The organism is Variovorax sp. LjRoot84 (assembly GCF_964254305.1).
In the GTDB taxonomy this organism is placed as follows: Bacteria; Pseudomonadota; Gammaproteobacteria; order Burkholderiales; family Burkholderiaceae_C; genus Variovorax.
The window spans coordinates 2,235,190-2,344,587 of the sequence record NZ_CAXUTE020000001.1; the positions used below are offsets into that span (position 1 = coordinate 2,235,190).

The window sequence follows — 109,398 nt, forward strand, 5'->3', positions numbered from 1 at the left end:
CTCGCGCGGCGCGCTGCTCGGCGGCCTGATCGTCGGCGTGGCGGAGAACCTGGCCTCGGCCTACATCTCGCCGGCCTACAAGGACGCGGTGGCGCTGGTCATCTTCATGGTCGTGATCCTGTTCAAGCCGCAAGGCCTGCTGGGCAAGAAAGAGGAGCGCAAGGTATGAAGAAGATGCACCTCGCGCTGATCGCCGTGGCTGCGGCCGCGCTGCTGATCGCGCCCAACTTCCTCAAGAACTACGGCATCTACCTGCTGAGCTACTGGCTGGTGTTCATCATCGCCACCATGGGGCTCAACCTGACGGTGGGCTATGCGGGCCAGAAGTCGCTGGGCCATGCGGCCTTCTTCGGCATCGGCGCCTACACGGTGGCGATCCTCATGAAGGCCGGCATCAGCTTCTGGCTGGGCCTGCCTGCGGCGGCGCTGCTGTGCTTCGCGGTCGGCCTGGTGCTGGGCTTTCCGGCGCTGCGCGTGCAGGCGATCTACCTCGCCTTCGCCACGCTGGGCTTCAACACCGCGATCTGGCTCTTGATGCGCAACGAGGAGTGGCTGACCGGCGGCACCTTCGGCATCAACAACATCCCGCGGCCCGAGCTGGCCGGGCTGTTGCTGGAGGGCAACCTGGCCTACTACTACTTCGTGCTCGCCGTCGCCGTGCTGCTCGCGCTCCTGCTGTGGGGCCTCCTGCGCTCGCCCTGGGGCAAGGCCTTCACCGCGCTGCGCGACAACCCGATCCGCGCCGAGAGCCTGGGGATCAGCGTGCGCAGCTACACCTTGCTGAGCTTTGCCATCGGCGCCGCCTATGCGGGCATCGCCGGCGCGCTGTTCGCCTCGCTGGTGCAGTTCATCGAGCCGGCGCCCTTCGCCGTGGCGGCCTCGATCATGATGTACCTGATGGTGGTGGTCGGCGGCCCCGGCTACTTCTGGGGGCCGGTGCTGGGCGCGGCCGTCGGCGTGATCGTGCCCGAGTGGCTGCGCGACGTGCCGGGCGTGGCCGACTGGTACCTGCCGCTGTTCGGCGCCGCCGTGGTGGTGCTGATGGTCTGGCTGCCGGACGGCCTGCTCTCGATCCCCGATCGGATCCGGGCACGCCGCGAAGCGCGCGAGGCCTCGGCCGCGCGCTCCGCTGCTGCCGCGAGCATGGGAGCTGCCACATGAACGCCGTGCTTGCGGAAGCTATCGTGCCGGAGCAGCAAGTGGTGCCGGTTCTTCGCGTGACCGATCTCAGCAAGGCCTACGGCGCCATCCAGGCCGTCGGCGGCGTGAGCTTCGAAGTGCGCCCCGGCGAGATCTTCGGCGTGATCGGTCCCAACGGCTCGGGCAAGACCACGCTGTTCAACAGCATGCTGGGCCAGATCACGCCCGATGCCGGCCGCATCGAACTCAAGGGCGAGGACGTCACCAAGCTGGGTCCGCTCGAGCTCAACCGGCGCGGCGTCGGCCGCACCTTCCAGACGCTGCAGGTGTTCGGCAAGATGACGGTGCGCGAGAACCTGATCGTCGCGGCGCAGGAACACCAGGGCAGCATGTTCAGCCGCATGTTCGCGCCCGGCGACTCGGGCCTGGGACCGAAGGCCGACGCGCTGATCGACCAGTTCCGCATCCGCCACGTCGCGAACAAGAAGGCCGGCACGCTCTCCTACGGCCAGCAGAAGCTGGTGGACATCGGCATGGCCTTCATGAGCGAGCCCGACCTGGTGCTGCTCGACGAGCCGTGCGCAGGCGTCAATCCCAGCCTGGTCGGCGGACTCTCGACCCTGCTGAAGGACCTGAATCGCACGCGCCGCGGCAGCTTCGTCGTGATCGAGCACAACATGGATTTCGTGATGGACCTGTGCCACCGCATCATGGTGATGGTCGAGGGCAAGGTCATGGCGATCGGCACGCCGGCCGAAATCCGCGCCAACAAGCAGGTGCTCGACGCCTATCTCGGGAATTGATCATGACCACCACCGACACCTGCATCGAATTCGACAACGTGCTGGCGGGCTACAAGGATTTCATGATCCTCAACAACCTGTCCTTCAAGGCCAGGCGCGGCAAGATCACGCTGCTGCTCGGCCCCAACGGCGCGGGCAAGTCGACCGTGCTCAAGACGCTGTTCGGCCTGCTCAAGGTGCGCAACGGGCGGGTCCTGCTGGATGGCGAAGACATCACCGGCGCCAGTCCCAAAGACCTGCTGGTGAAGCACGGCATTGCCTTCGTGCCGCAGGGGCGCAATCTGTTCGGCCAGTTGACGGCCTACGAGAACCTCGAGCTCGGCGGCATCACGCTGGGCATGAAGACCACGCACGAGCGCATTCCCGAAGTGCTCGAGCTCTTCCCGCGCGTGAAGGAGCGCATGAACAGCGCGGCTTCTTCGCTCTCCGGTGGCGAGCAGAAGCAGCTCGAGGTCGGCCGTGCGCTGCTGCTGCGGCCCAAGGTGCTCTTGATCGACGAACCCTCGATCGGCCTGTCGCCGATGGTGGTGCAGGACGTGTTCAGGCTGTTGCGCAAGCTTGCCGACCAGGGCACCACGGTGCTGATGGTCGAGCAGAACGTGAAGAGCGCGCTGAAGATGGCCGACGAGGCCATCGCGCTCGAATCGGGCCGGCTGGTGCTGCACAAGCCGGCCTCCGAACTGCTGGCCGATCCGAACATCGAACGCCTGTTCCTCGGCGGCGCGCATGCCGCCGCGGCGCCGGCCGCCACGGTCTGAGGAGAGGGTGCGATGGACAGGAAGCTGCGCCTCGCGATCGCCGGCGCCGGCCTGATCGGCCGGGCGCATTGGATGCGCATGGTCGCGAACAGCGCCTGCGAATTGATCGGCTTTGCCGACCCGTTCCCGAGCGCGACTGCGCTGGCGGCCGAGGCCGGCGTGCCGCTGTACCCGGACCTGGAAGCGCTGCTGGCCGCGGCGCGGCCCGACGGCGTGGTCCTGGCCACGCCGAACGCGCTGCATGTGCCCGGTGCACTGGCCTGCGTAGCGGCCGGCGTGCCGGCGCTGGTCGAGAAGCCGGTGGCCGATTCCGTGGCGGAAGCCGAGCGGCTGGCCGCGGCGGTGGAAGCCTCCAACGTGCCGGTGCTGGTGGGCCATCACCGGCGCCACAGCGCCGTTCTCGAAGCCGCGCGCGAGACCATTGCCGGCGGCCGCCTCGGCAAGCTGGTGGCCGTGACGGCCAGCGCCACCTTACACAAGCCCGACGACTACTTCGAGACCGCCTGGCGCCGGCAGAAGGGCGGCGGGCCGATCCTGATCAACCTGGTGCACGAGATCGACAACCTGCGCGCGCTGGTGGGCGAGATCGTCGAGGTGCAGGCCTTCGCTTCCCATGCGGCGCGCGGCTTCGAGGTGGAGGACACGGTCGCTATCAACCTGCGCTTCGCCAACGGCGCGCTCGGGACCTTCATGCTGTCGGATGCTGCGGCCAGTCCGCGCAGCTGGGAGCAGACCTCGGGCGAGAACAAGGCCTACGACCACCATGCGGACCAGGACTGCTACATCATCGCCGGCACGCACGGCTCGCTGCAGGTGCCCACCCTGCGCGTGCTCGAGTACACGGGCGCGGCCTCGTGGTTCAGTCCGATGGTACGCAGCAGGGTCGACATGCAAGAGACCGATCCGCTCGCGCGCCAGCTCGCTCATTTCTGCGCCGTGGTGCGGCGCGAAGTGCCGCCCCGTGTCACCGTGCGCGATGCCATGCGCACGCTGGCTGTCACCCTTGCGGTCGCCGAGGCCGCGCATACCGGCCTTCGGGTCGCAATCCCATCATGACGATTTCCGGAAAGACCACCCTCATCGCCCACCTCGGTTATCCGACCGAGAGCTTCAAGGCGCCGATGATCTACAACCCCTGGTTCGAACAGCAGGGCATCGACGCCGTGGTGGTGCCGATGGGCATCAAGGCCGAGGACTATGCGGCCGCCTTCGCGTCGCTGTTCCGGCTCACCAACATCCGCGGCGCGCTCGTCACCATGCCGCACAAGATCACGACCATGGACCTGGTTGACGAACTGACGCCGGCCGCCAGGATCGCAGGCGCCTGCAACGCGGTGCTGAAGCGCGCCGACGGCACGCTCGTGGGCGACCAGTTCGACGGCGCCGGCTTCGTGCGCGGCGTGCTGCGCAAGGGCCGCGCGCTCGAAGGCGCGCGCGTGCTGGTGTCGGGCTGCGGCGGCGTGGGTTCGGCGATCGCCGCCTCGCTGGCCGCAGCCGGCGTCGCGCAGCTTTCGCTCTTCGACGCCAACGCGGCGTCGGCGAAGGCCCTCGCGGGCCGGCTCACCACGCACTACTCGAAACTGGGCGTCGCCACCGGCTCCAGCGACCCCGCCGGCTACGACGTGGTGGTCAATGCCACGCCGCTCGGCATGAAGGAGAGCGATCCGCTACCCTTCGACGTCGATCGCATCGCGCCGTCCACCTTCGTCGGCGAGGTCGTGATGAAATCCGAGTACACCCCGCTGCTGCGGGCCGCACGCGACAAGGGCTGCGCGGTCCAGGTCGGCACCGACATGCTGTTCGAAATGATCCCTGCGTACCTCGAATTCTTCGGCTTCGGCACTGCGACGCCGGAAGACCTGCGGGCCGTGGCGCAGATCGCCTATTGAGCGCCTATCTGCCATGAGTATCTTCGAAGGCTTCCTCTCCACATCCGAAACCCTGGCCGCATTCAGCGACCACAACTTCGTCGGCGCGATGCTGCGCTTCGAGGCCGCGCTCGCGCGCGCGCAGGCAGCCGAGGGCCTCATTCCCGAATCGGCAGCGCATTCGATCGCCGGCAGCTGCAAGGTCGAGCTGTTCGATGTCGCCAAGATCGTGCGCGACAGCGGCCGCGCCGGCAGTGTGGCGATCCCGCTGGTCAAGAGCCTCAAGGAGGCGGTGGGCTTGTTCAATGCCGAGGCAGTGCCCTTCGTGCATTTCGGCAGCACCAGCCAGGACGTGATCGACAGCGCGATGGCGCTGGTCACGCGCGAGGCGGTGGCGCTGGTCGAGGCCGACCTGGTCAAGGCGGCCCAGGCGCTGCTTGCGCATGCCAAGCGGCATGCCGCGACGCCGATCCTCGCGCGCACGCTGATGCAGCCGGCCTCGGTCACGAGCTTCGGGCTCAAGTGCGCCGGCTGGGCCGCGCCGCTGGTGCGTAGCCGCGCGCGGCTGGCCGAGGCGGCGCGCCGCGCGCTGCAGCTGCAGCTCGGCGGGGCCGTGGGCACGCTGGCGCAGATGAAGGGGCAGGGGCCGGCGGTGCGGCAGCGCATGGCCGAGGAGCTGGGCCTGGGCGACCCGGGCGCGACCTGGCACACCCAGCGCGACGAATGGATCGCGCTCGGTTGCGAGCTGGGCCTCATGGTCGGCAGCCTCGGCAAGATCGCGAAGGACATCGCGCTCATGGGCCAGTACGAAGTCGGCGAACTGGCCGAGCCCAGCGAGCCCGGACGCGGCGGCTCCTCGGCGATGCCGCACAAGCGCAACCCGGTGGCTTCGATGGTGGCGCTGGCGGCCGCGCAGCGCGCGCCGCAGCGCGTGGCCGCCTTGCTGGCCGCGATGCCGCAGGAGCACGAGCGCGCGCTCGGCGCCTGGCAGGCCGAGCTGGGCGAATGGCCCCAGTTGCTGATGTCCGCCCACGGCAGCGTGCGCGCGCTGGCCGGCGCCTTGCCCGGCCTGCAGATCGATGCCGCGCGCATGCGTGCCAACATCGACCGCTTGCGCGCGGAACTTCCGCGCGAAGCCGCAGACGAATGGTTTGATCCGGCGCTCGCCGAGCCGGCCGGCACGATCGCGCTGGCGCAGGTCAAGGCCTTGCAAACTCAACTCGACACACGAAACACCGCACGATGACTTCACCCGACTACGAAGCCGGTCTTCTCAACCGCCGCCGCATCCTCGGCGATGCCTGGGTCGACAAGTCGCTGGCCAACCGCAATGCCTTCAACAGCGAGTTCCAGGAACTGATCACGCGACATGCGTGGAACGACGTCTGGGGCCGCCCGGCATTGGGCGACAAGACGCGCCGCTTCATGGTGCTGTCGATGATGCTGGGCATCCACGCCTACGAAGAATTTGCGATGCACGTGCGCGCCGCGCTCGACGGCCCGCCCGAATCGCGGCTTTCGCCCGAGGAGATCAAGGAAGTGATCATGATGGCCGCCATCTATTGCGGCGTGCCGGTGGCCAACCACGCCTTCGGCATCGCCACCGGCATCCTGCGCGAGAAAGGCCTGCTCGAAGAGCCCAAAGGAAATCCATGACCCGTTTGAATGTCATTCGCGAGGGCGAAGGCCCGATCGTCGTGCTGAGCCATGCGCTGGGTTGCGACCTGCACATGTGGGACGAGGCGGCCGCGGTGCTGGCCCGTGCCCACACCGTGCTGCGCTACGACCACCGCAACCATGGCGGCTCGGAAGTGGTGCCCGGTGCGTTCAGCTTGCAGGCGCTGGCCGATGACGCGGCGGCCCTGATCGAGCGCGAAGCCGAGGGCGAGCCGGTGCACTTCGTCGGCCTCTCGATGGGCGGCATGACCGCGCAGGCGCTGGCGCCGAAATATCCGCAGCTGCTGAAGAGCATCGTGATCGCCAATTCGTCGGCGCACTACCCCGACCAGGCGCCCTGGCGCACGCGCGTCGAGACCGTGCAGGCCCAGGGCGTGGCTGCAATCGCGCCCGGCGCCCTGGCGCGCTGGCTCACGCCGGCGTACGTGGCCACGCCGGAAGGCACCGAGGCCGCGCGCCGCCTGAACGACACGCTGGTCGGCACCGACGCCGCCGGCTACATCGCGAGCTGCGACGCGGTGAGCGCGATCGATTTCCGCGAGAGCAACCGTGCGTTCACCACGCCCACGCTGGTGATCGCCGGCCTGCGCGACGAGGCGACGCCGCTCGCGATGTCCGAGGCGATGGTTGCCGCCATTCCCGGCGCGCGCCTCGCCACCATCGACGCGGCGCACCTGAGCGCGGTCGAGCGGCCGGTGGAATTCAGCCAGTTGCTGATCGATTTCTGGCGCAGCCTCTGACAGAAAAGGAACATCCATGACCGCCCGCCTCAAGATCGATTTCGTCTCCGACGTGTCCTGCCCCTGGTGCGCCGTCGGCCTCGGTGCCCTCGAAGCCGCGCTCGAACGTGTGGCGCCCGAGATCAGCGCCGAACTGCACTTCCAGCCCTTCGAACTCAATCCGCACATGCCGCGCGAAGGCCAGGACGCCTTCGAGCACCTGAACCAGAAATACGGCTCTTCGCGCGAGCAGCAGGCGCAGGCGCGCGAAGCGATCCGTGCCCGCGGCGCGGCGGTGGGCTTCAAGTTCCGCGAAGAAGGCCGCTCGCGCGTCTACAACACCTTCGACGCGCACCGCCTGCTGCACTGGGCCGAGCTCGAGGACGGGGCCAAGCAGGTGGCGCTCAAGAAGGCGCTGCTCAAGGCCTGCCACACCGACGGCGAGAACCCCTCCGACCCCGAGCTGCTGGTGCGCCTGGCCGCCGAAGCCGGCCTCGACCCGCAACGGGCGCGTGCCATTCTCGGGAGCGACGAATACGCAGCGGAAACCCGCGAGCGCGAGCGCCTCTACACCGATGCCGGCATCCACTCGGTGCCCGCCATCATCATCAACAACAGGCACCTCATCTCGGGCGGCCAGCCGGTGGAAGTGTTCGAGCGCGCACTGCGGCAGATCGCCGGTGCCGAGCCGGCCGCCACCGCCCTGGCCTGAGCGCCGCGCGGCCGATTCGCTCGCGGAAAAGGAAAAGTGATGGACGGCGAACAGCAGTTTTTTCCAAGTCCGCAGCGCGTGTCGTCTCTAAGCTCGCCCTCATGCAATCCATCGAAGCCCGGAAGCGGGCAGAAACTTTTTATCGACTGCACGCCGGCCCGGGCGCGCTGACCCTGGTGAATGCGTGGGACGCCGTCAGCGCCCGTGTTGTCGAGCGTGCCGGCGCGCGGGCCATCGGCACCACGAGCGCCGGCATGGCCTGGTCGCTCGGCCATGCGGATGGCGAGCAGATGCCTGCCGGCGAACTGATCGCCGCTTGCGCACGCATCTGCCGCGTGGCCAGCGTTCCGGTCAGCGTCGACATCGAGCGCGGCTTCGGTCGCAGCACCGAAGAAGTATGTGCCGTGGTTCGCGCATTGATCGACATGGGCGTCGTCGGCGTGAACATCGAGGACGGCGTGCTTCCCGGGACGCAACGCCTGGCGCCCCCGGAAATCCTGTGCGAACGCATCGACGCGCTGCGCAAGACGGCCGCGCAGATGGAAGCGCAGTTGTTCATCAATGCGCGCACCGACACCTACTTTGACGCCAATGACGATGCGGCGGCGCGCTACGAAGACACCGTGCGTCGGGCGCAGCGGTACGCCGCGGCGGGTGCCGACGGCATCTTCGTGCCCGGGATGGATCGCGCCGAGGAAGTGGCGCGCTTCGTGCGCGCTGTTTCCTTGCCGGTGAATGTCTACGCGGGCTACGCCGGGGCGCTTCCCGTGGACGCGGCCACGCGCGCCGGTGCGCGGCGCGTCAGCCTGGGCTGCGGTCCCTTGCAGGCTGCGCTCGCCTTGCTTCGCCGCGTTGCCGCCGAGGCATTCGACGAAGGGCGTCATGACGCGATGAGCGCAGGCATGCTTTCGGCGCGCGAAGTCAACGGACTCTTTTCATAGGCTTTTCTGCAGCATGCCGATCAGCCGCGCCAGCGCCATGGACGGTGTGCCGCGCCAGACCAGGTGGGTGCGGCTGGTCCGGATGCGTTCGGGCAGCGCGTGCTGGCGCACGTCGGCCGTCGCGCGCAGGGCCTTGAGCACCGAGACCGGCACGATGGCGAAACCCGTGCCCGCGGCCACGCAGGCGATCATGGCCTGGTAGGAGGAGAACTCCAGCGAGCGGACCGGCGTGACGCCGCCCTTGCCCAGCCACTGCTCGAGCAGGCGGCGGTACGAGCAGCCTTGCGCGAACGCGATCAGCGTGGCGCCGGCGAGGTCGCCCGGTCGCGTGACGGAGGCCACGCTGCGCGCGGTGACCAGCACCAGTTCTTCCTCGAACACCGACATCGTCTCGAACCCCGGCGCGGAGAAAGGCTCGGACACGAAGGCCGCTTCGACCTCGAAGGCGTTCACCCTTTTCAGCAGCGCGCCCGTGGTACCGGTGACCAGCTCGACCACCACGCCCGGGTAGAGCTTGTGGAAGCGCGAGAGCACCGGCGCGAGCCGGCTGCCGGCCGTGCTTTCGAGCGAACCCAGCTTGAAGGTGCCCAAGGGCAGGTCGCTGCGCAGCTCGCTCTCCGCCTCGTCGGCCAGGCGCAGCAGGCGGTCGGCATAGGGCAGCAGCTTGTGGCCGGCGGGCGCCAGCGCGAGCGAGCGGCCCTGGCGCAGGAACAGCTTGTGGCCCAGCCGCTCTTCGAGCTGCTGGATGCGGGTCGTGATGTTGGACTGCACGCGGTTGAGCTTGCCCGCCGCGCGGATCACGCCGCCCTCGGCCACCACGGTGCGAAAAATCTCCAGGGAGTCCAGGTCGATCGTTCTCATTTGAAGAATGATTGTTCTCGATAATTCATTTGTGGAGCATCCGCATTCTGCGTCTAATGGCGACCCATGTCGAACCCTTCGATCACCGCACCGCAACCGTCTTTCATCGCGGTCTGCACCGCGGGCCTGCTCGCGCTGGCGATGGCGATGGGCATCGGGCGCTTCGCCTTCACGCCCATGCTGCCGCTGATGATCCGCGCCGGCAGCGCCGACGTGGCAGCCGGCGGCTGGCTCGCCGCGGCCAACTACGCGGGCTACCTGCTGGGTGCGCTCACCACTGCGCGCGTCCCGCTGTCGCCGCAGCGCGTTGGACTGCTGGCGCTGGCCGCGATTGCGCTGTCGACCGCGGCCATGGGCTGGACCGGCTCGCTCGCGCTCTGGCTGTTGCTGCGCTTCATCGCCGGCGTGGCGAGTGCCTGGGCGCTGGTGAGCACCAGCGTCTGGTGCCTGGTCTGGCTGGCGCGTTTCGATCGGCCCGCAGGTCCCGGCCTGCTGTATGCCGGGGTCGGCGCCGGCATCGCAGCGGCCGGTCTCTATTGCTGGCGTGCGGGTACGGCCGGCCTGGCACCCGATGCGCTGTGGCTGCAGCTCGGCGCGCTGGCGCTGGTGGGCCTGCTCGCGGTGGCAGCGCTGATGCCGCGCGGCGCGATCGTATCGGCGGCGCCCGCGAATGCTGCCGCAACGGCACCGGCCGGCGGCGTCTCATGGGGCCTGGTGATCTGCTACGGCATCCTCGGTTTCGGCTACATCCTGCCGGCCACCTTTCTGCCGGTGCTGGCGCGCGCGGTGGTCGACGATCCGGCCGTCTTTGGCGCCGCCTGGCCGCTGTTCGGCGCGGCGGCCGCAGTGTCGACGCTGCTCGCCAGCGTGGTGCTGGCGCGGGTTGCGCGCCGCCACGTGCTGGCCGGGAGCCACGCATTGATGGCGCTGGGCTGCCTGCTGCCGGTGCTGCACCTGTCGGCCTTCACGGTGCTGCTGGCCGCGCTGCTGGTGGGCGGCACCTTCATGGTCGCGACCATGGCCGGGATGCAGGAGGCGAGGGCGCGCACCGTGGGCGATCCGACGCGCGCGCTGGGCCGCATGACAGCGGCCTTCGCCATCGGCCAGATGGCCGGGCCGGTGCTCTCGTCCGCACTGAGCGGCGGCGCGCAAGGCTTCGGCGGCCTCTTCAGCGCGCTGGCCGTGGGTGCCGTGGCGCTGCTCGGAAGCGCATGGTGGCTGCTTCGCGCGCGCATGATCCCCGTCTCTCTCCATTGAAGAAAGGAATCCCTCCATGTTCGAACAAGGCCATACCCGTCCCTGGGCCGAGCGCCTGCCGATGCCGGCGGCCGACGCGATGTCGCAGGCGCAGCGCGCCGCCGCCCAGGCGCTGATCGATGGTCCGCGCAAGGCGGTCTTCGGTCCCTTCATCCCCTTGCTGCAAAGCCCGGTGCTGATGGAGCGCATCGGCAGCCTCGGGGAGTACCTGCGCTTCGACAGCCAACTCGATGCGCGCGTGCGCGAGCTCGTGACCTGCGCGGTCGCGCGCCACGTGGGCAACCAGTTCGAGTGGGTGCTGCATGCGACGGCGGCGGTCAAGGCCGGTGTCAGTGCCGAGGCCATCGAAGCGCTGCGCCTCGGCCGGCGCGCGGCACCGTTGGCGCAGGACGAGCAGCTCGCGCTCGATCTCGCGCTGGAGCTGCTGCACCACCACGGCGTGAGCGAGCCGACCTACGCCGCGGCCGAGGCCCGCTTCGGCAAGCAGGCGGTGGTCGAACTCAGCGCGCTGGTGGGCTATTTCACGATGGTCTGCTGGGTGATGAACGTGGCGCACACGCCGGTCAAGGGGGCCGAGGGGCAGCCGGGGCTGGAGGCCTTTCCGCTCTAGTCCTTGCCGCCACTGATCACTTTATGGCCTTCAAGTCGATGAAAATAAATCGCTTTTAGAAACGGGTGCTCGCTTCGAGAATTTGCGCCAACGCAACCTTCCCGAAAGCTCCCGATGAAATTTCGACTCTCATTGACCTTGGGCCTGAGCGCCGCGCTGCTGTGTTCCACCGCGCTGGCTCAAAGCGACACGCTGAGCAAGATCAAGGCGAATGGAAGCATTTCGATCGGTGGCCGCGACAGCCAGATCCCGTTCTCTTACAAGCCCGCCGGCGGCGGCGATCCGGTCGGCTTCACCAACGACATCTGCCTGAAGATCGTGGATGCGGTCAAGGCCAGGCTCGGCATGCCCAACCTGGAGGTGCGCTACACGATCCTGACCTCGACCAACCGCATCCCGCTCTTGACCAACGGCACCGTCGACCTCGACTGCGCGACCACCACGAACACGGTCCAGCGCCAGCAGCAGGTGGCCTTCGCCCCGAGTCATTTCGTCACCAGCATCACGGCCGCGGTGAAGAAGGACTCCGGCATCAATTCGCTGGCCGAGCTGAATGGCAAGACGGTCTCGACAGTCGCAGGCAGCACCGGCGTCCAGCTTCTGCGCGCCTATCGCAAGTCCGGGAACATCGAGGTCCAGGAAGTGGCCGCGAAGGACACGGCGGATGGATTCCTGCTCCTCGCATCCGACCGCGCGGCCGCCTACATCCTCGACGACGTGCAACTGGCAGGCCTGATCGCCACGTCGCCGAAGCCGGGCGACTTCAAGATCCTCACGGCGGAGTCGCTGCGCCAGGAACCCTACGGCATCATGTACCGCAAGGACGACCCGCAGTTCAAGGAACTGGTGGACAAGACGGTGACCGACCTGATGAAGTCGGGCGCCATCGAGCAGATCTATGCCAAGTGGTTCATGAAGCCGATCCCTCCGACCAATGCGAACCTGAATTTCCCGATGACCGAGGCGGTGAAAGAGGTCTACAAGAACCCCAACAACAAGGGCGTGTGAGACGACGGCTCGTGCGTGGCCGGTGTCATCCCTTGACGGCCTGAAACATCCGGGTGAAGTCGCAGCACGACTGGGCCAGCATGATGATCGATGCCAGCAGCGAACTCCGGTGCTCGCCCTTGTACATCGCGACGTAGGTGACGGGCGGCAGGGCGGGCGTCACCTTGATCAGCGCAAGCGACCCTTCTTCCAGCATCTGGCTGACCGCTTCCTTCGGCAGGTAGCTCACGCCCAGGCCGGATATCGTCAATCCGATCAAGGCCACCAGGTTGTGGATGACGATGGGGTTCGAAGGCTGGACGCCCAGATCCTTCATCCAGCTGTCGTAGAGCAGACCCGTCCCGGATTTCACGCCCTGGATCAGCATGCGGTGGCTCGCCAGTTCGTGCAGGCGGATCGCCTTGCTGCTCTTGACGAGGCCCGGCTTGCACATCCAGGCACTCTCGACCTTGCCGATCGCCTTCTTGGGAATCCGCGTATCGACGAATGCATCGGGCACGACGATCAGGTCCAGTTCGTCTGCCAGCACCTTCTCGCGCAGGTTGACGCTGCTGTCCACGTCCGGCTCGAGGGTGACCTTGGGGTAGTGCTCCTGGATCAGCTCGACCCAGCGCGGCAGCCAGGTCATCGCCGTGAGCTCGGTGACGCCGATGCGAACGCGGCGTTCGATCACGTCGACCCGGCTGAACTGCTCGACCGCGGCATCGCGCTGATCGAGCAGCTTCTTGGCCAGCACGAACATCTCCTCGCCCTTGTCGGTGAGACGCGCGGAACGCTGGCTGCGATCGAACAGCTCGGTGTCGAACACCATCTCGAGTTCGTGGACCCGCTTGGACACCGCCGACTGCGAGGTGTGCAGCTTGTGGGCGGCCAGCGCGAAGCTGCCCAGTTCGCCGATCCAGTACAGAGCCTCAAGCTGCTTGAAAGTCATCATCATCGAGGCCTCTTTTTCTCATCGAATCGTATCGAAAAATATCGCTTTTGGAAATCTTTGGCCGCTTCGAAAATCAACTCTTGCCGAACCATGGAACACCAGAATGAACATCGCTGAAGGCGAACTCTTTTCCGACGCATTGATGAAGGAGGTGAAGAGCCGCTTCCACTACGTCGACCACGACATGAATGGCCGCGAACGTCTCTTCTTCGACAACGCAGGAGGGTCGTTCCGATTGAAGGCCGCCGTCGATCAGTTCGCCCGCATCGACGCCCTGCCGGATTGCCCGGAGCGCATCCACGAACTCGCGATCTTTCTGCAGGAGGTCCAGGCCATGGGAACGGAAGACCTTCGCACGATCCTGAATGCCAAGAGCGGCAGCGTCTACGCCTCCCTCACGGCCTCGGGCGGGATGTTCGACATGGTCCGCGCGGTCGCCGAGAACGTTCCCGGCACGAACATGGTGACGACCGTGCTCGAGCATCCGTCCTCCTTCGACGCCATGTCCCTCTACGCCGAGCGTACGGGCAAGGAGCTGCGGGTCGCGAAGTCCAACCCTGCCACCGGCGGGATCGATGTGGAAGAGATCGTCGGCCTGGTCGACGAGAACACCTCCTTGCTGAGCGTGATCTATGCGTCCAACATCTCCGGCGCCAAGCTCGACATCCACGAGATCGTGAAGCAGGCGCGCGCCGTCAAGCCGGACCTGTACATCGTCGTGGATGCCGTGCAGCACGCGCCGCACGGCCTGATCGATCTGCAGAAGACGCCGGTGGACGGCATCAACATCGCGCCCTACAAGTTCTTCGGCTGCAGGGGATCGGGCATGTCGTGGCTGTCGGAACGCGCCTCGGTCCTGCCGCACCACAAGCTGGCCGGCAAGAAGAAGGACTTCTGGGATCTGGGCAGCGCCGCGCCCTGGCAGTTCGCCGTCGTGACCGAGATCGTGAGCTACGTGTGCTGGCTCGGCGGCCGGTTCGTTGCGAGCGACGACCGGCGCACCCTTTTCGCCAGCGGCATTCAGAGCATCGAGCTGCACGAACGTGCCCTGCTCGCGCGCATGCTCAACGGCAGCGAGGGCATCGCCGGCCTGCGCCGGATGGACGGCGTGAAGGTATTCCTCGACCACGAAGACCTGACGAAGCGCGACCTGATCCTGGCCATCGGCATCGAGAATCTCGAGCACGCCCAGGCCGTGCGCGAGTACGAGAAGCGCGGGGTCATCGTCTATGAACGCGTCGCGACGAGCCTGTACTCGAAGCGGATGCTGCATTCCTTCGGCCTCGAAGGGGCCGTGCGCGTGTCGCCGCTGCATTGCAATTCGGCCACGGACATCGACCGTTTCCTGAAGGTCACGCGCGAGATCAGCGAGGCATTTGGTCAGGTTCGCGCACGGGTTGCATAGGCACAATGGCGGCCCGCCGCGGGCCAGGGTCTGCGAACATCGGCCCTTCGCGTCCGCCGCCTCATGCTCGACAAACGCTTTTTCCCGCGCCAGACGGTCGCTTCCGGCGGCAACCGCTGGGACTGGGCCTTGCTGCCGCTGGTGCTGGCGCTGCTGTTCGCGCTGGCCTGGGGCGGTTCGCAGATGGTGCGGCCCTACGAGCTGGGAGAGGCGCTGCCGATCAGCCTCGACCCGTGGATGCTGCCGTACTATCTGCTGCGCACGACGCTGCGCATGTTCCTGGCCCTCTGCGCATCGCTGATCTTCAGCTGCATCTTTGCCGCGCTGGCTGCCAAGTACCGCGCGGCGGAGCGGGTGCTGGTGCCGGTGCTCGACATCCTGCAGTCCATTCCGATCCTCGGCTTCCTGTCGATCACCGTCACCGGCTTCATCGCGCTCTTCCCGGGCAATCTGCTCGGCGTGGAGTGTGCGGCGATCTTCGCCATCTTCACCTCGCAGGCCTGGAACATGGCCTTCAGCCTGTACCAGTCGCTGCGCACCGTGCCGGCGGAACTGCGCGAGGCGGCGGCGGTGTTCCAGCTCTCGGGCTGGCAGCGCTTCTGGCGCCTCGAGCTGCCGTTCGCGATGCCGGGACTGCTGTGGAACATGATGATGTCGATGTCCGGCGGCTGGTTCTTCGTCGTCGCCTCCGAGGCCATCTCGGTGTCGAACCAGAGCATCAAGCTGCCGGGCGTGGGCTCCTACATCGCGACGGCGATCGAGGCGCGCGACCTGGGCGCCATCGGCTGGGCGATCGGCGGCATGCTGGTCGGCATCGTGCTCTACGACCAGCTGTTCTTCAGGCCGCTGATCGCCTGGGCCGACAAGTTCCGCTTCGAGGAGGGCGGCGGCGAGGATGCGCCGCGCTCCTGGCTCCTGACCTGGCTGCGCCGCACCGACAGGCTGAAGCACATCGCTCTGCGTTTCGTGCGGCTGCTCGAACGCTCGCTGATGTTCTTTCGGCGCGACCATGACGGCACCTCGATCAAGGCCCGCCCGCGGCCGCTCAACCCTGCCGTGGCGCGCGTGTGGGACGCGACGCTGGCCGCGGCCGTGCTGCTGGCGGCCGCCTGGCTCGTGCGCTTCATCCATACCGAGGTCGGCTGGTCCGAGGTCGTGCACGTGTTCGTGCTGGGGCTCTACACGCTGGCGCGCGTGCTGGTGCTGATCGCGCTGGCGGCGCTGGTGTGGGTGCCGGTCGGCATCTGGGTCGGCATGAATCCGCGCTGGGCCGAGCGGCTGCAGGGCGTGGCGCAGTTCCTGGCCGCGTTTCCGGCCAACCTGATGTTCCCGGTGGCGGTGCTGTTCATCGTGCGCTGGCACCTGAATCCGAACATCTGGCTGGCGCCGCTGATGGTGCTGGGCACGCAGTGGTACCTGCTCTTCAACGTGATCGCCGGCGCGTCGAGCGTGCCGACCGAGCTGCGCTATGCAGCCCGGAATCTGGGCCTCGGCGGCTGGCTGCGCTGGCGGCGCTACCTGCTGCCGGCCGTGTTCCCGAGCTTCGTCACCGGCGCCATCACGGCCAGCGGCGGCTCGTGGAACGCCAGCATCGTGGCCGAGTACGTGACCTGGGGCGACACCACGCTGCAGGCTGCGGGCCTGGGCAGCTACATCGCCCACATGACGGCCATCGGCGATTTCCCGCGCATCGCTTTGGGCATCGGCGTGATGTGCGTGTTCGTGATGGGCATGAACCATTTCGTCTGGCGCCGGCTCTACGAACTGGCCGAAAACCGGATGCATTTCTGATCTGCAAGGAGGAACAAGCATGGCCGAAGCCATCGTTGAACTGAAGGGCGTTCGCAAGTCCTTCCGCTCCGCCGACGGTGCCGCGCGTCCGGTGCTCGAGGGCGTGGACTTCCGGCTCGCCGAAGGCGAGATCGTCGCGCTGCTGGGCCAGTCGGGCTCGGGCAAATCGACGCTGCTGCGCATCCTGGCCGGCCTCATCGGCGTGGACGGCGGCGGCGTGCGCTACCGCGGCCAGCCGCTGTACGGTCCGGCGCGCGGCATCGCAATGGTGTTCCAGTCCTTCGCGCTGTTCCCGTGGCTCACGGTGCAGCAAAACGTGGAGCTGGGGCTGGAGGCGCGCGGCGTCGAGCCGGCCGAGCGTGCGCGGCGTGCTGCTGCGGCCATCGCGCTGATCGGCCTCGCGGGCTTCGAGGGCGCCTTGCCGCGCGAGCTCTCGGGCGGCATGCGCCAGCGCGTGGGCATCGCGCGCGCGCTCGTGGTCGAGCCCGAGGTGCTGCTGATGGACGAGGCCTTCTCCGCGCTCGACGTGCTGACCGGCGAACGCCTGCGCGACGACATCCTGCAGCTGTGGGACGGCGGCGCCATGCCGACCAAGGCGATGCTGGTCGTTTCGCACAACATCGAGGAAGCGGTGCTCATGGCCGACCGCGTGCTGATCTTCGCCAGCGACCCGGGCCGCGTGCGTGCCGAGCTGCCGATTGCGCTGCCGCGTCCGCGCGACGGCGAAAGCCTGGAAGTGCGCGCGCTGATCGACGAGGTCTACATGCTCATGACCGGCGCCGACGCTGCCGAGCGCGCGCGCGAGGAGCCGCTGCACATGCACCTGGGCGACCGGCTGCCCGATGCCGACGTCGGGCGCATGGAGGCCCTGCTCGAGATGCTGGTCGAAGACGACCGGCAAGGCCGCGCCGACCTGCCGCAACTGGCGGAGGAAGCCGAACTCACCGACCAGGAACTGCTGCCGCTGGCCCAGGCGCTGGCGCTGCTCGGCTTCGCGCAGCTGGCCGATGCCGACCTGCACCTCACGCCGCTGGGACAGCGCTATGTGGAGGGTGCGCACACGCTGCGCCGGCAGCTCTTCGGCCAGCAGCTGCTGGCCCACGTGCCGCTGGCGGCGCACATTCGCCACAGCCTGGAGCAGGCCCCATCCGGGGAACTGCCCGAGGAGCCGTTCCTGCATTTGCTGAGCGAGAGCCTGGACGCCGGGGAAGCCGAACGCGTGCTGCGCACCGCGATCGAATGGGGCCGTTACGGTGAGGTGTTCGAGTACGACTTCCACACCGGCCTGATCCACCTGCCGGAGGGCGGCGAGCCCTAGACCTCGGCGTTCACAGGACGTTACCAGTGTGGTGCCTGCCGCTGGGCGCGAAATGGCGTCCAATGACGGGGCTCATGAAAGGAGATGCTTCCATGCCCGAACGCGAGAGCGCAGATTTCAGGCCCGCACGCGAAACCTCGCTGTGGATCGTCGTCGTCCTCGTCGTGCTGGCGCTGGCCGCCGGCGCAGTCTGGTGGCGCTGGTCGAAGCAGCAGGCCGCGCCGGCCGAAGCGCCGCCGGTTGCCACGGCGCCGCAGCCGGATGCGCCGGCACTGGCCGCTCCACCGCCGGCCGCATCCACCGAGCCGCAGCATCCGGTCGACGCCACCGCCGACGCGGACCTGCCCAAGCTCGACGATGCCGATGCGAAGGTGCGTTCGGCGCTCACCGAGCTGCTCGGCGGCAAGGCCGTCGCGTCCTTCCTGCAGGCCGACGGTTTCGTGCGCCGCTTCGTCGCCACGGTCGACAACCTGCCGCGCGACCAGGCGGCCGCGCGCATGTGGCCGGTGCAGCGCACGCCGAAGCGTTTCGAGGTCAGCGGCAGCGGGGAGGCGCGGACCATCAGCCTCGACAACGGCGCGCGCTACACGCCCTTGGTGCTGTTCGTCGAATCGGTGAACACGCAGCGCGCGGCGGCGCTCTACGCGAAGCTCTACCCGCTGTTCCAGCAGGCGTACGAAGAACAGGGCTATCCGGGCCGCCACTTCAACGACCGGCTGGTGGCGGTGATCGACCATCTGCTGCAGGCGCCCGAACCCGCCGGGCCGCTGGCGGTGAAGCTGGTCGAGATCAAGGGCGACGGGCCTTCCGATCGGCCTTCGACGCACTACGAGTTCGCCGACCCGAGGCTCGAGAACCTCTCGGCCGGCCAGAAGGCGCTGATCCGCACCGGCCTGGTCAACGAGCGCCGGCTCAAGGCGAAGCTGCGCGAACTGCGCGGCCAGGTCGCCGGCGGCGCGCTGGCGAAGAAGAACTAGTGTCAACCTAGGGTGGGCTGCCCGAGCAGGCCAGCGCCCGCATCAGGAGCAGCTTGCGCTCGCGCGCGTTGCGCGTGAGCGATGCCGCGTGCTTGAACTCCGCGCAGGCCTCGGCCTTGCGGCCCAGCTTGGCGAGCAGGTCGCCGCGCACGCTCTGCAGCAGGTGGTAGCCCTTGAGTTGCGGCTCGGCGCGCAGCGCATCGACCAGCTCCAGGCCCACGGCCGGGCCGAAAGCCATCGAGAGCGCGACCGCGCGATTGAGCTCCACGATGGGCGAGGGCGCGAGCTGCGACAGCGCTTCGTAGAGCGCTGCGATGCGCGTCCAGTCGGTTTCCTGTGCGGTGCGCGCGCGCGCATGGCAGGCGGCGATCGCGGCCTGCAGCGCATAGGGTCCGAGCGCGCCGCCAAGGGCCTCGGCCCGCGCCAGCGCCGCGAAGCCGCGCCGGATCAGCAGCTGGTCCCAGCGCGCGCGGTTCTGGTCGAGCAGCAGCACCGGTTCGCCCTCGGCATCGACGCGCGCGGCCGAGCGCGAGGCCTGGATCTCCATCAGCGCAACCAGGCCGTGCACTTCCGGTTCGTCCGGCACGAGCTCGGCCAGGATGCGGCCCAGGCGCAGCGCTTCCTCGCACAGGGCGGGGCGCATCCAGTCGTCGCCGGCAGTGGCCGAGTAGCCCTCGTTGAACACCAGGTAGACCACCTCCAGCACCGAGGCGAGGCGCGCTGCGAGTTCGTCCGCACGCGGTGCCTCGAAGGGCACGCGCGCGGCGGCCAGCGTGCGCTTGGCGCGCACGATGCGCTGCGCGATGGTGGGTTCGGGCACGAGGAAGGAGCGCGCGATCTCGTCGGTGGTGAGGCCGCCCAGCATGCGCAGGGTCAGCGCCACGCGCGCCTCGGGCGAGAGCACGGGGTGGCAGGCCGTGAACACCAGGCGCAGCAGGTCGTCGCCGACGTCGTCGTCGAGTGCGGCATCGACCGCCTCGGCGAAGTCCGCCGCCGCCATCTCGTGCTGCGCATCGAGCTCGCGGCCGATCTCGCCTTCCTTGCTCGCATGCAGCTTGCGCCGGCGCAGCAGGTCCAGCGCGCGGTGCTTGGAGGCCTGCATGAGCCACGCGGCGGGGTTGTCCGGCACGCCCTCGCGCGGCCATTGCTCGAGCGCGGCCACCAGCGCGTCCTGCGCCAGCTCCTCGGCCACGCCGACATCGCGCACCATGCGCGCGAGCGCACCGATGATCCGGGCGGACTCGATGCGCCAGACGGCGCTGATGGTGCGGTGAATGTCCGGCGTGGTCATCGCTTCAGCGCTTCTGCAACTGGTCGAAGCCCTCGGCCGCCTTCTGCACGTCGGGCGGGAAGTCTTCCATTTCCTGCACCCGGCGGATCTCGATGACCTCGTTCTCCGACGCCGGGCAGCGCGAGGCCCAGGCGATCGCCTCTTCCTGCGACTTCACATCGATCATCCAGTAGCCACCCAGCACTTCCTTGGCCTCGGCGAAGGGGCCGTCGGTCACCTTGGGCTTGCCGCCGGGGAAGCTGACGCGCGCGCCCTCGGAGGGCGGGCGCAGGCCGTCGAGCGTGATCAGCACGCCCGCGTCCTTCAGTGCCTTGTTGTATTTCATCATCGCCTCGACCGCCTTCGCGTCGGGCATGGTGCCGGGGGGCGCGCTCTCGTAGCCCTTGGGGATCATCAGCATCATGAATCGCATGTCAGTCACTCCTTGCGGTTGGGTTGAAGAGCCGGATGGCGTGGCTCTCTCTTGAACGTCGAAGCAGGGACGCCGGAATCGACAAGACCTTCAGGAATTTTTCTTCAGCACGGCCGCTTCGAGGCTTGCGAGGTACACAGGCGGCACGGGCTGCTCGAAATAGTCCATCGTCAGCTCGTCGCCCGGCGCGATCGGCCTGCAGGCGCGCATCGTGCGGCCGTCGGCGTCGATGCGGGTGTTGGGCCGGCCGCTGTGGTTGATGAAGCCGTAGCTGGTGCGCAGCGCGCGCACCAGCAGCCGCTGCGGGCTCAGCGCGTTCCATTCGAGCGCGTCGATCACGGCCGGGTGGCGCGTGACGTCGACCACCTGGCCGTCGAGGACGCAGAGCAGCTCGCCAGTGGCCCAGGCACGCCGGGCGAACATGCCGCGGCCCTGGATGGTGCTCGACGCGAGCTCGGCACCGGCGATGGTTTCGATGAAGGGTGCGCCGCCCAGCATGCGGTCGGCGAAGAGGTCGATGTCGCGAAAGTTCATTGGAGTACCTTCGCGCTTCGCGCTGCGGTGCGAGCGCCTTCGGGCGGCCGGGCGGCGTTCATGGCCATACGACCGGGCGAATCTCGACTTCGGGCCGCTCCTGGGCGTAGGGATAGCGACGGACCCAGGCGATCGCCTCGTCCAGCGAATCGGCCTGGATCAGCCAGTAGCCCGCGACCAGTTCCTTCGCTTCCGCGAAAGGCCCGTCCATCACGCTGGTCCTGCCGCCTGCGAGCTTCACGCGCGTGCTCCTGGCGGTCGATCGGAGTCCGTCGCCCGAGAGCAGCAGGCCGGCCTTCACGCCTTCGTCGTTGCGCCGCGCCATGGCCGCCAGCCGCGCCGGGTCGCTGGGCGCTTCGGCTTCGGTGGCCGCATCGGCCTTCACCAGGATCAGGAAGCGCGGCTTGGTCGCGGCGGCCGACGGGTCGATGCCGGGCAGGCCGCCTGCGCAGCCGGTTTCACGGATCTCGAATTCGGCTTCGGCATCGCCGACCGGCGCGTCTCGCAACCAGTCGATCGCCGTTTGTTGCGAGTCGGCCTCAACGATGCTGAGGCCGGCGACCACTTGCTTCGATTCGGTGAACGGCCCCGGGGTCTGTTGCGGCCCCTTATCCGAGAAGCTGATGCGCACGCCCGCGGCGCTGGGCTGCAGCTCGGCGCTTTCATGCAGCACGATGCCGGGCACCGGGGAAAGAGGCGGAAAAAGGCCGGCCTCGCCATGCGGGCCGGCTTTGCGCAGGATCACGTATCTCATCCGAGCAGTCCTTTTCGAGGAGCCGCAAGGATATACGTCGAGGGCCCTCAGTGGCCGGACGAGGCGCGTTTCTCGGCCGCTTCACGCAGCCACTCTTCGTGCTTGCGCATCTCGGGCGTGAACTCGGCGCCGAAGTCCTCGGCCTCGTACACCTGCCGGATCTCGATCTCGACGTTGCCGCCGCCGTCGATCGGCGGCCAGCGCTTGACCCACTCGATCGCTTCTTCGCGCGACTTCACCTGGATCAGGCTGAAGCCGGCGATCAGCTCCTTGGCCTCGGTGAAGGGGCCGTCGATCACCGCCGGCTTGCCGTTGCTGAACTTGACGCGCGCGCCCTTGACGCTGGGCTGCAGCCCCATGCCGTCGAGCATCACGCCGGCCTTGATCATCTCCTCGTTGTACTTGAGCATGTCGGTGACCAGCTGCTCGGTCGGCATCACGCCGGCCTCGGTGTCCGGGTCGGCCTTGCGAATGACCATGAATTTCATCTTGGGATCTCCGTTGACTTGATGGGTGGCTTCACTTCTTTTTCTTGATCTCGTCCATCAAGCGCTTTTCCTGCTCGCGCAGTTCGGGCGTGAACTCGGCACCGAAGTCCTCCATCTCGAAGACCTGGCGCAGTTCGACCTCTTCGTTGTCGGTGAAGGGCGCGCGCTTGAGCCATTCGATCGCTTCGTCCTTCGAGCGCACCTGCCACAGCCAGTAGCCGGCGACCAGCTCCTTGGTTTCGCTGAAGGGCCCGTCGATCACGGTGCGCTGCTTGCCTTCGAACCGCACCCGCGCGCCCTTCGAGCTCGGCTGCAGTCCCTCGCCGGCCAGCATCACGCCGGCCTTCACGAGCTCTTCGTTGTATTTGCCCATCTCGGTGAGCATCCGCTCGGTGGGCATCACGCCGGCTTCCGAATCCTTGCTCGCTTTCACAATCACCATGAATCGCATGTCGTTTCTCCTGGGGTTGGGAGCCCGCTGGAATCGGGGCTCTACCTGGACGTCGAAGCAGCGACGGCGGGATCGACAGGCGCGACCCTGCTCTTTGTAAAAATGTGTTGCACGGGGCCGGCTTCGACAAGCTCAGCCCGAACGGGTGCAATCAGGCGTATTCGCCTACCGGCACGCAGCTGCAGAACAGGTTGCGGTCGCCGTAGACGTTGTCGATGCGGCCGACCGGCGGCCAGTACTTGGCCCCCTTGAGCGTGGCAAGCGGAAAGGCGCCGAGCTCGCGCGAGTAGGGATGCGTCCATTCGCTCACGAGCAGGCTGGCCGCGGTGTGCGGCGCATGCTTGAGCGGGTTGTCGTCCTTGGGCCAGACGCCTTCCTCGACGCGGCGGATCTCGCCGCGGATCGCGATCATCGCGTCGATGAAGCGGTCGAGCTCGGCCAGCGGTTCGCTCTCGGTCGGCTCCACCATCAGCGTGCCCGGCACCGGAAAGCTCAGCGTCGGCGCGTGGAAGCCGTAGTCGATCAGCCGCTTGGCCACGTCCTCGGCCGTCACGCCGCTCGTGTCCTTGAGCGGTCGCAGGTCGAGAATGCATTCGTGCGCCACGTGGCCGTTGGGGCTCGCATAGAGCGTGGGGTAGTGCTCCTTGAGGCGGGAGCTGATGTAGTTGGCGCTCAGGATCGCGATCTCCGTGGCGGCCTGCAGGCCCACGGCACCCATCATGCGGCAGTACATCCAGCTGATCGGCAGCACCGCGGCATTGCCCAGCGGCGCGGCCGACACGGCGCCGACGCCGTTGGACGCGACGCCTGCCGTCGCATGCCCCGGCAGATAAGGCACGAGATCTTCGACCACGCACACCGGCCCGACGCCCGGGCCGCCGCCGCCGTGCGGAATGCAGAAGGTCTTGTGCAGGTTCAGGTGGCTCACGTCTCCGCCGAACTCGCCGGGCGCCGCCACGCCGACCAGCGCGTTCATGTTGGCGCCGTCCACGTAGACGCGGCCGCCGTGCGCATGCACGATCTCGCAGAGTTCCTTGACGCGGGTTTCGAACACGCCGTGCGTGCTGGGGTAGGTGATCATCACCGCGGCCAGCTTGTCGCCGTGCTTCTCGCAGGCGCGCTTCAGGTCGTCCATGTCGACGTTGCCTTGCGCGTCGCAGGCCGTCACCACCACCTGCATGCCGACCATCTGCGCGCTCGCCGGGTTGGTGCCGTGCGCGGAGGAGGGGATCAGGCAGATGTTGCGGTGCCCTTCGCCCTTGGCTTCATGGAAGGCCTTGATCGCCAGCAGGCCGGCGTACTCGCCCTGCGAGCCGGCATTGGGCTGCAGGCTGATGCCCGCATAGCCGGTGGCCTCGCAGAGCCAGGCGCGCAGCTGGGCGTCGAGCTGCGCATAGCCCTGCAATTGCTCGGCCGGCGCGAAGGGATGGATGTTGGCGAACTCGGGCCAGGTGATCGGGATCATCTCGCTGGTCGCATTGAGCTTCATGGTGCAGCTGCCGAGCGGGATCATGCTGCGGTCGAGCGCCAGGTCCTTGTCGGAGAGGCTGCGGATGTAGCGCAGCATCGCGGTCTCGCTCTTGTGGGTGTTGAACACCGGGTGCGTGAGGAAGGCGCTGGTGCGTCGCAGGTCCTCGGGGATGCGCGGCGCGATGCTGCCGGCCAGCTCGTCGAAGCGCGGCATCGGCGTGCCGGCAGGCACGAACAGGGCCCACAGCGTCTCGATGTCGGCGCGGGTGGTGGTCTCGTCGAGCGAAATGCCCAGGTGGTTCTGCAGGCGCTGGCGCAAATTGATGCTTGCCGCCTGCGCGCGCTCCTGGATTTTCGGCGTGTCCTCGCCGGTCTTGACGGTGAGCGAGTCGAAGGAGGTCTCATTGGCCAGCTCGCGGCCCATCTGTTCGAGGCCCTGCGCCAGCACCGCGGTGAGCGCAGCCACGCGCTGCGCGATGCGCGTCAGGCCTTCGGGCCCGTGGTAGACCGCGTACATGCTCGCGACCACCGCCGGCAGCACCTGCGCCGTGCAGATGTTGGAAGTGGCCTTCTCGCGCCGGATGTGCTGCTCGCGCGTCTGCAGCGCGAGCCGGTAGGCCGGCTGGCCTTGGGTGTCCACGCTCACGCCCACCAGGCGGCCGGGCAGCGAGCGCTTGAACTCGTCGCGGCAGGCCAGATAGGCCGCGTGCGGGCCGCCGTTGCACATCGGCATGCCGAAGCGCTGCGTGGTGCCGCAGACGATGTCGGCATCCCATTCGCCGGGCGGCGCCAGCAGCGTGAGCGCCAGCAGGTCGGCCGCCACGCAGAAGGCGGCGTCGCACGCATGGGCGTGGCCGGCGAGCGGGCGCAGGTCGTGCACGTGGCCGGTGGTCGAGGGGTACTGTGCGAGTGCGCCGAAGAAATCGCCGCTGGCCATCAGGTGCGGCAGGGTCTCCGACACGGTGCTGACCTTGACCTCGATGCCGAGCGGCGCCGCGCGCGTTCTGATGACCTCGATGGTCTGCGGATGGCAGTCGCCCGAGACCAGGAACACGTTGCTCTTGCTCTTGACGCTGCGCTTGGCGAGCGTCATCGCCTCGGCCGCTGCCGTGGCCTCGTCGAGCATCGAGGCATTGGCGATGGCCATGCCGGTGAGGTCGCACACCATGGTCTGGAAGTTGACCAGTGCCTCCATGCGGCCCTGCGAAATCTCGGCCTGGTAGGGCGTGTAGGCGGTGTACCAGGCCGGGTTTTCGAGCACGTTGCGCAGGATCACGCCGGGCGTGTGGGTGCCGTAGTAGCCCTGGCCGATGAAGTTCTTCGCCACCTTGTTCTTCGCCGCAATGGCCTTCAGCTCGGCCAGCGCGTCGGCCTCCGTCACCGAGGCGGGCAGGCGCATCGGCTTCGTGCGGCGGATGGCCGGCGGCACGATGCCGTCGATCAGCTCGGCGCGGGTGGTCGAGCCGACGGCGGCGAGCATGCGCGCTTCGTCATCGGCCTCGATGCCGATATGGCGGGCGATGAATTCCTCGGCGTTCTCGAGTTCGCTGAGGGAGGGCAGGGAAGACTTCGGCATTGGCGTGTTCGGTTCAGTTTTCGTCGGCGAACTTTTGATAGGTGGTGGCGTCGAGCAGTGCATCGAGCTGCGAGGCGTCGCTGATCTTCATCTTGAAGAACCAGCCGCCCGCTTCGGGCGCGCTGTTGGCCAGCGAAGGGTCGGCGCGCAGCGCCTCGTTGACTTCGGTGATCTCGCCCGTGATGGGCATGAACACGTCGGCCGCCGCCTTGACCGACTCGACCACGCCGGCGACATCGCCCTGGCTGTAGCTCTTGCCGACTTCCGGCAGGTCGACGAAGACCACGTCGCCCAGCGCATCCTGCGCATGAACGGTGATGCCGACGGTGGCGACGCCGTCGCCGACCGCCTGGACCCACTCGTGGTCCCTGGTGTACTTGATGCTCATGAAAGGCTCCTTGAAGAAAAGAATTCAACCGCGGTAGTAGTGCTGCGGCACGAAGGGCATGGTGCTCACCTCCATCGGCACCGGCTTGCCGCGCACGATGGCCTGGATGCGGGTGCCGGGCTCGGCATAGGCGAGCGCGACGTACGCCATCGCGACTGGCCGGTCGACCGTGGGGCCGAGCAGGCCGCTGGTCACCTGGCCGATGGGCGCGCCCTCGAAGGATTCGAGCAGCGTGCCATCGCGCACCGGCACGCGCTCCAGCGCCACCAGGCCGACGCGCTTGCGCTTGAGCGTGTGGTGGTCCAGGTGGCCTGCGACGCCATTGGCCGCCGTGAGTTGCGCCAGCACCTTGGCCGCGCCCGGAAAGCCGCCTTCGCGCGCACCGCCGGTGCGCCGCACCTTCTGGATCGCCCAATTGAGCGAGGCTTCGACCGGCGTGGTGGTCTCGTCGATGTCGTTGCCGTAGAGGCACAGGCCCGCTTCGAGCCGCAGCGAATTGCGCGCACCCAGGCCGACGGGCTTGACCTCGGGCTGGGCGAGCAGCAGCCGCGCGAGCGCTTCGGCATCCTTGGCGGCCACCGAGATCTCGAAACCGTCCTCGCCCGTGTAGCCGCTGCGCGTGGCAAAGGCCGCGATGCCGCCGATCTGCACCGCGCCGCCGGTCATGAAGACGAAGCGCTCGATGCCGGGCGCGAGCCGGGCCAGCGCGGTCACGGCCTGCGGGCCCTGCAGCGCCAGCAGGGCGTGGTCGGGCATCGGCAGCACCTGGCAGCGCGCGCCGATCCTGGCCTGGATGTGCGCGATGTCGGCCACCTTGCAGGCGCCATTGACGATCACGAACAGCGAGTCGTGGCCTTCGTTGAAGAACATCAGGTCGTCGAGGATGCCGCCTTCGTCGTTCAAGAGCAGGCCGTAGCGCTGCTTGCCCGGCGCCAGGCCGATCACGTCGACCGGCATCAGGCTCTCGAACGCGGCGGCGGCATCGGGTCCAGCCAGGCGCAGCTGGCCCATGTGGGAGATGTCGAACAGGCCGGCGGCCTCGCGCGTGTGCTTGTGCTCGGCCATCAGGCCGGCGGGGTACTGCACCGGCATCACATAGCCCGCGAAGGGCACCATGCGGGCGCCGAGCTCCAGGTGCAGGTCGTAGAGCGGGGTCTTTTGCAGATCGTCGGATGCGGAGGCCAAGGCACTCTCCAAAGGGGCAGTCCAGATCCATGACATTCTTGCCATGGGCCACCCCTGCTGTCCGCTTTACCTGAGAGATTCGCCCCACGATCGGGGTTTGCTCCTTCGGTGGACGGCACTGCGAACAAAAAACGCGATGCGCCGCCTCTCTCCAGCAAGGAAACGCCCGGAAAATGGGGCGCTTCGTCAGTCCTTTTGCCTGAGCGTTCGGGCCCGTTTTTCGAGGGGACCTGCGCCTTCGGCGGCCCCGCGCTGCGAGGCTCTCTCCTGACCTGCCCGAGTGTAAGGGATGAGCCCGGTCCTGGCCGCTCAGGAGCGCTCCAGGCGCAGCCGCCTGAGCAGAAACTTCTCCCACAGCTTGTCGGCGACGAGCTGCAGGGAGCTGCGAATGTGCGCTCTGGCATTGCGCGCGTCGTAGGGCGAGCGGATGTCGGCGCCCAGCTGCCGGGCGCGCACGCTGAGCATGCTCTCCGAGAGAACGCAGCGCGCCTTCATGCGCAGGTCGTCGAAGTTCTCCGGCGAGAGCGCTCTGGCCTTGTGCCATTCGTGGGACCACTTGAATCTGCGCTGCCTGGACGGATCGCTCTCGTCCTTGATCAGCCAGGCTGACACGAATTCGACATAGGCCTCGTCGACGCTGTCGCGAAACAGACGGTGCTCGGGTTCGAAGCGGTCGTAGACCAGCGAATCCAGGAATTCGTTGCCCGGCGAAAGCGCACCGAGCTGGCGGCGCAGGTTGCCGTTCATCGCGAAGCAGTAGGTCGAAACCCATTCGAGCAGGGGACCGAGCGGCGTCATCGTCGAGCGCGGAAAATCGTTGATCTCGCCGAAGAGCCACGGGCCCGGGTGCAGCCCCAGCCTCTTGATTTCACCGCCGAAGCCGGCCACCCTGCGTTCGCTCCATCCGTGGTTTCGCGCGACGGTGTCGTTCGAAAAGATCCACACGTCGGGCTCGCCGCTGCGGGCAAGAATGGCTGCGACTCCTTGGTCCCACCCAGTGAATTCGCGGTTGGAGTTGTCGCCTGCGATGACGAAGCCCTCCTCGAATTCCGCATTGCGCAATGCTTCGCCTCCGGTGGACCTGGCGTTGTCGACGATCGCGAGAACGACACGATCGCTCTCGCCGGCCAACTGCCTTCGCAGCTTGGTCAGCACCTGGACCGAATGATCACGATGCTGACTCCCGTACTCCAGATGAACAAAACCGTAGTTCGTCATGCCTGTTGACAGAAAAAAGAAGGGAGGGTTGGGGCGCCGGATGGGCGCGACGCGACGAGTATCCCTCCTCGTCTTGTCAGCGGAGACGCCGAGTTTGCCCGGATGCGGCCATGGCGGCCGTCGGGGCCGGTTTCAATGCACGAGCTGGGGCGGCAGCAGCTTGTCGATGCGTTCGCGGATCGACGTGGCGCGCTCGGCACCCGCGAGCTTCTCGATCTCGCCGAGCATGGCGGATGCGGCGGCCAGCATCGACTCCCGGTCGCGCGCTTCGCGCAGCAGCTCGCGGAACTGCCCGGCCAGGATCGGATCGCGCCTGACGAACATGCGCTCGCACAGGTCGAACAGGAACATCCGCGTGGTGGCGAGCGAACGCTTGCCGTCGAAGACATCCGCCGCGACCGGCGGCTCGGGGCTCGCGTCGGACGCCGGAGCTGCCTGCACCGGCGGCGCCACGGCGGGCGTAGCGGGTTGCGAACGATGCAGATAGCCCTCCTGCACCAGGTGCAGCGCCACGCGGCCGGCCTCGTCGCGGCTGCCGAAGAGCTGGCCGAAGTCGGTGACCGAGCGCTGGCCGTCGGCCATCAGCAGCAGGGCGCGCTCGCGCTGGCCCAGCGTGCGGCGGCCCGGCTGGAGTTCTTGGCGCGCTTTCTCGGTCTTGATGAGGAACATGGGATGCTCGGGCGTTCGGGGTCGAGCGCCGCAGCATCGGGGATCCGCATGACATCCTCGTGAATGACCGGGCCGCTGCCGCTATTTGAAGCCCCACAAACGCGGCAGCCAGGTGCTGAGCGCCGGAACGAAGGTCAGCACCAGCAGCACGGCCGCGTGCGCCCACAGGAAGGGCACGAGCTCGCGCACCAGCTGCGACATCGGCACCTTCGAGACGTTGCAGGTCACGAACAGCAGGCCGCCTACCGGCGGCGTGATCATGCCGAGCGTGAGGTTGTAGATCACGATCATCGCGAAGTGGACCGGGTCGATGCCGAGCTTGATGGCCACCGGCGCGAGGATGGGTGCCAGCACCATCACGCCGGGCAAGGGCTCGATGAAGATGCCGAAGAGCAGCAGGAAGACGTTCACGATGATCAGGAACATCCACGGCGAGAGCTGCATGCTGACCAGCCATTCGGCCAGGGACTGGGGAACGCCTTCGATGGTCAGGATCCAGGCGAAGGAGGCCGACAGCCCGATGATGATCAGCACCGAGGCCGACAGCAGCGCCGAGCGCGCGAGGATGTCCGGCAGCGCCTTCCATTCGAGCGTGCGGTAGACGAACTTGCCGCACACCAGCGCATAGAACACCGCCACCACCGAGGCCTCGGTGGGCGTGAACCAGCCGGCGCGCATGCCGCCGAGGATCACCACCGGCAGCAGGATGGCGGGGATGGCTTTCCAGGTGGTCAGCAGCACTTCGCGCCAGGGCGGCATGCCGCCGTCGCCGCGGTAGTTGCGCTGCTTGGAAACGTAGAAGTTCACCACGCACATCGCGACCGCGATCAGCAGGCCGGGAACGAGGCCGGCCACGAACAGGCTGCCGACCGACACGCTGTCGTCCTGCAGCGCGTAGATGATCATGATGATCGAGGGCGGAATGATCGGGCCGACGATCGCGGTCGAGGCCGTCAGCGCCGCCGCGTAGGAGCGGTGGTAGCCGGCCTTCTCCATCATCCTGATGAGCATCGAGCCCGGCCCCGCGGCATCGGCCAGCGCCGAGCCCGAGATGCCCGAGAAGAAGGTGAGCGAGACCACGTTGGTGTAGCCGAGCCCGCCGCGCCGGTGGCCGACGAACTGGCCCGCGAAGCGCAGCAGCACCTCGGTCAGCGAGCCGCCGCTCATGAGTTCGGCCGCCAGGATGAAGAAGGGCACCGCCATCAGCGGGAAGCTGTCGATGCCGGTGAAGGTTTCCTTCAGCAGCACCATCAGCGGATAGGACTCGGCGAGGATCAGCGTCGCGGCCGTGGCCAGGCCCAGCGCGAAGGCCACGGGCACGCCGATCGCGAGGAACAGGCAGGCCGACAGGATCAGGATGATGCTGGCGTTCATAGCGAGGCGCTCGCGGTCGCATCGAAGTGCGCGTCGGACGCGAACTCGCGCTTTTGCACGTAGCCGCGCACGATCAAAAGCCAGTGGACGATGAGCAGCACGCCGCCGATCGGCATCGCGCTGTAGATGTAGGCAAAGGGAATCTGCGTGACGGCGGTCAGCTGGAACATGGTGCGCTCCATGTAGAGCCAGCCGTACCAGACCATGAAACCGAAGAAGGCGAAGAGCAGCGCCGCGACCACGGCGCGGACCGCGACCGCGCCCCTGGGCGGCAGCGCGTCCTGCAGGTTCTCGACCGCGATGTGGCCGCCGTAGCGCAGCACCGGGCCGGCGCCGAGGAAGGTGAGCCAGATCATCATGTGGCGCGAAACCTCTTCGGCCCATTCGAGCGAATTGCTCGTGAGGTAACGCATCCCCACGTTGATGAAGATGATGACCGACATCGATGCGAGCAGCAGAATCAGCGCCCAGCGGTTCGCGGCCAGAAAGTAGTGTTCGAAGGTTTTCATATCAAAACAAAACCGCCCGGTGCCACTGCGGGTTCACCGGGCGGGAGTGCCGCAACGCGGCACGCGCGTTGCCGCGCTACTTGACGTCGCTGATCTTCTTGATGTTGTCGGCGCCGAATTCCTTGGCATAGCCGGTGTAGGCCGGCTTCAGCGCTTCGCGGAAGGCGGCACCGTCGACGGTGCGCACGACCTTCATGCCGTCCTTCTCGAGCTGGGCGATGCCGCTGTTCTCGTCGTCGTTGACCTTCTTGCGCTGCGCCGCGCCGGCCTTCCTGGCGGCTTCGACGAAGACCTTCTTGTCGGCATCCGACAGCTTGTTCCAGACCTTGGGCGATAGCAGCAGCAGTGCCGGCGAGTAGACATGGCCGGTCAGCGAGAGATGCTTCTGCACCTGCGCGAACTTGGAGGACAGGATCACGGGAATCGGGTTCTCCTGGCCGTCGACCGTGCCCTGCTGCAGCGCGCCGAACAGTTCGGGGAAGGCCATCGGCGTCGGCAGGATGCCGAAGGTGCGGTAGCCGTCCATGTGCACCTTGTTCTCCATCGTGCGCATCTTGAGGCCCGCGGCGTCCTGCGGCTTCACGATGTCGCGCTTGCTGTTGGTCATGTGGCGGAAGCCGTTCTCGGTCCAGGCCAGCGCGATGATGCCCTTGCTCGGGAACTTGGCCAGGATGTCCTGGCCGATCGGGCCGTCCATCACCTTGCGCGCGTGCTCGTAGTCGCGGAACAGGAAGGGGATGTCGACGATCTTGACCTCGGGCACGAAGTTGCCGACCGGGCCGGTGGAGGTGTTGACCAGGTCCTGCGTGCCCAGCTGCACGGCCTCGATCTGCTCGCGTTCGCCGCCGAGTGCCGAGTTGGGGAACTGCTGGCACTTGTAGCGGCCTTGCGTGCCTTTTTCGACCTCGTCGCAGAAAGTGGTGGAGCCGACGCCGTAGTGCGATTCCTTGGTGGTCGCGTAGCCGATCTTGAGCGTGGTGGTCTGCGCAAATGCGGCGCAAGCCATACCGAGGCCGACGACGAGGCCGGCGGCCAGTCGGTTCAACTTCATGGGGGGAGTCTCCTGTGAGCGTGGACGTGTTGCAAACGTATGACTATGCATCAATGGGAGGCTTCATCACGTCGGGAGTTTCACGGACGCAGTTGCGTGCCGGCGATGACTGTTGCTCCCTCTCCCTCCGGGAGAGGGTGGGGGTGAGGGCACTGGGCCTTTGAAGGTCCGGCTCCGGCCTTAGATCAAGCGCAAAGCACAAATCAAAGAACCTCACCACAGCTTGGCGCAGTTCCCACTCAAAACAACCGCAGCGCTGGGCATCGCAGGCGCCGAAGCGGTCTCCCGCGTCACGATCAAGCGCGACACCTTGGAAAGAAGCTTCTCCGAGGTATCGGACAGCAGGGACACCGCCGTCCCGCTCGCCGGCACCACCCCCATTGCAAACGCGGGCCCTTCCGCCGGCACAGCCCACAGCACCAGGCGCTCTCCCTCGGCCAGGGAAGCGATCGGCCCCAGCACCTTGAGGGTCAGCGTCCTGCCATGGCGCAGCGAGCTCACCAGCAGCCTGCCGTTGCCTGCCGCATCGGTGAGCACGCCCACATAGCTTTGCGGCAGCCTCTCGCCCGAGCGCATGGCCAGCTGGTCGCTCGTCACGAAAAGCCCCGGCGCTGCGAAGAACAGGGTGCTCGCAGCGATGACGCCCGCAACGACGCCGCCCAGCCCGAAGCCGGCCGGCCTGAGCCAGGACGAAACCGAGCCCGAGCGCGCCGGTGCAGGCTGCGTGCGCGCCGCGATCGCGCGCCAGAGTCCGGCCGACGGCTGCTGCGGCGGCACTGACTGGGCCAGCCGCCCCAGCCGCTCTTCCCATTGCGCCACCAGGCCGCGCACGTCGCTGCGGTCGCGCTGCAGGCGTTCGAAGCGCCGCCGCGCACCGCCCGCCAGGGTGCCCAGCACATAGGCGGCCGCGAGCTCGTCGAGCAATCGGGTGTCGGTGTATCTCACGGCGCCACCCCCTGTGTCGCGAGGCAGGCGCGCAGCTTGTCCAGGCCGCGCCGTATCCAGGCCTTCACCGTGCCCAGCGGCGCGTTCATCTGCGCGGCCACCTCGCTGTGCGACAGGCCCTGGTAGTAGGCGAGTGCGAGGCTCTGGCGGAAGCTGCCGTCCAGCGCGGACATGCAGCCTTCGATGTGCAGGGCCTGCAGCGCCTGTTCGAGCAGCTGCATGGCGCTCGGCGCCGGGTCGGGCGCGTGCGCGTTCTCCTGCTGCTGCTCGTGTTCGTCCTGTTCCGTCCATGCATGTTCGTTGCGCCGCGTGCGCACGCGCAGCGCGTCCATCGCCTTGTTGCGGACGATCGCGATCAGCCAGGTGATCGGCTGGATCTCCTGCCCGTCGATGTTGGAGCGGTAGCTGGCGGCGTTCTTCCAGATGCTCACATAAGCCTCCTGCAGCACGTCCTCGGCCACTTGCCGTTGACCCAGCATGCGAAGCGCGATGCCGAACAGATGCACGTGCGTGCGTTCGTACATCTCGGCGAAGGCGGCGTGGTCGCCGCGCGCCGCCTGGGCGATCAGCTGCTGAAGGTTCAGAATATTTCTATTCATGCGGCCGAGTATTCCATCGACCCAGGAGATGCCATGAAATCGAATCCGCGAATCCCTCGTCTTGCCGCGACCCTGCTCGGTGCCGCCGCGCTCGGCGCCTGTTCTTCCATGTCGGAGCCGGGCCATCCCAGCGCTCGCACTGCGGCCTTGCCCGCCGCCATCCAGGCGCCCGCCGGCGAGCGCGCGGCTTTCACCTGGCATGCCACCGGCTCGCAGATCTACGAGTGCCGCGCCGCCGAGAAGGGCGGCTGGGCCTGGCAGTTCGTGGCGCCCGAAGCGGACCTGTTCGGTCCGGGCGGCGAGAAGGTGGGCACGCATGGCGCCGGGCCGCACTGGACCGCGCTCGACGGCAGCAAGACGCTGGGGGCGGTGAAAGCGCGTGCCGATGCGCCGCGCGCGTCCGACATTCCATGGCTGCTGCTGTCCGCGAAATCGGCCGGCACCGCGGGCCGCATGGCGAGCGTCACCGGCGTGCAGCGCATCAACACCGTGGGCGGCAGCGCCCCGGCCAGGGGCTGCGAAACGCAGGCCGATGCCGGCAAGCGCAGCAAGGAGCGCTACAGCGCGGACTACGTGTTCCTGGTAGCCCGCTAGGTGCACCGCGCTCAGTTCTTCTTGCCGTTGGCCTTGTAGCTCTCGATCGAGCTCTTGAGATCGCCATACTCCGGGCAGGACATGCCGCAGGCCCGGCCCAGCGCCGCCAGGCGCTGTTCGGCCCTGGGCAGATCGTTCATCGAGAGGTACAGCTCGCCCGAGTATTCCAGCGCGCCGCGGTGGCCGGGGTCGATGCGCAGGGCGGCGTCGTAGTACTTCTCGGAGGCGACCCATTTGGCCGTGCCGGACTTGCGCAGGCTGAAACCCATGAGGTTGTTCCAGTCGGCGCTGGCGCTGTCGTTGACTCTTTCGAGCTCGCTGACGGCGGCGGCCCATTTGCTGTCGGCAATGAGGGCCCGGGCCTGCGCGAGCTTGTTGCCGGCCGGCGCGGCCTTGGCGGCCGGCGCCGGGGCGGGCACCGAGTCGGCGGCAAAACCCTGGCTGGCGGCGAGCGCCAGGCTGACGGCGGCGAGGATGCGATGGAGCGTGATGTTCATGACGTCGAGGTCCTTGGGGTGAGGTTGGCGGACAGCGCAATTGCTGTCCTGCACCCACTTACGTCACCGCTCGCGAATCGGACGCACCGGCGTCCGAAAAAAATCGCCGGCTGCTACATGCCGACGTAGTTTGGCCCGCCGCCGCCCTCGGGCGTGACCCAGACGATATTCTGCGTCGGGTCCTTGATGTCGCAGGTCTTGCAGTGCACGCAGTTCTGCGCGTTGATCTGCAGGCGCGGCTTGCCGTTCTCGCCCTCCACGAACTCGTAGACGCCGGCCGGGCAATAGCGGCTTTCGGGACCGTCGTACTCGGGCAGGTTGATCTCGGTCGGCACTGCGGCGTTCTTCAGCGTCAGGTGGGCGGGCTGGTTCTCCTCGTGGTTGGTGTTGCTGATGAACACCGACGAGAGCCGGTCGAAGGTGAGCTTGCCGTCCGGCTTGGGATAGGCGATCTTCTTGCAGGCCGAGGCCTTCTTGAGGCGCTCGTGGTCGGCCTGGTGGCGGTGGATGGTCCACGGGATGTGGCCGCGCAGCACGTACTGCTCGATGCCGGTCATCAACGTGCCCACCGTCAGGCCCTTCTTGAACCACTGCTTGAAGTTGCGCGCCTTGTGGAGCTCCTTGTGCAGCCAGCTCTTCTCGAAGGCGGCCGGGTAGGCCGTGAGCTCGTCGTGCTGGCGGCCGGCCACCACGGCGTTGTAGGCGGCCTCGGCCGCGAGCATGCCGGTCTTGATCGCGGCATGGCTGCCCTTGATGCGGCTCGCGTTGAGGTAGCCGGCGTCGCAGCCCACCAGCACGCCGCCCGGGAACACCGTCTTGGGCAGCGAGAGCAGGCCGCCCGCGGTGATGGCGCGCGCGCCGTAGCTCAAACGCTTGGGCGCCTTCAGGCCCTTGTCCTGGCCTTCGAAGTACCAGCGGATGTTGGGATGCGTCTTGAAGCGCTGGAACTCCTCGAAGGGGCTCAGGTGCGGGTTCTGGTAGTCGAGGCCGACCACGTAGCCGATGATCAGCTGGTTGTTCTCGGCGTGGTAGACGAAGGAGCCGCCGTAGGTGTCCGGCGGCAGCGGCCAGCCCGCGGTGTGCACGGCCAGGCCGGGCTCGTGGCGCGCGGGGTCGATCTCCCACAGCTCCTTGATGCCGATGCCGTAGCTCTGCGGATCCTTGCCGGCATCGAGCTTGTACTTGGCGATCAACTGGCGGCCCAGGTGGCCGCGCGCGCCTTCGGCGAACACCGTGTACTTGGCATGCAGCTCCATGCCGAGCTGGAAATTCTCGGTCGGCTCGCCATCTTTGCCGATCCCCATGTTGCCGGTGGCCACGCCGCGCACCTTGCCGTCTTCGGTGTAGAGCACCTCGGCCGCCGGAAAGCCGGCGAAGATCTCGACGCCCAGGCCCTCGGCCTGCTGCGCGAGCCAGCGCACCACGTTGCCCAGGCTCACGATGTAGTTGCCTTCGTTGTGGAAGACCTTGGGCAAGAGGAAGTCGGGCGTGCGCGTGGCGCCGGTTTCGGAGAGCATCAGGAAGGTGTCCCGCGTGACTGGCTGGTTGAGCGGCGCGCCGAGCTCCTCCCAGTCGGGCAGCAGTTCGTAGAGCGCGCGCGGATCCATGATCGCGCCCGACAGGATGTGGGCGCCGGGCTCCGAGCCCTTCTCGAGCACCACGACCGAGATCTCCTTGTGGTGCGAGGCGGCCAGCTGCTTCAGGTGGATGGCGGTGGCGAGGCCGGCAGGACCGGCGCCGACCACGACCACGTCGTATTCCATCGCTTCGCGGGGGCCGAACCGGGCAAGTATTTCGTCATGCGTCATGTGGGGTCTCGTCGATAATGATTTGAAGGTGCGAGGCACCGCGAAGGGGCCGGGCCATTTTATGCGGCGCCCGGAGCGGCTTTAGGCCCGTCGCATCGGCGACTCCAACAGGACTTTCCCCATGGCTTACAGCATCGATCTTTCGGGCCGCGTGGCCTTCGTCACGGGTGCGTCGAGCGGTCTCGGCGCGCAGTTCGCCAAGACGCTGGCGCGCGCGGGCGCCGCAGTGGTATTGGCCAGCCGTCACACCGACAAGCTCAAGGAACTGCGCGCGCGCATCGAGGGCGAGGGCGGCGACGCCCACGTGGTCGAGCTCGACGTGACAAGCATCGACAGCATCAAGGCCGCGGTGGCACGCGCCGAGACGGAGGTCGGGCCGATCGACATCCTGGTCAACAACTCGGGCGTGAGCACCACGCAGCGCCTCGAAGAGGTGAAGGCCGAGGACTACGACTTCATCTTCGACGCCAATGTCAAGGGCTCTTTCTTCGTTGCCCAGGAAGTCGGCAAACGCATGCTGGCGCGCGCCAAGGGTGCGGCGCCCGGCACCTACATCGGCGGGCGCATCATCAACATCGCTTCGGTAGCTGCTTTGAAGGTGCTGCCGAAGATCGGTGTCTATTGCATGAGCAAGGCGGCGGTGGTGCAGATGACCAAGGCGATGGCGCTCGAGTGGGGCCGCTTCGGCATCAACGTCAACGCGCTGTGCCCGGGCTACATCACGACCGACCTCAACGAAGAGCACTTCGCCTCCGACGACGGCCAGAAGCTGGTGGGCATGCTGCCGCGCAAGCGCGTGGGCAAGCCCGAAGACCTGGACGGACTGATCGTGCTGCTGGCCAGCGGCCAGAGCCATTTCGTCAATGGCGCGGTGATCGCGGCCGACGACGGATTCGCGCTCTGAGTCCGCGCGCGCTCATCGGCATCGCGGCCGGTCTGGCCGCGGGTGCGCTCTGGGGGCTGGTGTTCGTGGCGCCGCGCATGGTGGGGCATTTCGGCATGGTGGACATCACGGCCGCGCGCTTCATCGTCTTCGGCGCGGTCGCGGGGCTGGCGGTCTGGTGGCGGCCGGCCGAGCGGCGCTGGCCCCGCGCGCGCCAGGCGCTCACCGTGCTCGGCCTCAGCGGACTCGGCTTCACCGGCTACTACCTGCTGCTGGCCTTCTCGATCGTGGCCGCGGGCACCGAGGTGTCGAGCCTGATCATCGGCACCATCCCGGTCTGGATGATGTTGCTGGGCCGTCCGGCCGGCTTGGCGCTGCAGGCCCTGGTGCCGGGACTGGCTCTCACGGCCGCGGGCATCGCGCTGATGGTCGCGAGTGCCTGGCCGGAAGGCGGCGCGAGCGGTGCGCACTTCGGCTGGGGCCTGGTGCTGGCGCTGCTCGCGATGGCGAGCTGGACGGCTTTCGGCCTCCTGAACGCGGCCTGGCTCAAGCGGCATCCCGAGGTGCACGCGGCCGACTGGGCCAACTGGCTCGGCATCGCGACCGGCCTTGGTGCCTTCGTGCTGTGGCTGGTCGCGGGCTCCGACATGGCCACGTTGCGCACACAGCCCGAGGGCAAGCTGTTCGTGCTGCTTGCGCTGGCCGGCGGCCTCGGGTCTTCGTGGCTGGCGACGGTGCTCTGGAACGTCGCGAGCCAGCGGCTTTCCGCGAGCTTGTGTGGTCAGCTGATCGTGAGCGAGACCTTGTTCGCCTTGCTTTATTCTTTTTTGTGGGACGGGCGCTGGCCGCATGCCATCGAGCTGACGGCCGCGTTGCTGTTCGTCCTCGGCATCCTCGCATCCATCAAGGCACACCGATGAGAATCGAAATTCCCGAAATCAAGAAGCTCGTCTACGAAATGACGATCCCGATCCGCTGGGGCGACATGGACGCGATGGGCCATCTCAATAATGCCAGCTACTTCCGCTACCTCGAGACGGCGCGCATCGACTGGTTCCACTCGCTGGGCGCCGAGCCCGCACCGGACGGGCAGGGCATGGTGATCGTCAATGCCTTCTGCAACTTCTACAAGCAGCTCGAATACCCGGGCGACGTGCTGGTCAAGATGTACGTGAGCGACCCGGGCCGCACCACCTTCGAGAGCTGGGCCACCATGGCCCGGACCGATGCGCCCGAGGTGATCTGCGCGGCCGGCGGCGCGACCACGATGTGGGTCGACTTTCCGAAGCAGAAGGCGCTGCCGCTGCCGGACTGGCTGCGCTCGATCGTCAGCTAGGGAGCAACAAAAGGCCCTCCGCCAACTTTCGTTCGCGCAGGAGGGCCTTTCGCAGTCTCGGAGTGCCGCGATGGGTGTTGCCGAGTCCGTGAACATATTCTGCATGCGCGTGCTCGCCGCGCAATTCAGCCATGCGCCATAGAGCAAGCGGGAGGTGTCCTACTCGTCGTCAGCCCTGGCTCCTTCAGCCCTTCATGCCGGACTCAACACGATGCGCGCCTCGAAGCCTGTCGCCGCCCCCGGCGGCGGCGACATCAGTTCGAGCCGTGCCCCATGCTTCTCGACGATGGTGCCGACGATCGACAGCCCCAGCCCGTAGCCCGCACGATTGGAGCTGTGGCGCACGTGGCGCTGCTGCAGCGTGCGCAGCTCGACCTCGCCGACGCCCGGGCCGAAGTCGCGCACGGCCAGCGTGCAGGGCTGCATCACCTCGATCACGACGCGGCCGCGGCCGTAGCGCAGCGCGTTCTCCACCAGGTTGCGCAGCGCGATCGCCAGCGCGTCGACGTCGCCGAGCGCGACCGGCGGCTCGGTGTCCGGCACCTTGAGCGACAGGCGCTCGTTCACGCGCGGGTCCTGCCAGAACTCCTGCGCCACCGTGCCGGCCAGCTGGACCAGGTCGGTCTTCGTGCGCGTCAGCGAGGCGGCCGATTCGGCCCTGGAAAGTTGCAGCAGCTTCTCGGTGCGGTGGCCGAGCATCTGCAGCGCATCGAGCGCGGCCTCGACATCGTCGCGCCGCAGTTCGTGCTCGAGCGCGGTCTGCAGCCGCAGCCGCGCCGCCGCGAGCGGCGTGCGCAGCTCGTGCGCCGCATTCGCGGCCAGCGCGCGCTCGACATCGAGCGCCTGCGAGAGGCGCTCGAGCAGGCGGTTGACATGGTCGCCGACCGTGCGCAGCTCCTGCGGCAGGCCGGGGAGCCCGATCGGGCGCAGGTCGGTGCCGCTGCGCTGCGCGATCTCGCCGGCGAGCTGCTGCAGCGCGCGCAGCTCGGTGCGCGCCACGTTGCGCAGCACCAGCGCCAGGAGCGGCAGCACGGCGAACAGCGGCACGATCAGGCCGAACAGGGTGCGGTTGAGCGCGGTGCGGCGCTCGTCCAGCGGGTCGGCGACCTGGAAGAAGAGATCGCGCGAGGGATGCCGCACGGTGTAGATCCGCCAGGCCTCGGCATTGGCAAAGCCGGCCGCCAGCGGAACGTCGAAGGCGTTGGGCGGCGACTCGGCGGAGCGCAGCAGTACGCGCTCGTGCAGGTCGACCACCTGGTACAGCACCGCATCGGTCGGAAACAGCTGCGGCGGCGCGATCAGCGGCGTGCGCGTCTCGCCGCGCTCGCTTCGGAGCTTGTCGAGCTCGTGCACCGCCATGTCGAACATGCGGTGCGAGACTTCCACCAGTTCGCTGTCGAAGTTGTGGTTGATCTCGCGGTCCACATACCAGACCACGCCCAGCACGCACAGAAGCCAGACGCCGCCGACCCAGACGATGAGGGTGCGGGTCAGCCGGCCGGCGAGCGAATCGCGCGTGCCGAGCTCCGCGCCCGCCTGCTGCAGGAAGTTCAGCTTCATTCGTCGTCGTCTTCGGGCGAGAAGGAAAGCCGGTAGCCCAGGCCGCGCAGGGTCTGGATGTGGCTGCGGCCGAGCTTGCGCCGGAGGCGGCTGATGAACACTTCCAGCGTGTTGCTGTCGGCCTCGTCCCCGAAGCCGTAGAGCGCGTCGGCCAGGTTCTCGCGCGTGTGGATGCGTTCGGGCCGCGTCGCCATCACGCGCAGCAGCGCCCACTCTTTTTGCGTCAGCGTGATCGGAAGACCGTTCTTGCGCACCAGGTCGCGCGCCAGGTCGATCTCGAGCGTGCCGAGCTTCAGCACGGGCGAGCTGGTGGTGCTGCGCCGCCGCTCGACGGCCCGCAAGCGCGCCAACAGCTCCGCGGGGTCGTAGGGCTTGATAAGGTAGTCGTCGGCACCGGCGTCGAGGCCGCGGATGCGGTCGGTCACCTGGTCGCGGGCGGTGAGCACGATCACGATCGGGCGCTCGCGCAGCGCCCGCACGTCCGGCAGCAGCGAGAGCCCGTCGCCGTCGCTCAGGTGCAGGTCGAGCAACACGGCCGCGTACTGCACAGCCGCCAGCGCGGCGCGCGCGTCCGCGAGGCCGGGCGCCACGTCGACCACGAAGGCCTTGGCCATCAGGTAGCTGCAGACCGCGCCCGCCAGGGCGGCATCGTCTTCGACCAGCAATATGCGCACGTCGCCTCGCTCTTATCTCAAAAGAGGGGAGTCTAGTGCGGCCGTCGCTTCAGATTCAGTTCAGGCGCGGACCCTAAGCTTGGCCGCGCATGATCCGTTCCCTTGCCGCTCGTCCGCTCGCCTGGATTCTTCTGACACTGGCTCTTCTCCTGCTCTGGGATGCCACCGGCCTCGACCTGAAGCTCGCGGCGATGGCGGGCACGCCGATGGGTTTTCCGTGGCGCAGCGACTGGTTCCTGGTCCAGGTCGTGCACGAGGGCGCGCGGTCCCTGAGCTGGCTGATGGTGCTCGCGCTGTTTGCCGGCATCCGCTGGCCCATCGGCATCCTGCGCCTGCTGCGCATGCGCGAAAGAGCACAGCTGGCATTCACCGTGCTGGCCTCCGTGCTGGCCGTCTCGCTGGTCAAGACTACGAGCCATACCAGCTGTCCCTGGGACCTCCAGCTCTTCGGCGGGGTCGCGCACTACGTCTCCCACTGGTCGTGGGGCGTGCAGGACGGCGGCCCGGGCGGCTGCTTTCCGGCCGGCCACGCGTCTGCGGCCTTTGCCTATGCGGGCGGCTGGTTCGCATGGCGCCGCGCCGCGCCCGCGGTGGCGCGAAGATGGCTCTTCGGCGCGCTCGCTGCCGGGCTGCTGCTGGGGCTGGTGCAGCAGCTGCGCGGCGCCCACTACATGAGCCACACGCTCTGGACCGCGTGGATCTGCTGGACGGTAGGCTTCGCGATCGATGCCTTCGTGCACCGGGGTCCGGCCGGGGTTGCGCGGCTGGCCGGCCTTCCGAAGCTGAACGAATCCTGAGCTGCGCATTCAGTGAGTTTTCAGTCCAGGTTTCCAGACTCGCTGGATGCCTGTTTCGAATGCTCGCTCCTTCCCCCATTCCGCTCATGACCTGACTGCCGCCCGGCCGGCGCAAGGGACCGCGGCAGATGCGTCCACGCCGCTCTGGCAGCGCATCGATGCCTGGCTCGCGCGCCCGCGCTCGGCGCGCAGCGTGGTCGTCTGGCTGAGCCTCTACCTGGCCCTGGCCGCCAACTGGCCATTGTGGAACGAGCTAGCGCGCATCGGCGGTGCGCCGAGCATGTACCTGCCGTCGATCGCGGCAATGGCGCTGCTCATCGTCTGCGGCAGCGTCGCGCTCTTGTCCTTCACCGCCTGGTCGCGCTGGATGAAGCCGGTCTGGTTCGCCGTCGTCGTGGTCGCCGCCGTGGCCCAGCACTACATGCAGAGCTACCGGGTGGTGATGGACCCCAGCATGCTGGCCAACGCGATGCAGACCGATGCCCACGAGGTGAACGACCTGCTGAGCTGGCGCCTGCTGTTCCACGTGCTGCTGGTCGCCGCCTTGCCTGCCTGGGCGCTGTGGCGCGTGCAGGTCGTCCCGATGCGCTTCGTCTCGCAAGCCTGGCGCAATGCGCTGCTGCTCGTCGCAGCGGTGGCCGTGGCGGTGGGCGGTGCGCTGGCGATGGGCCGGGAGCTCGCGCCGCTGATGCGCAACAACGTCCACCTGCGCTACATGATGAATCCGCTGGCCAGCATCTATTCGGCCAGCGCGGTCGCCATCAGGCCGATGTTCAAGCACAGCCGCAAGCTGATCCCGGTGTCCGGCGGCGCGGCACTGGGCGCCAGCTATGCGGCGCAGGCCCGGCCGCCGCTCTTCGTGCTGATGGTGGGCGAGACGGCGCGGGCCGACCACTTTGCGCTGAACGGCTATGCGCGCGACACCACGCCGGCACTCGCGGCGCGCAAGGTGCTGAGCTGGCGTGACGTTCATTCCTGCGGCACCAACACGCTGGCCTCTGTGCCCTGCATGTTCTCGCCGCTGGGCAAGACCGCCTTCGAGGCGCGCAAGGACGAGTACGAGAACCTGATGGACGTGCTGCAGGCCGCCGGCCTTGCGGTGTTCTGGCTCGACAACCAGGCCGGCGGCTGCAAGGGCGTCTGCGACCGCGTGCCGCACGCGTCGGCCTTCGACACCGTCGACCCGAGCGTGAAGAGCGCGCTTTGCGAAGGCGACGAATGCCTCGACGACGTCATGCTCCATGGCCTGGATGCGCGCCTGGCCGCCTTGCCGGCCGAGCGCCGCGGCAAGGGCGTGGTGCTGGTCATGCACCAGATGGGCAGCCATGGCCCGGCCTACTACAAGCGCTCTTCGCCCGATGCCAAGCGCTTCCTGCCCGAGTGCAAGAGCAACGCGCTGGCCGAATGCAGCCACCCCGAGCTGATCAACGGCTTTGACAATTCCATCGCCTACACCGACCGCTTTCTCGGCAAGACCATCGACTGGCTGAAGGCACAGTCCAAGAGCTACGACCCCGCATTGCTCTATCTCAGCGATCATGGCGAATCGCTGGGCGAGTACGGGCTGTTCCTGCATGGCGTGCCCTACAGCTTTGCGCCCGAGGTGCAGAAGCACATACCGATGATCGCGTGGTTCGGCGAGGGCATGAGCGCGCGCGACAAGCTCTCGCGTTCATGCATGGAGGCGGGGCTCGACACGCCGCTCACGCACGACAACCTCTATCACACGGTGCTGGGCCTGATGGACGTGAAGACGCCGAGCTACAAGCCCGCGCTCGATGCGCTGGCCTCTTGCCGCGGCGCGCCGGCCTGAATAGGCCCTACTTCTTCTCGCGCGGCAGCCGCCCCATCAGGAAGAACTCCGGGTTCGGCTGCATGCCGCTGAAGCTGGCCATGCGGTTGGAAAGGCCGAAAAAGGCGGTGATGGCGGCGATGTCCCAGATGTCCTCGTCGCTGAAGCCGTGCGCGTGCAGCGGCGGGAAGTCGGCGTCGTCGATCTCGTGCGAGCGCTCGCAGACCTTCATCGCGAACTCGAGCATCGCGTACTGGCGCGGCGTGATGTCGGCCTTGCGCCAGTTGACTGCCACCTGGTCGGCCACCAGCGGCTTCTTCTCGTAGATGCGCAACAGCGCGCCGTGCGCCACCACGCAGTAGAGGCACTGGTTGGCGGCGCTGGTGGCGGTGACGATCATCTCGCGGTCGCCCTTGGTGAGAGAGCCTTCCTCCTTCAGCATCAGCGCATCGTGGTAGGCGAAGAAGGCGCGCCACTCGGCCGGCCGGCGCGCGAGCGCCAGGAACACGTTGGGCACGAAGCCGGCTTTCTCCTGCACTTCGAGCACCTTGATGCGGATGTCTTCGGGCAGGTCCTCGAGCTCGGCGAGGGGATAGCGTTCGGCCATGGTCGTCTCCTGGTGTCCGGCACGGCAGCCGGTGCGCTTCGAGACGAGTTTACTTGAGCGTCTTGCCCTGCGTGGCGCCCAGTGGCGTGTGCAGTTGCGACGGCACGAACAGGCCCGTGTTGTCGTCGCGGCCCTGCAGCAGGTAGCGCGTATCGGCCTTGCCGTAGCCCTGCGCGGCGAGCACCGAGAACTTGCCGATGTCCGTCTTGCCGTCGCGCAGCCGATTGACGATCAGCACCTTCTTGGTGTCCGCGAAGTCGGCCATCATGTTCTGGTCGCCTTCGCTGTCGCCGGCGATGAAGCTGGGCCCATAGCCGTATTTGCTGACCAGGAAGCGCTGGATGTTCTTGGTCTTGCCCCGTCCCTGGGTCTGGTCGTAGCCGCGACGGTATTCGGGCTGGATCACGCCCTTGGCATCGCGTTCGAGTTCCATCGCCAGCACGCGCTCTGCCGGGTTGTCGTAGCCGAAGGCCGGGTTCGAGGAGATCTCCTTGATCACGTCGACGAAGGAGGCCGAGCAGACCCAGACATCGAAGCCCGCGTTGCGGAACCTGGCGTACAGCGCCTGCATCTCGGGAACCAGGCGCAGGCCGTTCTTCCAGCTCACCGAGACGACGCCGGCTTGGCCGGGCAGGGCGGCCGGCGTGCTCCACTTGACCTTTTCCACCGGCTGCTTGAGTTGCCAGGCCACCGTATCGGCCGTGAGCTTGCGCACCTGCGCCTCGTTGAGCCCGACGAAGAGATAGGTGACCCAGGGGTAGGCCGTGTCGTGGTCGAAGGTGTCGCCGATGGCTTCGTACAAGTAGCGGACCTTGGTCACGAAGGCCGTGTAGTTCGGGTTCTGCTTGACGGCCGCGAGCGGCATGCTGCCCTGGAGGCCGCTGTAGTTCCGGTAGAGCCAGGTGTAGCTGGCAACGATGTCCGGCACGATGCTGTCGATGTTGACCGGCTGCCCCGCCGCGTTGTTGTGGGCCGGTGCAAAGTTGGTTTTCGGAATGTTCTTGCGCAACGCCGTTTCGAGCTGTGCCGGCGTGGCGCCGAAGGCGAGGTTCTCCAGCTGGTAGATCAGCGATGCCTCTTCGATATCGAGAAAGATGCTGGTGTTGTCCCAGTCGAAGACCACGTACGGCGGCTTCGATGCGTTGTAGGCCGGGCTGCCTCTGCCGAGGCCGGCGATCAACGCATCGATCTGCTGCCGGTTGAAAGGGTCCCAACGGCCCGCGGCAAGCGGCTGAATGCTGGCGCTGGGCGCTGCCGGCCCGAATGGCCCGCCGGCACAGCCGGCCGCCAAGGCAGCGGCCAGGACCATCGGCAAGACACGGGCAAAGTTCCTCTTCATGGAGTTTTCTTCCTTCAAGTGACAAGGGGATGGGAAACGAGACGAAACGGTGTTGCGGCGGGCGGCTCAGGGCGCCGGAAGCGTGGGCGGCGTCGTGCCGCCTTCGAGCACCGCCGCATCGCTTTCATCCTTCAGCGCCACGCCGGTCAGGCCCAGGCGCAGGGCCTGCCGCATCAGCCAGGCCAGCTTGAAGGCGGCGGCGTCGTAGGACAGGCCTTGCGGCCGCACGTTGGAGATGCAGTTGCGCTCCGCATCGTGGCGGCCGCGGCGTGGCGTGTGCGTGAGATAGATGCCGAGGCTGTCCGGCGAGCTGAGGCCGGGCCGCTCGCCGATCAGCATCACCGAGAGTTGGGCCGCGAACAGCTCGCCGATCTCGTCGGCCAGCGCGACGCGCGCCTGCGTGGCGATGACGACCGGCGCGAAGCGCGTGCCCGGCGGCAGTTGCGAACGCAATGCCGTGAGCAGCGGCACGGCATGACGCTCCACCGCGAGCGAGGACAGGCCGTCGCCGACGACGATGCAGACATCCGTTGCGGCGCCTGCCGATTCGCGCAGTCGCATCGCATCGTCGGCGTGCAACTGGCGGCCGAGGTCGGGGCGCCGCAGATAGGTGGTGCGATCCTCGGCCCGGCTGCGGGCGTGCGCGACTGTCCATCCCGCGGCCTTCAGCGCCTGCTCGAGTGCGCCGGCATCCAGGGCGGCATGGATCGCGTCGCGCGCCATCGCATGGGCCCAGCCGAAGCGCAGCACCTCGTCGGTCGGTATGCCGGCGCCGGCGCGGCCCAGCGCCAGGCGAGCCGGCGTCGCGTTGCGCCACTCGCCCCAGGGACTGCGTGTGACCGCCTCGTCCGTCATGAGGCCAGCGCCTTCAGCGCGCCCATGTCGGCCAGCAGCCGGTTGGAAGAGGGCGGCTGCAGCCGGCCGTCGCTGCCGGTGATCTGCATGCGCTGCAGCCAGGCCTCGAACTCGGGCGCGCGCTGCAGGCCCATGGTTTCGCGCAGGAACAGCGCGTCGTGGAAGGAGGTGCTCTGGTAGTTGAGCATCACGTCGTCCGCGCCCGGCACGCCCATGATGAAGTTGATGCCGGCGGTGCCGAGCAGCACCAGCAGCGTGTCCATGTCGTCCTGGTCGGCTTCGGCATGGTTGGTGTAGCAGACGTCGCAGCCCAGCGGCAGGCCCAGCAGCTTGCCGCAGAAGTGGTCTTCGAGGCCGGCGCGGATGATCTGCTTGCCGTCGTAGAGGTACTCGGGCCCGATGAAGCCGACCACGGTGTTGATCAGGAGCGGCTTGTAGCGCCGCGCCAGTGCATAGGCGCGCGCTTCGCAGGTCTGCTGGTCGAGGCCGGCGTTGGCGTTGGCCGAGAGCGCGCTGCCCTGGCCGGTTTCGAAGTACATGACGTTGTCGCCGACCGTGCCGCGTTTCAGCGCCAGCGCGGCGGCGTAGGCTTCGTCGAGCAGCTCGGGCGTGACGCCGAAGGAACGGTTGGTCTTCTCGGTGCCGCCGATCGACTGGAACACCAGGTCGACCGGCGCGCCGGCCTCGGCCAGCTTCAGCGTGTTGGTGACGTGGGTCAGCACGCAGCTCTGCGTCGGGATCTCGAAGCGCTGGATCACCTCGTCGAGCATGCGCAGCAGATCGCCGAGCACCTGCATGCTGTCGGAGGCCGGGTTGAGCCCGATCACCGCGTCGCCGGCGCCCATGAGCAGGCCGTCCAGCGTGGAGGCCGCCACGCCGCGCAGGTCGTCGGTCGGATGGTTGGGCTGCAGCCGCACCGAGAGATGGCCGGGCAGGCCGATGGTGTCGCGAAAGCGCGTGACCACGCTGCACTTGCGCGCCACCGCGACGAGGTCCTGGTTGCGCATGAGCTTGGATACCGCGGCCACCATCTCCGGCGTGAGCCCGGGGGCCAGCGCGGTCAGCGCCGCGGTGTCGGCCTGTTCGGACAGCAGCCAGTTGCGGAAGTCGCCGACGCTCAGGTGCGCCACCGGCGCGAACGCCTGCGCATCGTGCCCATCGATGATGAGCCGCGTGATGTTGTCTTCTTCATAGGGAACGAGTGCCTCGGTCAGGAACTGCTTGAGCGGCGTCTCGGCCAGCACATGGCGCGCCGCCATGCGCTGCTGCGCGGTGGCCGCACCCACGCCGGCGAGGTAGTCGCCGGAGCGCGCCGGGCTCGCGACGGCCATGACCTGCTTGAGGTCTTCGAAGGAGAAGGCCTGCGAATCGATCGTGGTGCGGTAGCGCATCGAAAGCTCAGACGGTGGTGGACAACATCTCGTCCGGCGCTGCCGCCTTGCGTTGATCGGCCGTCAGCCGGAAGTAGCCGTAGGCCAGCGCCATCAACACCAGGAACAGCAGCGTCAGCATGCCGTTGAACCAGATCATCGCGCCAAGGCAAACCACTCCGAGCCCCAGGGCGATGGCCGGAAACACCGGGTAGAAGGGCGCGCGGTAGGTGCGTTCCAGGCCGGGTTCGGTGCGCCTGAGCTTGAACAGCGCGGCCATCGAGATCAGGTACATGACGATGGCGCCCAGCACCGCCATCGTGACGATGTTGGCCGTCAGCGTCTGGCCGCCGAACTGCACCCATTCGTCGCTGAAGATCGCGGCCACGCCGATGACGCCGCCGGCCACCAGCGCGCGGTGCGGCGTGTTGAAGCGCGGGCTGAGCGCCGCGAAGGTGGCGGGCAGGTAGCCGGCGCGCGCCAGCGCGAAGATCTGGCGCGAGTAGCCCATGATGATCCCGTGGAAGGAGGCGATCAGCCCGAACAGGCCGATCCACACCAGCATGTGCAGCCAGCCGCTGTTCTCGCCGACCACCACTTTCATCGCCTGCGGCAGCGGGTCGTTGATGTTGGCGAGCTTGCGCCAGTCGCCCACGCCGCCGGCGAAGATCATCACGCCGAAGGCCAGCACCACCAGCGTCACGATGCCGGTCGTGTAGGCCAGCGGAATGGTGCGGTGCGGATCGCGCGCCTCTTCGGCCGCCATCGCCGCGCCCTCGATCGCCAGGAAGAACCAGATCGCGAACGGGATCGAGGCGAAGATGCCCGAGATCGCCGCGCCGTTGAGCACCTCGCCGCCGGCCCAGCCGTGGGCCGTGAAGTTGGCCATCGACCAGCCGGGCGCGACGACGCCCATGAACACCAGCAGCTCGAAGATGGCCAGCACCGTGACGAAGAGCTCGAAGGCCGCGGCGATGCCGATGCCGATCCAGTTGAGGCCGATGAAGATCACATAGGCACCGAGCGCGAACCACTTCGGGTTGATGCCAGGGAACTGCACGTTGAGATAGGCGCCGATCGCCAGCGCGATGGCCGGCGGCGCGAACACGAACTCCACCAGCGTCGCGAAGCCGGCGACGAAGCCGCCGTTGGGCCCGAAGGCGCGCCGCGCATAGGCGAAGGGTCCGCCCGCATGCGGGATCGCCGTGGAGAGCTCGGTGAAGCTGAAGATGAAGGTCGTGTACATCGTGGCCACGAGCACCGTCGCGACCAGGAAGCCCAGCGTGCCGGCGGTGTTCCAGCCGTAGCTCCAGCCGAAATACTCGCCCGAGATCACCAGGCCGACGGCAATGCCCCACAGCTGCATGGGTCCGAGCACCTTCTTGAGATGGCCCGACGCGGGGCCGGGTACGGGCGGTGCTTCCAATGAACTCATGGTGTTTTCCCTCTTGGATGGCAATGGGCGGATTCGACCAAATCAGGGGCCGCGGCGCTATCCGGAATCGGAAAAAGCACGGCGGCAAGCCTCGCGGCATCTGGCATCTGTCTTGCTTTCGACAGGAGACCCTACCCTTCGTTCACTGGATCCGGCCTTGCCCATCGACGCGTCCGCACCCTTGCCGAACCCGCCGGCGCTCCCGGCAGGCGGCCATCGCCTGCGATACGCCGAGCGCCTGAGCTGCGATGTGGACGAACACGCGACGCACATCTCCGCCTGGCGCCAGGAGTACGACCAGCTGTCCTGTGGGCGCTTCGAGGGCGCCGTGCGCGAGCTGTGGATCGATGGGCCGCGCCTGCAGATATTCCACGAACACACCGGCCAGCAGACCAGCCAGCAATGCCTGCCCTGGCGCGGGTCGATCTGGTTCGGCGTGCCTGACGGCCACAGCCACGAGCCATTGCATTTCTCGGGGCGCCTGCAGCGTGCCGATCGCATGCGCTTGGTGATGTCGGCCCGGGCGGACGACGGTTTCGTGCTGCGCACGCCCCGGAACTTCGGGATCTACGGCGTCGTCGTCGACGAGGAATGGCTGGGCACGCAGATACAGCGCCTGGGCCTTCGCCCACCGCTCATCGGCCAGGGTGCGCTGGTGCATGCGGCCGCGGTTGCGCCCCACGTGCATGTCGCTTTGTGCCAGACCATCGAGTCGCTGCTGGGCCTCGGTGCCAGCGGCGAAACCGAGCAGAGCTGGGGCCGTGCCGCCCTGCAGACCCTGCTCGACCAGTTGCTGGGTCTGCTGGCGGGCACGACGCAAGCCGACGGCTTCATCGCCCAGCTGCAAGCCAGCCAGCGCCGCCTGGCGGCCGTCATGGCGGCGCGCTCGCTCGTCGTGCATCCGCTCAACCACGCCATGTCCGTGGACGACCTGTGCCTGCAGCTGCACCTCACACCGCGCACCCTGCGCAATCACTTCCGCAGCGTGGTCGGCGAGTCGCCGGTGGAGTTCCTGCGGGCCGTGCGCCTCAATGCCTGCCGGCGCAAGCTGCGCCTGCCGCAGGCCGCAAGCACGGTGCAGGATGTCGCCGCGCAATGGGGCTTCTTCCACATGGGCCGCTTCTCGCAGGAGTACAAGGCCATGTTCGGCGAGCTGCCCTCGGAGACGCTTCGGCAGGCCAGGCTGACGCACTGAGGCGCCCGGGTGCCGGTTGGCAATAATGGGTGGTCATCCACTCACCGAAGGCCTGCCCCGTGCGATCACTTTTCTGCGCTGCCCTTGTTTCCGCGTTCGTCTTGCCGACTGCCTGGGCGCAGTCGGGCCCCGTCACCACCCCGAGCGGGCTGATCTACCAGTCCTTGGTCGAAGGCAAGGGCGCCTCGCCCGCCGCCACCGACGCGGTCAAGGTGCACTACCGCGGCACCTTCCCCGACAGCGGCAAGGAGTTCGACAGCTCCTACAAGCGCAACGAGCCTACCGAGTTCCCGTTGAACGGCGTGATCCCGTGCTGGACCGAGGGCGTGCAGAAGATGAAGCCGGGCGGCAAGGCCAAGCTGACCTGCCCGCCGTCGATCGCCTACGGCACCCGCGGTGCGGGCGGCGTGATTCCGCCCAATGCCACGCTCAACTTCGAGATCGAGCTGATCTCGGTCACCAAGCGCTGAGGCCGGCCGCTCGCATCCGGTTCATGAATCTTCGCTCGATCGATCTCAATCTGCTGGTGGTACTCGAAGCGCTCATCGAAGAGCGCGGGGTGCGCCGGGCCGGAGAGCGCATCGGCCTGAGCCAGTCGGCGACCAGTCATGCGCTCGATCGCCTGCGCAAACTGCTCGGCGACGAGATCCTGGTTCGGACCACGACCGGCATGGAGCCCACGGCGAGGGCGCTGAGCCTGGCCGGGCCGTTGCGGATCGCGCTGCAGAGCATACAGACGGCGTTGACGCCGGAGCGCTTCGTTCCGGAGGAAGCGCAGGGCGAGATTCAGATCGCCGTCGAAACCCACGAGACCATCATCATCCTGCCGCAACTGGTCGACGAGATGCGGACCGAGGCACCGCTGCTGTCCCTGACCGTTCGCCCGGGCTCGGTCGACGATATCCTGGTTGGAATCGATCAGGGACGCACCGACATCGGCATCGGCTTCTTTCGCGGGCTGCCCGATCGGTTCATGACCTGCCGTCTGCTGGGCGACAGCCACGTTTGCGTGATGCGTGCGGACCATCCGCTCGCCACTGCGCCGCTGACGCTGGAGAGCTACCTGCAGGCGCCGCACCTGCTGGTCAGCATGAGCGGCGCGTCGGACGATCTGGTCGACTCGGCGCTGGCCGATCGGAATCTGCGCAGAAGCATCGCGATGCGCCTGCCCCATGGGCTGGCCGCGGTCATCGCCCTGACCCGCTCCGACATGGTCACCACCGTGACGCGAGGCGCGGCGCGCGTCTTCGCGCAGTCGGGGCGGCTGGTTGCGATGGAACTGCCCTTCGCCGTGCCGCGCGTCGAGTTCCGCCTGATCTGGAACCGCCGCCTGCAGCAAAGTCCGCAGCACCGCTGGCTCAGGCAGAAGCTGGTGGCCATCGGCGCCGCCGCGGAAGCGAGCAGCGCCTCGGAGCAGGCCGCCTAGACGGGCGCCCGTCTGTTGCTCTGCACGCGGCGGCCGAGCTCATCGACGGCGTGCACTTTGCATGTGCAACCTTTGCATTGGCCAGTTTCCATCCCGCCGCATACAGTTTCTTCAGAGGTCGACACGCTTCGTTCATGGAGTCGACCCGAGGAGACAAAGATGAATACTGTGACGGTAGATCCGCAGCAGGTCGACACCGCATTCCGCGCCGCGATGCGCCGGTTCGCCTCGACGGTGACGATCATCACTGCAGCCGACCACGAGCGTCGTCACGGCATGACGGCCACAGCAGTGACCTCGCTCTCGATGAGCCCGCCATCGCTCCTCATCTGTCTTAACCAGAAGACCCTGCTGCACGACATCATGTTCCGTGCGCGACGCTTCTGCGTGAACGTGCTGCACTGCGAGCAGGTCGAGTTGTCGGCCGCCTTCAGCGGCGCGGTTGCGGCCGAGGAGCGTTTCGCGCTGGGCACCTGGTCGCGCACCGAGGATGGCATTCCCTATCTTGCGGACGCCCAGGCCAACCTGTTCTGCCGGAAGGCGGCCGCCATTCCGTACGGCACGCACACCATCCTGGTCGGCCAGGTCGAGCATGTCGGCCTGCGCGATGCCATCGCTCCCCTGGTCTACCAGGACGCTTCGTACTGCGTGACGAGTCCAGCGGCCTGACCGGCCGTGCCGCGCGGGGCGTGCCGCGCCATTCTTCCTTTCTCTGCTTCTTTCTCAACAGGTGGTCCCATGTCCTGCGTCATTTCGCGCGAAAAACCTCAGTCGATTCCTTCGTTCGCACAACGGCCGACGCCTGCCGAACTCCATTCGAGGATGAGGGCCTTGCTGCCCGCCATCAAGGCCAGGGCCGGCGACACCGAGCGGCTCGGACGCATCCCCGCCGACAGTCTCGATGCTTTGCGCGAAGCAGGCCTGTACCGCGTCGTCCAGCCGACGAGCTTCGGAGGCCACGAATACGACTTCGACGTGCTGGTCGAACTCGTGATGGAACTCGCCCGCGCATGCGCATCGACTGCATGGGTCTATGGTCTCTATGCCGCCCATCAGTGGCTGGTCGCCAGTTTCGATGCCCAGGCGCAGCGCGATGTCTGGGATGACGACGCGGACGCGGCCATCTGTGGCTCCTACGCCCCGGCAGGAAAAGCCGTCGCGGTGGCTGATGGCTACCGGCTCACCGGACGCTGGGCTTTCGCCAGCGGCTGCGACGGCGCCCAGTGGGCGGTCTGCGCATCGGTTCTGCCTGCCCAGGAAGCCGGACCTGCGCCGGGGCCTGCCTTTTTCCTGGTGCCCGCGACCGACTACCTCATCGACGGCACCTGGGATGTGGTCGGCCTTGCAGGCACCGGCAGCAAGACGCTGGTGCTGGACGACGTGTTCGTGCCGAAGCACCGGATCCTCACCTTCCGCGAGACCACCAGCGGCCGCACGCCGGGCAGTCGGGTGCACGACAACCCGGGCTTCGGCATCCCGATGCTGTCGAACATCCCGTCATGCCTTGCAGCGGCGGGTGTGGGTGCTGCGGCCGGCGCGCTGGACGACTACCTCGAGGCGACCGGCCAGCGCGTGACCCGCGGGGCCGTGGCCGGAGGCAACAACCGGATGGCGGAATTCCCGACCATCCAGCTGCGTGTGGCGGAAGCGGGGGCGGGCACCGATGCGGCCCGCGAGATCCTGCTGCGCGACCTCCGAGCCCGGGCACTGACGGCCCGGTCCGGCGAGGAGATCACGGTGGAAGACCGGATCTCCAGCCGGCGCGGGCAGGCCTTCGCGGTCTCGCTTGCGATCCGCAGCGCAGAGGCATTGAATGCTTCCACCGGCGGGCAAGGACTCGCGATGTCCAACCCGGTCCAGCGCGCCTGGCGCGACGCCAACGCCGTGGGTCGCCACATCAGCCTGAACTGGGATGCAGTGGGAACCATGGCCGGCCAGATGGCGCTCGGTCTCGAGCCCAAGGGCCAATACTAAAGGATCGGACATGCAAGGAAAGATTGGACTCGAAGAGCACTTCGCTCTCGAAGAAACCCTGATGGACTCCGCGGGCTTCGTTCCGCAGACGCACTGGCCGGAGTTGCGCTCCCGCCTGCTCGACATCCACGACCGGCGCCTGCGCGAGATGGATGCCAACGGCATGCAGATGATGCTGCTGTCGCTCAACGCGCCGGCCGTTCAGGCGATCCCGGACACGGCGCGTGCCAACGACGTCGCTCGCCGCGCGAACGACTTCCTCGCCGAGCAGGTCGCCAGGCGGCCGGACCGTTTCCAGGCCTTCGCGGCACTGCCGATGCAGGACCCGGAGCTGGCGGCCCGCGAACTCGAGCGCTGCGTCAAGGAACTTGGCTTCAAGGGCGCGCTGGTCAATGGCTTCTCCCAGACCGCTGATCCCAACTCGGTCCTCTACTACGACCATGCCCGGTACTGGCCCTTCTGGGACGTCGTGCAGAAGCTCGACGTGCCCTTCTATCTGCATCCGCGCAACCCGCTGCCGGCCGACGCACGCATCTACGACGGTCATCCCTGGCTGCTGGGGCCGACCTGGGGCTTCGGCCAGGAGACGGCCGTTCACGCCTTGCGCCTGATGTGCAGCGGCCTGTTCGACGAGTATCCGAAGCTCACCCTGATCCTCGGACACATGGGCGAGGGGCTGCCGTACAGCATGTGGCGCATCGACAACCGCAATGCGTGGCTCGAGACGCCGCCCGCCTATCCCGCGCGCCGGAAGATCGCCGAGTACTTCCGCGAGAACTTCTACCTCACGACCTCGGGCAACTTCCGCACGCAGACGCTCATCGACGCGATCCTGGAGATCGGCGCCGACCGGATCCTGTTCTCGACCGACTGGCCGTTCGAGAACGTCGACCATGCCGCCCGCTGGTTCGATTCGGCCAGCATCAGCGAGCGCGATCGCGAAAAGATAGGGCGCACCAACGCGATCGAACTGTTCGGGCTGGACACATTACAAAGGAGACAGACATGACCGATCACGTCAACATCGACGTCAACGAGGAGCTGGCCGAAGCGAAGGTCGGCCGCTTGCACAAGTGGCTGGGCGTCATGATGGCGACGCTCACATTGTTCGACGGCTACGACACCTTCAATCCGGCCTACGTCATCCACTACGTGGCGGGACCCTGGGGCCTCGCGCCGGGACAGGCGGGCTTTCTGGTCTCGAGCGGGCTGGTGGGCTTCCTGATCGGCGCCGGAGTACATGGCATCGTGGCCGACCGCGTGGGACGGCGGGCGACCTTGCTCGGCGGCCTTTGGATCACCAGTGTCTTCACGTTGGCAACACCCCTGTTCGGCGACTCGTTCGTGATGTTCTGTACGCTTCGCGTCCTGACCGGCCTCGGCCTCGGCGTGCTGCTGCCTCTCGCGACGACCTATATCAACGAGCTCGCGCCGCGCCGCGTGGCCAACACCTTCTCGCTGTGGGGCGTTGCGTTCGGCTGGGCCATGGGCGGCACGATGGCCGGCCTGGTGGGCGTGTTCCTCACGCCGCTGTTCGGCTGGAAGGTGCTGTACTGGATCGGCTCGCTGTCGATCCCGCTGACCATCGCGCTGCATTTCTGCCTGCCGGAGTCCGTCAAGTTCCTGGCGCTGAAGGGCCGCATCGAAGACATCCGGGCGCTGCTGACGCGCCTGCGTCCCGAACGCGCCGAGGTGTACCGCAATGCGCGCCTGGTGGTGACGGGAGCGGTCACTCAACGCAATCCGGTCGCCGCGCTCCTCAGGCCGCAGACGCGCCGCACGACGCTCACGATCTGGCTGGCCGCCTTCCTGAGCCTCTTCTGCATCTTCGGCCTCACGGGCTGGATTCCGACCGTGATGATGAAGCGGGGCGAGACCTTCGCGGCGAGCTTCGGATTCGGAGCGCTGATGCAGATCATGTCATTCGCCGGCGGCCTGGCCTGCGGCTATCTGGCCGACCGCCGGGGCTCGAGCCGCAGCGTGTTGGCGACCTGGTGGGCGCTGGGCGGGCTCTCGGTGCTCTCGCTGGTCTTTCTCGACGGGCATGTCGTCAACATCGTGTGCACGGCAGCGGCCGGTTTCTTCGTGATCGGTGCGCAGTACGTGCTGAACAACTTCACGGCCCGCTCCTTCGATACCAACGTCCGTGCAACGGCAGTTGGCATGATGCTCAGCGTCGGCCGCTTCGGCGCGATCCTCGGGCCGTTCGTCGTCGGTACGCTGCAGCAGGTTTCTGCAGGGCCCATGCCCATGTTCGTTCTGATCGGCTGCGCCTCGATCGTCGCCGCTATTGCAATCGCTTCGCTGGCAGCGCGGCCGGCGCCGACGCGCGAGGCCGCGGTACTGCATGTGCATGGATAGGAAGCACGCCTGGCGCGCGATCTTCTGGATGTCGCCCAGGCAGATTCAGCGGCGGCGGCCGCGCAGCCATTCGAGCGCCAGCAGCAGGCTGGTTGTGAACACGATCAGCAGCGTCGCGACGGCGGCGATGGTGGGCGAGATGTTCTCGCGGATGCCGGTGAACATCTGGCGCGGCAGCGTGACCTGGTCGGGCCCGGCCAGGAACAGGGTGACGACCACCTCGTCGAAGGAGGTGGCAAAGGCGAACAGCGCGCCCGAGATCACGCCCGGCGCGATCACCGGCAGCGTGATGCGCATGAAGGTGTTGAAAGGCGTCTCGCCCAGGCTCAGCGAGGCGCGCACCAGGTTGTGGTTGAAGCCGGCCAGCGTCGCCAGCACGGTGGTCAGCACGAAGGGCGCGCCCAGCGCGGCATGCACCACGATCAGGCCGAGGTAGCTGTCGGCCAGGCCGATGGGCGCGAAGTAGAGGTACGTCGCCACGCCCACCACCACGATCGGCACCACCATCGGCGAGATCAGCACGCTCATGAGCAGGCCCTTGAACGCGAAGTCCGTGCGCGACAGGCCCACCGCGGCCAGCGTGCCCAGCACGGTGGCGAGCACCGTCGCGGCGGGCGCGACGATGAAGCTGTTGCGCGCCGCCCGGGCCCATTCCGGCGACTCGAACAGGTTGCGGTACCACTTGAGCGACCAGCCGGGGATCGGGTAGGCCAGGAAGGAGCTGTCGGAAAAGGACAGCGGGATCACGACCAGGATCGGCGCCAGCAGGAAGGCCAGCACCGCCACGCAGCCGGCGCGCACCGCCCACCAGCCGAGCTTGTCGGCGAAGGTGGCGTAGGCGGGAAATTCGGGAAGAAGCTTCGGCATGCTTGTCTTTCGTGCCTTCAGCCCAGGCTCAGGTCGGCCTTGCCGACGCGGCGGTACACGGCATAGAGCACCAGCGTGGCGGCCAGCAGCAGCGCGCCGAGCGCACAGGCCATGCCCCAGTTGATTTCGACGTTGGTGTAGCGCGCGACGTAGTAGCTCAGCATCTGGTCGTCGGCCCCGCCCAGGAGCGCCGGCGTCACGTAGTAGCCGATCGCCAGGATGAACACCAGCAGCGCGCCGGCGCCGATGCCGGGGTAGGTCTGGGGCACGTAGACGCGGAAGAAGGCCGCCAGCGGCGGACTGCCGAGCGAGACGGCCGCGCGCAGGTAGGTCGGCGGCACGCTTTTCATGACGCTGTACAGCGGCAGGATCATGAATGGCAGCAGGATGTGGACCATCGAGATGATCACGCCGGTGCGGTTGAACAGCAGCGCCAGCGGGTGGTCGATCAGCCCGATGCCCATGAGGCCGCGGTTGACCAGCCCTTCGGACTGCAGCAGCACGATCCACGCCGCCACGCGCACCAGGATGGAGGTCCAGAAGGGCACCAGCACCAGGATCATCAGCACGTTGGCCTTGCGCGCCGGCAGCGTCGACAACCACCATGCGAGCGGGTAGGCCAGCAGCAGGCAGAAGAAGGTGACCACGGCGCTGATCTCGAAGGTGCGCAAGAGGATGCCGCCGAAGGCGCGCTGGTCCGGCGGCATGCGCTCGACGCTGCCCGCGGCGTCGCGCCGCAGGTCGACCGAGGCCAGCAGGTAGTCGGGCGTCCAGCGCGAGCCGTTCTTGGCGATCGCCTGCCAGTAGGGCACCTCGCCCCAGCGCGCGTCGATCTCCAGCAGGCGCGCCTTGATTTCCTCCGGCGTGCCGGCGATCGGCAGCGCGCGGTAGGTGCTCATCACGAGCGAGCGGGCGCCGGCGATTTCGGTATTGAGCCGGCGCGCCAGCGCGCCCGCATCGGCGCTGTCGGGCAGCTGGCCGAGGTCGGCCGCGATCGCCGCGTAGGCCTGCGGCGCGGGCGCCTCCTGGCGATTCCAGCCGTCGAGCGCGCGCACCGTGCGGGGCAGGGCGTTGGCCACCTCCGGGTTCTCGACCGCGCGCTGCAGCAGCGCCACGATCGGCACCAGCAGCGTGAGCAGCAGGAACAGCAGCAGCGGCAGCGTGAGCGCGAACGCGCGCCACTTGCGGCGCGCCTCGGCGCGCGCCAGGGCGCGCCGAAGCTCTCCCGGCGGGGCCTCCGCCGGGAGGTGGGAGGCGAGCGTTGCCGCGTGCATGGCCGCTTACTGCGTGGCCCACGAGGCGAAGCGCTTCTCGAGCGCCTCGCCCTGGTCGGCCCAGAAGGCGACGCTGAACTGGATGGCTTCCTTGGCATTGGCGGCCGAGGTCGGCAGGTCGTCCAGCACCTTCTTGTCGAGCGAAGCCAAGGCCTTGGTGTTGGTCGGGCCGTAGGCGATGTTCTGCGCATAGACCGCCTGCGCCGCCGGCTGCATGGCGAACTGGATGAACTTGAGCGATGCCTCCTTGTTGGGCGCGCCCTTCGGAATGACCCAGTAGTCGAGGTCGTAGATGCCGCCCGGCCAGAAGATCTTCAGCTTGCGGCCTTCGCGGTTGGCGGCGTCGATGCGGCCGTTGTAGACCGTGGTCAGCACCACATCGCCGGCCACCAGGAACTGCGGCGGCTGCGCGCCGGCTTCCCACCACTGGATGTTGGGCTTGAGCTCGGTGAGCTTCTTGAAGGCGCGGTCGGCGCCTTCCTTGGTGGCCAGCACCTTGTAGACGTCGGCCGGCTTCACGCCGTCGGCCATCAGCGCGAATTCGAGGTTGTAGCGCGCGCCCTTGCGCATGCCGCGCTTGCCCGGGATCTTCTTCACGTCCCAGAAATCGGCCCAGGAGGTGGGGGCGGTCTTGAGCTTCTCGCCGTTGTAGGCCATGACGGTGGACCACACGAACACGCCGACGCCGCATTCGGTGACAGCGGCCGGCAGGAAGTCCGCCTTGTTGCCGATCTTCGAGTAGTCGAGCTTCTCGAACAGGCCTTCGTCGCATCCGCGCGCAGCGTCGGGCGATTCGACCTCGACCACGTCCCAGGTGACCTTCTTGGTCTCGACCATGGCCTTGATCTTGGCCTGCTCGCCGTTGTATTCGACCGGGATGACCTTGATGCCGGTTTTCTCGAAGGGCTCGTAGTAAGCCTTCTTCTGGGCATTGGCGTTGGCGCCGCCGAAGTTGACGACGGTGATCTGCTGCTGCGCAAATGCCGGCAGCGCGAGCGCGGCGGCGACGATGAGGGCGAGGCGGGTCTTTTTCATGGAAAGATTCCTTGTGGGTTGGCGGTGACGAGAAATGGGATGCGAAGGCGCTCAAGCCGCATAGATGCGCACGTGGTCGACCGGGAATCTGAGCGAGACCCGCTCGCCGCCTTGCGGTGGCGCGGCGCCCTGCAGGCCGCTGAGCGGCAGCTTGACCGTGGCGTCCGCCTGGCCGCCGCCGATGCTGCACAGCAGCCGCAGGTGGTCGCCGAAGTAGATGACGCGTGCCACCTCGGCCGCGAGCACGTCGGGGCCCGATGCCTCGCTCTGCTGCTGCAGCACCACGCGCTCGGGGCGGATGCAGGCCTCGACCTTGGCGCCCGCGGCCGCGCCGCTCACGTTCAGGCCGGTCAGCACGCGGCCGTCGGGCAGCGCCATTTCGGCGCAGTTGCCGGCGCTGCGCAGCACGCCCTTGAGCACCGTGTTGTCGCCTACAAAGCCGGCCACGAAGCGGTTGGCGGGCGCCTCGTAGAGCTGCTCCACCGAGTCGAGCTGCTGGATCACGCCCTCGTTGAACACCGCGACGCGGTCGCTCATGGTGAGGGCTTCGCCCTGGTCGTGCGTCACGTAGACGAAGGTCACGCCGAGCTGGCGATGCAGTTCCTTCAACTCGATCTGCATGTGTTCGCGCAGCTGCTTGTCGAGTGCGCCGAGCGGCTCGTCCATCAGCACCAGCTGCGGCTCGAACACCAGGGCGCGCGCCAGCGCCACGCGCTGCTGCTGGCCGCCGGAAAGCTGGCCGGGCAGGCGGTCGTTCATGCCGCGCAGTTGCACCATCTCGAGCGCGCGCTGCACGCGGCGCTGCTGCTCGTCCTTCGGCACCTTGCGCACCGTGAGCGGGTAGGCCACGTTCTGGCCCACGCTGAGATGCGGGAACAAGGCGTAGTTCTGGAACACCATGCCGAAGTGCCGCTTGTGCGGCGGCGTGCCGGTGATCTGCTGGCCATCGAGCAGGATGTCGCCGGAGGTCGGCGACTCGAAGCCGGCCAGCATCATCAGCGTGGTGGTCTTGCCCGAACCCGAAGGCCCGAGCAGGCTCAGGAACTCGCCCCGGTGGATGTCCAGGTCGAGCTGGCGCACCACCAGGTGCTCGCCGTCGTAGGTTTTCTGGACGCGCTGGAAGCGCACCAGAGGTTCTTGGGTCATGGAGGTGTTCAAGTATGGACCGATCAGCGCAGCGCGGCGAAGCTGTCCGCCAGAATCGCCAGGCCTTCGTCCACTAGCAAGTCGGATGCCGTCAGCGGCACCAGCACGCGAATCACGTTGCCGTAGCTGCCGCAGGACAGCAGGATCAGCCCACGCCGTGCCGCCTCCGCGACCACCTTGCGGGTGAGGGCGGCGTCGGGGCGGGTGGTATCGCCCTCCTCGAACAGCTCGATGGCCACCATCGCCCCGAGCCCGCGCACATCGCCGATCGCCGGCACCTCGGCCGCGATGCGGCGCAGGCCGGTCTTCAGGCGCTCGCCCAGGGCCTTGCTGCGCGCCAGCAGCTGCTCGTCGTCGAACACCTTGAGCACCGCGAGCGCCGCGGCGCAGCCGATCGGGCTGCCGGCGTAGGTGCCGCCCAGCCCGCCTGGCGCGGGCGCATCCATGACCTCGGCGCGGCCCACCACGCCGGAGATCGGGAAGCCGCCCGCCATCGACTTGGCGGTGGTGATCAGGTCGGGCGCCACCGGCCACTGCTCGCTGGCGAACCAGGTGCCGGTGCGGCCGGCGCCGGTCTGCACCTCGTCCGCGATGAGCAGGATGCCGTGGCGGTCGGCCAGCGCGCGCAGGCCTTCGACGAAATCGTTGGGCGCCACGTAGAAGCCGCCTTCGCCCTGCACCGGCTCGAGGATGAAGGCCGCCACGCGCCCGGGCTCGATGTCGTTCTTGAACAGCAGTTCGACCGAGTGCAGCGCGTCGTCGACGCTCACGCCGTGCAGTGCGTTCGGATACAGGGCATGGAACACCTCGCCCGGGAACGGTCCGAAGCCGAGCTTGTAGGGCGCCACCTTGCCGGTCAGGCCGAGCGTCATCATCGTGCGGCCGTGGTAGCCGCCGGTGAAGGCGATGACGCCGGGCCGCCGGGTGAACGAGCGCGCGATCTTGACCGCGTTCTCTACCGCCTCGGCGCCTGTGCTCAGGAAGATCGATTTCTTCGCGAAGTCGCCGGGCGCCAGCGTGTTGAGGCGTTCGGCCAGCTCGACGTAGGGCTCGTAGGCCAGCACCTGGAAGCAGGTGTGCGAATAGAGATCGAGCTGCGCCTTGACCGCCGCACTGATCTCGGGGTGGCAGTGCCCGGTGTTGAGCACGGCGATGCCGCCAGCGAAATCGATATAGCGGCGGCCCTCGACATCCCAGATCTCGGCGTTGCTGCCGCGGCTGACGAATATGTCATGGGCCTGGCCGACCCCGCGGGCGACGGCCGCGGTGCGGCGTGCCATGAGGGCGGCGTTGCTGAGATGGGGTTCGCGCTGCATGGATACGACCTGTGCCTGGATGGGAATGGCGGCACTTTAGGTTTCGCAAGCCGGCGCGGCCATGTACAGCCGGAGCGCTCGTTCGGCGGACTGTACTGGTCTTGTATCCTGTACATACTTTCCTCCATATGGTGCAGATCGGTCTGCCGAGGCACACCCGATGCTCATTCTTCGCCCCGAACTTCCGACACCTCTGGTCAGCCAGATCGTGGAGGGGCTGCGCGGGCTGATCGGCACCCAGAAACTCAAGGCCGACAGCAAGCTGCCGTCGATCCGGGCCTTTGCCGCCGCCCACGGCGTCAGCGTCTTCACCGTGGTCGAGGCCTACGACCGGCTGGTGGCGCAGGGCCTGCTGGTGTCGCGCGCCAACGCGGGCTTCTTCGTCAAGCGACGCAGCGAGGAGGGCGCCGCCGGTGCGGCCGGCACGCCGCGCGCCGACCCGCGCTTCGACGCCCGGTGGTACCTGCAGCAGATCTTCGAGAACCGCAACCTGCAGCTCAAGCCGGGCTGCGGCTGGCTGCCGCACGACTGGCTGTTCGAGGACGGCATGCGCCGCAGCCTGCGCCACCTGTCCGCCGGCGGCACCGACATCGGCGGCTACGGCCTGCCCTTCGGGCACATGGCGCTGCGCATGGCGGTGGCCGAATCGCTTTCGGAGCGCCAGATCGTGGTCGACGCCGCGCAGGTGCTGCTGACCCAGGGCTCCAGCCAGGCGCTGGACCTGGTGGCTCGCCGCCTGCTGAAGCCGGGCGAAGCGGTGCTGGTGGACGACCCCGGCTATCCCAACCTGATGTTCATGCTGCGCTTCCTGGGCGTCCAGCTCATCGGCGTGCCGCGCACGCCGACCGGCTACGACCTCCCGGCGCTGGAGGCGCTGCTGGCGGCGCACCGGCCCAAGGCCTTCTTCACGCAGCCGCGGCTGCAAAGCCCGACCTGCTCGACGGCTTCCCTGCCGCAACTCGTGCGGCTGCTGGAACTTGCCCAGGCGCACGATTTCATGCTGGTCGAGAACGACATCTACGCCGACATGGACGCCTCGATGCGCCCGTCGCTGGCCAGCCTGGGCCAGTTGCGCCAGGTCGTCTACGTGAGCAGCTTCTCGAAAACCATCTCGCCGAACATCCGCGTCGGCTACGTCGTCGCCAGGCCCGAACTGCTCGAAGACCTGGCGCAGCTCAAGATGGTCTCCGGCCTGACCTCCTCGGACATCACCGAGCGGCTGGCCTTCGGCACCGTGACCGACGGCCGCTGGCGCAAGCACCTCAAGTCGCTGCGCGACCGGCTGGCCCAGGCGCAGGCCGGCGTGGCGCGCCGGCTGGACGCGCTCGGCTTCGAGCTGTTCCACGAGGCATCGGCGGGGATGTACCTGTGGGCCAGGCACCCGGACATCGTCGACAGCGCCGAACTCTCCACGCGCGCGGCCGCCGAGGGCATCATGCTCGGCCCGGGCCAGCTGTTCCTGGTCAACCCGCACCCGACCGGCTGGCTGCGCTTCAATGTCGCATTCAGCGAGGACGAGCGGCTCTGGAGCTTTCTGAGTCGCAGCATCGAACAGCTGCAGAGCGGCGAGCTGACGCAGCAGGTCGAAGGGTGAACGCGGGCGGTGTGAGGCGCCAACAGCCGTTCGCCCTGAGCTTGTCGAAGGGCTCGCCCCGCCTTCGACAAGCTCAGGCCGAACGGTTGGTTGGGCAATTGCGCTACTTGGCCCTCAGCAGCTCGCCCACCTCCAGCAGCACCAGCTCGTTGTCGTCCGCCTTGTTCGGCTCGCGGCTGCTGGAGAAGGGCAGGTTGTTGTCGTTGCCCACCACGATGTGCGTGGCATCGACCACCTCGACGTTCTCGATCGTGAAGAAGGGAAACTTGAGCACGCCGTCGTTGAGCGGCTTGCGCGCCAGCTTGTTGGGATCGGCGATCGAGAGCAGGTCGATGTAGCCGATCTTGCGCACCGCCTGGCCGGCGTTGGCGTCGTTCAGATCGATCTTGTAGACGCGCTTGAACTTCGCGAGGTCGTGGAAGCAGTCGCTGCGCTTCTGGCCTTCGGGGCAGGCCTTGTCGGCCGTGCCTTCGCCGTTGTCGCGCTCGATGATGAGGCCGGTCGTCGCATCGATCATGTTGAAGTCGCCGATCGCGTGGCCGTTGGCCTCCAGCGGGTACTTCCAGTGGCGGCCGGTCCACTTCTCGCTCGCGACGTCGAACTCGAGCACGCGCAGCGCCTCCTTGCCGTCGATGCGCTCGTAGTCCTTGGCCTCGGCGTTCCACACCGGACCTTCGAGCAGGGCGTAGAGCTTGCTGCCGTCCTTCGATGCAGCCATGCCTTCGAAGCCCTTGGAGCGCCGGATCTGGAAATCGACCGCGCCGCCGGGGGCGCCCGGCGTCGTCACGGCGGGATGATCGGGCGAGCGCACCGTCTTGCCGTCGACCTGGGTCTCGAACACCGCGAGCACCTTGCCCTTCAGATCGGCTTTGACCAGGTAGGGGCCGAACTCCTCGCCGATCCACAGCGCGCCGCCCGCGAACTGGAAGCTCTCGGGGTCGAAGTCGGAGCCGGTCAGCAAGCGCTGCTTGCTGCCTTCGTGGACGATGCGGAAGGGCACCTTCTTGTCCGGGTCGTGCAGGAACACCGTGCCCGTGCGCTCGAACTTGCCGCTCTTGAAGTCCACCTTGTAGTGGTTGAGGTAGAGCATGAAGTCGGGCGAGTTGGCCTTGGCGCCGGCGCCGTTGTCGGTGAGGATCCAGAAGCTGCCGTCGTCCATCTTCTTGATGCCCGAATGGCCCTGTACCGGCTGCCCCTTGAAGGGCAGCGAAACGCCCGTGCCGCGCCCGGCCGACAGGCCTTCGATGCTGCCCAGCGCCTCGACGCGCTTGCCGCTGGTGAACTTGCCGCTCACTTGCAGGTCGGCCGGCGCGTCTTTCGGCGCGGCAATGAAGCTTTGCGCCGGCAGCAGCGCATGGCCGGCGAGGGTGGCGGGGTAGGCGGTCTGTGCCATGGCACTGCCGCAGGCAAGGGCGGCGGCGAGGGCGGTGAAGGAGAGGGAGGCGATGCGCATCATGTTCCGGGTGGCTTGAGATAAAGCCTTGCACCATGCCGGCGCCGGGTGACGACGCCGTGACAAGTTAACAGGCCCTACTTCGCGTCGCTGTACACCGTCGCCCGCGACACGCCCATGTGCGCCGCTGCGATCTCCATGCCTCGTCGGATGTCGAGGAAGCCGGCTTTCTTCAGTTCCTGCACAAGCTGCCTGCGGTCCGCCGGCTTGAGCGATCGTGCGCTGGTGGCGCGCGTGGCGGCGAACTCGTCGACCCGCTCGCAGATGCGGTCGGTATGCCGCGCGTCCAGCGTTTCACTGATCTCGCTCGATTCGATGCGGGTGAACTGCGCGAGCGCAGCCTGGAAGCCCTGGAACAGCGTGAGGTCCACGTTCAGGCACAGCGCGGCGACGTACTCGCCGCTCTCGTCCTTGATGCCGATCGAGGTGCTCTTGACCTTGCGGCCGTCGGCGAACTGGTTGGCGTAGTTGGTGATGACGGCCGGGTAGTCCGGGTCGCCGATGCGCGCCAGGCCCAGCTCCGTCACCGGTTGGCCCACGCGGCGCCCGCTCAGGTTGTTCTCGATCGCGAAGATCGCGTTCTTCGGATGGGTGAGGTCGTGGACGACCACCTCGCAGAAAGGAGCGAAGGTTTTCCCGAGGCCCTGCGCGATGGTCTGCAGCTCCCGCAGCAGGAGCTTGTTCGGCTTTTTCTTCATCGGCCGAATGTATCCAACATTGGACGAAGCGTCCAAGTCGGTCGTGGGGATCAGCCCGGCTGGTACTGGTACAGCCAGGTCTCGGTCAGCGTCTGGTCGCCGTTCTTCAGGTACAAGCGCATGTCGGCCGGCTCGCTGCCATCCACGGTGAAGTCGAACTGCGCGCGCCAGTGGCCCGGCACGCCGTTGGGCACCGCTTCCGAGAAGATGTAGGAGAACTTGCCGCGCGAAGCCGTGAGCACGAGCTCGGGCTTGACGCCGAAGGGGATCGTCTCCAGCGGCTTGCCGATGAACTCGACCATGAACTTGCGCACGCCCTGCGGCCGCTGCGTGCCCGGTTGCCCGCCGCGCCCGAGGCGCGTCGCCACGCAGCGCGCGAGCGGGGAGGGAAAGGGCTCCTGGTCGGCCCAGTGCAGCCGGTACTTGAGGTTGTAGCTGGAGCCCGCGGCGGCCGGCGCCTTGGGCACCCAGCAGGCGAGGATGTTGTCGTGGATCTCGTCGTCGGTCGGTATCTCGACCAGTTGCACCGAGCCTTCGCCCCAGTCGCCCAGCGGTTCGACCCAGAGGCTGGGGCGCTTCTCGTAGAACACGCCGTCCTGGTAGTGGTCGAAGGCGCGGTCGCGCTGCAGGAGGCCGAAGCCGCGCGGGCGCGTGTCGCTGAAGGACGAGGCGCGGGTCTGCGTGGGATTGTTCAGCGGTCGCCAGATGCGCTCGCCGGCGCCGTTCCAGATCGCGAGGCCGTCGGAGTCGTGCACCTCGGGCCGCCAGTCGATGCCGGTGGGCCTGCTTTCCGAGTACCAGTACATCGAGGTCAGCGGCACCAGCCCGAGGCGGCCGATGTCGCGGCGCAGGAAGAGGCGCGACTCGATGTCCATCAGCACCGCCTTGCCGCGCTGCATGACGAACTTGTAGGCGCCGGTGATGCTCGGTCCCTCGAGCAGCGCATAGACCGTCATCGTGTTCGCATCCGGCACAGCCGGCGGCTCGAAGTAGAAGCGCGTGAAGTTCGGGAACTCCTCGGGCCGGTCGGGCATGGCCGCATCGAGCGCGATGCCGCGGGCCGACAAGCCGTACTGGTAGAGCTCGCCGATAGCGCGGAAGTAGGAGGCGCCGAGGAAGGCGACCCAGTCGTTGGTCTGCCAGGGCAGCTTCTTCTGATCGCCGTTGCGGCTTTCCTGCAGGCGGAAGCCCGCGAAACCGGCACCATCGGGCAGCTTGCGCGCGGGGCTGTCGTCCGGCATCGAGAAATATGCGCTGTCGTAGAGGATCTCGCGTGCAAAACCGTCGCCGCTCGCGGCCTCGGTCACATACATGTGGACCGGCGTCTGGAAGTAGCGCCCGAGGTGGAAGAAGGTGACCGGGAAGGGGCCGGGGCCGTCGCGGAACAGCGCGTTGTCGGGGTTGTACTTGATCTTGCCGTGCGCGTCGTAGTCGATGCGCTGCAGCACGTCGGCCGGCAGCGTGTTGTCGGCCACATAGGGTTTGGCGGCCTGCGATTTCGCGAAGGTAACAAGACGTTCGAAAGAGAAGGGCCGGGGTTGTGCGAGCTTGATTCCGCCGGCTGCGAGGGCATCTGGAGGGAATCCGAGAGCGGCGAGCGCCATGGAGGCGCCGCTGGCGGTGAGGAGTGAGCGGCGATCGATCATTGGCCGAAATGGTAACGAGGCCCGATGCGCTGGCCCGTAGGCCAAGGCCGGAAATGTCCGAATTCGAAAGCAAGAGCCGGAGTGCGCATGCAACCCCTGATCCCTAGAGTGGATGCATCGATCAACGACACTGCTAGAGGATCCACATGAACATGAGCAACCCCAACGAAATCCGCGCCCTCGCGACCGTGAGCGATCCGCGCTGGGCGGCGGTGGCCGCGCGCGATCCGGCGGCCGACGGCAAGTTCTTCTATTCGGTCAGGACCACGGGCGTGTACTGCCGGCCCTCCTGCGGCGCGCGCCCGGCCCGGCCCGAGAACGTGGACTTCCACGCCACGGCCGCCGACGCGGAGCGTGCGGGCTTCAGGCCCTGCAAGCGCTGCAAGCCCGACCAGCCCGCGCTGGCCGAACAGCATGCGGCGCAGGTGGCCGAGCTGTGCCGCTTCATCGAGCGCGCCGAAGAGGCGCCCACGCTGGCCCAGCTCGCCGAGCGTGCCGGACTCAGCAGCTACCACCTGCATCGCATCTTCAAGGAGGCCACGGGCCTCACGCCCAAGGCTTACGCGGCCGCGCACCGCGCGAAGCGCGTGCGCCAGGAGCTCGCGCGCAGCGACACGGTGACGGATGCGATCTACGACGCCGGCTACAACTCCAACGGCCGTTTCTACGAGAGCTCGAACAAGATGCTCGGCATGACGCCGACCGCGTGGCGCGCCGGCGGCGCCAACACCGATATCCGCTTCGCGATCGGCGAATGCGCACTCGGCGCGATCCTGGTCGCGCAGAGCGAGCGCGGCGTCTGCGCGATCGCGCTGGGCGACGATCCGGATGCGCTGGTGCGCGCGCTGCAGGACCAGTTCCCGCAGGCACGGTTGATCGGCGGCGATGCGGCCTTCGAGGAATTGGTGGCCAAGGTGGTGGGCTTCGTCGAGGCACCGGGCCTGGGCCTGGACCTGCCCTTGGACGTGCGCGGCACCGCCTTCCAGCAGCGCGTGTGGCAGGCGCTGCGCGAGATCCCGGCCGGCACGACCGCGAGCTATGCCGAGATCGCCCGGCGCATCGGCAGCCCGAAGTCGGTGCGTGCCGTGGCCCAGGCCTGCGGCGCCAATGCGATTGCCGTGGCGATCCCGTGTCACCGCGTGGTGCGCAGCGACGGCAGCCTGTCGGGCTATCGCTGGGGTGTGGGGCGCAAGAGTGCCTTGCTCGAGCGGGAGGCGAGCGCCGCATGATCGATTGGGACCAAGTGGCGCTGGACCTCGATGCCGAGGGCAGCGCCTTGATCGAGCGGTTGTTGACACGCGAGGAGTGCGAGTCGCTGTCGGCGTTGTACCCGCTCGATCCGCTGTTTCGCAGCCGCGTGGTGATGGAAAGGCACGGCTTCGGGCGCGGCGAGTACAAGTACTTCGACTATCCCTTGCCGGAGCGCCTGGCGCGCTTGCGCGAAGCGGTCTACGCGCAGCTCGCGCCCATCGCCAACCGGTGGAACCAGGTCATGGGCATCGAGGTGCGCTATCCGCCATGGCATGCCGACTTCATCGCGCGCTGCCATGCGGCGGGCCAGACGCGGCCCACGCCGTTGTTGCTGCAGTACGGCGCCGACGACTACAACTGCCTGCACCAGGACCTGTACGGCGAGCACGTGTTCCCGCTGCAGCTCGTGATCCTGCTGTCGGAGCCCGGCCGCGATTTCACCGGCGGCGAGTTCGTGATGACCGAGCAGCGGCCGCGCATGCAGTCGCGGCCGATGGTGCTGCCGCTGCGCCAGGGCGACGCGGCCGTCATCGCGGTGCACCACCGTCCGGTGCAGGGCACGCGCGGCGTCTACCGCGTCAATCTGCGGCATGGTGTGAGCCGCGTGCGTTCGGGCCAGCGCCACACGGCCGGCATCATCTTCCACGACGCGACATGAAGCTCACCCCCAGGCTTCGCGCACTTCGTGTCGCTACGCCAACCCCCTCACCGGGGGCAACACCAGCGGCCCGGCAAAGCCGGTTCCGCGGTGTTCCCCGAAGGAGCCGCGCGTGACAGAGGATCTGTTTGAATCGCCTGTCGAATCGCTGGGCCCGGGCGCGGTGTGGCTGCGTGCTTTTGCGACGCCGCATGAAGCCGCGCTGCTGGCCGGCGTGAACGAAGTGACGGCGCAGGCGCCGCTGCGCCACATGGTCACGCCGGGCGGCTTTCGCATGTCGGTCGCGATGAGCAACTGCGGCGCGCTGGGCTGGGTCACGGATCGCACGGGCTACCGCTACGACACCATCGATCCGGACACCGGCCGGCCCTGGCCATGTATGCCGGAGGCCTTCTCGCAGCTCGCGACCGAGGCCGCGGCGGCCGCCGGCTTCGAGGGCTTTGTGCCGGATGCCTGCCTGCTCAACCGCTATGAAGCAGGCACGCGCCTTTCGTTGCACCAGGACCGCAACGAGCGCGACATGCGCTGGCCCATCGTCTCGGTGTCGCTCGGCATGCCGGCGGTCTTCCTCTTCGGCGGCGCGAAGCGTGCGGACAAGGCGCGCCGCGTGCCGCTCGCGCACGGCGACGTGGTCGTGTGGGGCGGGCCGGCGCGGCTGCACTACCACGGCGTGCTGCCGCTGAAGGAAGAGGCGCATCCCTTCATGGGCGCCTGCCGCATCAACCTGACCTTTCGCAAAGCCGGTTAGCGGGGGCGCGAGGAAGGCTCCCACGAATCGGGCGTGGTCGCGACGAGCGACCTGAGATCGGACCACGGCTTCGCACTCGGCACGCGCGTGCCGCCCGTCACCGCCACCTTTGCGAAGGCCACCATGCGCTCCTGCAGGTAGCGCAGGTCGGCCGGCGCCCAGGTCTCCATCGAATGCGGCCCGCGGGCCACCACGATCTCCTTCGCGCCGCGGATGCGGTCGTAGGCCGCGATCGTTCCTTCCACGCTCTCGGCGCGGTCCCACAGTCCCTTGCCGAAGAAGGCTGCTGGCCATTTGTCCATGCCCGCGAGCGTGGCCGAGCTCGGATAGAAGACGATGTGATGGTCGGCCGCCATGCCGGCCGCGAAGAGGTTGCGGTCGGCCAGGTCGGGCGATGCCGGCACGTAGCCCGCGCCGCTCGCGAAGGACGCGAGCAGGATCGCGCCCTTGATGTTCTTCAAGCCCTTGGGCGGCGTGCAAGTCACGCTCGGCATGTCGTAGCTGCACGATTCGACGAAGTTCTTCGTCATGGCCCAGGCGGTCGACATCGAGCCGCGCGAATAGCCGGCGAGGATGATCGGAATCCGGTCGGCCTTCATGCCCGCGAGCAGCCGGCCGCCGGCCGCGCTGCCTTCGAGCAGTTGGCCCGAAGGCGTCAGCATGCGCACGCCGCGCCCGCTCTCGAGTTGCTCGAGCACGCGGAACACGTCCTCGCCCTGTTCGAGCGTGTGGGTGTCGCTGAAGCCGCCCGAGAGGCCTTCGCCGCGGCGGTCGTAGCCCAGCACGTCGAAGCCGGCCATGTTCAGCGCATGCAGGTTCTCGCGCCACCAGCGCTGGCCCATGGTCTCGGTGGTGGCGTTGGGGAAGGCGATGTCCACCGTCTTGCCGGTGGCCGGATCGATGCGGTAGGACTTCTCGTCAGGATGCTGGATCGCCGTGAGCTGGCCTCCACCACCGCTGGCCATGATGACCAGCGCACGCAGCTTGCCGCCCTTGCCGTCGTCCACGCCGCTGCCCTCGATGTACCAGCCGCGCAGCTTGATGGTGTCGTGCATCTTCAGGTCGATGCGCTCGAAGCTGTCGCGCGGTGCGCTGAATTCGACCGTGTAGCTGCGCGGCTCGGCCTCGGCGATCGATTCGTTGTAGGGCGCTTTGGCGAAGAAGGCCGGGCGCCGGATCTGCCGCAGGTCGACCTTGCCGTCGGGATCGATCCGGCCCGAGGGATCGACCACGCCGGTCGAGCGCGTCGCGCGCTCCTTGTTGGGCGGCAGCCAGCGCTGCATCTGCGCATCGATGCGGCGAAAGCAGGCGGCATCGGCCTTGCAAGCGTTCCAGCGCGCCTTGAGCTTGGCGTCGGTGAATTCATCGACGTGGAAGTCGCGGCCTGCATAGTCCTTCGGCTGGCGGTTTGCGGTCAACAGCAAGGGAACGCAGACCGTGCCGCCGGCCGCGCTCGGCAGGAGGTAGCCGGGCAGTTCGGCATTGCGGTCGGTGCCGACGCGCGCCGTGCAGTCGGTGGATGGCGCGGCGGCGCGGGCCTCGCGAGGCGGCGCGTTGCTGCAGCCGGCCAGCAAGGCCATGGCTGCCAGGATGCAGCTGGCGGCGCGCGGCATGTTCGTCATGGTTCAAGTTCTCTTCGTTGCGGCAACCCGGGGAGCGAGTTTGCGCGTCTCGCCGATCGCCATCACGAAGAATTCGTCCTCCGGCATGCCGCGCGCCACGCGCAATTCGGCCAGCTTCCGCGGCGGCTCGTCCAGCGACTCGTCCGTCAGTTCGAAGGTGCCCCAGTGCACGCCGAGCGAGCGCTTGGCGCCGAGGTCGTCGTGGATCTGCAGCGCCTCCTCGACGTTCACATGCTGCGCGCTCATGAACCAGCGCGGCGCGTAGGCGCCGATGGGCAGCAGTGCGATGTCGAAGCCGCCGCCTTGTGCGGCTGTCTGCCTGTTCTCGAAATGCCGGCGGATGTCGCTGAAGTCGCGCGAGTAGCCGGTGTCGCCGGCAAAGAGCAGATGGCAGTCCGGCGCGAACACCGCAAAGCCGCCCCACAAGGTGGCGAGTGCATCGCGCGGGCCGCGCGAGGACCAGTGCTGTGCCGGGACCAGCACGACCTCGGCCTCACCCTGCGGCGTCGCGATGCGATGGCTGTCCCACCAATCCAGCTCCACGGCATGCCGGATGCCCTGCGCCGTGAACCATGGTTCAAGGCCCAGCGGCACGACGAAGAGCGGCGGGCCGCCGGGCTGCCGCTTCAGCGCCGTCACCGATGCGGCATCGAGATGGTCGTAGTGGTTGTGCGAGACCAGCACCAGGTCCACATGCGGCAGCTCGGGCAGCGCGATGCCGGGCGGCACATGGCGCCGCGGCCCCGCGAACTGCACGGGCGAGGCGCGCTCGGAGAACATCGGGTCGGTCAGCAGCGTGAGGCCGCCGAGCTGGGCCAGCACGGTCGAGTGGCCGATCCACGTGACGGCGGGCGCCATCCGTGCGCCGGCCTTTGCGTTGGCGTGCAGCCACGGCAGATCGGGCGCCGCCTGGGGGATGGGCGCGAGCGGCGGGCGGGGCAGGCCGGCGCGCGCGGCCTCTCGGCGCCATCGCAGCAGCTCGGCGAGGCTCTTGGGCTGGAACTCGATGTAGTTGTTCTGGAAGCCGCGCGCGCGATGGTGCGGCGGCTTGGTGGGGCCGGGGGACGAAGACATGGTGTCGGATCGTGCCGTAGCCGGCTTAGCCGGCGATGAGCTTCTGCACCAGCTCGGCCGTGGTCGCCGCCGCGTACTTGCGCATCAGCCGCGCGCGGTGGATCTCGACCGTGCGGTGGCTGATGCCGAGCACCTTGCCGATTTCCTTCGAGGTCAGGCCCTGCATCACCTGGGCCGCCACCTCGCGCTCGCGCGGCGTGAGTTCGGCCTTGGCCGCCCTGCGCGAGCCGAGGTCCTCGAAGGTCCAGATGCCGGCTTCGTGCGGTGCGGCGCGGTTGAGCGCCTGGCCGCTCACGTGGCACCAGAAGGTCTCGCCCGCGAAGGCGCCATGCAGGCTGCCGACCCTTCTCATCATGCGGTTGTCGGCATAGCGGCCGCTCGCGTTGAGAATCGGCTCCATGCGCTTGCCGATGCGCTCGAATTCGGCGACGCTCGGGTAGAGCACGCGAAACGATTCACCGACGAGGTCATGAGGCGTGGTGCCGAACATCTCGCACAGGCGCGCATTGCAGTCGACGATGATGCGGTGGCGCGACAGCACCATGCCCACCGGCGCCTGCTCGAAGGCGAGCCGGTAGTCGATCGCGTGCAAAAGAGTGTCGGGTGTCTCCATTACGAAATACTACGTATGCCTGTACGTAGTATCGTCTCAGGCGCTTCATCAACCATTTCCGAACGAGGAACCATGGCCAACAAGATCTATCCCTCCGCCGACGCAGCGCTCAAGGGCGTCGTCGCCGACGGCCAGACACTCGCGGTCGGCGGCTTCGGCCTCTGCGGCATTCCCGAGGCGCTGATCGATGCGCTGCACGACTCGGGCGTCAAGAACCTGACCTGCATCTCCAACAACGCCGGCGTCGACGGCTTCGGCCTGGGCAAGCTGCTCGGCACGCGCCAGATCAAGAAGATGATCGCGAGCTACGTGGGCGAGAACAAGGAGTTCGAGCGCCAGTACCTGGCCGGCGAGCTCGAGCTCGAGTTCACGCCGCAGGGCACGCTGGCCGAGAAGCTGCGCGCCGGCGGCGCCGGCATCCCGGCCTTCTTCACCAAGACCGGCGTGGGCACGATGGTCGCGGAGGGCAAGGAGCTGCGCGAGTTCGATGGCGAGACCTATGTGATGGAACGCTCGCTGGTGCCCGATGTGGCGCTGGTCAAGGCTGACGTGGCCGACAAGTCGGGCAACCTGCGCTTCCGCCTCACGGCGCGCAACTTCAATCCGGCCGCCGCCATGGCCGGCAAGATCTGCATCGTCGAGGTCGAGAAGATCGTCGAGATCGGCGAGCTCGCGCCGGACGACATCCACCTGCCGGGCATCTACGTGCACCGCATCGTGCTCAATGCCAAGCCCGAGAAGCGCATCGAGAAGCGCACCGTGAGCGCCGCGGTCGATGTCGCTGCCGCCAAGGTCGAGGCGCAGGCCGCCATCGCGCAGGCTGCCGTGAACACGGGCAGCCCCGCCACCATCAAGAACAAAGGAGCCTGACATGCCCTGGACCCAAGACCAGATGGCGGCACGCGCCGCGCAAGAACTCGAAGACGGTTTCTATGTCAACCTCGGCATCGGCATCCCCACGCTGGTGGCCAATTTCGTCGGCGACAAGGAAGTCTGGCTGCAGAGCGAGAACGGCATGCTCGGCATCGGCCCCTTTCCCACCGAGGACCAGGTCGACGCCGACCTGATCAACGCCGGCAAGCAGACCGTGACCACCATCCCCGGCTCGGCCATCTTCGGCAGCCACGAAAGCTTCGCGATGATCCGCGGCGGCAAGATCAACCTGTCGATCCTCGGTGCCATGCAGGTCAGCGCCAAGGGCGACCTCGCCAACTGGATGATCCCCGGCAAGATGGTCAAGGGCATGGGTGGCGCCATGGACCTGGTGGCCGGCGTCAAGCGCGTGATCGTGCTGATGGAACACGTCGCGAAGAAGAAGGACGGCACCGAGGACCTCAAGATCCTCGAGCAGTGCACCTTGCCGCTCACCGGTGTGGGCGTGGTCGACCGCGTCATCACCGACCTGGCCGTGATGGACGTCACGCCCGAGGGTCTCAAGGTGATCGAGCTCGCCGACGGCGTGACTTTCGAGGCGCTACAGGCCAAGACGGGCGTGAAGCTGCTTCACTGAAGATGAAGGTCATCGGCGCGTTGCAGGGGCTCTGGCAGCAGGCCGGCCTGCCCGCCGATGCGCTGGACTTCGTGCAACTGAGCGGCGCCGATCCGGTGCTGCCCTCGTCATTCGCCGTCGGCGCGGCGGCGCAGAGCACCATCGCCGCTGCCGCGCTCGCGGCCTGCGAGCTGGGCCACCTGCGCGGCGTGCGGCGCCAGCAGGTCGCGGTCGACATGCTGCATGCCGCGCTCGATTGCACGGCCTGGTTCAGCATCGACGGCCACGTGCCGCCGCAATGGGATCCTTTCTCCGGCCTCTACCGTTGCGCAGACGGCTGGGTGCGCGTGCATGCCAACTTTGCCCACCATCGCGACGGCGCGCTGCGCCTGATGGGGCTGGCGCCGGCGACCGCGCAGCGCGCCGACGCCGAGGCGGCCATGGCGGCGTGGAGGGCCAACGACTTCGAACAGGCGGCGGCCGAAGCCGGCCTCGTGGCCACTGCCTTGCGCCGCTTCGACGAATGGGACGCGACACCGCAGGGCCGGGCCGTGGCGGTACAGCCGCTCTTCACCATCGAGCGCATCGGCGACGCGCCGCCGCTGGGTTTGCCGCCGCTGCACGTCCACGAACGGCCCCTGGCCGGGTTGCGTGTGCTCGATCTCACGCGTGTGCTCGCGGGGCCGGTCGGCTGCCGCGCGCTCGCGGCCTACGGTGCCGACGTGATGCTGGTCAATTCGCCGCAACTGCCCAACATCGAAGCCATCGCCGACACCAGCCGCGGCAAGCTCTCGGTCCACGCGGATCTGCGCAGCGAGGCGGGACGCGACGCGCTCGCGCGCCTGCTGGCCGATGCCCACGTGTTCGTGCAGGGCTACCGGCCCGGCGGCCTGGCGGCGCTCGGGTTCGGGGCCCAGGACGCGGCAGTCCGGCGTCCGGGCATCGTCTACGTTTCGCTCTCGGCCTATGGGACCGAGGGGCCCTGGTCGCAGCGCCGCGGCTTCGATTCCCTGGTGCAGACCGCCATGGGCTTCAACCACGCCGAGGGCGAGGCGGCCGGCGACGGCAAGCCCAGGCCCTTGCCGATGCAGATCATCGACGAGGCGACCGGCTACCTGATCGCGATGGGCGCAGCCGCTGCGCTGTGGCGCCAGCAGCAGGAGGGCGGCGGCTGGCATGTGCAGGTCTCGCTGGCGCAGACCGGGCATTGGCTGCGCGGGCTCGGGCGGGTGCGTGGCGGCCTGGCGCTGGTCAAGCCCGACAGGGAGCCCTGGCTCGAGAGCGCGTCATCGGGTTTCGGCGAACTCCGCGCCATGCGCCACAGCGCGCGGCTGGCGCGAACGCCGGCCGGCTGGGCGCGTCCCTCGATGCCGCCCGGCAGCCACCCGCCGATCTGGCCATAAGTCCTAAAGCGCGCCAAGAAAAGCGACCACCATCGACAAGCCGAAGCTCGACGCAGTCATGAGGAGCCGGCGCACAGGAGCCTGGCTCTGTGCGAGAGCCTGTGCCAGACCCGGCGCGCCCGGGCAGCAAGGCCCAGCGGCGCCAACCGTTTCAGCAACTCCGGGATGCCGGCCTTCGCCGTCGCCTTTTTGGCATCGCAGAGCGCGAAATGGGAACTCTCGTATTTCATTGTCAAACCAGCGGCCGAGCTCATCACTTCCTCCAATCGGGAGCGCCGGGATGCCGACCGGCATCCGTTCTTGCGCATGGGTGAAGTATTCGCGGCGCCGGCGGACCGCACATCGCCCAGAGGAGCCACGCAGTTCCTCGAAGACGGGCCAACGCTCGAAGCCGGCGCGGCGATCACCACGGGCTGGCCTCATTCAGACGGGGCAGGGTGGAATGGTCGATGCCTGGAGTGTTCCGTGCAGTCCGGCGGCTGCCTAGCGCATCTGCCGCGTTCACCTGGCGCGCGCCGAGCTCCGATGCGGCTCTCCGGCGAATGCCTGGTGGCCGTGGCGTCGCTTCTCGAGCACGAGAACCGCACGGGCGAGCTGATCGGCGTGCTGTTGACCGGCGTGAGCGCGCTCACCGAATTGGCCAATGCCGACTGGAGCGCCGACATTCCCGCCATCGGCGTCTCGGCCATTCAACGATGGGCGGACACCGCTCGGCAGCTGCGTCGCGTGGAGGTCGTCGTGCCGGCGCCGGAGACGAGCGAGGCCTCGTCGCTGCTCAGCGAGCGCGAGATCGAAGTACTGCAACGCGTTGCCGAGGGCGAAAGCAACAAGCTCATTGCACGCACCTTGAATCTCAGTCCCCATACGTCAAGCGACACCTGGCGCGCATCCTCGAGCGGCTGGAGTTGGCCTCGCGCGGAGAAGCGGCGGACTGGTACCGCAAGCGCCAGCGCTCGCAGCATCGCAACTAGCCGGCGGCGGCATCCGCCGGCAGCAGCACCTCGCGCTGCGCCTCCACCGTCTCGCGCAGGAAGTTCCAGGTGGCCTGCATGCGCGCCAGGTGCCGCGTCTCGGCCGCCACCGACATCCAGAAAGTGCGCGTGAAGTTCGCCTCGCCCGGCAGCACGCGGCGCAGCGAGGCGTCGCGCTCGGCGATGAAGGCCGGCAGCACCGCGATGCCGGCACCCGCCACGGCGGCCTGGTGCTGCGCGAGGATGCTGGTGCTGCGCAGCGCGAACGAATCGGGCCGGTACAGCTCGTCGAGGTACTGCAGCTCCTTGCTGAAGAGCAGGTCGTCCACGTAGCTGATGAAGCTGTGGCCGCGCAGGTCCTCGCGCGCAGCGATCGGCTTGTGCGATGCCAGGTAGTGCTCCGACGCGTAGAGACGCAGCACGTAGTCCGTCAGCTTGGTCACCACCACCGGCCCGCGCGCCGGGCGTTCGAGCGAGATCACGATGTCGGCCTCGCGGCGCGACAGGTGCACCAGCCGCGGCATCGCCAGCAGGTCGATCACGAGCTTGGGGTGCTGCTGCGCGAAGAGCGCGAGCCTCGGCGCCAGCACGATGGTGCCGAAGCCCTCGGTGGCGCCGATGCGCACCAGGCCCGACAGGCCCTCGCGCGAAGCGGGCGCCGCGCTCTCGACCGCGAGAAAGGCGCTCTCCATCGCCTCCACCTGCGGTTGCAGCCGGCGGCCCGCTTCGGTGAGGCGATGGCCGCCGGCCTCGCGCGAGAAGAGGGCGCTGCCGACTTCCTTCTCGAGCGCCTGGATGCGGCGCGCCACCGTCGTGTGGTCGACCGCGAGCCGGCGTGCAGCGCTCACCAGCGTGCCGGTGCGCGCGAGCTCCAGAAAGAAGCGCAGGTTGTCCCAGTCCATGCTTTGCAATTATGCAGATCGTGGGTGCGTATTTGTCTATTGCCATGGCAAAAGTGCAAAGCTAGCATTGGTTGCTGCACCCCATCAGGAGACAAAGTTCATGGACGCTACCACCACACCCGCGACCCAGGTCGCGACCGTCAAGCTGCTGATCGGCGGCAAGTTCGTCGAGTCGAAAACCACCGAGTGGCGCGACATCGTCAACCCGGCCACGCAGCAAGTGCTGGCCCGCGTGCCCTTCGCCACGCAAGCCGAAGTCGATGCCGCCGTGGCCTCGGCCAAGGAAGCCTTCAAGACCTGGCGCAAGACGCCGATCGGCGCGCGCGCGCGCATCTTCCTGAAGTACCAGCAACTCATCCGCGAGAACATGGCCGAGCTGGCCGCGATCCTCACGGCCGAGCAGGGCAAGACCCTGCCCGATGCCGAAGGCGACGTGTTCCGCGGCCTCGAAGTGGTCGAGCACGCATCGAACATCGGCAACCTGCAGCTCGGCGAGCTGGCCAACAACGTCGCCAACGGCGTCGACACCTACACGCTGCTGCAGCCGCTGGGCGTGTGCGCGGGCATCACGCCCTTCAACTTCCCGGCCATGATTCCGCTGTGGATGTTCCCGATGGCCATCGTCACCGGCAACACCTTCGTGCTGAAGCCCTCCGAGCAGGACCCGATGGTCACGATGCGCCTGGCCGAACTCGCGCTCGAAGCCGGCATCCCGGCCGGCGTGCTCAACGTCGTGCACGGCGGCGAGGCGGTGGTCAACGCGATCTGCGATCACAAGGACATCAAGGCGATCTCCTTCGTCGGCTCGACCAAGGTCGGCACGCACGTCTACAACCGCGCCACGCTCGCCGGCAAGCGCGTGCAATGCATGATGGGCGCCAAGAACCACGCCATCGTGATGCCCGATGCCAACAAGGAGCAGACGCTCAATGCACTGGCCGGCGCGAGCTTCGGTGCGGCGGGGCAGCGCTGCATGGCGGTGTCGGTCGCGGTGCTGGTGGGCGAGGCGCAGAAGTGGGTGCCCGAACTGGTCGAGAAGGCCAAGACGCTGAAGATCGGCGCCGGCACCGAGAAGGGCGTGGACGTCGGTCCGCTGGTGTCGTGCGCGGCCTACGAGCGCGTCAACGGCTTGATCGAACGCGGCGTGGCCGACGGTGCCACGCTGGCGCTGGACGGCCGCAAGCCGACGGTACCGGGCTACGAGAAGGGCAACTTCGTCGGCCCGACGGTGTTCGCCGACGTCAAGCCCGGCATGACCATCTACGACCAGGAGATCTTCGGCCCGGTGCTGTGCCTGGCCAATGCCGAGAGCATCGACGAAGCCATCGAGCTCATCAACGCCAACCCGAACGGCAACGGCACCGCGATCTTCACGCAGTCGGGCGCCGCGGCGCGCCGCTTCCAGGAAGACATCGACGTCGGGCAGGTCGGCATCAACGTGCCGATCCCGGTGCCGGTGCCGATGTTCTCCTTCACCGGTTCGCGCGGCTCGAAGCTCGGCGACCTCGGCCCCTATGGCAAGCAGGTCATCATGTTCTACACGCAGACCAAGACGGTGACGGAGCGCTGGTTCGACGACGACACGGCGCACGGGCTCAACACGACCATCAGCCTGAAGTAATCTCAGGGCGCATGGACTTCGAACTCTCCGAAGAGCAGCGGGCCTTTGCGCAGACCGCGCGCGAATTCGCATCGGCCGAATTCGCGCCGCATGCCGCGCGCTGGGACGCCGAAGGCATCTTCCCGAAAGAGGCGATCGCGAAGGCGGGCGAGCTCGGCTTCTGCGGCCTCTATGCGCCCGAAAGCATCGAGGGCCTGGCGCTGCCGCGCCTTGACGCCACGCTGGTGTTCGAGGAGATGGCCGCAGTCGATCCGTCGACCACGGCCTTCATCACGATCCACAACATGGCGACCTGGATGCTCGGCACCTGGGGCGGGCCCGCCGTGCGCGAGCAATGGGGCGCCGATCTCACGAGCGGGCGCAAGCTGGCCTCCTACTGCCTGACCGAACCGGGCGCCGGCTCGGACGCCGGCTCGCTGAAGACGCGCGCCGAGTTGCAAGGCGCCGAGTACGTCATCAACGGCGGCAAGGCCTTCATCTCGGGCGCCGGCTCGACCGACGTGCTGGTGCTGATGGCGCGCACCGGTGGCGGCGGTGCGGGCGGCATCTCGGCCTTCGCGATGCCTGCCGATGCGCCCGGCATCAGCTACGGCAAAAAAGAGCACAAGATGGGCTGGAAAAGCCAGCCCACGCGCACCATCAACTTCGACAACGTGCGCGTGCCCGCCGCCAACCTGCTCGGCAGCGAAGGCGAGGGTTTCCGCATCGCGATGAAGGGGCTGGACGGCGGCCGCATCAACATCGCGACCTGCTCGGTCGGCGCGGCGCAGGGCGCGCTCGACGCGTCGCGCCGCTACCTGCACGAACGCAGCCAGTTCGGAAAGCCGCTCGCGAGCTTCCAGGCGCTGCAGTTCAAGCTGGCCGACATGGCGACCGAACTGGTGGCCGCGCGCCAGATGGTGAGGCTGGCCGCGAGCAAGCTCGACGCCGGGCATGCCGATGCGAGCACCTATTGCGCGATGGCCAAGCGCTTTGCGACCGACGTCGGCTTCAACGTCTGCAACGAGGCGCTCCAGCTGCACGGTGGCTACGGCTATTTGAGCGAGTTCCCGCTGGAGCGGCTGGTGCGCGACACGCGCGTGCACCAGATCCTCGAAGGCACCAACGAAATCATGCGCGTGATCGTCGCGCGCAAATTGCTGGAAGGTGAGAGTGACATCCGATGAGCGATGAAGTGGTCCTGTTCGACGAAATCCAAACGGCCGGCGGCCGGCGCTTCGGCGTGGCCACGCTCAACACGCCGGCTTCGCTGAACGCACTGTCGGTGGCGATGGTGCGGCTGCTCACGCCGAAGCTCCGCGCATGGGCGCAGGACGCGGGCGTTGCCGGCGTGCTGCTGCAGGCCGCGGGCGAGAAGGCTTTCTGCGCCGGCGGCGACCTGCGCCAGCTCTACCAGACGCTGCTGGAATGCGGACCCGAACGCAACCCCTACGCCGAGCGTTTCTTCGCCGAGGAGTACGAGCTCGACTACCTGATCCACACCTTTCCCAAGCCCATCCTGTGCTGGGGCCACGGCATCGTGATGGGCGGCGGCATCGGGCTCATGGCGGGTGCTTCGCACCGCGTGGTCACGGCGCAGAGCCGCCTCGCAATGCCGGAGATCAGCATCGGGCTCTACCCCGACGTGGGCGGCAGCTGGTTCCTGCGCCGCATGCCGGGGCGCGTGGGCCTGTTCCTCGCGCTCACCGGAGTCAGCCTCAATGCCGCCGACGCCATCTTCTGCGGGCTGGCCGACCTGCTGGTGCCGCACGACAGCAAGGCGCAGGTGCTGGACGAGATCGCCGCAGGCGCATGGACCGGCGAGGCCAAGGCCGATCGCGCCGCGCTCTCGCGCATCCTGCTGCGCGCGGGCGAAGGCACCGAACTGCCGCCTTCCAAGGTGCGCGAGCATTTCGACACCATCAACGCGCTGATGGCCGGCGACGACCTGGGCGACATCGCCAAGCGGCTGCGCGCGTTGCAAAGCGACGACCCTTGGCTGCAGACCGCGGCAAAGACCTTCGCCAAGGGCGCGCCGAGCTCGGCGGCGCTCAGCTTCGAACTCTGGCAGCGCGTGCACCGCATGTCGCTGGCCGAAGTCTTCCGGCTCGAGTACTGGGCCTCGCTGGGCTTCTGCGCGCACAAGGACTTTGCCGAGGGCATCCGCGCCGTGCTGATCGACAAGGACCGCAATCCGAAGTGGAACCCGGCCACGCTGGACGACATCACGCCAGCCTTCATTGAAGATCACCTGAAGGTCCGCGGCGAGATGGCGCCGGAACTCGCCGGACTCGTCTGAGCGAATGACAACAACCCCCGACTCCGCTCACCCTGAGCCCTTCGACAAGCTCAGGACAGGTCTTGTCGAAGGGCCGCGCGCGGCTTCGACAAGCTCAGCCCGAACGGGTGGGAAGAGCACAAAACGGAGACACACATGAAGATCGCATTCATCGGCCTGGGCAACATGGGCGGCCCGATGGCCCTCAACCTGCACAAGGCCGGCCACGCACTCAGCGCTTTCGACCTTTCGGCCGAGGCCTGCAAGAAGCTCGGCGCCGAGGGACTGCCGATCGCCAAGTCGGCGGTGGACGCGCTCGCCGGCGCCGAGGTGGTGATCAGCATGCTGCCTGCAAGCCAGCATGTGGAGTCGCTCTACCTCGGCGGCGACGGCCAGCCCGGCCTGATGGAGAAGATCGCGGCCGGCACGCTGGTGATCGACAGCAGCACCATCGCCGCGGCAACTTCGCGCAAGGTGGCGGAAGCGGGCGCGAAACGCGGCGTGGCCGTGATCGATGCGCCCGTCTCGGGCGGCACCGGCGGCGCGATCGCGGGCACGCTGACCTTCATGGTCGGCGGTTCCGAAGCCGACCTTGAACGCGCGCGCCCGGTGCTGGAGAAGATGGGCGCCAACATCTTCCATGCCGGCGAGGCGGGCGCTGGCCAGACGGCCAAGATCTGCAACAACATGCTGCTCGGCATCCTGATGATCGGTACCTCCGAGGCGATCGCGCTCGGCGTGGCCAACGGGCTCGATCCCAAGGTGCTGTCGGAGATCATGCGGCGCAGCTCGGGCGGCAACTGGGCGCTCGAAAAATACAACCCGCTGCCCGGCGTGATGGAAAACGCGCCGGCCTCCAAGGGCTATGCCGGCGGCTTCGGCACCGACCTGATGCTCAAGGACCTGGGCCTCGCGCAGGAGAACGCCGCCGCGGTGCGCGCCGCCACGCCGCTCGGCGGGCTGGCGCGCAATCTGTATGCCGCGCACAGCCTGGCTGGGAATGGAGCGCTCGATTTTTCGAGTGTGATCAAGCTGGTGCAGAAGAAATAGGGTGCTGCGCCGCCCGCGCTGACGCGAGCGCGCAACGCCGGTGCCGGGCCGGCCGCGAAGTACTCCACGCAAGCGGTGTTTAAGCTGCGCCGCCGCTGCTGTGGCGGTGTCGATTGCTGCCGGGCTGCCTACCATCGTCGGATGCCGCGCCCCGTCCGCCGTCCATGAAGCAGCTCCACAGACTTGTTCGATCGGGCGTGGCTCGATTGGCTTTCGCCGCCTTTCTAGGCGCCTTGGCCATCGCCGCCCTGTACCTGGCGCTGCGCGAAACGCCGCAGCTTCATCAGCTCGGCGGCGCCGCGCAGCAGATGCGCACGTCGCCGGCCGACTGGACCGCCACCGAGAAGGACGGCTCCGAACTGCTGCGCGACCTGCGCGCCGGCGCGGTCCGCACTGTCGGCATCGCGGCCAATGCCATCCTCGTGTCCACGACCGCCGGAGAGCGCTACTTCGTGGTCGACGGCCGAGGCTCCTTCGCCGCACTGGTCGTCGGCGAGGCGGCGAAGGCCGGCGATTCGAAATCGTTCCAGCTGGTCGTGCTGCCGGACACCACGGTCGGCGCACCTGCCGCAGACGACCGCACGCTGAGTGCGGCGCGCGATCTGGTGGGGGTGTTCCTCCCCATCCTGCTCGTCGCGGTCCTTGTCTACATGATGCGCGACAGCATCGGCGCAAGCGCCAAGCTGGTCGAGAAGCCGACCGGCCTGCGCTTCGACGACGTCATCGGCGCCGGTGAGGCCAAGAACGCGCTGCAGGACATCGTCGACTACCTGAAGAACCCGAAGCGCTTCAGCGCGCTCGGCGCGCGACCGCCCTGCGGCGTGCTCATGCTCGGCGGACCCGGTGTCGGCAAGACGCTGCTCGCCAAGGCGCTTGCCGGCGAGTGCGGCGCCCGCTTCATCGCCACCAACGGCAGCGAGTTCACTTCCAAGTTCTATGGCGTCGGCGTGCAGAAGGTCAAGAAGCTCTTCGAGACCGCACGCAAGAACGCGCCCTGCATCCTCTTCATCGACGAGATCGACGGCATCTCGAGGCGCAGCGCCGGCGGCTCGGGGCCGGCGGAATCGGAGGGCAACCGCATCATCAACCAGTTGCTGGTCGAGATGGACGGCTTCGAGGCCAACGAGGGCGTCATCGTCGTCGGTGCCACCAACCTGGTCGACAACCTCGACGATGCGCTGCTGCGCGAAGGGCGCTTCGATCGCCGCGTGAACGTCAAGCTGCCGGACGTGCGCGACCGTGCCGCCATCTTCCGGCTCTATGCCGCCAAGCTGCGCCTCGCCGGCGAGGTGGACTACGAGCAGCTGGCCCGCCTGACCACCGGGCTGTCGCCGGCGACCATCGCGCACGTCGTCAACCATGCGGCCCTCGTGGCGGCGCGCGCGAGCGCGGAAGCGGTGTCGATGGGCCACCTGATGGAAGCCATCGAGACCACGCGCATCGGCGAACTCAACGGCGCGCAGCGTGCGCTCGGCGAGCGCGAGCGGCGCTGCATCGCGGTGCATGAGGCCGGCCACGCGCTCGTCTCCGTCGTGCTGGGCTACGGCAAGGTCGAGAAGGTCACCATCCTGCCGCGCGGCGGGGCGCTGGGCGCCACGCTGGTGACGCAGGAAGAAGACATGACGCTGGTGTTGAAGAGCGACATGGAGAAGCACATCCAGTTGCTGCTGGGCGGTCGCAACGCCGAGCTGGCCGTGTTCGAGGAAGCATCGAGCGGCGCCAGCCACGACCTGCAGCAGGCCTCGAAGCTGGCGCTCGACATGGTCGGGCGCTACGGCTTCGGCGAGGACGGTGCGCTGTTCAGCCTGGACGCGCTGCCGGCGCAGCACGCATCGCGGCAGGTCTCGGCCGCGGTGCGCCAGGCCAGCCTGCTGCTCGAAGGACTCAACGTGAAATGCCAGCAGATCATGCGCACGCACCGCCGCGCGCTCGACGAGCTCACGGACGAACTGCTCGCCCACGAGACCGTGTCGGGCGAGCGCGTGCTCGAACTGGTCGGGCACCGCGGGCCGATGACGCTGGTCGCCTGAGCATCCTCAGAGCAGCTCGATCCCCGGCAGGCTCTTGAAGCAGCTCTCGCGCGTGATGCGAACAAAATCCTCCAGCCAGGGCCGAGCCGAGGTCGATGCGGTGCAGGCCATGTGCAGCTCACCTGTCAGCCCTCTTCGTCCCACCGGCCGGGCGGTGACGTAGCCGCGGTCCAGGTAGCCCTGCACCGCCCACAGCGGCAGCGCCGCGATCCCGCGGCCGCTGGCCACGAGCTGCAGCATTGCCACCGTGAGCTCGGTGGTGCGGCGCTGCGCCGGCTCGACGCCGGCCGGCGCCAGCACCTGGCGCACGATGTCGAGCATCTCGTCGGGCACCGGGTAGGTGATCAGCGTCTGGTCAGCGAAGTGGCGGGCCGTGAGATGCGTCTTTGCCGTAAGTGGATGTTCGTTGGCCAGCAGGGCCATGATCTCGAAGCGGAAGAGGGGGTGGTAGTCGACGGTTTCGTCCGGGTCCTGCTCGGAAACGATGGCCACCTCGGCGCGTTTCTGCAGCACCAGCGCGATCGGGTCGGGATGGAAGCCCGAGACGATGTCGAGCTCGATCTCGGGCCAGCGGTTGCGAAACGCGTCCATCGCCGGCATCAGCCAGTCGAAGCAGGTGTGGCACTCGACCACGATGCGCAACTGGCCGGCGCCGCCCTGCGCCAGGCGCGACACGTCGCGCTCCGCCTCCTCGACCAGCGGCAGAGCCGCATCGGCAAGCTGCAGCAGGCGCAGGCCGGCGCCGCTGAACTGCGGCGGCACCGACTTGCGCTCGAACAGGGCCGCGCCGTAGCGGTCTTCGAGCAGCTTGACCTGGTGCGACAGCGCCGACTGCGTGAGGTTGAGCAGCTGGGCGGCGCGCACCAGGCTGCCGGTGTCGCGCAGCGCCACCAGGGTGCGCAGGTGGCGGATCTCGAGGATGGACTGGGCCATGAATGAAATTCAAGTTGACTGGCAAAAGCTTTCGTTTGAATCATAGGCGAGGAACGCCGACCATCGGGGGATGACACGTATCCATACTCTCGGCCTTCCGCGCATGGGCGCACAACGCGAACTCAAGTTCGCTCTCGAACAACACTGGCGCGGCGAGATCGACCGCGATGCGCTCGACGCCATCGGCCGCGAGCTGCGTGCGCGCCACTGGCAGGCCCAGCGCGACGCCGGCCTCGACTTCGTGACGGTGGGCGACTTCGCCTTCTACGATCACGTGGCCAACCACATCCAGCTGCTGGGCTGCGAGCCGGCGCGTTTCGACTTCCGGGGCGACGAGCCCGAGCTTTCGCGCTATTTCTCCATGGCGCGCGGCGTGGCCGACGAGGTGCACGATCACGGCTGCGCGCACGCCGAGCACGGCACTTTCGCGCTCGAGATGACCAAGTGGTTCGACACCAACTACCACTACCTCGTGCCCGAGTTCTCGCCGGCGACGCGCTTCAGCCTGCAATCGGTCCGCCTGTTCGACGAGGTGGCCGAGGCGCAGAAGGCCGGCCATGCGGTCAAGGCGGTGCTGCTCGGGCCGCTGAGCTTTCTCTGGCTCGGCAAGGAGAAGGAGGCCGGCTTCGACCGCTTCACGCTGCTCGAATCGCTGTTGCCAGCGTACGAACAGGTGCTCGCGCGCCTCAAGGCGCAGGGCGTCGAATGGGTGCAGATCGACGAGCCCATCCTCGGCCTGGACCTGCCCGACGCCTGGCGCCATGCCTTCGAGCGCAGCTACTGGCAGCTCGCGCGCCGAGCGCCGAAGCTGCTGCTGGCCACCTACTTCTCGCCGCTCTCGGACAACTTGCGCCTGGCCTGCCAACTGCCGGTGGCCGGCCTGCATGTCGATGCGGTGCGCGCGCCCGACGAGCTCACCGTTGTGGCCGACTGGCTGCCGGCGCACAAGGTGCTGTCGATCGGCATCGTCGACGGCCGCAACATCTGGCGCGCCGATCCCGATGCCGCGCTCGCGCGCCTGCGGCCCGTGGCGGACAAGCACCAGGGCGAGTTGTGGATCGCGCCTTCGTGCTCGCTGCTGCACGTGCCTTTCAGCCTCGCGGCGGAGAACAAGCTCGATGCCGAACTGAAGAGCTGGCTCGCCTTCGCGGTGGAGAAGCTGGACGAGCTGCGCATGCTGCGCGCCGTGCTCGACGGCAAGGAGGCCGAAGTGCAGGACGCGCTGTCGGCAGCTCGCGCCGCCGTGGCTGCCCGCCGCGCCAGCCCGCGCGTGCACCGCGCCGACGTCGCATTGCGCCTCGCGCGCCGCGTGGCGGGCGACGACAGCCGTGCCTCGCCCTTCGCCGTGCGCCAGGCCGTACAGCGCGTGCGCTTCACGCTGCCGCCGCTGCCGACCACCACCATCGGCTCCTTCCCGCAGACGGTCGAGATCCGCACCGCGCGCGCCGCCTTCAAGCGCGGCGCGCTCGATGCCGCAGGCTACCGCGAGACGATGCGCGCCGAGATCGCGCTCGCGGTGCGCAAGCAGGAAGAACTGGACATCGACGTGCTGGTGCACGGCGAGGCCGAGCGCAACGACATGGTCGAGTACTTCGGCGAGCAGCTCGACGGCTTCGCCTTCACCGCCAACGGCTGGGTGCAGTCCTACGGTTCGCGCTGCGTCAAGCCGCCCGTCATCTACGGCGACGTCGCGCGCCCGGCGCCGATGACGATCGAATGGACCGCCTATGCGCAAAGCCTCACGGCGCGGCCGATGAAGGGCATGCTGACCGGGCCGGTCACCATCCTTCAATGGTCCTTCGTGCGCGACGACCGGCCGCGCAGCGTGACCACCGAGCAGATCGCCTGGGCGATCCGCGACGAGGTGGTCGACCTGGAGCGCGCCGACATCGGCATCATTCAGATCGACGAGCCGGCCATCCGCGAAGGCCTGCCGCTGCGCCGCGCCGGCTGGAAGGCCTACCTCGAGAGCGCGACGCGCGCCTTCCGCATCAGCGCCTCGGGCGTGGCCGACCGCACGCAGATCCACACCCACATGTGCTACTCGGAATTCAACGACATCCTGCCCGAGATCGCGGCGATGGATGCCGACGTCATCACCATCGAGACCAGCCGCTCCGACATGGAGCTGCTGCGCGGTTTCGGCGAGTTCAAATACCCGAACGAGATCGGCCCGGGCGTCTACGACATCCATTCGCCGCGCGTGCCGGCCGTCGACGAAATGCTGCGCCTGATGCGCAAGGCCGCTGCGGTGGTGCCGCCGGGCAACCTGTGGGTCAACCCCGATTGCGGCCTGAAGACCCGCGGTTGGCCGGAGACCGAGGCGGCGCTGGTGAACATGGTGGCGGCAGCGAAGGTGCTGCGCCAGGAACTGGCGCTTGAACCTTGAGTCAGTCGAGCAGTGTCATGCCCGCCGTGCGAACAGCTCCTCGGTCGAAGCTGACGATCGAGCTGCAGCCTTCGTCCAAAGCAATCTGCGCGATGAGCAGATCCGCGAAACCAGCCTTTCCCGCCTTCTTATCTTGAAAGCGGCGAACGGCTTGTTGGACGACTTCGCGCTGCTGCAGGTGGAACCGTGGCGTCTCCAGAAGGTCGCTGATGGTTTCGCCGATTTCTCTAGGCGTCGCGCTGTAGATTCGCTCCAGCACCCGGCAAAGTTCGACCAGCACAACCAGACTGATGAAGCCGGGCGAACGTTCGCTAAGGCGCGTTTCGATGAAGCGCGTGGCGCTCGCGGATTGTCTGGGATCGTCTTGCGCGAGGTAACGCACCAGCACGTTGGTGTCGAGGCCGATCATGTAAGGCTACCGGCCGGGTTTGCGTTGCCGAGCCGATGCTGCTTCGCCGATGGCGTCGTTCATTGCCTTGATGCTGACGGGTTTTGCGACGCGTCCAGCAAAGCGGCCCTTGAGAGCAGAGACATCGGTCTTGAGCGGGACCAGTCTGAAGCCGTCACCCTCGGCGACAAAATCCACCTTGGCACCAGGACGCAGGCCAAGTGCAGTGCGCACGGCCTGCGGCATGGTGATCTGTCCTTTGCTGGTCATTGTGGCGACGGCCATTTCTTGAGCTCCTTACGAAGGGTAAGGAATTATATGGCTTTGCCGCGGCCAGCACCCTGTCTCGTCCCGATTGCGCCCGCTGGCCGCAGCTCCGCCACCGCATAAGGTGCGAACCGGCTCTGGTTCTCGTCGACATCGAGCGGCCGCCCGAGGAAGGGGAAGGCGCGCTGCGGGCAGGCGGCGCGTTCGCAGACCTTGCAGCCCATGCCGATGGGCGTCGGCACCTCGGGGTCGCGCAGGTCCAGGCCCTTGGAGTACACCAGCCGCGGCGCGTGGCTGATGTCGCAGCCCAGGCCGATCGAGAAGGTCTTGGTCGGCGCGCCCCAGCCGCCGTGCCCGCGCGAGACGGTGCGCGCGATCCACAGGTAAACGCGGCCGTCGGGCATGCGCGCGAGCTGCGGCAGGATGCGGCCGGGCTGCGCGAAGGCTTCGTACACGTTCCATAGCGGGCAGGTGCCGCCGGTCTTCGAGAAGTGGAAATGCGTGGCCGACTGGCGCTTGGAGATGTTGCCGGCCCGGTCGACCCGCACGAAGAAGAAGGGTACGCCGCGCGCATCGGGCCGCTGCAGCGTGCTGAGCCGGTGGCAGATGGTCTCGAAGCCGACACCGAAGCGGCGCGCAAGCAAGTCGATGTCGTAGCGCAGCGCCTCGGCCTCCGCGAGGAAGGTGCCGTAGGGCAGCAGCAGGGCGCCTGCGAAGTAGTTGGCCAGGCCGATGCGCGCCAGCGCACGCGCGGTGTCGCCGGTGAAGGCCGCCGCCTCGACGAGCTGACGCAGAACGTCGCCCATCTCCAGAAAGGCGAGCTGCGTGGCCATCTGGAAGGCGTACTGCCCGGGCTCGAGATCGGGTGAGAGCCGCAGCACGCGCGTCGCGGGGTCGTAGCGCCGCTGGTCCTCGGGCCCGAAGCTTTCCATCGGCACCACGCGCACGTCGTGTTGCTCCAGCAGGCGCCGGGCCAGACGGTCGCCGGGATTGCCTTCGCGCAGCCGCCACGCTGCGGCCAGCGCCTCGGCCGCATCGTCGAGCGGTGCGATGTGGTTCTGGTGGGCGAAGAAGAAGTCGCGCACCTCCTCGAAAGGCATGGGCCGCAACTGCGCGAGTTCGTCGCGGCCGTCGCCCAGAACGCCGGCGATCGCCTCGATGCGCTCCAGCGCCTCGCGCTGGCGGCGGTGCAGCGCGACCAGGCTGCGGCCGACCGCCGGCATCTGCGTGGCGAGTTCGCGCAGCTCGGCGAGCGACACGGCCTCGCCACCGGGGTTGTCGGCCAGCGCTTCGCGCATGCCCGCAATGAGCCGCGCTTCCTCGTCGTCCGAGAAGGCCTGCACGTCCACGCCCAGCGTGGCGCTGATGCGCAGCAGCACCGCCACCGTGAGCGGCCGCTGGTTCTGCTCGATCTGGTTCAGGTAGCTGGGCGAGAGGCCCAACTGCTGCGCCAGCGCCACCTGGCTCAGGTTGCGCTCTTCGCGCAGGCGGCGCAGGCGTACGCCCATGAAGGTCTTTTTCATCGTCCGTGGATTCGCAAACTTCGCAACTCGAGGCTGCTGCATTCGCAATCATTCGCTAATTCAGTCCTTCATTATGGGACGGATGTTGCGTAAATTGCGAAGCATGACGACCCGCAAGCGCCACGCACAGCTCACCGAGGTGGTGTTTCCCGAACATGCCAACCACTACGGCACGCTGTTCGGCGGCAACGCGCTGCACCTGATGGCGAAGGCCGCCTTCCTGGCCGCGCGCGGCTTCGCGCGGCGCGACGTGGTGATGGCGCGCTGCAGCGATGCGCAGTTCCATGTGCCGGTGCGGCTGGGCAGCGTGCTGACGCTCGATGCGCAGGTGCTGCGCGTGGGCCGCAGCTCGCTCACGGTCCATGTCACGGGTTTCGCCGACGACCTGGCCGCAGACCAGCCCGGGGTGGCGCTCGAGGCGGTGTTCGAGATGGTGGCGGTCGACGCGGCAGGCCGGCCGTCGCCGATCGCCGAGGCCGCGCACGACCCGCTCAACGAAATGAAAGTACCCGCATGACGCAAGAAACCCTGCAGCCTGGCTTCAAGCCCAAGAAGTCCGTGGCGCTCTCGGGCGTGCCCGCCGGCAACACGGCGCTGTGCACGGTGGGCCGCACCGGCAACGACCTGCACTACCGCGGCTACGACATCCTCGACATCGCCGAGGTCTGCGAATTCGAGGAGATCGCGCACCTGCTGGTGCACGGCAAGCTGCCCACCGCCGCCGAGCTGCGCGCCTACAAGGCCAGGCTCAAGGCGCTGCGCGGCCTGCCGGCCAGCGTGAAGGAAGCGCTGGAGCACCTGCCGGCGAGCGCGCATCCGATGGACGTGATGCGCACCGGCGTCTCGGCGCTCGGCTGCGTGCTGCCCGAGAAGGACGAGCATGGCACGCCCGGCGCGCGCGACATCGCGGATCGTCTGATGGCCTCGCTCGGCTCCGTGCTGCTCTACTGGTACCACTGGTCGACGCAGGGGCGTCGCATCGAGGTCGAGACCGACGACGACTCGATCGGCGCGCACTTCCTGCACCTGCTGCACGGCAGGGCGCCGACGGCGAGTTGGGAGCGCGCGATGCACACTTCGCTCAACCTGTATGCCGAGCACGAGTTCAACGCCTCCACCTTCACCGCGCGCGTGGTGGCCGGCACCGGCTCCGACGTGTACTCGGCCATCACCGGCGCCATCGGCGCATTGCGCGGGCCCAAGCACGGCGGCGCCAACGAAGTGGCCTTCGAAGTCCAGAAGCGCTACGACTCGCCCGACGAGGCCGAGGCCGACATCCGCCGCCGCGTCGAGGCGAAGGAGGTGGTGATCGGCTTCGGCCACCCGGTCTACACGGTGGCCGATCCGCGCAGCGAGGTCATCAAGCGGGTCGCGAAGAAGCTGTCGCAGGAGGCTGGGTCAACCAAGATGTTCGACATCGCCGAGCGGCTCGAAACGGTGATGTGGGACGCCAAGAAAATGTTCCCCAACCTCGACTGGTTCAGCGCTGTGAGCTACCACATGATGGGCGTGCCCACAGCGATGTTCACGCCGCTGTTCGTGATCGCCCGCACCAGCGGCTGGGCCGCGCACATCATCGAGCAGCGTATCGACAACAAGATCATCCGGCCGAGCGCCAACTACACCGGGCCCGAAGACCTGCGCTTCGTGCCGATCGAAGAACGCGCTTGAAGAAAGAACCATGTCCGCCCCCATCAGCAACATCCGCCCCGAACCCGACCGCGTGCTCGTCGACATCGTCGACTACGTGCTCGACTACGAAATCACCAGCGCGCTGGCTTACCAGACCGCGCGCAACTGCCTGATCGACACGCTGGGCTGCGGCCTCGAGGCGCTCGAGTACCCGGCCTGCACCAAGCTGCTCGGCCCCGTCGTGCCCGGCACGGTGGTGCCGCACGGCGCCCGGGTGCCGGGCACGCAGCATCAGCTCGATCCGGTGCAGGCGGCCTTCAACATCGGCGCCATGATCCGCTGGCTCGACTTCAACGACACCTGGCTCGCGGCTGAATGGGGCCATCCGAGTGACAACCTGGGCGGCATCCTCGCCACGGCCGACTGGCTCAGCCGCAACGCGGTGGCCGCCGGCAAGAAGCCCTTGACGATGAGGGACGTGCTCACCGCCATGATCAAGGCGCACGAGATCCAGGGCTGCATCGCGCTGGAGAACAGCTTCAACCAGGTCGGGCTCGACCACGTGGTGCTGGTCAAGGTGGCCTCGACCGCGGTGGTGGCGCAGATGCTCGGCCTTTCGCGCGACGAGATCGTCAATGCGGTGTCGCTGGCCTGGGTCGACGGCCAGTCGCTGCGCACCTACCGCCACGCGCCCAACACCGGCAGCCGCAAGAGCTGGGCCGCCGGCGACGCCACCAGCCGCGCGGTGCGCCTGGCGCTGATCGCGAAGACCGGCGAGATGGGCTACCCGAGCGTGCTGACGGCCAAGGGCTGGGGCTTCTACGACGCGCTGTTCAAGGGCCAGCCTTTCAAGTTCCAGCGGCCCTACGGCTCTTACGTGATGGAGCACGTGCTGTTCAAGATCAGCTTTCCGGCCGAGTTCCACAGTCAGACGGCGGTAGAGGCCGCGATGACGCTGCATGCGCAGCTGAAGAAGGCCGGCAGGACGGTGGAGGAGATCGAGCGCCTGACGATCCGCACCCACGAGGCCTGCATCCGCATCATCGACAAGAAGGGGCCTTTGAACAATCCGGCCGACCGCGATCACTGCATCCAGTACATGGTGGCGGTGCCGCTGATCTTCGGCCGGCTCATTGCCGGCGACTACGAAGACGCGGTGGCGGCCGATCCGCGCATCGATGCGCTGCGCGACAGGATCGTCTGCGTGGAGGACCCGCAGTTCACCCGGGACTACCACGACCCCGAGAAGCGCAGCATCGCGAACGCGCTCACGATCGAGTTCAAGGACGGCAAGACGCCGGAGGAAGTGGTGGTCGAGTACCCGATCGGCCACAAGCGCCGCCGCGCGGACGGCATCCCGTTGCTGGAAGCCAAGTTCCGCACCAATCTCGCGCGGCGCTTCCCGAAGAAGCAGCAGGACGCGATCCTCGCCGTCTCGCTGGACCAGCAGGCGCTCGAAGCGCTGCCGGTGCACGAGTACGTCGATCTCTACGTGATGTGAACGCGCTGGAGGAACAGGAATCCCGCCAGCGAGGCGGTGCCCACCGCGAACGCCAGCAGGCCGAGGCGCGTCCGCAGCCCCGTGGTCTTCTGGCCGGGCTGCCTGTCAGCAAGCAGCGGTGCCCTGTTCGATATCGGCCAGCCGTTCAGGCGCGGCCCCTTGCTCCATTCCATCGCGGAGAAGCCGGTGGGCGCGAGGCCTCGCAGCGCGCTGGCGCAGCCGTCGCAGAACATCGCGCTGTCGGGGTTGGAGGTTCTGCAGACGTCGCAGACCATGGACATGGGGGAACTCCTTGAATTGAACCAAGGTTCCCCACTTTCCATAGAGACTGCCGCATGTCTGTCGGCAGCTTCCTACGCGCTGCGCAGGAATCCGGCGTTCTAGAGTTTCGACTTGACTGGCACGCGCTGCGCCGGGTCGTAGAAGAAGGTCTCCTCGGCGATGCGTTCGCCCTCCCAGCGCTGATAGGCGAGCTCCTCCATGTGCGTGGCCGTGCCGTCCGTCCACTCGAAGTGGAAGATCCAGCGGATGACGACGCGGTCGCCGTTCACGAACACCGGGCGCACGCAGGTCGAGGAGATCGAAGAGGCCTTGGCCAGCATGGCGCGTTCGCGTGCCACGGCCGCGTCGCGGCCGACGCGCGGCGCTTCCTGGTTCTCCTGCAACGAGGCATTCGGGGCGTAGAACTCCTCGACGGCTTCGGCATGTGCGTTCTCTTCGACGCGGGCGATGAAGCGTTCCAGTGTTTCGGCGCTGGGCATGTGTTTCTTCCTTTTCTGTGGCGGGTTCGATAGGACCTTCCGGCAGAGATCACCAACTCACGCGCGAACCTGCATCTGTTGCGCAGTATGACGAGATCACCGGCGAACGCTGCGTTGAAGCATGCGCTCGCGCTGGTCCCCAATCTGGCGGAGGCTCATGCGGGTCTCGGCTTCAGCCGCTTCTGGTTCGACTTCGACTGGGTGGGCGCCGAGCATGCATTTCGTCGCGGGTTGACCATCAACCCGAACACGGCCACTGCGCACTGGGGCCTGGCGCTGCTGCTCCTGAGCAAAGGCCGCCTCGCCGACGGGTTCGTCCATTTGCGGACAGCGCGATCACTCGACCCGATGTCCCCGGTCTACAACACGGTGGAAGCAAGCCTTCTGCTGGCAAACGGTCAACGAGAAGAAGCCCGAATTCGGCTGAACCGCTCGCTCGATATTCTCCGGATCTCTGGCTTACCCATCTCGCAGCGGGCTTGCTGCACATGTCCGATGCGCGACCGGAACAAGGCATTGCCTCGATCCGGCGCGCGGTGGCGCTGTCCGATGCCACCACCCGGTCCTGGTCGGTGCTGGGCGTGCACTTGGCGCGCCTTGGAGAAACCGAAGAGGCTCGATCGATCCTGAACCAGCTCTTGACCGCATCGAAGTCGCGCTACGTCACCCCGACTTCAATTGCATCGTTGCATGCGGCGCTGGGTGAAGTCGGGTCGGCTCTCACTGCACTGGAACAGGGGTTGGTGCTGCGAGACACTCGAATGGTGTTTCTGAAAGGCGATCCCCACTGGACGGGCCTGCGCTCGGAGCCACGCTTTGTGGCGCTCATGCAAGCCCTCAAGCTGGATCGCGACGGACCTGGTCTGTCGCCGATCTGACATCGACAACTACGCGCCGGGCGGACGGTAGCCGACCGCCTGCGCGCGGCCGAGGGCGTCCAGGGTCTCCTCGACGGTGAGCAGCGGCGTCGTCTCGACTTTCGACAGCGCGCCGCCTGCACCTAAGGCAATCGCGACTGCGGCCATCGAGACGTTGTCAGGCGCCTCCCAGAGGGTATAGCCGTCGTAGGTGCCGAACGCGTACCAGAAGCCGTGCAGCTTCCCGCCGACCGACTCGATGTACTTGCGTGCAGCTTCGCGACGGTCTTCGGGTTTCTTCGTCAATCGAGCCCAGGTTTCCGGCGTGTAGCTGAAGCGCGTCAGATAGAAAGCCATGGCCACAACCCTCCTTCCAGCGTTCTGTGCCGCTCGCGATGCGCGAGCATGGAAAGTCTAGTCCCGTCGACTGGGTGACGGATAGACATTTCATTCATGCGAACCCGAGTATTCGGAGTCCGGCCGGGCGCGCCGACAACCACCATCCTGCGCAAAGCCTTCTGCATGGAGATGTGTTGACCACGCGGGCCGACTGCGCTTTGTAGACTCGCCGCTCCCAAGCGAATTTCCCCTCCCCGGGAGTCACCCATGAAGCATCTCTCCTTGTCCATCCTGTCCCTGGGCCTGGCCCTCGCGCTCGGCCTGCCGGCGCAAGCAGACACTCTCAAGAAACCCGAGCTCGACCAGCTGGCCGCAGCCCAGCAGGCCAAGTCGTCGCCGAGCTTCCGCGCCTTCCTCGCGCAGGCCGCCAAGACCCAGCCGAAGCTCAAGGCCAGCGTCGCGGCCTACGAGAAGAAGGCGCCGCTGGCCGGCGACGACCTGGTCAACATCGCCCGCCTGCTCGGTCTCTACAACCGCCTGCACAACCAGAAGGCCGTGATCGCGAGCATGGAGACCATGGTGGCGATTCCCACCGTGCGCATCGACCGCGTGCCGCCGCACGAGAACAAGGCGATCATCGAGTTCGGCCAGCTGGTCGAGAAGATGGCGGGTGACTTCGGCCTGCAATACCGCAACGTCGACAACCGGATCTTCGAGGTCAAGCTGCCGGGCCGCGGCAAGGAGGAGTTCGGCATCCTCACCCATGCCGACGTGGTGCCCGCGGTGCTCGCGGAATGGGTGCTGGACGACGGCACCCGGCTCGACCCCTTCAAGCTCACGCGCGTGGGCGACTACCTCTACGGCCGCGGCACCATCGACGACAAGGGCTCGATCGCGGCCGTGCTCTATGCAATGAAAACGGTGAAGGAGAGCGGCCTGCCGCTGGACCGCACGATCCGCCTCATGATCGAGACCACCGAGGAAACCGGCGGCGACGCCATGAAGTACTACCGCGAGAAAACGTCGCTGCCCGAGTACAACATCGTGCTCGACAGCAAGTACCCGGCGGTGGTGGCGGAGAAGGGATCGGGCGGCCTCAAGGTGTTCTTTCCGGTCGAAGCATCAGACGGCAAGCGCACCGCCATCACCGCGATGGCCGGCGCAGCGGCCGCCAACGCGGTGCCGCAGAACGCCACCGCCACGCTCAAGGCTGGCGATCTCGCGCGGGCCGCGTCGCAGTTGGAAGGCGCGAAGGCCGCCTTCATCCAGAAGTACGAAGGCCAGGGCGGCAAGTTCGGCATCGACATCGCGAAAAGTGCCGACAGCATCGAGATCAAGGTCGTCGGCGTCTCGGCCCATGGCTCGCGGCCGGAGGAGGGCGTCAATCCCCTCCCGCGCCTTGCGCTCTTCCTGCAGGAGTCCGGCGTGGCGCTGGACGACAACCACCATGCGAAGGCCGTCAAGTACCTGAACGCGCTCTACGGCACCGACTATCTCGGCGAGAAGATGGGCGTGGGCTACAAGGACGATTTCATGGGACCGCTCACCATGTCGCCCAACCTGATCCGCGAGAAGGACGGCAAGCTCGAAGTCACGGCCAACGTACGCATGCCGCGCGGCAACACGCCCGAGAAGCTGACTCAGGCCGTCACGGCCAGGGTCAAGGGCTGGGCGGCCGAGAGCCAGGCCAAGGTCGAGATCGACTACCAGCAGGGCGACTGGATGGCGCGCGACCCCAAGGGCGCGTGGCTGTCCACGCTGCTCAACATCTTCGGCGACACCACCGGCCTCGAAGCCAAGCCGGTGCCCACGGCCGGCAGCACCACCGCCAAGCTGATGCCCAACGCGATCAACTTCGGCCCGGCCATGCCGGGCAAGAAGTACACCGCGCACAACGCCAAGGAGTTCAAGGAAGTCGCCGACCTCGATGCCGACATGCAGATGTTCACCGAGATGCTGGTGCGCATCGGCAACCTGGGGCAGATGCAGTAGGGCTCAGAAGCTCGGGTTGCGCCGTGCGATGTCGCGCCGCGTCTGCTCTCGCACCGCATTGCAATGCGGGTGGTGGTTGAACGGACTCTTGGCGCATTGCGCCGCCTCGCAACGGGCCGCGGCGATGAAGTTGAGGTGCGCGCAGCCGGGCCGTGGATCGGCGGCGCCGTTGCCGCCGTTGCCGTCGTTGCGGGCCACGATCTTTCGGGGCGGAACCGTCCGCTCGACCGGGACGGTGGGCTGGTAGGAGGCGATGGGGCGTTCCGGCTCCGAGCGCACGGGGCCCGGCTCCACGATCGTCTCGGCCGGGCCGAGCGTTTCCACGGTCCGCACCGGCACGGACGGCACCATGGGCACGCGATCGAGCGGCGCCGCCGGAGGCGCCGATGCGCGCACCGGTGCCGCGCGTGCCGCTGGAGCGGCCGCCACGGCAGCGGGCGCGGGTGCCGGCGGCTTGCGCGTCACATAAGCCACCCAGCTGCCGAAGCAGGCGGTGATCACGATCGACAACACCGCAAAGCGGATCCAGAAGGCGCGCGTCTCGATCGGCAGCATGCCGGGCGTCGGGCCCGCGGCCTGCGCCGGTGCGGGCGCCGTCTGCACCGGCTTCATGCCTTCGAGCGCGGACGGCCCGGTGGCGGCAAAGCCGGGCAGCTTGGCCGCGCAGCCGCGGCAGAACATGGCATTGGCGCGGTTCTCGGTCTTGCAGGCGGCGCAGACCACGGACATGGGGAACTCCTTCGAAGCCGGAATGCTAGGGTTAACAGACCCTAGGAGTCTGCACGACCGGCGGTCGCTGTCTGCCAGCCGCCTCCTACTTCGAAATCAGCTTGTCGACCGAGATGACGGTCAGCATGCGCTGATCCGAGGGATTGCCCCCGCGCACGACCGCGGTCGCGAGCGGATCATGCGCCGCCAGCGCGGCTGGCAGATCCTGCAGGGCCGATCGCTGCACGTCGAACACCGTGCCGACTTCGTCGACCCGCAGCGCGAATCGCTGGCCCGAATCCGTCTTGCACACCACGAGCAGGCGGTCGGCGCCCGAAGCCGTCGAGGGTTGGCCGCGCCGCCGTCGCAGATCGACCACGGCAAGCGCCTGGCCATCGTGCATCGCGATGCCTGTCGTGCCGGCGGCAACGCCGCTCACCGATGCGACCTGCGGCACCACCACGGCCTCGATCACCTGTGAGGCCGGAAGCCCCAGCCATTGGTCGCCGACGAGCGTGCTGGCGATGGCGACGCGGTCCGTGCCGGGGAGCGAACCCGCCGGCGGATCGAAGGGTTCCAACGCTGCCGCGCCATCCTGGGCCGCACGTTCGCAGAGGGCAATGAGGATCACGCAAGCCACGTCGTCCGGTCTGCAGGTGGCCCCACTCTCGTATTCGCGGTAGCCGCAGGACATGGTGATGCCGGCGGCATACAGCATGCCATCGATCTCGAGCACCGTGCCGCTGGAGGCGCCGCGCGCAAGGTGCGCGAGGCGGTCCGCGAAGGGGGCCGTGGTGCCGGTTTTCCAGGCTCCGCCGGTGCTGGCCACCACGGCTCCGCCGCGTGCGACGAAGAGGCCCAGTGCCTGCGGCATCGGCCGGCCTTCGGCGTCCACCGGCAGGGCGTCGCGCAGCATGGCTTGCATCTGCGGCTCGCTGTCGAACACGATGGCGACGCAGCCGGCGTTGCCGCCGGCGCCCTGCACCGGCGCCGCGAACACGTAGGTGTGCCGGTCGCCGTAGAGCGGCGAGGCGGCGAAGCTCGAGCGCACGAAGGCCTGTTCGTCGCGCAAGGCCAGCGCGGCCGGAAGCCATGCGGCCACGAGCGGCGCAGCGGCGGGCGTGCCGTTGGAGGCCGCCAGCACATGCCCTTGCGGGTCAAGCAGCAGCAACTGGGAATAGACCGTGTACAAGCCGTTGATGCGGCCCAGCACCGCCGTCGCTTCGCTGCAGGCCCGCGAGTCGCGCTCGCGGGTGGCGCGCTGCAAGCTGCTGTCCAGGGCCCACCAGCGGCAGTCGTTGGCCCGCTCGTAGAAGCTGCGGTCCATGATGTCGATGCCGAGCGCCGAGCAGGCGCGCACCTCTTCGAGCACCGAGGCCACGGCCGACTGCTGCAGGTCGCCGATCGCGTGCTCGAACACCGCGCTGATGCGCTGGCCGGTGCGCGTCACGCGCTCCAGCAGCGCGCCGGCGAAGTGCGCATTGGGGGCATGGCCGTCCTGCTCGTGGCGGATTCGCACCTGGCCGTTCCACACCAGGCGTTCGAGCCCGCGCTGGATGCTCTTGGCGTGCGCCGGAATGGCCTGTAGCTCCTCGCCGAACAGGCGGCTGGCCGCCACGACGCGGCTCGACAGCGCCGCATCGCTCGTGCTGCCTGCGATGTCGGCGCGAAAGGCCAGATCCACGGGCACCAGGACGCAGCCATCCCAGCCGGGGCCCCGATAACCCTGGTAGCCCGCTGCCGGCGTTTGCGCAGCCAGGTAATCGCGGCCCCCAAAGCGCAGGCCATGGCCCAGCGCATTGGCACGGGGAAGGACGGCGCCGACCGGGACCTGTTGCGGGTCGGAGCTGGCGATCACCGTGCGGCCAGCGTCCAGCAGAAGCACGACCGAGGCGTCGTCGCGCGAGGCCAGCGCGGCGAAGATCGCGCGCATCTCGTCGTCGAAGCGGAACGACAGGCACAGGGCGCCGATCACGGCGCCGGCATCGCTCTCCCGTACCGGCGCACCGTAGAGCAGGCCGCGCCGGCCGCCGAGCAGTTCGAAGCGTCCGAACGATTCGACGAAGGGGGCGCCCGAGTGCAGCACGGCCTGCATGAGCTCGCCGCCGGCAGCCGTAGCGGCAACGCTCTCGTCCAGGCGAGCGAGCACCGCGCCATCCGCGCCTAGAAGGATCACGTCGTCATAGACGCTGTACTTGGTCGCGTAGGCGCGCAGCCGTTGGCGCACCTGGGCGCCTCCGGCGATGGCATCGCGCAGCGCCGAGTCGGTTGCAAGGAAGCCGATGTCGGCCGTGCGCTCATAGAGGTTGCGCACCAGGATGTCGATGCCGGTCTGGGCCTTGGCGCGCGCGGTGCGCAGCGCGTCCTGCAGCAGCCTGCGCGCCAGCGAATCGAGCAGCACGCCGGTGAGTTCGTGGAAGCGGGCGCCGGTGGATGCGATGTCGGTGCCGCTGTCGCTCATCTGCCCGAGCAGCGCCAGCTGGTCCCAGATGTCTGCAAGGCGCTGCAGGGACTCGCGATGGTCGTTCACCAGCTCCATGCGCGACACCAGTGGCGCCACGGCAGCGTCGAAGCGCACTCCTTTGACAACGGATGTCATTTGCATGGTGTGATGTTTCGAACCGCGCGGCAACGCGGGCGAATGTATGTGAAATAACGATTTTGCGGCGACATGCGCCGCCCTGCAAAACGCTCAGGCTTCGCGTTCGAGTCCCCGGGCGCGCAGCACCGCCTTCAGCCGGCGCACCTCGTGCTCCAGGTCGAGGATCAGCGCCGCGGCGTCGAGCCCGACACCGAAGTCGCGCTCGAGCCGGCGCGCGGCCAGCGCGCATTGCAGGTCGGCGCTGTGGAAGCACCAGTCCTCCGGGCGCTCGGCCGGCGTGCGCACCTCGACGATGCCGACCTCGACCAGTTGAACGACCCACTCGATCTCGGCGCCGCAGGCATGCGCCAGTTCGTGCGCGGGGAGCGGGTGCGAACTGCTCAGTATCGTGGCAGTGAAGGAATGGGTAGCCATGTTCGTCACACTCCGAGATGGCGGCGCGGGTCGAAGGGCGCGGCCTGCGCCAGTTGCTCGTAAGCCTTGCGCGCGGCCTCGGTGTCGGCCGGCGGCAGCGCGATCTCCAGCAGCAGGTAGAGGTGGCCCGGCGGCTTGCCCGGCAGGCCGCGTTCCTTGAGCCGCAGCTTGAGGCCGTTGCGCGCGCCGCGCGGCACGGTCACCTCGACCACGCCGCCGGCGGGCGTCGGCACTTTCACCTGGGCGCCGAGCGCGGCTTCGGTCGGCGTCACGGGCAGCGTCATGTAGAGGTCGCGGTCCTCGATGCGGTAGAGCTTGTGGGGCGCGATGCGCACCTCGAAGTAGAGGTCTCCGGCCGGCTCGCCGCCATGGCCCGGCATGCCCTGGCCGGCGAGCCGGATGTACTGGCCCGGATGAACGCCGGCGGGAATCTTCACGCTGAGCGTGCGCGTCTTCCATTCGGGCCGGCCCCGGGCGTCGATCTCCTGCGAGCGCAGCGTGATCTCGCGCTCGGCGCCGTGCAGCGCGTCTTCGAGCGAGATCTCGATGGCCGCGTGGTGGTCCTCGCCGCGTGCGCGGTAGTGGCGGCGCTCGGCGCTGCGCCGTTCGGCCGCACCGAAGAGCGAAGAGAAGAACTCGCTGAACTCGGCATGGTCGGCCGGGCCCTGGCCCGGGCCGCGATGGAATTCGAAACCCTCGTCCCAGCCCGGCGGCGGCTGGAAGCCCTCGCCGGGGCGGCCGCCGGCGTAGCGGCCCTGCGCGACCTGGTCGGCCAGCGCGTCGTAGGCGGCGCGCTTTTCCTTGTCGCGCAGCACGTCGTTGGCCTCGTTGATCTCGCGCATGCGCCGCTCGGTGTCGGGTTCCTTGCTGACGTCGGGGTGGTACTTGCGCGCGAGCTTGCGGTAGGCCTTGCGGACCTCGTCGTTCGACGCGCCGCGTTCGATGCCCAGTGCTTGGTAGTAGTCCTTGAATTCCATGGTGGTGGGTGGAGGATGCGTGGTGCGGCCTTCAGGCCACCGCCGCTCCGCCATCCACATGTTGCAGGAGCGGCTTCACCCGCCATGTAGGACCGTTTCGCTCGAAACGCAAGGGTTGGGCATTGCCCATCACGCCGAGGTCGATAGCCACGCCGAGCAGCGCCGCCAGCACGTGCAGCGAGCCGCCATGCGCCACCACCAGCACCGGTGCCGGATGGGCAAGCGCGACTTCGAGCGCGGCCCGTTTGCGGGCGATGAACTGGGCCAGCGTCTCGCCGCCCTCGGGTTCGCAGGCCCAGTCCAGGTTGGCGGAGGAGGTGCCGATCAGCGCGCCGAAATTGCGCTCGCGCAGGCTTTCGAGCACCAGCGGCGCGATGCGCAGGCCGGCCGCGACCGTGTGGGCGGTGTCGAAGGCGCGCTTCGCATCGCTGCACACCACGCTCCTGATCGGTTCGCCGGCCAGCAGTTCGGCCGCGCGCGTGGCCTGCTGCAGGCCGAGCACGCTCAGCGGCGTGTTGACCGCCTGGAAGATCCGCTGCGCGTTGCCTTCGGTCTGACCGTGGCGCAGGAAGTAGAAGTGATCGCAGGCCGGCGCCAGCGGCACTGCGCCGGCCAGTTGCACCAGTTGATCCAGACCGTCGTTCATGGAGTTTCTTTCAATAGGCGAGTCGGAGGGGGGCGCCCACGCGCTGCGCCTCGATGTCGGCGCGGTGGAAGGGCAGTGGATGCCATTGCTTGGCGGCGAACAGCGGCAGCTGGTCGTAGGCGCGCGGCGATGCGGGGTCGCTGCTCTGGCCGTAGGTCAGTATGGCCTGTGCCACCGGCCCGCGCTGGTCGAAGCCCACCACCTGCATGTAGCTGCTGCCGTAGTTGATGTTGTAGCCCTTGGGATCGATCAGCGACTGGCCCTGGCTCTCCACCTTGTTGAGCACGCCCTCGAACTCGTCGCCGCCGTGGATCGCGACCTTCTGGCCGCGCACCGTGCGGGTCTGCACTTCGGCCAGCGGCACGTCGGCCGCGAAGCCGGCGGTGCGCACGATGGCGACCGCGTCGCCCAGCGCCTTGAAGACGGCCTCGCGCGTGGCCGGCGTGGCCATGTCGAGGCCGGCCGGTGTCGCGACCGGACGGGTCGGGTCGAAGGGCACGCGCCAGACCTTCGGCACGTCCTTGGCCTTGCGCCAGAACTCGCGGAACAGCGGCGCGCCCTTCGATGCGCCGTTGCTGGTGCGGTCCCAGGCGGCGAGCACGCGGCAGCCGAGCGCCTGGTCCGGCGTGAGCGCCGAGGCGCCGGCGTTGCAGGCCGCCACCAGGTCATCGGCGACCAGCATGCCGGCCAGGTTGCGGTCGCGGAAGATCACGCTCCGCAGCTCGGCCGCGCCCATCTTGTCGCCCCGCAGGCCGTCGTTGCCGGCCAGCCGGGCTTCGATTTCCATGATCCCGCTGCGCGTGCGCAGCCGCTGCGGCGTGCCGGTGAAGCCAACCAGCGGCGAGATGCCGGCGGGCGCTTCGATGTGCGGGTTGCTGAGCCAGAAGCTGTCGTTGCTGTTCTGCACCCAGTCCGGCGTCACGACGACCGGCATGCGCGCCGGAGCGGTCACGCCGGGCATCGCGACTGCGGCGTCGCGGTTCCAGGCGCAGGCCGAGCGCGAGCCGTCGAGCACCGGCAGGCCGGCGGCGTTGAGCAGCGCGGCGGCACGGGGTGAGGGCGCGCAGGCCTTCAGCATTTCGGCCGACACGTCGGGCACCACCGAGAGATCGGCGTACATCGCATTGCCCTCGCGGTCGGCCGCGATGGTGTTGATCCACGGCATGCCCTGGTTGCCCATCGCGGCGCGCAGTTCGCCGACGTTGCGCGCCAGCGCCATCTGCATCCAGCTCTGGGCCGAGCGCACGTTCTGCGTGTTGGCGTCGCGGATCGCGTAGGCGGTGGTGGCGGTCCAGCCGAGGCCGGCGCGCGGCAGCGAGACGACCGGGCCCCATTCGGTGCTGTAGAAAGTCTTCGGCGGTGCCGGGCCGCCCACGGCGGGCAGGCTGACGATCCTGGTCGTCATCTTCTTGCGCTGGCCGTCGACGATGTAGACCGTGGGGTCGGCCGGGTCGAGCTTGAGTTCATACAGCGTGAAGCGCTTGCCGGTGGAGACCGTGTGCGTCCAGGCCACGTCCTTGTTGAAGCCGATCGCGACCACCGGGCTCAGTCCACCGGTGGCGCCCATCACGTCGAGCTGGCCGGGGATGGTGAGGTGCATCTCCCAGAAGCGGTTGGTGCCGGCCCACGGGAAATGCGGATTGCCCAGCACCAGGCCGCGGCCGTCGGGCGTGGCGTTGCGGCCGAAGGCCCAGCCGTTGGAGCCGAGCTCGCCGCCCTCGGGGTTCGCATTGAAGCTGTGGCGGCCGATCTCCGCGACCGCCTGCTGCAGCGCGACCGGCTCTGCGGCGTTCCGCGTTCCCGGCGCGGGCGGCGCTGCCGCGAGCACCGCGCCGGCCAGCGCGCCGATGCCGCCCTGGATCATCGACATCTCGGTGGTGCGCGACAGGTCGGCCAGCGACATCGGCCGTACCCAGGGCTTGTTGCGGCAGGCTTCGGGCAGGCCGTTCGGGCCCGCATCCTGCAGGTAGCGGTTGTAGCCGGCCACGTAGCCGCGCAGCGAGGCCTTGACGTCCTCGTTGTTGGCGGCGGCGGCACGCGCCAGCGCGGCGTCGTCCATGTGGGCGCGCACGAACAGGTCGATCTGCGTGTTCGGCAGCCGGCCCAGGCCGAGTTCGCCGGTGGCCTGCGCGCCCAGGAACTGCGCGCGCTCGCCGCGCACGGTGAGCAGATGCTCCGCGGTCTGGCACACGTTGTCCTGCGCATGCGCGTAGGCCACGCCGTAGGCGATGCCTTCGTAGTCCGGCGCAGTGATGTGTGCGATGCCGTAGGTGGTGCGTTCGATCGTCACGCTGCGCGAGCCCGGCGCAGGGTTGCTCGCGCAAGCCGCGAGCAAGGCGGCGAAGGCCAGGGCGATCGCGCTCGGTGCAAACCGGGAAGATGTCGTGATTGTCATGGTCGAAGCCTTGCAGTGAAAACGAAGCTGTCGATTACAGGTTGCCGCTTGCAGGTGACGATTGCGTGATAACCCGGGTGAGCTGTCGCCGACGAGCCAGCGCTACAGCAGCCACTCGATCGGCAGGATCGAGAGGAAGTCGATCCACAGGCGCCGCATGGCGCCGGCGCCCGGCTCCGTCGTGTAGCGGGTTTCGCCCGCCGGGCCGCGGTCGATCCACTCCATGCCGCGTCCGTCGGCCGGCAGGCGCACCTCGTAGGCGAGCGTCGGAACGACATTGTCGATCTCAACGGCCAGCCGCTCGGCGAGCACGGGGCTGTCGATCACGACGCCCATCTCGGTATTGAGGTGCACCGAGCGCGGATCCAGATTGAGCGAGCCGACGAAGATGCGGCTGCGGTCCACCGCGAAGGTCTTGGCATGCAGGCTCGCGGCCGAACTTCCGCCTGGGTTCTGGCGCTTCTCCTCCTCCGGACGCGGCGGCGCAGCGGCGCTCGGCTTGAGCTCGTAGAGCACGGCACCGCCGACGAGCAGCTCTTTGCGGTAGCGGGCGTAGCCTGCATGGACCACGCCCACGTCGGTCGCGGCCAACGAGTTGGTCAGGATGCGCACCTTCACGCCCTGTGCGGCGAGCGCGGCCAGCTCGCGCGTGCCGCCGGCGCCGGGCACGAAGTAGGGCGACACCAGGTCGAGCTCGCGCTTCGGCTCACCCATGGCCTCCTTGAGCAGGGGGAACATGAGCTGCTCTTCCTGCCCCGCCGCCGACTGCACCTTGGCGGGCACATCGCTCACCACGCGCGCATCGGCCCACTCGAAGGGCAGGCGGCGCTCGGCCACCTCGCGCATCAGCGGCGTCTGGCGCACGGCCTCGAGGTAACGCTGCGTCTCGGCTTGCTGCCGCAGCTGCGCCCACTGCTCGCGTAGCCGCGCTGCGGCATCCGCAGGCGCCGACGGCAGCAGGCTCGCGACCGGATAAGCAGCCTCGCTGTTCCAGTACAGGTCGAACTCGCGCGAGACCTCGCGCACCACCGGCCCGATCGCGATCACGTCCAGGTCCTGAAAGCCGAGCTGCAGATCGGCGCCGTAGTACTCGTCGCCCACATTGCGCCCGCCGACGATCGCGACCTGGTTGTCCGCCGTGAAGGACTTGTTGTGCATGCGGCGGTTGACGCGCGAGAAGTCAAGCGCGAAGTCGCCGACCCGGAAGCCGCGATTCGCGAAGGGATTGAAGAGCCGGACCTCGATGTTCGGATGCGCATCGAGCGCGGCGAGGGTGGCGTCGAGTCCGCTGGTGTTGTTGTCGTCGAGCAAGAGGCGCACGCGAACGCCGCGCTCGGCCGCCTTGCACGCGGCCTCGAACAGCAGCTGGCCAGTGGTGTCGCCGCGCCAGATGTAGTACTGCAGATCGAGGCTGCGCTCCGCGGCCTGGGCCAGCACCACGCGGGCCGCGAAAGCTTCCTGCGCGGCGACCAGCGGCAGGATGCCCGACTTGCCCGCATGCGTCGCCAGCTCCGGCGCGAGCGCCTGGCCGAGGCGGGTGCCGGCGGTGTCGGCGAGTGCCACCGACTCGCTGCGCTCGACACGGTCGGGCAGGCTGGCGCAGCCCGAGAGAGCCAGTCCCAGCGCGACGCAAGCGACAACGCGGGCGGCGCGCATCACAGCTTGGGAATGCGCAGCGTCTTGCTGATCATCAACGTGCCCGAGAGCGCGAACAGCAGCGTCAGCGGATGCAGGGCCCAGGGGCCGAGCATCCACACGCCGCCCCAGACCGCGTCGCCGATGCGGCCCTGCCAGGCGGCCCAGGCGAGCACGCCCACCAGCACCACGCTGGTCGGGATCGGCGTGCCCTCGAAGTACTTGACCTTGTCGGCGCCGGCCGAGAGCGCTTCGGCCGTGACGTTGTAGCGCGCCAGGCGGCTCACGCCGCAGCCGACGAAATAGATCAGGATCACGCAATCCCAGCCGCCGTCGAGCCCGGCGGCGAAGGCCAGCGCGGCGGGCGCCACGCCGAAGGAGATCACGTCGGCCAGCGAGTCGAGCTCGCGGCCGAGCGCCGATTGGGTTTGCCGCCAGCGCGCGATGCGGCCGTCGAAGACGTCGAACACGAAGGCGGCGGGCGCCAGCGCCGCGGCCCAGAGGAACTGCGCGAGCGACTGGCTCGCCACATAGGCCATCGAAAGGAACACGACGCCGACGCCGCAGGCCGCGTTGCCGAGCGTGAACACGTCGGCCAGGTGGAAGCCGCGGATCATCGAGAAATGCTTGCGGGCCCGTGCGACGACGGGTGGGGTGGTGGCCATGGCTGTTCTTTCGAAGGGAAAGCTGCGCTGCACCTTAGCGCAACTGCGGGGGGCTTTCTGTAGTCGCAATCCGATGCCGGGCCCCGCGTTCAGCCGGGCCAGGCGTGCGCACTCCGGCGTCATGTTCTTCCGCGATGTGGGCGAAGCGGCCGAGCAGTTGCGCCGCCGTCGCGGTGCCGGCGACGCGCTCGCGCAGCGCGGCCGGGTCGATGCCATTTGCCTGCAGCTCGCCGGCCATGCAGTCGATGTAGCCGCGCATGACCTCGGCATCGAATTCGGGATGGAACTGCACGCCCCAGGCGCGCAGCCTGACGCGGAAGGCCTGGTGAGGTTCGAAGGCGTTGCCTGCGAGCAGCACGGCGCCTTCGGGCAGCCGCAGCGCGCGTTGCCAATGCACCTCCTGCGCGTCGAAGCGCGCGGGCAGCCCCTGCAGCAACGGGTCGTCCTTTGCCGCGTCGGCCAGCGCGATCTCGACGGTGCCGATTTCCAGGCCGCCCGGGTGATTGCCGGCCTCGCCGCCCAGCGCATGCGCCAGCAACTGGTGGCCGAAACAGATGCCCAGGACCGGCGTGCCGTGGGCGACCAGTTGCGCCATCCAGGCGCCGGTGGCTTCGCTCCAGGGCTCGCGGTGCGAGACCATCGCATGCGAGCCGGTCACGATCGCGCCCGAGATCTGTTCGGGCGGCGGCAGCGTGTCGCCGCGGCGCGGATCGAGCACCATGATCGGCAGCCGGGTGGCGCCGAGGCCGGCCGCCACCCAGTGCTCGAAGTCGCCACGGGCTTCGCGCAGCGCGTCGAAGGTCTCGCCGAGCTTGATGATCGCGAGGGGTCGGGGGCAGGTGTCTTCCATCTCCCGGATCATGCCGCAGTCTCGAGCGCTTCGATGGCGGCCGCGGCGCGCTCGGCCACCCGCGCCACCACGTCCTGGCGCTGCGGCGCCTCGCGCCAGCGCAGGCGGGCGCTGCTTTCCCAGTCGGGGTGGCTGCGTGCCGGCTGCGCGGCGCGCACGAGCTCGGCCAGGGGGCGCTGGGCGGCTTCGGTACTGCTCGCGGCCGCGCCGGCGGCGATGCGGTCGACGGCCGCATGGCCGCGCTGCTCCAACGCGCGCAAAAGCTTGAGCTGCCAGCTTGCGATCACGAACAGCACGCGGTCTTCCGCCGTGAGCTCGTGCACGTCGCGCAGCTTGTTGGCGAGCTTGCGGCCCAGCGGCCCCAGGCCTTGCGAGACCGCGCCGCCGATGGCGCCGCCGAGCGCTGCGCCCGCACCCAGCGAGAGGCCATGGAGCGCCAGGTCGGCCACCACGCCGACGGCGGCACCGACGGCCACGCCCTTGCCGAGCAGGACGCTGGCGTCCTTCAGCGCCTCGGGGTGGAAGAAGTCCATGGTCCAGCGGCCTTCGACCATCGGCAGCGGCGCCTCGTCGGCATCGCCCTCGCGGAAACCGTAGAGCGCGAGCAGGTCGTCCGCACATCGCTGCGCCTTGTCGAACACGTCTTTCTGCAGCGCGGCGATCAGGCGCTGGCGGCTGCTTTCGACGGCGAATTCGACGGCCGATACGCTGCGGCGCATCGCGGCCGCATCGACCAGCAGCTCGGCGACGCGCGTCGTCGCCGCCCGACGCCGCTGGGCGAACTCGGCTTCGAGATAAGCGGCCACGCCGTCGAGCTGTGCGCGCCGGTCGCGCAAGAGCGTGGCGAGGTCGCGGTAGAGCTCGCGCTCGGCGCCGACGAAGGGCGCGGCTGCATCGAAGCGCACCACCACGTGCAGGCCGTAGGCCGAGAGCAGTTCTTTCCAGGCGGCCTCGCGAGTCGCCGCATCGCGCACGAAGTTGAGCACCGGCAGCACCGGCCGCGCGCAAGC

General features: G+C 68.0%; 106 protein-coding genes, 1 pseudogene and 2 riboswitches (2 of these 109 cut by a window edge). Of the genes and pseudogenes, 50 read left to right on the forward strand and 57 right to left on the reverse strand.

Annotated elements, in window-relative coordinates:
• The 11 genes from ACSQ9I_RS11520 to ACSQ9I_RS11570 form a co-directional block, all read left to right on the forward strand.
• Positions 1-169, forward strand: partial view of a branched-chain amino acid ABC transporter permease gene (locus ACSQ9I_RS11520; RefSeq protein WP_214695567.1) — the 3' portion only. 707 nt of this gene lie to the left of the window's left edge; only the last 169 of its 876 coding nucleotides appear in the window; its start codon lies beyond the left edge, outside the window; its stop codon occupies positions 167-169.
• Complete coding sequence (locus ACSQ9I_RS11525) at positions 166-1,161, forward strand: branched-chain amino acid ABC transporter permease (RefSeq protein WP_436313247.1); 996 nt, start codon at positions 166-168, stop codon at positions 1,159-1,161. Before ACSQ9I_RS11520 ends, ACSQ9I_RS11525 begins: the two co-directional genes overlap by 4 nt.
• Positions 1,158-1,943 carry an ABC transporter ATP-binding protein gene (locus tag ACSQ9I_RS11530; protein ID WP_170855684.1) on the forward strand — a complete coding sequence of 262 codons (786 nt, stop codon included), beginning with the start codon at positions 1,158-1,160 and terminating at the stop codon, positions 1,941-1,943. The genes ACSQ9I_RS11525 and ACSQ9I_RS11530 overlap by 4 nt, the downstream gene beginning before the upstream one ends.
• Positions 1,944-1,945: 2 nt before the next feature.
• Positions 1,946-2,701: an ABC transporter ATP-binding protein gene (locus ACSQ9I_RS11535; RefSeq protein ID WP_214695574.1), complete on the forward strand. Its 756-nt coding sequence runs from the start codon at positions 1,946-1,948 to the stop codon at positions 2,699-2,701.
• 12 nt (positions 2,702-2,713) lie between these two features.
• Positions 2,714-3,757 (forward strand): Gfo/Idh/MocA family protein, encoded by a 1,044-nt coding sequence (locus tag ACSQ9I_RS11540; protein ID WP_436313248.1) that lies wholly within the window; start codon positions 2,714-2,716, stop codon positions 3,755-3,757.
• Positions 3,754-4,590, forward strand: a complete 837-nt coding sequence (locus ACSQ9I_RS11545) for a shikimate dehydrogenase family protein (RefSeq protein WP_093109400.1) — start codon at positions 3,754-3,756, stop codon at positions 4,588-4,590. Before ACSQ9I_RS11540 ends, ACSQ9I_RS11545 begins: the two co-directional genes overlap by 4 nt.
• A 13-nt stretch (positions 4,591-4,603) precedes the next feature.
• A complete protein-coding gene (gene pcaB, locus ACSQ9I_RS11550; protein WP_436313249.1) occupies positions 4,604-5,815 on the forward strand; it encodes a 3-carboxy-cis,cis-muconate cycloisomerase in 1,212 nt (403 codons plus the stop codon).
• Positions 5,812-6,225: a carboxymuconolactone decarboxylase family protein gene (locus tag ACSQ9I_RS11555; protein ID WP_436313250.1), complete on the forward strand. Its 414-nt coding sequence runs from the start codon at positions 5,812-5,814 to the stop codon at positions 6,223-6,225. Before pcaB ends, ACSQ9I_RS11555 begins: the two co-directional genes overlap by 4 nt.
• On the forward strand, positions 6,222-6,986 hold the full coding sequence (locus ACSQ9I_RS11560) for an alpha/beta fold hydrolase (protein WP_436303641.1): 765 nt from the start codon (positions 6,222-6,224) through the stop codon (positions 6,984-6,986). Before ACSQ9I_RS11555 ends, ACSQ9I_RS11560 begins: the two co-directional genes overlap by 4 nt.
• Before the next feature lie 16 nt (positions 6,987-7,002).
• Positions 7,003-7,677, forward strand: coding sequence for a DsbA family oxidoreductase (locus tag ACSQ9I_RS11565; protein WP_093109396.1), 675 nt, complete (start codon positions 7,003-7,005; stop codon positions 7,675-7,677).
• A gap of 101 nt (positions 7,678-7,778) precedes the next feature.
• Positions 7,779-8,618: an isocitrate lyase/PEP mutase family protein gene (locus ACSQ9I_RS11570; RefSeq protein ID WP_436313251.1), complete on the forward strand. Its 840-nt coding sequence runs from the start codon at positions 7,779-7,781 to the stop codon at positions 8,616-8,618.
• Here the strand turns inward: ACSQ9I_RS11570 and ACSQ9I_RS11575 are convergent.
• Positions 8,613-9,479, reverse strand: a complete 867-nt coding sequence (locus ACSQ9I_RS11575; RefSeq protein ID WP_436303643.1) for a LysR substrate-binding domain-containing protein — start codon at positions 9,477-9,479, stop codon at positions 8,613-8,615. The genes ACSQ9I_RS11570 and ACSQ9I_RS11575 overlap by 6 nt on opposite strands.
• Positions 9,480-9,545: 66 nt before the next feature.
• Here ACSQ9I_RS11575 and ACSQ9I_RS11580 point away from each other — a divergent pair, with 66 nt between their 5' ends.
• From ACSQ9I_RS11580 to ACSQ9I_RS11590, 3 genes are all read left to right on the forward strand, one after another.
• The gene (locus tag ACSQ9I_RS11580; protein ID WP_093109393.1) at positions 9,546-10,736 is read left to right on the forward strand and encodes a YbfB/YjiJ family MFS transporter; all 1,191 of its coding nucleotides are present in this window, start codon (positions 9,546-9,548) and stop codon (positions 10,734-10,736) included.
• Positions 10,737-10,752: 16 nt separating this feature from the next.
• Positions 10,753-11,346, forward strand: coding sequence for a carboxymuconolactone decarboxylase family protein (locus ACSQ9I_RS11585; RefSeq protein WP_436303646.1), 594 nt, complete (start codon positions 10,753-10,755; stop codon positions 11,344-11,346).
• Between the two features lie 114 nt (positions 11,347-11,460).
• The gene (locus ACSQ9I_RS11590) at positions 11,461-12,354 is read left to right on the forward strand and encodes an amino acid ABC transporter substrate-binding protein (protein ID WP_436295186.1); all 894 of its coding nucleotides are present in this window, start codon (positions 11,461-11,463) and stop codon (positions 12,352-12,354) included.
• Positions 12,355-12,379: 25 nt separating this feature from the next.
• Here the strand turns inward: ACSQ9I_RS11590 and ACSQ9I_RS11595 are convergent, their stop codons facing one another.
• On the reverse strand, positions 12,380-13,285 hold the full coding sequence (locus tag ACSQ9I_RS11595) for a LysR family transcriptional regulator (protein WP_436306283.1): 906 nt from the start codon (positions 13,283-13,285) through the stop codon (positions 12,380-12,382).
• A gap of 106 nt (positions 13,286-13,391) precedes the next feature.
• Between ACSQ9I_RS11595 and ACSQ9I_RS11600 the strand changes: the two genes are divergently transcribed.
• The 4 genes from ACSQ9I_RS11600 (at position 13,392) to ACSQ9I_RS11615 (ending at position 18,779) form a co-directional block, all read left to right on the forward strand.
• Positions 13,392-14,693, forward strand: a complete 1,302-nt coding sequence (locus ACSQ9I_RS11600; RefSeq protein ID WP_436313252.1) for an aminotransferase class V-fold PLP-dependent enzyme — start codon at positions 13,392-13,394, stop codon at positions 14,691-14,693.
• A 63-nt stretch (positions 14,694-14,756) separates the two neighbouring features.
• Positions 14,757-16,484, forward strand: coding sequence for an ABC transporter permease (locus tag ACSQ9I_RS11605; protein WP_093109389.1), 1,728 nt, complete (start codon positions 14,757-14,759; stop codon positions 16,482-16,484).
• Between the two features lie 19 nt (positions 16,485-16,503).
• Positions 16,504-17,802, forward strand: a complete 1,299-nt coding sequence (locus ACSQ9I_RS11610) for an ABC transporter ATP-binding protein (RefSeq protein ID WP_436313253.1) — start codon at positions 16,504-16,506, stop codon at positions 17,800-17,802.
• A 92-nt stretch (positions 17,803-17,894) separates the two neighbouring features.
• Positions 17,895-18,779, forward strand: a complete 885-nt coding sequence (locus ACSQ9I_RS11615) for a DUF3014 domain-containing protein (RefSeq protein WP_436308848.1) — start codon at positions 17,895-17,897, stop codon at positions 18,777-18,779.
• Between the two features lie 7 nt (positions 18,780-18,786).
• On the opposite strand, the gene ACSQ9I_RS11620 is transcribed toward ACSQ9I_RS11615, so the two are convergent.
• From ACSQ9I_RS11620 to ACSQ9I_RS11695, 16 genes are all read right to left on the reverse strand, one after another.
• Positions 18,787-20,070, reverse strand: a complete 1,284-nt coding sequence (locus ACSQ9I_RS11620; protein WP_436313254.1) for an RNA polymerase sigma factor — start codon at positions 20,068-20,070, stop codon at positions 18,787-18,789.
• Positions 20,071-20,074: 4 nt separating this feature from the next.
• Positions 20,075-20,482: a YciI family protein gene (locus tag ACSQ9I_RS11625; RefSeq protein WP_093109385.1), complete on the reverse strand. Its 408-nt coding sequence runs from the start codon at positions 20,480-20,482 to the stop codon at positions 20,075-20,077.
• A 90-nt stretch (positions 20,483-20,572) separates the two neighbouring features.
• On the reverse strand, positions 20,573-21,016 hold the full coding sequence (locus ACSQ9I_RS11630) for an SET domain-containing protein-lysine N-methyltransferase (RefSeq protein WP_436295181.1): 444 nt from the start codon (positions 21,014-21,016) through the stop codon (positions 20,573-20,575).
• 58 nt (positions 21,017-21,074) lie between these two features.
• The gene (locus tag ACSQ9I_RS11635) at positions 21,075-21,770 is read right to left on the reverse strand and encodes a YciI family protein (protein WP_436313255.1); all 696 of its coding nucleotides are present in this window, start codon (positions 21,768-21,770) and stop codon (positions 21,075-21,077) included.
• Positions 21,771-21,817: 47 nt separating this feature from the next.
• Entirely contained in the window at positions 21,818-22,258 is a 441-nt protein-coding gene (locus ACSQ9I_RS11640; RefSeq protein ID WP_093109382.1) for a YciI family protein, read from the reverse strand.
• A 31-nt stretch (positions 22,259-22,289) separates the two neighbouring features.
• On the reverse strand, positions 22,290-22,709 hold the full coding sequence (locus ACSQ9I_RS11645; protein WP_436313256.1) for a YciI family protein: 420 nt from the start codon (positions 22,707-22,709) through the stop codon (positions 22,290-22,292).
• A gap of 151 nt (positions 22,710-22,860) precedes the next feature.
• Positions 22,861-25,755 carry an aminomethyl-transferring glycine dehydrogenase gene (gene gcvP, locus ACSQ9I_RS11650; RefSeq protein WP_093109380.1) on the reverse strand — a complete coding sequence of 965 codons (2,895 nt, stop codon included), beginning with the start codon at positions 25,753-25,755 and terminating at the stop codon, positions 22,861-22,863.
• Between the two features lie 13 nt (positions 25,756-25,768).
• Positions 25,769-26,143: a glycine cleavage system protein GcvH gene (gene gcvH, locus ACSQ9I_RS11655; protein WP_436303657.1), complete on the reverse strand. Its 375-nt coding sequence runs from the start codon at positions 26,141-26,143 to the stop codon at positions 25,769-25,771.
• A 24-nt stretch (positions 26,144-26,167) separates the two neighbouring features.
• Complete coding sequence (gene gcvT, locus ACSQ9I_RS11660) at positions 26,168-27,364, reverse strand: glycine cleavage system aminomethyltransferase GcvT (protein ID WP_436306284.1); 1,197 nt, start codon at positions 27,362-27,364, stop codon at positions 26,168-26,170.
• 11 nt (positions 27,365-27,375) lie between these two features.
• Positions 27,376-27,493: riboswitch (glycine riboswitch) on the reverse strand.
• A gap of 20 nt (positions 27,494-27,513) precedes the next feature.
• Positions 27,514-27,600, reverse strand: a riboswitch (glycine riboswitch).
• Between the two features lie 37 nt (positions 27,601-27,637).
• Positions 27,638-28,546, reverse strand: coding sequence for a hypothetical protein (locus ACSQ9I_RS11665; RefSeq protein ID WP_436313257.1), 909 nt, complete (start codon positions 28,544-28,546; stop codon positions 27,638-27,640).
• Positions 28,547-28,678: 132 nt separating this feature from the next.
• On the reverse strand, positions 28,679-29,215 hold the full coding sequence (locus ACSQ9I_RS11670; RefSeq protein ID WP_436313258.1) for a hypothetical protein: 537 nt from the start codon (positions 29,213-29,215) through the stop codon (positions 28,679-28,681).
• 81 nt (positions 29,216-29,296) lie between these two features.
• The gene (locus tag ACSQ9I_RS11675; protein ID WP_436313259.1) at positions 29,297-30,589 is read right to left on the reverse strand and encodes a TRAP transporter large permease; all 1,293 of its coding nucleotides are present in this window, start codon (positions 30,587-30,589) and stop codon (positions 29,297-29,299) included.
• Positions 30,586-31,098 carry a TRAP transporter small permease gene (locus ACSQ9I_RS11680; RefSeq protein WP_436303662.1) on the reverse strand — a complete coding sequence of 171 codons (513 nt, stop codon included), beginning with the start codon at positions 31,096-31,098 and terminating at the stop codon, positions 30,586-30,588. The genes ACSQ9I_RS11675 and ACSQ9I_RS11680 overlap by 4 nt, the downstream gene beginning before the upstream one ends.
• A gap of 76 nt (positions 31,099-31,174) precedes the next feature.
• Positions 31,175-32,149 carry a TRAP transporter substrate-binding protein gene (locus ACSQ9I_RS11685; RefSeq protein WP_093109373.1) on the reverse strand — a complete coding sequence of 325 codons (975 nt, stop codon included), beginning with the start codon at positions 32,147-32,149 and terminating at the stop codon, positions 31,175-31,177.
• Positions 32,150-32,362: 213 nt separating this feature from the next.
• The gene (locus tag ACSQ9I_RS11690) at positions 32,363-33,094 is read right to left on the reverse strand and encodes an anti-sigma factor (RefSeq protein ID WP_436313260.1); all 732 of its coding nucleotides are present in this window, start codon (positions 33,092-33,094) and stop codon (positions 32,363-32,365) included.
• Positions 33,091-33,693 (reverse strand): RNA polymerase sigma factor, encoded by a 603-nt coding sequence (locus ACSQ9I_RS11695; protein WP_436313261.1) that lies wholly within the window; start codon positions 33,691-33,693, stop codon positions 33,091-33,093. The genes ACSQ9I_RS11690 and ACSQ9I_RS11695 overlap by 4 nt, the downstream gene beginning before the upstream one ends.
• A gap of 33 nt (positions 33,694-33,726) precedes the next feature.
• Between ACSQ9I_RS11695 and ACSQ9I_RS11700 the strand changes: the two genes are divergently transcribed.
• Positions 33,727-34,287, forward strand: a complete 561-nt coding sequence (locus tag ACSQ9I_RS11700) for a DUF3455 domain-containing protein (RefSeq protein WP_093109370.1) — start codon at positions 33,727-33,729, stop codon at positions 34,285-34,287.
• Between the two features lie 11 nt (positions 34,288-34,298).
• Here the strand turns inward: ACSQ9I_RS11700 and ACSQ9I_RS11705 are convergent, their stop codons facing one another.
• Positions 34,299-34,784, reverse strand: a complete 486-nt coding sequence (locus ACSQ9I_RS11705) for a tetratricopeptide repeat protein (protein WP_436313262.1) — start codon at positions 34,782-34,784, stop codon at positions 34,299-34,301.
• 113 nt (positions 34,785-34,897) lie between these two features.
• Positions 34,898-36,592, reverse strand: coding sequence for an electron transfer flavoprotein-ubiquinone oxidoreductase (locus tag ACSQ9I_RS11710; protein ID WP_093109368.1), 1,695 nt, complete (start codon positions 36,590-36,592; stop codon positions 34,898-34,900).
• Between the two features lie 121 nt (positions 36,593-36,713).
• Between ACSQ9I_RS11710 and ACSQ9I_RS11715 the strand changes: the two genes are divergently transcribed.
• The 3 genes from ACSQ9I_RS11715 to ACSQ9I_RS11725 all read left to right on the forward strand — a co-directional run bounded on the left by ACSQ9I_RS11715 (position 36,714) and on the right by ACSQ9I_RS11725 (position 38,811).
• A complete protein-coding gene (locus ACSQ9I_RS11715) occupies positions 36,714-37,496 on the forward strand; it encodes an SDR family oxidoreductase (protein WP_093109367.1) in 783 nt (260 codons plus the stop codon).
• A 77-nt stretch (positions 37,497-37,573) separates the two neighbouring features.
• Positions 37,574-38,395, forward strand: coding sequence for a DMT family transporter (locus ACSQ9I_RS11720; protein WP_436313263.1), 822 nt, complete (start codon positions 37,574-37,576; stop codon positions 38,393-38,395).
• Positions 38,392-38,811 (forward strand): acyl-CoA thioesterase, encoded by a 420-nt coding sequence (locus tag ACSQ9I_RS11725; protein ID WP_093109366.1) that lies wholly within the window; start codon positions 38,392-38,394, stop codon positions 38,809-38,811. Before ACSQ9I_RS11720 ends, ACSQ9I_RS11725 begins: the two co-directional genes overlap by 4 nt.
• Positions 38,812-39,003: 192 nt before the next feature.
• On the opposite strand, the gene ACSQ9I_RS11730 is transcribed toward ACSQ9I_RS11725, so the two are convergent.
• Entirely contained in the window at positions 39,004-40,371 is a 1,368-nt protein-coding gene (locus ACSQ9I_RS11730; RefSeq protein WP_436303668.1) for an ATP-binding protein, read from the reverse strand.
• Positions 40,368-41,045, reverse strand: coding sequence for a winged helix-turn-helix domain-containing protein (locus ACSQ9I_RS11735; protein ID WP_093109364.1), 678 nt, complete (start codon positions 41,043-41,045; stop codon positions 40,368-40,370). The genes ACSQ9I_RS11730 and ACSQ9I_RS11735 overlap by 4 nt, the downstream gene beginning before the upstream one ends.
• An 89-nt stretch (positions 41,046-41,134) precedes the next feature.
• On the opposite strand from ACSQ9I_RS11735, the gene ACSQ9I_RS11740 reads away from it, so the two are divergent.
• Positions 41,135-41,842 (forward strand): phosphatase PAP2 family protein, encoded by a 708-nt coding sequence (locus ACSQ9I_RS11740; RefSeq protein ID WP_436313264.1) that lies wholly within the window; start codon positions 41,135-41,137, stop codon positions 41,840-41,842.
• A 46-nt stretch (positions 41,843-41,888) separates the two neighbouring features.
• Positions 41,889-43,655: a phosphoethanolamine transferase gene (locus ACSQ9I_RS11745; protein WP_436313265.1), complete on the forward strand. Its 1,767-nt coding sequence runs from the start codon at positions 41,889-41,891 to the stop codon at positions 43,653-43,655.
• 7 nt (positions 43,656-43,662) lie between these two features.
• Here the strand turns inward: ACSQ9I_RS11745 and ACSQ9I_RS11750 are convergent, their stop codons facing one another.
• The 5 genes from ACSQ9I_RS11750 to eat form a co-directional block, all read right to left on the reverse strand.
• On the reverse strand, positions 43,663-44,241 hold the full coding sequence (locus tag ACSQ9I_RS11750) for a peroxidase-related enzyme (RefSeq protein WP_436303671.1): 579 nt from the start codon (positions 44,239-44,241) through the stop codon (positions 43,663-43,665).
• Between the two features lie 49 nt (positions 44,242-44,290).
• On the reverse strand, positions 44,291-45,580 hold the full coding sequence (locus ACSQ9I_RS11755; protein WP_436313266.1) for a haloacid dehalogenase-like hydrolase: 1,290 nt from the start codon (positions 45,578-45,580) through the stop codon (positions 44,291-44,293).
• A 66-nt stretch (positions 45,581-45,646) separates the two neighbouring features.
• The gene (gene eutC, locus ACSQ9I_RS11760; RefSeq protein ID WP_436313267.1) at positions 45,647-46,435 is read right to left on the reverse strand and encodes an ethanolamine ammonia-lyase subunit EutC; all 789 of its coding nucleotides are present in this window, start codon (positions 46,433-46,435) and stop codon (positions 45,647-45,649) included.
• Positions 46,432-47,826 (reverse strand): ethanolamine ammonia-lyase subunit EutB, encoded by a 1,395-nt coding sequence (locus ACSQ9I_RS11765; RefSeq protein WP_436295164.1) that lies wholly within the window; start codon positions 47,824-47,826, stop codon positions 46,432-46,434. The genes eutC and ACSQ9I_RS11765 overlap by 4 nt, the downstream gene beginning before the upstream one ends.
• Before the next feature lie 7 nt (positions 47,827-47,833).
• Positions 47,834-49,240 carry an ethanolamine permease gene (eat, locus tag ACSQ9I_RS11770; protein ID WP_093109357.1) on the reverse strand — a complete coding sequence of 469 codons (1,407 nt, stop codon included), beginning with the start codon at positions 49,238-49,240 and terminating at the stop codon, positions 47,834-47,836.
• A 157-nt stretch (positions 49,241-49,397) separates the two neighbouring features.
• Here eat and ACSQ9I_RS11775 point away from each other — a divergent pair, with 157 nt between their 5' ends.
• The 7 genes from ACSQ9I_RS11775 to ACSQ9I_RS11805 all read left to right on the forward strand — a co-directional run bounded on the left by ACSQ9I_RS11775 (position 49,398) and on the right by ACSQ9I_RS11805 (position 56,196).
• The gene (locus ACSQ9I_RS11775; protein ID WP_436303674.1) at positions 49,398-50,435 is read left to right on the forward strand and encodes a helix-turn-helix domain-containing protein; all 1,038 of its coding nucleotides are present in this window, start codon (positions 49,398-49,400) and stop codon (positions 50,433-50,435) included.
• Positions 50,436-50,494: 59 nt separating this feature from the next.
• Positions 50,495-50,905: an FKBP-type peptidyl-prolyl cis-trans isomerase gene (locus ACSQ9I_RS11780; protein WP_093109440.1), complete on the forward strand. Its 411-nt coding sequence runs from the start codon at positions 50,495-50,497 to the stop codon at positions 50,903-50,905.
• 23 nt (positions 50,906-50,928) lie between these two features.
• Positions 50,929-51,861 (forward strand): LysR family transcriptional regulator, encoded by a 933-nt coding sequence (locus ACSQ9I_RS11785; RefSeq protein WP_093109356.1) that lies wholly within the window; start codon positions 50,929-50,931, stop codon positions 51,859-51,861.
• 159 nt (positions 51,862-52,020) lie between these two features.
• The gene (locus tag ACSQ9I_RS11790) at positions 52,021-52,530 is read left to right on the forward strand and encodes a flavin reductase family protein (protein ID WP_436303677.1); all 510 of its coding nucleotides are present in this window, start codon (positions 52,021-52,023) and stop codon (positions 52,528-52,530) included.
• A 153-nt stretch (positions 52,531-52,683) separates the two neighbouring features.
• Entirely contained in the window at positions 52,684-53,835 is a 1,152-nt protein-coding gene (locus ACSQ9I_RS11795; protein ID WP_436313268.1) for an acyl-CoA dehydrogenase family protein, read from the forward strand.
• Between the two features lie 10 nt (positions 53,836-53,845).
• Positions 53,846-54,844 carry an amidohydrolase family protein gene (locus ACSQ9I_RS11800; protein ID WP_436295161.1) on the forward strand — a complete coding sequence of 333 codons (999 nt, stop codon included), beginning with the start codon at positions 53,846-53,848 and terminating at the stop codon, positions 54,842-54,844.
• Positions 54,841-56,196 carry an MFS transporter gene (locus ACSQ9I_RS11805; RefSeq protein WP_436313269.1) on the forward strand — a complete coding sequence of 452 codons (1,356 nt, stop codon included), beginning with the start codon at positions 54,841-54,843 and terminating at the stop codon, positions 56,194-56,196. The genes ACSQ9I_RS11800 and ACSQ9I_RS11805 overlap by 4 nt, the downstream gene beginning before the upstream one ends.
• A 45-nt stretch (positions 56,197-56,241) precedes the next feature.
• Here the strand turns inward: ACSQ9I_RS11805 and ACSQ9I_RS11810 are convergent, their stop codons facing one another.
• Genes ACSQ9I_RS11810 through gabT form a run of 5 tightly spaced genes read right to left on the reverse strand, consistent with a single transcriptional unit; the run spans position 56,242 to position 61,834 of the window.
• Positions 56,242-57,063, reverse strand: a complete 822-nt coding sequence (locus ACSQ9I_RS11810) for an ABC transporter permease (protein WP_093109351.1) — start codon at positions 57,061-57,063, stop codon at positions 56,242-56,244.
• A gap of 17 nt (positions 57,064-57,080) precedes the next feature.
• On the reverse strand, positions 57,081-58,337 hold the full coding sequence (locus ACSQ9I_RS11815; RefSeq protein ID WP_093109350.1) for an ABC transporter permease: 1,257 nt from the start codon (positions 58,335-58,337) through the stop codon (positions 57,081-57,083).
• Between the two features lie 6 nt (positions 58,338-58,343).
• Positions 58,344-59,372 (reverse strand): polyamine ABC transporter substrate-binding protein, encoded by a 1,029-nt coding sequence (locus tag ACSQ9I_RS11820; protein ID WP_436303680.1) that lies wholly within the window; start codon positions 59,370-59,372, stop codon positions 58,344-58,346.
• Positions 59,373-59,423: 51 nt separating this feature from the next.
• Complete coding sequence (locus ACSQ9I_RS11825) at positions 59,424-60,518, reverse strand: ABC transporter ATP-binding protein (protein ID WP_436313270.1); 1,095 nt, start codon at positions 60,516-60,518, stop codon at positions 59,424-59,426.
• Between the two features lie 23 nt (positions 60,519-60,541).
• On the reverse strand, positions 60,542-61,834 hold the full coding sequence (gabT, locus tag ACSQ9I_RS11830; RefSeq protein ID WP_436303682.1) for a 4-aminobutyrate--2-oxoglutarate transaminase: 1,293 nt from the start codon (positions 61,832-61,834) through the stop codon (positions 60,542-60,544).
• A 160-nt stretch (positions 61,835-61,994) separates the two neighbouring features.
• On the opposite strand from gabT, the gene ACSQ9I_RS11835 reads away from it, so the two are divergent.
• The gene (locus tag ACSQ9I_RS11835; protein WP_093109346.1) at positions 61,995-63,428 is read left to right on the forward strand and encodes a PLP-dependent aminotransferase family protein; all 1,434 of its coding nucleotides are present in this window, start codon (positions 61,995-61,997) and stop codon (positions 63,426-63,428) included.
• A 103-nt stretch (positions 63,429-63,531) separates the two neighbouring features.
• Here the strand turns inward: ACSQ9I_RS11835 and ACSQ9I_RS11840 are convergent, their stop codons facing one another.
• The 3 genes from ACSQ9I_RS11840 to ACSQ9I_RS11850 all read right to left on the reverse strand — a co-directional run bounded on the left by ACSQ9I_RS11840 (position 63,532) and on the right by ACSQ9I_RS11850 (position 67,225).
• Positions 63,532-64,884 carry an esterase-like activity of phytase family protein gene (locus ACSQ9I_RS11840; RefSeq protein WP_436313271.1) on the reverse strand — a complete coding sequence of 451 codons (1,353 nt, stop codon included), beginning with the start codon at positions 64,882-64,884 and terminating at the stop codon, positions 63,532-63,534.
• A gap of 74 nt (positions 64,885-64,958) precedes the next feature.
• Positions 64,959-65,579 (reverse strand): helix-turn-helix transcriptional regulator, encoded by a 621-nt coding sequence (locus ACSQ9I_RS11845; RefSeq protein WP_436313272.1) that lies wholly within the window; start codon positions 65,577-65,579, stop codon positions 64,959-64,961.
• Between the two features lie 50 nt (positions 65,580-65,629).
• Entirely contained in the window at positions 65,630-67,225 is a 1,596-nt protein-coding gene (locus tag ACSQ9I_RS11850; RefSeq protein WP_436313273.1) for a glucan biosynthesis protein, read from the reverse strand.
• Between the two features lie 146 nt (positions 67,226-67,371).
• Here ACSQ9I_RS11850 and ada point away from each other — a divergent pair, with 146 nt between their 5' ends.
• The 3 genes from ada (at position 67,372) to alkB (ending at position 69,882) form a co-directional block, all read left to right on the forward strand.
• Positions 67,372-68,454, forward strand: a complete 1,083-nt coding sequence (ada, locus tag ACSQ9I_RS11855) for a bifunctional DNA-binding transcriptional regulator/O6-methylguanine-DNA methyltransferase Ada (RefSeq protein WP_436313274.1) — start codon at positions 67,372-67,374, stop codon at positions 68,452-68,454.
• Entirely contained in the window at positions 68,451-69,134 is a 684-nt protein-coding gene (locus ACSQ9I_RS11860; protein ID WP_436313275.1) for a 2OG-Fe(II) oxygenase, read from the forward strand. The genes ada and ACSQ9I_RS11860 overlap by 4 nt, the downstream gene beginning before the upstream one ends.
• Positions 69,135-69,246: 112 nt before the next feature.
• Positions 69,247-69,882 carry a DNA oxidative demethylase AlkB gene (gene alkB, locus ACSQ9I_RS11865; protein ID WP_436313276.1) on the forward strand — a complete coding sequence of 212 codons (636 nt, stop codon included), beginning with the start codon at positions 69,247-69,249 and terminating at the stop codon, positions 69,880-69,882.
• Here the strand turns inward: alkB and ACSQ9I_RS11870 are convergent.
• Genes ACSQ9I_RS11870 through ACSQ9I_RS11880 form a run of 3 tightly spaced genes read right to left on the reverse strand, consistent with a single transcriptional unit; the run spans position 69,879 to position 73,170 of the window.
• Positions 69,879-71,504 carry an alpha/beta fold hydrolase gene (locus ACSQ9I_RS11870; protein WP_436313277.1) on the reverse strand — a complete coding sequence of 542 codons (1,626 nt, stop codon included), beginning with the start codon at positions 71,502-71,504 and terminating at the stop codon, positions 69,879-69,881. The genes alkB and ACSQ9I_RS11870 overlap by 4 nt on opposite strands.
• A gap of 3 nt (positions 71,505-71,507) precedes the next feature.
• Positions 71,508-72,578 (reverse strand): MBL fold metallo-hydrolase, encoded by a 1,071-nt coding sequence (locus tag ACSQ9I_RS11875; protein ID WP_436313278.1) that lies wholly within the window; start codon positions 72,576-72,578, stop codon positions 71,508-71,510.
• Between the two features lie 25 nt (positions 72,579-72,603).
• Positions 72,604-73,170, reverse strand: a complete 567-nt coding sequence (locus ACSQ9I_RS11880) for a LuxR C-terminal-related transcriptional regulator (RefSeq protein ID WP_093109338.1) — start codon at positions 73,168-73,170, stop codon at positions 72,604-72,606.
• Positions 73,171-73,263: 93 nt separating this feature from the next.
• Between ACSQ9I_RS11880 and ACSQ9I_RS11885 the strand changes: the two genes are divergently transcribed.
• From ACSQ9I_RS11885 to ACSQ9I_RS11900, 4 genes and pseudogenes are all read left to right on the forward strand, one after another.
• Complete coding sequence (locus tag ACSQ9I_RS11885) at positions 73,264-74,061, forward strand: CoA transferase subunit A (protein WP_093109337.1); 798 nt, start codon at positions 73,264-73,266, stop codon at positions 74,059-74,061.
• Position 74,062: 1 nt separating this feature from the next.
• Entirely contained in the window at positions 74,063-74,701 is a 639-nt protein-coding gene (locus ACSQ9I_RS11890) for a 3-oxoacid CoA-transferase subunit B (RefSeq protein WP_093109336.1), read from the forward strand.
• Between the two features lie 2 nt (positions 74,702-74,703).
• Positions 74,704-76,083 (forward strand): CoA transferase, encoded by a 1,380-nt coding sequence (locus tag ACSQ9I_RS11895; protein ID WP_436313279.1) that lies wholly within the window; start codon positions 74,704-74,706, stop codon positions 76,081-76,083.
• Positions 76,084-76,608: 525 nt separating this feature from the next.
• Positions 76,609-76,905: pseudogene (locus tag ACSQ9I_RS11900) on the forward strand (hypothetical protein); the annotation flags it as partial.
• Positions 76,906-77,050: 145 nt separating this feature from the next.
• Here the strand turns inward: ACSQ9I_RS11900 and ACSQ9I_RS11905 are convergent.
• Complete coding sequence (locus ACSQ9I_RS11905; RefSeq protein WP_436313280.1) at positions 77,051-77,956, reverse strand: LysR substrate-binding domain-containing protein; 906 nt, start codon at positions 77,954-77,956, stop codon at positions 77,051-77,053.
• Between the two features lie 100 nt (positions 77,957-78,056).
• Here ACSQ9I_RS11905 and ACSQ9I_RS11910 point away from each other — a divergent pair, with 100 nt between their 5' ends.
• The 5 genes from ACSQ9I_RS11910 to ACSQ9I_RS11930 all read left to right on the forward strand — a co-directional run bounded on the left by ACSQ9I_RS11910 (position 78,057) and on the right by ACSQ9I_RS11930 (position 84,914).
• Entirely contained in the window at positions 78,057-79,577 is a 1,521-nt protein-coding gene (locus tag ACSQ9I_RS11910; RefSeq protein WP_436313281.1) for a CoA-acylating methylmalonate-semialdehyde dehydrogenase, read from the forward strand.
• Positions 79,578-79,588: 11 nt separating this feature from the next.
• Positions 79,589-80,743 carry an acyl-CoA dehydrogenase family protein gene (locus ACSQ9I_RS11915; RefSeq protein ID WP_436313282.1) on the forward strand — a complete coding sequence of 385 codons (1,155 nt, stop codon included), beginning with the start codon at positions 79,589-79,591 and terminating at the stop codon, positions 80,741-80,743.
• Positions 80,740-81,855 (forward strand): enoyl-CoA hydratase/isomerase family protein, encoded by a 1,116-nt coding sequence (locus ACSQ9I_RS11920; protein ID WP_436313283.1) that lies wholly within the window; start codon positions 80,740-80,742, stop codon positions 81,853-81,855. Before ACSQ9I_RS11915 ends, ACSQ9I_RS11920 begins: the two co-directional genes overlap by 4 nt.
• Before the next feature lie 135 nt (positions 81,856-81,990).
• Positions 81,991-82,884, forward strand: coding sequence for a 3-hydroxyisobutyrate dehydrogenase (gene mmsB / locus ACSQ9I_RS11925; protein ID WP_436313284.1), 894 nt, complete (start codon positions 81,991-81,993; stop codon positions 82,882-82,884).
• Between the two features lie 164 nt (positions 82,885-83,048).
• Positions 83,049-84,914, forward strand: coding sequence for an ATP-dependent metallopeptidase FtsH/Yme1/Tma family protein (locus tag ACSQ9I_RS11930; protein WP_436313285.1), 1,866 nt, complete (start codon positions 83,049-83,051; stop codon positions 84,912-84,914).
• A 6-nt stretch (positions 84,915-84,920) separates the two neighbouring features.
• On the opposite strand, the gene ACSQ9I_RS11935 is transcribed toward ACSQ9I_RS11930, so the two are convergent.
• Positions 84,921-85,847, reverse strand: coding sequence for a LysR family transcriptional regulator (locus ACSQ9I_RS11935; RefSeq protein WP_436313286.1), 927 nt, complete (start codon positions 85,845-85,847; stop codon positions 84,921-84,923).
• Between the two features lie 70 nt (positions 85,848-85,917).
• On the opposite strand from ACSQ9I_RS11935, the gene metE reads away from it, so the two are divergent.
• On the forward strand, positions 85,918-88,236 hold the full coding sequence (gene metE / locus ACSQ9I_RS11940; protein WP_436313287.1) for a 5-methyltetrahydropteroyltriglutamate--homocysteine S-methyltransferase: 2,319 nt from the start codon (positions 85,918-85,920) through the stop codon (positions 88,234-88,236).
• A 1-nt stretch (position 88,237) separates the two neighbouring features.
• On the opposite strand, the gene ACSQ9I_RS11945 is transcribed toward metE, so the two are convergent.
• From ACSQ9I_RS11945 to ACSQ9I_RS11955, 3 genes are read right to left on the reverse strand one after another with little or no spacing between them, the layout of a single operon-like run.
• The gene (locus tag ACSQ9I_RS11945) at positions 88,238-88,645 is read right to left on the reverse strand and encodes a PIN domain-containing protein (RefSeq protein ID WP_436313288.1); all 408 of its coding nucleotides are present in this window, start codon (positions 88,643-88,645) and stop codon (positions 88,238-88,240) included.
• 6 nt (positions 88,646-88,651) lie between these two features.
• A complete protein-coding gene (locus ACSQ9I_RS11950; protein ID WP_093109324.1) occupies positions 88,652-88,909 on the reverse strand; it encodes an AbrB/MazE/SpoVT family DNA-binding domain-containing protein in 258 nt (85 codons plus the stop codon).
• Positions 88,910-88,938: 29 nt separating this feature from the next.
• Entirely contained in the window at positions 88,939-90,414 is a 1,476-nt protein-coding gene (locus ACSQ9I_RS11955) for a short-chain fatty acyl-CoA regulator family protein (protein WP_436313289.1), read from the reverse strand.
• A gap of 103 nt (positions 90,415-90,517) precedes the next feature.
• Between ACSQ9I_RS11955 and ACSQ9I_RS11960 the strand changes: the two genes are divergently transcribed.
• Genes ACSQ9I_RS11960 through ACSQ9I_RS11970 form a run of 3 tightly spaced genes read left to right on the forward strand, consistent with a single transcriptional unit; the run spans position 90,518 to position 93,547 of the window.
• Positions 90,518-90,931, forward strand: a complete 414-nt coding sequence (locus ACSQ9I_RS11960; protein ID WP_093109322.1) for an acyl-CoA thioesterase — start codon at positions 90,518-90,520, stop codon at positions 90,929-90,931.
• Positions 90,928-92,085, forward strand: coding sequence for a bifunctional 2-methylcitrate synthase/citrate synthase (prpC, locus tag ACSQ9I_RS11965; RefSeq protein WP_436313290.1), 1,158 nt, complete (start codon positions 90,928-90,930; stop codon positions 92,083-92,085). Before ACSQ9I_RS11960 ends, prpC begins: the two co-directional genes overlap by 4 nt.
• A gap of 10 nt (positions 92,086-92,095) precedes the next feature.
• Complete coding sequence (locus ACSQ9I_RS11970; protein WP_436313291.1) at positions 92,096-93,547, forward strand: bifunctional 2-methylcitrate dehydratase/aconitate hydratase; 1,452 nt, start codon at positions 92,096-92,098, stop codon at positions 93,545-93,547.
• Here ACSQ9I_RS11970 and ACSQ9I_RS11975 read toward each other — a convergent pair.
• From ACSQ9I_RS11975 to ACSQ9I_RS11985, 3 genes are all read right to left on the reverse strand, one after another.
• Positions 93,535-93,828: a hypothetical protein gene (locus tag ACSQ9I_RS11975; protein ID WP_436313292.1), complete on the reverse strand. Its 294-nt coding sequence runs from the start codon at positions 93,826-93,828 to the stop codon at positions 93,535-93,537. The two genes, ACSQ9I_RS11970 and ACSQ9I_RS11975, sit on opposite strands and share 13 nt — an antisense overlap.
• 99 nt (positions 93,829-93,927) lie before the next feature.
• Complete coding sequence (locus ACSQ9I_RS11980) at positions 93,928-94,308, reverse strand: nuclear transport factor 2 family protein (protein ID WP_436313293.1); 381 nt, start codon at positions 94,306-94,308, stop codon at positions 93,928-93,930.
• 96 nt (positions 94,309-94,404) lie between these two features.
• Entirely contained in the window at positions 94,405-94,629 is a 225-nt protein-coding gene (locus tag ACSQ9I_RS11985) for a hypothetical protein (protein WP_436313294.1), read from the reverse strand.
• Positions 94,630-94,787: 158 nt separating this feature from the next.
• On the opposite strand from ACSQ9I_RS11985, the gene ACSQ9I_RS11990 reads away from it, so the two are divergent.
• Positions 94,788-95,186 carry a tetratricopeptide repeat protein gene (locus ACSQ9I_RS11990; protein ID WP_436313295.1) on the forward strand — a complete coding sequence of 133 codons (399 nt, stop codon included), beginning with the start codon at positions 94,788-94,790 and terminating at the stop codon, positions 95,184-95,186.
• Between the two features lie 9 nt (positions 95,187-95,195).
• Here ACSQ9I_RS11990 and ACSQ9I_RS11995 read toward each other — a convergent pair whose 3' ends face one another.
• Positions 95,196-95,522, reverse strand: a complete 327-nt coding sequence (locus tag ACSQ9I_RS11995) for a GYD domain-containing protein (protein ID WP_436313296.1) — start codon at positions 95,520-95,522, stop codon at positions 95,196-95,198.
• Between the two features lie 249 nt (positions 95,523-95,771).
• Between ACSQ9I_RS11995 and ACSQ9I_RS12000 the strand changes: the two genes are divergently transcribed.
• Positions 95,772-97,496, forward strand: coding sequence for a dipeptidase (locus ACSQ9I_RS12000; RefSeq protein ID WP_436313297.1), 1,725 nt, complete (start codon positions 95,772-95,774; stop codon positions 97,494-97,496).
• A 3-nt stretch (positions 97,497-97,499) separates the two neighbouring features.
• Here ACSQ9I_RS12000 and ACSQ9I_RS12005 read toward each other — a convergent pair whose 3' ends face one another.
• From ACSQ9I_RS12005 to ACSQ9I_RS12050, 10 genes are all read right to left on the reverse strand, one after another.
• Positions 97,500-98,225, reverse strand: a complete 726-nt coding sequence (locus ACSQ9I_RS12005; RefSeq protein WP_436313298.1) for a hypothetical protein — start codon at positions 98,223-98,225, stop codon at positions 97,500-97,502.
• A gap of 85 nt (positions 98,226-98,310) precedes the next feature.
• Positions 98,311-100,809, reverse strand: coding sequence for a chemotaxis protein CheW (locus ACSQ9I_RS12010; protein WP_436313299.1), 2,499 nt, complete (start codon positions 100,807-100,809; stop codon positions 98,311-98,313).
• A gap of 87 nt (positions 100,810-100,896) precedes the next feature.
• Positions 100,897-101,220 (reverse strand): chaperone modulator CbpM, encoded by a 324-nt coding sequence (locus ACSQ9I_RS12015; protein WP_093109311.1) that lies wholly within the window; start codon positions 101,218-101,220, stop codon positions 100,897-100,899.
• A 5-nt stretch (positions 101,221-101,225) separates the two neighbouring features.
• The gene (locus tag ACSQ9I_RS12020) at positions 101,226-102,197 is read right to left on the reverse strand and encodes a DnaJ C-terminal domain-containing protein (protein ID WP_436313300.1); all 972 of its coding nucleotides are present in this window, start codon (positions 102,195-102,197) and stop codon (positions 101,226-101,228) included.
• Positions 102,198-102,228: 31 nt separating this feature from the next.
• The gene (locus ACSQ9I_RS12025) at positions 102,229-102,843 is read right to left on the reverse strand and encodes a histidine phosphatase family protein (RefSeq protein ID WP_436313301.1); all 615 of its coding nucleotides are present in this window, start codon (positions 102,841-102,843) and stop codon (positions 102,229-102,231) included.
• 10 nt (positions 102,844-102,853) lie between these two features.
• A complete protein-coding gene (locus tag ACSQ9I_RS12030) occupies positions 102,854-105,238 on the reverse strand; it encodes a penicillin acylase family protein (protein ID WP_436313302.1) in 2,385 nt (794 codons plus the stop codon).
• A 102-nt stretch (positions 105,239-105,340) separates the two neighbouring features.
• Entirely contained in the window at positions 105,341-106,894 is a 1,554-nt protein-coding gene (locus ACSQ9I_RS12035; RefSeq protein WP_436313303.1) for a phospholipase D family protein, read from the reverse strand.
• Entirely contained in the window at positions 106,894-107,538 is a 645-nt protein-coding gene (locus ACSQ9I_RS12040; protein ID WP_093109306.1) for a CDP-alcohol phosphatidyltransferase family protein, read from the reverse strand. Before ACSQ9I_RS12040 ends, ACSQ9I_RS12035 begins: the two co-directional genes overlap by 1 nt.
• A 34-nt stretch (positions 107,539-107,572) precedes the next feature.
• Entirely contained in the window at positions 107,573-108,388 is an 816-nt protein-coding gene (locus ACSQ9I_RS12045; RefSeq protein WP_436313304.1) for a glutamine amidotransferase, read from the reverse strand.
• An 8-nt stretch (positions 108,389-108,396) separates the two neighbouring features.
• On the reverse strand, positions 108,397-109,398 hold the 3' portion of the coding sequence (locus ACSQ9I_RS12050; protein ID WP_436313305.1) for a GTPase/DUF3482 domain-containing protein. 423 nt of this gene lie beyond the right edge of the window; 1,002 of the gene's 1,425 nt are visible here — the last part of the coding sequence; its start codon lies off the right edge, out of view; its stop codon occupies positions 108,397-108,399.

What these genes read in the sequence shown, in the direction of transcription:
- ACSQ9I_RS11525 (WP_436313247.1), top strand. Translation starts at nt 166, where the DNA reads ATGAAGAAGATGCACCTCGCGCTGATCGCCGTGGCTGCGGCCGCGCTG.
- ACSQ9I_RS11530 (WP_170855684.1), top strand. Translation starts at nt 1,158, where the DNA reads ATGAACGCCGTGCTTGCGGAAGCTATCGTGCCGGAGCAGCAAGTGGTG.
- ACSQ9I_RS11535 (WP_214695574.1), top strand. Translation starts at nt 1,946, where the DNA reads ATGACCACCACCGACACCTGCATCGAATTCGACAACGTGCTGGCGGGC.
- ACSQ9I_RS11540 (WP_436313248.1), top strand. Translation starts at nt 2,714, where the DNA reads ATGGACAGGAAGCTGCGCCTCGCGATCGCCGGCGCCGGCCTGATCGGC.
- ACSQ9I_RS11545 (WP_093109400.1), top strand. Translation starts at nt 3,754, where the DNA reads ATGACGATTTCCGGAAAGACCACCCTCATCGCCCACCTCGGTTATCCG.
- pcaB (WP_436313249.1), top strand. Translation starts at nt 4,604, where the DNA reads ATGAGTATCTTCGAAGGCTTCCTCTCCACATCCGAAACCCTGGCCGCA.
- ACSQ9I_RS11555 (WP_436313250.1), top strand. Translation starts at nt 5,812, where the DNA reads ATGACTTCACCCGACTACGAAGCCGGTCTTCTCAACCGCCGCCGCATC.
- ACSQ9I_RS11560 (WP_436303641.1), top strand. Translation starts at nt 6,222, where the DNA reads ATGACCCGTTTGAATGTCATTCGCGAGGGCGAAGGCCCGATCGTCGTG.
- ACSQ9I_RS11565 (WP_093109396.1), top strand. Translation starts at nt 7,003, where the DNA reads ATGACCGCCCGCCTCAAGATCGATTTCGTCTCCGACGTGTCCTGCCCC.
- ACSQ9I_RS11570 (WP_436313251.1), top strand. Translation starts at nt 7,779, where the DNA reads ATGCAATCCATCGAAGCCCGGAAGCGGGCAGAAACTTTTTATCGACTG.
- ACSQ9I_RS11575 (WP_436303643.1), bottom strand. Translation starts at nt 9,479, where the DNA reads ATGAGAACGATCGACCTGGACTCCCTGGAGATTTTTCGCACCGTGGTG.
- ACSQ9I_RS11580 (WP_093109393.1), top strand. Translation starts at nt 9,546, where the DNA reads ATGTCGAACCCTTCGATCACCGCACCGCAACCGTCTTTCATCGCGGTC.
- ACSQ9I_RS11585 (WP_436303646.1), top strand. Translation starts at nt 10,753, where the DNA reads ATGTTCGAACAAGGCCATACCCGTCCCTGGGCCGAGCGCCTGCCGATG.
- ACSQ9I_RS11590 (WP_436295186.1), top strand. Translation starts at nt 11,461, where the DNA reads ATGAAATTTCGACTCTCATTGACCTTGGGCCTGAGCGCCGCGCTGCTG.
- ACSQ9I_RS11595 (WP_436306283.1), bottom strand. Translation starts at nt 13,285, where the DNA reads ATGACTTTCAAGCAGCTTGAGGCTCTGTACTGGATCGGCGAACTGGGC.
- ACSQ9I_RS11600 (WP_436313252.1), top strand. Translation starts at nt 13,392, where the DNA reads ATGAACATCGCTGAAGGCGAACTCTTTTCCGACGCATTGATGAAGGAG.
- ACSQ9I_RS11605 (WP_093109389.1), top strand. Translation starts at nt 14,757, where the DNA reads ATGCTCGACAAACGCTTTTTCCCGCGCCAGACGGTCGCTTCCGGCGGC.
- ACSQ9I_RS11610 (WP_436313253.1), top strand. Translation starts at nt 16,504, where the DNA reads ATGGCCGAAGCCATCGTTGAACTGAAGGGCGTTCGCAAGTCCTTCCGC.
- ACSQ9I_RS11615 (WP_436308848.1), top strand. Translation starts at nt 17,895, where the DNA reads ATGCCCGAACGCGAGAGCGCAGATTTCAGGCCCGCACGCGAAACCTCG.
- ACSQ9I_RS11620 (WP_436313254.1), bottom strand. Translation starts at nt 20,070, where the DNA reads ATGACCACGCCGGACATTCACCGCACCATCAGCGCCGTCTGGCGCATC.
- ACSQ9I_RS11625 (WP_093109385.1), bottom strand. Translation starts at nt 20,482, where the DNA reads ATGCGATTCATGATGCTGATGATCCCCAAGGGCTACGAGAGCGCGCCC.
- ACSQ9I_RS11630 (WP_436295181.1), bottom strand. Translation starts at nt 21,016, where the DNA reads ATGAACTTTCGCGACATCGACCTCTTCGCCGACCGCATGCTGGGCGGC.
- ACSQ9I_RS11635 (WP_436313255.1), bottom strand. Translation starts at nt 21,770, where the DNA reads ATGAGATACGTGATCCTGCGCAAAGCCGGCCCGCATGGCGAGGCCGGC.
- ACSQ9I_RS11640 (WP_093109382.1), bottom strand. Translation starts at nt 22,258, where the DNA reads ATGAAATTCATGGTCATTCGCAAGGCCGACCCGGACACCGAGGCCGGC.
- ACSQ9I_RS11645 (WP_436313256.1), bottom strand. Translation starts at nt 22,709, where the DNA reads ATGCGATTCATGGTGATTGTGAAAGCGAGCAAGGATTCGGAAGCCGGC.
- gcvP (WP_093109380.1), bottom strand. Translation starts at nt 25,755, where the DNA reads ATGCCGAAGTCTTCCCTGCCCTCCCTCAGCGAACTCGAGAACGCCGAG.
- gcvH (WP_436303657.1), bottom strand. Translation starts at nt 26,143, where the DNA reads ATGAGCATCAAGTACACCAGGGACCACGAGTGGGTCCAGGCGGTCGGC.
- gcvT (WP_436306284.1), bottom strand. Translation starts at nt 27,364, where the DNA reads ATGTCATGGATCTGGACTGCCCCTTTGGAGAGTGCCTTGGCCTCCGCA.
- ACSQ9I_RS11665 (WP_436313257.1), bottom strand. Translation starts at nt 28,546, where the DNA reads ATGACGAACTACGGTTTTGTTCATCTGGAGTACGGGAGTCAGCATCGT.
- ACSQ9I_RS11670 (WP_436313258.1), bottom strand. Translation starts at nt 29,215, where the DNA reads ATGTTCCTCATCAAGACCGAGAAAGCGCGCCAAGAACTCCAGCCGGGC.
- ACSQ9I_RS11675 (WP_436313259.1), bottom strand. Translation starts at nt 30,589, where the DNA reads ATGAACGCCAGCATCATCCTGATCCTGTCGGCCTGCCTGTTCCTCGCG.
- ACSQ9I_RS11680 (WP_436303662.1), bottom strand. Translation starts at nt 31,098, where the DNA reads ATGAAAACCTTCGAACACTACTTTCTGGCCGCGAACCGCTGGGCGCTG.
- ACSQ9I_RS11685 (WP_093109373.1), bottom strand. Translation starts at nt 32,149, where the DNA reads ATGAAGTTGAACCGACTGGCCGCCGGCCTCGTCGTCGGCCTCGGTATG.
- ACSQ9I_RS11695 (WP_436313261.1), bottom strand. Translation starts at nt 33,693, where the DNA reads ATGAATAGAAATATTCTGAACCTTCAGCAGCTGATCGCCCAGGCGGCG.
- ACSQ9I_RS11700 (WP_093109370.1), top strand. Translation starts at nt 33,727, where the DNA reads ATGAAATCGAATCCGCGAATCCCTCGTCTTGCCGCGACCCTGCTCGGT.
- ACSQ9I_RS11705 (WP_436313262.1), bottom strand. Translation starts at nt 34,784, where the DNA reads ATGAACATCACGCTCCATCGCATCCTCGCCGCCGTCAGCCTGGCGCTC.
- ACSQ9I_RS11710 (WP_093109368.1), bottom strand. Translation starts at nt 36,592, where the DNA reads ATGACGCATGACGAAATACTTGCCCGGTTCGGCCCCCGCGAAGCGATG.
- ACSQ9I_RS11715 (WP_093109367.1), top strand. Translation starts at nt 36,714, where the DNA reads ATGGCTTACAGCATCGATCTTTCGGGCCGCGTGGCCTTCGTCACGGGT.
- ACSQ9I_RS11720 (WP_436313263.1), top strand. Translation starts at nt 37,574, where the DNA reads ATGGTGGGGCATTTCGGCATGGTGGACATCACGGCCGCGCGCTTCATC.
- ACSQ9I_RS11725 (WP_093109366.1), top strand. Translation starts at nt 38,392, where the DNA reads ATGAGAATCGAAATTCCCGAAATCAAGAAGCTCGTCTACGAAATGACG.
- ACSQ9I_RS11730 (WP_436303668.1), bottom strand. Translation starts at nt 40,371, where the DNA reads ATGAAGCTGAACTTCCTGCAGCAGGCGGGCGCGGAGCTCGGCACGCGC.
- ACSQ9I_RS11740 (WP_436313264.1), top strand. Translation starts at nt 41,135, where the DNA reads ATGATCCGTTCCCTTGCCGCTCGTCCGCTCGCCTGGATTCTTCTGACA.
- ACSQ9I_RS11745 (WP_436313265.1), top strand. Translation starts at nt 41,889, where the DNA reads ATGCCTGTTTCGAATGCTCGCTCCTTCCCCCATTCCGCTCATGACCTG.
- ACSQ9I_RS11750 (WP_436303671.1), bottom strand. Translation starts at nt 44,241, where the DNA reads ATGGCCGAACGCTATCCCCTCGCCGAGCTCGAGGACCTGCCCGAAGAC.
- ACSQ9I_RS11755 (WP_436313266.1), bottom strand. Translation starts at nt 45,580, where the DNA reads ATGAAGAGGAACTTTGCCCGTGTCTTGCCGATGGTCCTGGCCGCTGCC.
- eutC (WP_436313267.1), bottom strand. Translation starts at nt 46,435, where the DNA reads ATGACGGACGAGGCGGTCACACGCAGTCCCTGGGGCGAGTGGCGCAAC.
- ACSQ9I_RS11765 (WP_436295164.1), bottom strand. Translation starts at nt 47,826, where the DNA reads ATGCGCTACCGCACCACGATCGATTCGCAGGCCTTCTCCTTCGAAGAC.
- eat (WP_093109357.1), bottom strand. Translation starts at nt 49,240, where the DNA reads ATGAGTTCATTGGAAGCACCGCCCGTACCCGGCCCCGCGTCGGGCCAT.
- ACSQ9I_RS11785 (WP_093109356.1), top strand. Translation starts at nt 50,929, where the DNA reads ATGAATCTTCGCTCGATCGATCTCAATCTGCTGGTGGTACTCGAAGCG.
- ACSQ9I_RS11790 (WP_436303677.1), top strand. Translation starts at nt 52,021, where the DNA reads ATGAATACTGTGACGGTAGATCCGCAGCAGGTCGACACCGCATTCCGC.
- ACSQ9I_RS11795 (WP_436313268.1), top strand. Translation starts at nt 52,684, where the DNA reads ATGAGGGCCTTGCTGCCCGCCATCAAGGCCAGGGCCGGCGACACCGAG.
- ACSQ9I_RS11800 (WP_436295161.1), top strand. Translation starts at nt 53,846, where the DNA reads ATGCAAGGAAAGATTGGACTCGAAGAGCACTTCGCTCTCGAAGAAACC.
- ACSQ9I_RS11805 (WP_436313269.1), top strand. Translation starts at nt 54,841, where the DNA reads ATGACCGATCACGTCAACATCGACGTCAACGAGGAGCTGGCCGAAGCG.
- ACSQ9I_RS11810 (WP_093109351.1), bottom strand. Translation starts at nt 57,063, where the DNA reads ATGCCGAAGCTTCTTCCCGAATTTCCCGCCTACGCCACCTTCGCCGAC.
- ACSQ9I_RS11815 (WP_093109350.1), bottom strand. Translation starts at nt 58,337, where the DNA reads ATGCACGCGGCAACGCTCGCCTCCCACCTCCCGGCGGAGGCCCCGCCG.
- ACSQ9I_RS11820 (WP_436303680.1), bottom strand. Translation starts at nt 59,372, where the DNA reads ATGAAAAAGACCCGCCTCGCCCTCATCGTCGCCGCCGCGCTCGCGCTG.
- ACSQ9I_RS11825 (WP_436313270.1), bottom strand. Translation starts at nt 60,518, where the DNA reads ATGACCCAAGAACCTCTGGTGCGCTTCCAGCGCGTCCAGAAAACCTAC.
- gabT (WP_436303682.1), bottom strand. Translation starts at nt 61,834, where the DNA reads ATGCAGCGCGAACCCCATCTCAGCAACGCCGCCCTCATGGCACGCCGC.
- ACSQ9I_RS11835 (WP_093109346.1), top strand. Translation starts at nt 61,995, where the DNA reads ATGCTCATTCTTCGCCCCGAACTTCCGACACCTCTGGTCAGCCAGATC.
- ACSQ9I_RS11840 (WP_436313271.1), bottom strand. Translation starts at nt 64,884, where the DNA reads ATGATGCGCATCGCCTCCCTCTCCTTCACCGCCCTCGCCGCCGCCCTT.
- ACSQ9I_RS11845 (WP_436313272.1), bottom strand. Translation starts at nt 65,579, where the DNA reads ATGAAGAAAAAGCCGAACAAGCTCCTGCTGCGGGAGCTGCAGACCATC.
- ACSQ9I_RS11850 (WP_436313273.1), bottom strand. Translation starts at nt 67,225, where the DNA reads ATGATCGATCGCCGCTCACTCCTCACCGCCAGCGGCGCCTCCATGGCG.
- ada (WP_436313274.1), top strand. Translation starts at nt 67,372, where the DNA reads ATGAACATGAGCAACCCCAACGAAATCCGCGCCCTCGCGACCGTGAGC.
- ACSQ9I_RS11860 (WP_436313275.1), top strand. Translation starts at nt 68,451, where the DNA reads ATGATCGATTGGGACCAAGTGGCGCTGGACCTCGATGCCGAGGGCAGC.
- ACSQ9I_RS11870 (WP_436313277.1), bottom strand. Translation starts at nt 71,504, where the DNA reads ATGACGAACATGCCGCGCGCCGCCAGCTGCATCCTGGCAGCCATGGCC.
- ACSQ9I_RS11875 (WP_436313278.1), bottom strand. Translation starts at nt 72,578, where the DNA reads ATGTCTTCGTCCCCCGGCCCCACCAAGCCGCCGCACCATCGCGCGCGC.
- ACSQ9I_RS11885 (WP_093109337.1), top strand. Translation starts at nt 73,264, where the DNA reads ATGGCCAACAAGATCTATCCCTCCGCCGACGCAGCGCTCAAGGGCGTC.
- ACSQ9I_RS11890 (WP_093109336.1), top strand. Translation starts at nt 74,063, where the DNA reads ATGCCCTGGACCCAAGACCAGATGGCGGCACGCGCCGCGCAAGAACTC.
- ACSQ9I_RS11895 (WP_436313279.1), top strand. Translation starts at nt 74,704, where the DNA reads ATGAAGGTCATCGGCGCGTTGCAGGGGCTCTGGCAGCAGGCCGGCCTG.
- ACSQ9I_RS11905 (WP_436313280.1), bottom strand. Translation starts at nt 77,956, where the DNA reads ATGGACTGGGACAACCTGCGCTTCTTTCTGGAGCTCGCGCGCACCGGC.
- ACSQ9I_RS11910 (WP_436313281.1), top strand. Translation starts at nt 78,057, where the DNA reads ATGGACGCTACCACCACACCCGCGACCCAGGTCGCGACCGTCAAGCTG.
- ACSQ9I_RS11915 (WP_436313282.1), top strand. Translation starts at nt 79,589, where the DNA reads ATGGACTTCGAACTCTCCGAAGAGCAGCGGGCCTTTGCGCAGACCGCG.
- ACSQ9I_RS11920 (WP_436313283.1), top strand. Translation starts at nt 80,740, where the DNA reads ATGAGCGATGAAGTGGTCCTGTTCGACGAAATCCAAACGGCCGGCGGC.
- mmsB (WP_436313284.1), top strand. Translation starts at nt 81,991, where the DNA reads ATGAAGATCGCATTCATCGGCCTGGGCAACATGGGCGGCCCGATGGCC.
- ACSQ9I_RS11930 (WP_436313285.1), top strand. Translation starts at nt 83,049, where the DNA reads ATGAAGCAGCTCCACAGACTTGTTCGATCGGGCGTGGCTCGATTGGCT.
- ACSQ9I_RS11935 (WP_436313286.1), bottom strand. Translation starts at nt 85,847, where the DNA reads ATGGCCCAGTCCATCCTCGAGATCCGCCACCTGCGCACCCTGGTGGCG.
- metE (WP_436313287.1), top strand. Translation starts at nt 85,918, where the DNA reads ATGACACGTATCCATACTCTCGGCCTTCCGCGCATGGGCGCACAACGC.
- ACSQ9I_RS11945 (WP_436313288.1), bottom strand. Translation starts at nt 88,645, where the DNA reads ATGATCGGCCTCGACACCAACGTGCTGGTGCGTTACCTCGCGCAAGAC.
- ACSQ9I_RS11950 (WP_093109324.1), bottom strand. Translation starts at nt 88,909, where the DNA reads ATGGCCGTCGCCACAATGACCAGCAAAGGACAGATCACCATGCCGCAG.
- ACSQ9I_RS11955 (WP_436313289.1), bottom strand. Translation starts at nt 90,414, where the DNA reads ATGAAAAAGACCTTCATGGGCGTACGCCTGCGCCGCCTGCGCGAAGAG.
- ACSQ9I_RS11960 (WP_093109322.1), top strand. Translation starts at nt 90,518, where the DNA reads ATGACGACCCGCAAGCGCCACGCACAGCTCACCGAGGTGGTGTTTCCC.
- prpC (WP_436313290.1), top strand. Translation starts at nt 90,928, where the DNA reads ATGACGCAAGAAACCCTGCAGCCTGGCTTCAAGCCCAAGAAGTCCGTG.
- ACSQ9I_RS11970 (WP_436313291.1), top strand. Translation starts at nt 92,096, where the DNA reads ATGTCCGCCCCCATCAGCAACATCCGCCCCGAACCCGACCGCGTGCTC.
- ACSQ9I_RS11975 (WP_436313292.1), bottom strand. Translation starts at nt 93,828, where the DNA reads ATGTCCATGGTCTGCGACGTCTGCAGAACCTCCAACCCCGACAGCGCG.
- ACSQ9I_RS11980 (WP_436313293.1), bottom strand. Translation starts at nt 94,308, where the DNA reads ATGCCCAGCGCCGAAACACTGGAACGCTTCATCGCCCGCGTCGAAGAG.
- ACSQ9I_RS11985 (WP_436313294.1), bottom strand. Translation starts at nt 94,629, where the DNA reads ATGGACGAACCCGTCGGCGAGGCGGCCTTTGCTCAGGAGCAGCAGCGC.
- ACSQ9I_RS11995 (WP_436313296.1), bottom strand. Translation starts at nt 95,522, where the DNA reads ATGGCTTTCTATCTGACGCGCTTCAGCTACACGCCGGAAACCTGGGCT.
- ACSQ9I_RS12000 (WP_436313297.1), top strand. Translation starts at nt 95,772, where the DNA reads ATGAAGCATCTCTCCTTGTCCATCCTGTCCCTGGGCCTGGCCCTCGCG.
- ACSQ9I_RS12005 (WP_436313298.1), bottom strand. Translation starts at nt 98,225, where the DNA reads ATGTCCGTGGTCTGCGCCGCCTGCAAGACCGAGAACCGCGCCAATGCC.
- ACSQ9I_RS12010 (WP_436313299.1), bottom strand. Translation starts at nt 100,809, where the DNA reads ATGCAAATGACATCCGTTGTCAAAGGAGTGCGCTTCGACGCTGCCGTG.
- ACSQ9I_RS12015 (WP_093109311.1), bottom strand. Translation starts at nt 101,220, where the DNA reads ATGGCTACCCATTCCTTCACTGCCACGATACTGAGCAGTTCGCACCCG.
- ACSQ9I_RS12020 (WP_436313300.1), bottom strand. Translation starts at nt 102,197, where the DNA reads ATGGAATTCAAGGACTACTACCAAGCACTGGGCATCGAACGCGGCGCG.
- ACSQ9I_RS12025 (WP_436313301.1), bottom strand. Translation starts at nt 102,843, where the DNA reads ATGAACGACGGTCTGGATCAACTGGTGCAACTGGCCGGCGCAGTGCCG.
- ACSQ9I_RS12030 (WP_436313302.1), bottom strand. Translation starts at nt 105,238, where the DNA reads ATGACAATCACGACATCTTCCCGGTTTGCACCGAGCGCGATCGCCCTG.
- ACSQ9I_RS12035 (WP_436313303.1), bottom strand. Translation starts at nt 106,894, where the DNA reads ATGCGCGCCGCCCGCGTTGTCGCTTGCGTCGCGCTGGGACTGGCTCTC.
- ACSQ9I_RS12040 (WP_093109306.1), bottom strand. Translation starts at nt 107,538, where the DNA reads ATGGCCACCACCCCACCCGTCGTCGCACGGGCCCGCAAGCATTTCTCG.
- ACSQ9I_RS12045 (WP_436313304.1), bottom strand. Translation starts at nt 108,388, where the DNA reads ATGGAAGACACCTGCCCCCGACCCCTCGCGATCATCAAGCTCGGCGAG.